Annotated in this window: 83 protein-coding genes and 2 tRNA genes (1 of these 85 only partly in view); 47 read left to right on the plus strand and 38 right to left on the minus strand. The window is 35.9% G+C overall.

The annotated features are described in order from the left end of the window. The 5 genes from NCE97_RS11890 to NCE97_RS11910 all read left to right on the plus strand — a co-directional run. A protein-coding gene (locus tag NCE97_RS11890) for a Spy/CpxP family protein refolding chaperone (protein WP_353779491.1) crosses the window boundary here: on the plus strand, positions 1-72 show its end. Its footprint begins 405 nt before the window's first position; 72 of the gene's 477 nt are visible here — the last part of the coding sequence; its start codon lies off the left edge, out of view; the stop codon is at positions 70-72. A 100-nt stretch (positions 73-172) separates the two neighbouring features. Continuing rightward, positions 173-685 (plus strand): EF-hand domain-containing protein, encoded by a 513-nt coding sequence (locus tag NCE97_RS11895; protein ID WP_353779492.1) that lies wholly within the window; start codon positions 173-175, stop codon positions 683-685. A gap of 50 nt (positions 686-735) precedes the next feature. Beyond that, complete coding sequence (locus tag NCE97_RS11900) at positions 736-1,674, plus strand: YHYH protein (RefSeq protein ID WP_353779493.1); 939 nt, start codon at positions 736-738, stop codon at positions 1,672-1,674. Positions 1,675-1,685: 11 nt separating this feature from the next. Next, positions 1,686-2,297 carry a DUF6702 family protein gene (locus tag NCE97_RS11905; protein ID WP_353779494.1) on the plus strand — a complete coding sequence of 204 codons (612 nt, stop codon included), beginning with the start codon at positions 1,686-1,688 and terminating at the stop codon, positions 2,295-2,297. A gap of 76 nt (positions 2,298-2,373) precedes the next feature. Further along, positions 2,374-3,456 carry a WD40/YVTN/BNR-like repeat-containing protein gene (locus NCE97_RS11910; RefSeq protein WP_353779495.1) on the plus strand — a complete coding sequence of 361 codons (1,083 nt, stop codon included), beginning with the start codon at positions 2,374-2,376 and terminating at the stop codon, positions 3,454-3,456. Here NCE97_RS11910 and NCE97_RS11915 read toward each other — a convergent pair whose 3' ends face one another. The 4 genes from NCE97_RS11915 to NCE97_RS11930 form a co-directional block, all read right to left on the minus strand. Further along, positions 3,457-4,314: a phosphatidylserine decarboxylase gene (locus NCE97_RS11915; RefSeq protein WP_353779496.1), complete on the minus strand. Its 858-nt coding sequence runs from the start codon at positions 4,312-4,314 to the stop codon at positions 3,457-3,459. 75 nt (positions 4,315-4,389) lie between these two features. Next, a complete protein-coding gene (locus tag NCE97_RS11920) occupies positions 4,390-4,848 on the minus strand; it encodes a sensor of ECF-type sigma factor (RefSeq protein ID WP_353779497.1) in 459 nt (152 codons plus the stop codon). 3 nt (positions 4,849-4,851) lie between these two features. Further along, positions 4,852-5,346, minus strand: coding sequence for a twin-arginine translocation signal domain-containing protein (locus NCE97_RS11925; protein WP_353779498.1), 495 nt, complete (start codon positions 5,344-5,346; stop codon positions 4,852-4,854). Between the two features lie 31 nt (positions 5,347-5,377). Continuing rightward, complete coding sequence (locus NCE97_RS11930; protein ID WP_353779499.1) at positions 5,378-5,920, minus strand: RNA polymerase sigma factor; 543 nt, start codon at positions 5,918-5,920, stop codon at positions 5,378-5,380. A 402-nt stretch (positions 5,921-6,322) separates the two neighbouring features. On the opposite strand from NCE97_RS11930, the gene NCE97_RS11935 reads away from it, so the two are divergent. Next, positions 6,323-8,008, plus strand: a complete 1,686-nt coding sequence (locus NCE97_RS11935; protein ID WP_353779500.1) for a hypothetical protein — start codon at positions 6,323-6,325, stop codon at positions 8,006-8,008. On the opposite strand, the gene NCE97_RS11940 is transcribed toward NCE97_RS11935, so the two are convergent. From NCE97_RS11940 to NCE97_RS11955, 4 genes are all read right to left on the minus strand, one after another. Further along, positions 8,009-9,832, minus strand: a complete 1,824-nt coding sequence (locus tag NCE97_RS11940; RefSeq protein ID WP_353779501.1) for an ABC transporter ATP-binding protein — start codon at positions 9,830-9,832, stop codon at positions 8,009-8,011. After that, positions 9,832-11,559 (minus strand): phospho-sugar mutase, encoded by a 1,728-nt coding sequence (locus tag NCE97_RS11945; protein WP_353779502.1) that lies wholly within the window; start codon positions 11,557-11,559, stop codon positions 9,832-9,834. Before NCE97_RS11945 ends, NCE97_RS11940 begins: the two co-directional genes overlap by 1 nt. Positions 11,560-11,641: 82 nt before the next feature. After that, on the minus strand, positions 11,642-12,589 hold the full coding sequence (locus NCE97_RS11950) for a glycosyltransferase family 2 protein (RefSeq protein ID WP_353779503.1): 948 nt from the start codon (positions 12,587-12,589) through the stop codon (positions 11,642-11,644). Between the two features lie 44 nt (positions 12,590-12,633). After that, positions 12,634-13,161: a DUF4199 domain-containing protein gene (locus tag NCE97_RS11955; protein ID WP_353779504.1), complete on the minus strand. Its 528-nt coding sequence runs from the start codon at positions 13,159-13,161 to the stop codon at positions 12,634-12,636. 210 nt (positions 13,162-13,371) lie between these two features. Between NCE97_RS11955 and NCE97_RS11960 the strand changes: the two genes are divergently transcribed. Then, entirely contained in the window at positions 13,372-13,623 is a 252-nt protein-coding gene (locus tag NCE97_RS11960) for a type B 50S ribosomal protein L31 (RefSeq protein WP_353779505.1), read from the plus strand. Between the two features lie 130 nt (positions 13,624-13,753). Beyond that, entirely contained in the window at positions 13,754-14,929 is a 1,176-nt protein-coding gene (locus NCE97_RS11965; protein WP_353779506.1) for a GlmU family protein, read from the plus strand. Between the two features lies 1 nt (position 14,930). On the opposite strand, the gene NCE97_RS11970 is transcribed toward NCE97_RS11965, so the two are convergent. Genes NCE97_RS11970 through NCE97_RS11980 form a run of 3 tightly spaced genes read right to left on the minus strand, consistent with a single transcriptional unit; the run spans position 14,931 to position 19,442 of the window. Beyond that, positions 14,931-16,535, minus strand: coding sequence for an ABC transporter substrate-binding protein (locus tag NCE97_RS11970; protein WP_353779507.1), 1,605 nt, complete (start codon positions 16,533-16,535; stop codon positions 14,931-14,933). A 6-nt stretch (positions 16,536-16,541) separates the two neighbouring features. Next, a complete protein-coding gene (locus NCE97_RS11975) occupies positions 16,542-18,278 on the minus strand; it encodes a hypothetical protein (RefSeq protein WP_353779508.1) in 1,737 nt (578 codons plus the stop codon). A 12-nt stretch (positions 18,279-18,290) separates the two neighbouring features. Beyond that, positions 18,291-19,442: an ABC transporter ATP-binding protein gene (locus tag NCE97_RS11980; RefSeq protein ID WP_353779509.1), complete on the minus strand. Its 1,152-nt coding sequence runs from the start codon at positions 19,440-19,442 to the stop codon at positions 18,291-18,293. A gap of 92 nt (positions 19,443-19,534) precedes the next feature. On the opposite strand from NCE97_RS11980, the gene mtaB reads away from it, so the two are divergent. Together mtaB and NCE97_RS11990 are read left to right on the plus strand one after the other, a co-directional pair. Next, a complete protein-coding gene (gene mtaB / locus NCE97_RS11985; RefSeq protein WP_353779510.1) occupies positions 19,535-20,872 on the plus strand; it encodes a tRNA (N(6)-L-threonylcarbamoyladenosine(37)-C(2))-methylthiotransferase MtaB in 1,338 nt (445 codons plus the stop codon). Positions 20,873-20,968: 96 nt separating this feature from the next. Continuing rightward, positions 20,969-21,451: a hypothetical protein gene (locus NCE97_RS11990; protein WP_353779511.1), complete on the plus strand. Its 483-nt coding sequence runs from the start codon at positions 20,969-20,971 to the stop codon at positions 21,449-21,451. A gap of 65 nt (positions 21,452-21,516) precedes the next feature. Here the strand turns inward: NCE97_RS11990 and NCE97_RS11995 are convergent, their stop codons facing one another. Beyond that, positions 21,517-21,813, minus strand: a complete 297-nt coding sequence (locus NCE97_RS11995; RefSeq protein WP_353779512.1) for a GNAT family N-acetyltransferase — start codon at positions 21,811-21,813, stop codon at positions 21,517-21,519. Positions 21,814-21,930: 117 nt separating this feature from the next. On the opposite strand from NCE97_RS11995, the gene NCE97_RS12000 reads away from it, so the two are divergent. The 3 genes from NCE97_RS12000 to NCE97_RS12010 are packed head-to-tail and all read left to right on the plus strand — an operon-like array spanning position 21,931 to position 24,008. Further along, complete coding sequence (locus NCE97_RS12000; RefSeq protein WP_353779513.1) at positions 21,931-22,593, plus strand: alpha/beta hydrolase; 663 nt, start codon at positions 21,931-21,933, stop codon at positions 22,591-22,593. Positions 22,594-22,641: 48 nt separating this feature from the next. Further along, positions 22,642-23,574: a lytic transglycosylase domain-containing protein gene (locus NCE97_RS12005; RefSeq protein ID WP_353779514.1), complete on the plus strand. Its 933-nt coding sequence runs from the start codon at positions 22,642-22,644 to the stop codon at positions 23,572-23,574. Between the two features lie 32 nt (positions 23,575-23,606). Beyond that, complete coding sequence (locus tag NCE97_RS12010) at positions 23,607-24,008, plus strand: hypothetical protein (RefSeq protein ID WP_353779515.1); 402 nt, start codon at positions 23,607-23,609, stop codon at positions 24,006-24,008. A gap of 135 nt (positions 24,009-24,143) precedes the next feature. Here the strand turns inward: NCE97_RS12010 and NCE97_RS12015 are convergent, their stop codons facing one another. Genes NCE97_RS12015 through pepT form a run of 3 tightly spaced genes read right to left on the minus strand, consistent with a single transcriptional unit; the run spans position 24,144 to position 27,302 of the window. After that, positions 24,144-24,743: a YdeI/OmpD-associated family protein gene (locus tag NCE97_RS12015; RefSeq protein ID WP_353779516.1), complete on the minus strand. Its 600-nt coding sequence runs from the start codon at positions 24,741-24,743 to the stop codon at positions 24,144-24,146. A gap of 53 nt (positions 24,744-24,796) precedes the next feature. Continuing rightward, a complete protein-coding gene (locus NCE97_RS12020) occupies positions 24,797-26,008 on the minus strand; it encodes a hypothetical protein (protein WP_353779517.1) in 1,212 nt (403 codons plus the stop codon). A gap of 58 nt (positions 26,009-26,066) precedes the next feature. Then, complete coding sequence (gene pepT, locus NCE97_RS12025) at positions 26,067-27,302, minus strand: peptidase T (protein WP_353779518.1); 1,236 nt, start codon at positions 27,300-27,302, stop codon at positions 26,067-26,069. Between the two features lie 103 nt (positions 27,303-27,405). Here pepT and NCE97_RS12030 point away from each other — a divergent pair, with 103 nt between their 5' ends. Further along, positions 27,406-28,422 carry a quinone-dependent dihydroorotate dehydrogenase gene (locus NCE97_RS12030; RefSeq protein WP_353779519.1) on the plus strand — a complete coding sequence of 339 codons (1,017 nt, stop codon included), beginning with the start codon at positions 27,406-27,408 and terminating at the stop codon, positions 28,420-28,422. Positions 28,423-28,468: 46 nt separating this feature from the next. Here NCE97_RS12030 and NCE97_RS12035 read toward each other — a convergent pair whose 3' ends face one another. Then, complete coding sequence (locus tag NCE97_RS12035) at positions 28,469-30,400, minus strand: T9SS type A sorting domain-containing protein (RefSeq protein WP_353779520.1); 1,932 nt, start codon at positions 30,398-30,400, stop codon at positions 28,469-28,471. Positions 30,401-30,553: 153 nt separating this feature from the next. Continuing rightward, positions 30,554-31,456, minus strand: coding sequence for a spondin domain-containing protein (locus NCE97_RS12040; protein ID WP_353779521.1), 903 nt, complete (start codon positions 31,454-31,456; stop codon positions 30,554-30,556). 98 nt (positions 31,457-31,554) lie between these two features. Between NCE97_RS12040 and NCE97_RS12045 the strand changes: the two genes are divergently transcribed. The 7 genes from NCE97_RS12045 to guaB all read left to right on the plus strand — a co-directional run bounded on the left by NCE97_RS12045 (position 31,555) and on the right by guaB (position 41,828). Continuing rightward, complete coding sequence (locus NCE97_RS12045; RefSeq protein WP_353779522.1) at positions 31,555-32,418, plus strand: hydroxymethylglutaryl-CoA lyase; 864 nt, start codon at positions 31,555-31,557, stop codon at positions 32,416-32,418. Positions 32,419-32,559: 141 nt separating this feature from the next. Beyond that, on the plus strand, positions 32,560-33,759 hold the full coding sequence (locus NCE97_RS12050) for a DUF4856 domain-containing protein (RefSeq protein WP_353779523.1): 1,200 nt from the start codon (positions 32,560-32,562) through the stop codon (positions 33,757-33,759). Between the two features lie 131 nt (positions 33,760-33,890). Then, positions 33,891-35,024 (plus strand): imelysin family protein, encoded by a 1,134-nt coding sequence (locus tag NCE97_RS12055; protein WP_353779524.1) that lies wholly within the window; start codon positions 33,891-33,893, stop codon positions 35,022-35,024. A gap of 56 nt (positions 35,025-35,080) precedes the next feature. Then, positions 35,081-36,457, plus strand: a complete 1,377-nt coding sequence (locus NCE97_RS12060) for an HTTM domain-containing protein (protein ID WP_353779525.1) — start codon at positions 35,081-35,083, stop codon at positions 36,455-36,457. Next, the gene (locus NCE97_RS12065; RefSeq protein ID WP_353779526.1) at positions 36,438-38,870 is read left to right on the plus strand and encodes a TonB-dependent receptor domain-containing protein; all 2,433 of its coding nucleotides are present in this window, start codon (positions 36,438-36,440) and stop codon (positions 38,868-38,870) included. The genes NCE97_RS12060 and NCE97_RS12065 overlap by 20 nt, the downstream gene beginning before the upstream one ends. A 65-nt stretch (positions 38,871-38,935) precedes the next feature. Continuing rightward, positions 38,936-40,261, plus strand: a complete 1,326-nt coding sequence (locus tag NCE97_RS12070) for an alkaline phosphatase D family protein (protein ID WP_353779527.1) — start codon at positions 38,936-38,938, stop codon at positions 40,259-40,261. A gap of 94 nt (positions 40,262-40,355) precedes the next feature. Further along, on the plus strand, positions 40,356-41,828 hold the full coding sequence (gene guaB / locus NCE97_RS12075; protein WP_353779528.1) for an IMP dehydrogenase: 1,473 nt from the start codon (positions 40,356-40,358) through the stop codon (positions 41,826-41,828). 91 nt (positions 41,829-41,919) lie between these two features. On the opposite strand, the gene NCE97_RS12080 is transcribed toward guaB, so the two are convergent. The 3 genes from NCE97_RS12080 to NCE97_RS12090 form a co-directional block, all read right to left on the minus strand. Beyond that, the gene (locus NCE97_RS12080) at positions 41,920-42,723 is read right to left on the minus strand and encodes a TlpA family protein disulfide reductase (RefSeq protein WP_353779529.1); all 804 of its coding nucleotides are present in this window, start codon (positions 42,721-42,723) and stop codon (positions 41,920-41,922) included. Positions 42,724-42,861: 138 nt separating this feature from the next. Further along, positions 42,862-43,794 (minus strand): hypothetical protein, encoded by a 933-nt coding sequence (locus NCE97_RS12085; protein ID WP_353779530.1) that lies wholly within the window; start codon positions 43,792-43,794, stop codon positions 42,862-42,864. A 34-nt stretch (positions 43,795-43,828) separates the two neighbouring features. Then, the gene (locus NCE97_RS12090) at positions 43,829-44,284 is read right to left on the minus strand and encodes an SRPBCC family protein (RefSeq protein ID WP_353779531.1); all 456 of its coding nucleotides are present in this window, start codon (positions 44,282-44,284) and stop codon (positions 43,829-43,831) included. A gap of 196 nt (positions 44,285-44,480) precedes the next feature. Here NCE97_RS12090 and NCE97_RS12095 point away from each other — a divergent pair, with 196 nt between their 5' ends. The 8 genes from NCE97_RS12095 (at position 44,481) to NCE97_RS12125 (ending at position 54,060) form a co-directional block, all read left to right on the plus strand. Further along, positions 44,481-46,427 carry a peptidylprolyl isomerase gene (locus NCE97_RS12095; protein WP_353779532.1) on the plus strand — a complete coding sequence of 649 codons (1,947 nt, stop codon included), beginning with the start codon at positions 44,481-44,483 and terminating at the stop codon, positions 46,425-46,427. 1 nt (position 46,428) lies between these two features. Next, on the plus strand, positions 46,429-47,286 hold the full coding sequence (locus NCE97_RS12100) for a peptidyl-prolyl cis-trans isomerase (RefSeq protein ID WP_353779533.1): 858 nt from the start codon (positions 46,429-46,431) through the stop codon (positions 47,284-47,286). Between the two features lie 25 nt (positions 47,287-47,311). Further along, the gene (locus tag NCE97_RS12105) at positions 47,312-48,691 is read left to right on the plus strand and encodes a peptidylprolyl isomerase (protein WP_353779534.1); all 1,380 of its coding nucleotides are present in this window, start codon (positions 47,312-47,314) and stop codon (positions 48,689-48,691) included. Positions 48,692-48,695: 4 nt separating this feature from the next. Further along, positions 48,696-49,649: an AAA family ATPase gene (locus NCE97_RS12110; protein ID WP_353779535.1), complete on the plus strand. Its 954-nt coding sequence runs from the start codon at positions 48,696-48,698 to the stop codon at positions 49,647-49,649. After that, complete coding sequence (locus NCE97_RS15950; RefSeq protein ID WP_503066099.1) at positions 49,649-49,840, plus strand: GldL-related protein; 192 nt, start codon at positions 49,649-49,651, stop codon at positions 49,838-49,840. The genes NCE97_RS12110 and NCE97_RS15950 overlap by 1 nt, the downstream gene beginning before the upstream one ends. Positions 49,841-50,055: 215 nt before the next feature. Beyond that, positions 50,056-52,323 carry an aconitate hydratase gene (locus tag NCE97_RS12115; protein WP_353779536.1) on the plus strand — a complete coding sequence of 756 codons (2,268 nt, stop codon included), beginning with the start codon at positions 50,056-50,058 and terminating at the stop codon, positions 52,321-52,323. A gap of 114 nt (positions 52,324-52,437) precedes the next feature. Next, positions 52,438-53,109, plus strand: coding sequence for a Crp/Fnr family transcriptional regulator (locus NCE97_RS12120; protein WP_353779537.1), 672 nt, complete (start codon positions 52,438-52,440; stop codon positions 53,107-53,109). Positions 53,110-53,181: 72 nt separating this feature from the next. Next, entirely contained in the window at positions 53,182-54,060 is an 879-nt protein-coding gene (locus NCE97_RS12125) for an anti-sigma factor (RefSeq protein ID WP_353779538.1), read from the plus strand. Between the two features lie 66 nt (positions 54,061-54,126). Here NCE97_RS12125 and NCE97_RS12130 read toward each other — a convergent pair whose 3' ends face one another. The 7 genes from NCE97_RS12130 to NCE97_RS12160 all read right to left on the minus strand — a co-directional run bounded on the left by NCE97_RS12130 (position 54,127) and on the right by NCE97_RS12160 (position 58,921). Beyond that, complete coding sequence (locus tag NCE97_RS12130; protein ID WP_353779539.1) at positions 54,127-54,828, minus strand: lycopene cyclase domain-containing protein; 702 nt, start codon at positions 54,826-54,828, stop codon at positions 54,127-54,129. Between the two features lie 3 nt (positions 54,829-54,831). Then, a complete protein-coding gene (locus NCE97_RS12135) occupies positions 54,832-55,281 on the minus strand; it encodes a sterol desaturase family protein (RefSeq protein ID WP_353779540.1) in 450 nt (149 codons plus the stop codon). A gap of 8 nt (positions 55,282-55,289) precedes the next feature. Beyond that, positions 55,290-56,129 carry a phytoene/squalene synthase family protein gene (locus tag NCE97_RS12140; protein WP_353779541.1) on the minus strand — a complete coding sequence of 280 codons (840 nt, stop codon included), beginning with the start codon at positions 56,127-56,129 and terminating at the stop codon, positions 55,290-55,292. A 5-nt stretch (positions 56,130-56,134) separates the two neighbouring features. Continuing rightward, positions 56,135-57,637, minus strand: a complete 1,503-nt coding sequence (gene crtID, locus NCE97_RS12145; protein WP_353779542.1) for a bifunctional phytoene desaturase/3,4-desaturase — start codon at positions 57,635-57,637, stop codon at positions 56,135-56,137. Positions 57,638-57,690: 53 nt separating this feature from the next. Beyond that, the gene (locus NCE97_RS12150) at positions 57,691-58,587 is read right to left on the minus strand and encodes a MerR family transcriptional regulator (RefSeq protein ID WP_353779543.1); all 897 of its coding nucleotides are present in this window, start codon (positions 58,585-58,587) and stop codon (positions 57,691-57,693) included. A 123-nt stretch (positions 58,588-58,710) separates the two neighbouring features. Next, positions 58,711-58,795, minus strand: a tRNA-Leu gene (locus NCE97_RS12155). Between the two features lie 53 nt (positions 58,796-58,848). Continuing rightward, positions 58,849-58,921: transfer RNA gene (locus tag NCE97_RS12160), tRNA-Lys, on the minus strand. Positions 58,922-59,055: 134 nt separating this feature from the next. Here NCE97_RS12160 and NCE97_RS12165 point away from each other — a divergent pair. Further along, the gene (locus NCE97_RS12165) at positions 59,056-59,580 is read left to right on the plus strand and encodes a shikimate kinase (RefSeq protein ID WP_353779544.1); all 525 of its coding nucleotides are present in this window, start codon (positions 59,056-59,058) and stop codon (positions 59,578-59,580) included. On the opposite strand, the gene NCE97_RS12170 is transcribed toward NCE97_RS12165, so the two are convergent. Continuing rightward, entirely contained in the window at positions 59,572-60,063 is a 492-nt protein-coding gene (locus NCE97_RS12170) for a phosphoribosyltransferase family protein (protein ID WP_353779545.1), read from the minus strand. The genes NCE97_RS12165 and NCE97_RS12170 overlap by 9 nt on opposite strands. Positions 60,064-60,115: 52 nt before the next feature. Beyond that, the gene (locus NCE97_RS12175; protein ID WP_353779546.1) at positions 60,116-60,487 is read right to left on the minus strand and encodes an RNA-binding S4 domain-containing protein; all 372 of its coding nucleotides are present in this window, start codon (positions 60,485-60,487) and stop codon (positions 60,116-60,118) included. Between the two features lie 134 nt (positions 60,488-60,621). On the opposite strand from NCE97_RS12175, the gene NCE97_RS12180 reads away from it, so the two are divergent. Next, positions 60,622-61,596 carry an FKBP-type peptidyl-prolyl cis-trans isomerase gene (locus NCE97_RS12180; RefSeq protein ID WP_353779547.1) on the plus strand — a complete coding sequence of 325 codons (975 nt, stop codon included), beginning with the start codon at positions 60,622-60,624 and terminating at the stop codon, positions 61,594-61,596. A gap of 56 nt (positions 61,597-61,652) precedes the next feature. Here NCE97_RS12180 and NCE97_RS12185 read toward each other — a convergent pair whose 3' ends face one another. From NCE97_RS12185 to NCE97_RS12200, 4 genes are read right to left on the minus strand one after another with little or no spacing between them, the layout of a single operon-like run. Next, positions 61,653-62,237 (minus strand): outer membrane beta-barrel protein, encoded by a 585-nt coding sequence (locus tag NCE97_RS12185; protein ID WP_353779548.1) that lies wholly within the window; start codon positions 62,235-62,237, stop codon positions 61,653-61,655. 53 nt (positions 62,238-62,290) lie between these two features. Then, on the minus strand, positions 62,291-63,244 hold the full coding sequence (locus NCE97_RS12190; RefSeq protein WP_353779549.1) for a transketolase family protein: 954 nt from the start codon (positions 63,242-63,244) through the stop codon (positions 62,291-62,293). Then, a complete protein-coding gene (locus NCE97_RS12195) occupies positions 63,241-63,936 on the minus strand; it encodes a hypothetical protein (protein ID WP_353779550.1) in 696 nt (231 codons plus the stop codon). Before NCE97_RS12195 ends, NCE97_RS12190 begins: the two co-directional genes overlap by 4 nt. Position 63,937: 1 nt before the next feature. Continuing rightward, the gene (locus NCE97_RS12200; RefSeq protein WP_353779551.1) at positions 63,938-64,783 is read right to left on the minus strand and encodes a transketolase; all 846 of its coding nucleotides are present in this window, start codon (positions 64,781-64,783) and stop codon (positions 63,938-63,940) included. A 170-nt stretch (positions 64,784-64,953) separates the two neighbouring features. On the opposite strand from NCE97_RS12200, the gene tgt reads away from it, so the two are divergent. The 10 genes from tgt to priA all read left to right on the plus strand — a co-directional run bounded on the left by tgt (position 64,954) and on the right by priA (position 76,809). Next, positions 64,954-66,084, plus strand: a complete 1,131-nt coding sequence (gene tgt, locus NCE97_RS12205; protein ID WP_353779552.1) for a tRNA guanosine(34) transglycosylase Tgt — start codon at positions 64,954-64,956, stop codon at positions 66,082-66,084. 1 nt (position 66,085) lies between these two features. Continuing rightward, on the plus strand, positions 66,086-67,162 hold the full coding sequence (locus tag NCE97_RS12210) for an LptF/LptG family permease (RefSeq protein ID WP_353779553.1): 1,077 nt from the start codon (positions 66,086-66,088) through the stop codon (positions 67,160-67,162). Beyond that, a complete protein-coding gene (locus NCE97_RS12215) occupies positions 67,149-68,036 on the plus strand; it encodes a DMT family transporter (RefSeq protein WP_353779554.1) in 888 nt (295 codons plus the stop codon). Before NCE97_RS12210 ends, NCE97_RS12215 begins: the two co-directional genes overlap by 14 nt. A gap of 44 nt (positions 68,037-68,080) precedes the next feature. Beyond that, on the plus strand, positions 68,081-69,034 hold the full coding sequence (locus NCE97_RS12220) for an acetyl-CoA carboxylase carboxyltransferase subunit alpha (protein WP_353779555.1): 954 nt from the start codon (positions 68,081-68,083) through the stop codon (positions 69,032-69,034). Positions 69,035-69,201: 167 nt separating this feature from the next. Then, positions 69,202-70,734 carry a replicative DNA helicase gene (dnaB, locus tag NCE97_RS12225; protein ID WP_353779556.1) on the plus strand — a complete coding sequence of 511 codons (1,533 nt, stop codon included), beginning with the start codon at positions 69,202-69,204 and terminating at the stop codon, positions 70,732-70,734. Positions 70,735-70,744: 10 nt separating this feature from the next. Continuing rightward, positions 70,745-71,431, plus strand: a complete 687-nt coding sequence (locus NCE97_RS12230) for an Abi-alpha family protein (RefSeq protein WP_353779557.1) — start codon at positions 70,745-70,747, stop codon at positions 71,429-71,431. 191 nt (positions 71,432-71,622) lie between these two features. After that, positions 71,623-72,807, plus strand: a complete 1,185-nt coding sequence (locus tag NCE97_RS12235) for an asparagine synthetase B (protein WP_353779570.1) — start codon at positions 71,623-71,625, stop codon at positions 72,805-72,807. Between the two features lie 5 nt (positions 72,808-72,812). Further along, entirely contained in the window at positions 72,813-73,892 is a 1,080-nt protein-coding gene (locus tag NCE97_RS12240) for an adenylate/guanylate cyclase domain-containing protein (RefSeq protein ID WP_353779558.1), read from the plus strand. Continuing rightward, positions 73,893-74,315: a secondary thiamine-phosphate synthase enzyme YjbQ gene (locus NCE97_RS12245; protein ID WP_353779559.1), complete on the plus strand. Its 423-nt coding sequence runs from the start codon at positions 73,893-73,895 to the stop codon at positions 74,313-74,315. Positions 74,316-74,358: 43 nt separating this feature from the next. Then, positions 74,359-76,809, plus strand: a complete 2,451-nt coding sequence (gene priA / locus NCE97_RS12250; protein WP_353779560.1) for a replication restart helicase PriA — start codon at positions 74,359-74,361, stop codon at positions 76,807-76,809. A gap of 2 nt (positions 76,810-76,811) precedes the next feature. Here the strand turns inward: priA and NCE97_RS12255 are convergent, their stop codons facing one another. After that, the gene (locus NCE97_RS12255; protein WP_311427873.1) at positions 76,812-77,507 is read right to left on the minus strand and encodes a LytR/AlgR family response regulator transcription factor; all 696 of its coding nucleotides are present in this window, start codon (positions 77,505-77,507) and stop codon (positions 76,812-76,814) included. A gap of 200 nt (positions 77,508-77,707) precedes the next feature. Between NCE97_RS12255 and rpsF the strand changes: the two genes are divergently transcribed. The 6 genes from rpsF to hisS all read left to right on the plus strand — a co-directional run bounded on the left by rpsF (position 77,708) and on the right by hisS (position 84,286). Next, positions 77,708-78,046, plus strand: a complete 339-nt coding sequence (gene rpsF / locus NCE97_RS12260; RefSeq protein ID WP_353779561.1) for a 30S ribosomal protein S6 — start codon at positions 77,708-77,710, stop codon at positions 78,044-78,046. Continuing rightward, positions 78,046-78,345: a 30S ribosomal protein S18 gene (rpsR, locus tag NCE97_RS12265; protein WP_353779571.1), complete on the plus strand. Its 300-nt coding sequence runs from the start codon at positions 78,046-78,048 to the stop codon at positions 78,343-78,345. The genes rpsF and rpsR overlap by 1 nt, the downstream gene beginning before the upstream one ends. A gap of 10 nt (positions 78,346-78,355) precedes the next feature. Next, a complete protein-coding gene (gene rplI, locus NCE97_RS12270; RefSeq protein ID WP_353779562.1) occupies positions 78,356-78,808 on the plus strand; it encodes a 50S ribosomal protein L9 in 453 nt (150 codons plus the stop codon). 100 nt (positions 78,809-78,908) lie between these two features. Then, positions 78,909-82,133 carry a TonB-dependent receptor gene (locus tag NCE97_RS12275; RefSeq protein WP_353779563.1) on the plus strand — a complete coding sequence of 1,075 codons (3,225 nt, stop codon included), beginning with the start codon at positions 78,909-78,911 and terminating at the stop codon, positions 82,131-82,133. A 68-nt stretch (positions 82,134-82,201) separates the two neighbouring features. Continuing rightward, positions 82,202-82,669 (plus strand): DUF6495 family protein, encoded by a 468-nt coding sequence (locus tag NCE97_RS12280; RefSeq protein WP_353779564.1) that lies wholly within the window; start codon positions 82,202-82,204, stop codon positions 82,667-82,669. Positions 82,670-82,915: 246 nt separating this feature from the next. Then, on the plus strand, positions 82,916-84,286 hold the full coding sequence (gene hisS / locus NCE97_RS12285; protein WP_353779565.1) for a histidine--tRNA ligase: 1,371 nt from the start codon (positions 82,916-82,918) through the stop codon (positions 84,284-84,286). A gap of 56 nt (positions 84,287-84,342) precedes the next feature. Here hisS and NCE97_RS12290 read toward each other — a convergent pair whose 3' ends face one another. The 4 genes from NCE97_RS12290 to NCE97_RS12305 all read right to left on the minus strand — a co-directional run. Further along, positions 84,343-91,647: a choice-of-anchor D domain-containing protein gene (locus NCE97_RS12290; RefSeq protein ID WP_353779566.1), complete on the minus strand. Its 7,305-nt coding sequence runs from the start codon at positions 91,645-91,647 to the stop codon at positions 84,343-84,345. A gap of 184 nt (positions 91,648-91,831) precedes the next feature. Continuing rightward, entirely contained in the window at positions 91,832-94,261 is a 2,430-nt protein-coding gene (locus tag NCE97_RS12295; protein WP_353779567.1) for a M14 family zinc carboxypeptidase, read from the minus strand. A 114-nt stretch (positions 94,262-94,375) separates the two neighbouring features. Next, the gene (locus tag NCE97_RS12300) at positions 94,376-95,158 is read right to left on the minus strand and encodes a DUF8693 domain-containing protein (RefSeq protein WP_353779568.1); all 783 of its coding nucleotides are present in this window, start codon (positions 95,156-95,158) and stop codon (positions 94,376-94,378) included. Between the two features lie 101 nt (positions 95,159-95,259). Next, positions 95,260-99,926: DUF8693 domain-containing protein (locus tag NCE97_RS12305; protein WP_353779569.1), on the minus strand; the 4,667-nt coding region annotated here is incomplete at its 5' end.

The raw sequence follows: 99,926 nt of genomic DNA on the forward strand, positions 1-99,926 counted from the left end.
GCGCTTCGGCGAGGAGCAAGAGGCCCAAGAGGGCCTGGGCCAAAAGGAGATAGGCCGCCGCCAAGACATTAAAAATTAAAAAACTCTCAATCATTGAGAGTTTTTTTTTGATGATAGCACAAGTTTTTTTTCAGAAGTGCATCTCAATATACATAACCTTAAAATCGATACAATGAAAAAAAGCAATGAAAGTATGTGGATAACCTTGATGACATTATTCTGTTTTGGGACATTCGCTATTAATGCTCAACCAGACAGAGGAGGTCAAAGAGGAGAGCGACAACAGCCTTCAACAGAACAAATAATGAAACACTTAGATGCAAATAAGGATGGAAAGATTTCAAAAGAAGAGGCTAGAGGACCATTATCAGAGCACTTTAATAAGGTAGATTCTGATAATGATGGGTTTATTACTAAAGAAGAACTTGAAAAAGCTCCTAAACCTAGAAATAACAGATCTCAACGAAAAGGAAGGATGGATAATAAAAAGGCTAAGGAATCTCAACCAAGCAATGAAGATGTATTCAAAACATTAGATGTTAATAAAGACGGCAAAATTTCAAAAGAAGAAGCTAAAGGTCCCATAAAGACGCACTTTGATAAAATAGATGTAAATGGTGACGGATTTATTATTAAAGATGAATTAGAGATTACTTCAAATTCAATTCCAAAAGGAGGTAAGTAATAGCACAACCAATTAACTGTAAATATGATTAACCTTTAAATATATAAGCAATGAAAAAGATGATCAAACTCATACTCCTATTAGAACTTCTAGTTTTTGTTTTTGCGGCTTGTTCCAATAGTGACGACACAGATCCGAATAACGATGCAGAAGCTCTAGATTGTACAAATACAACAAGCATTTTTACAATCAATTTAGACCCTACCCAATGTAGTGTGGACATTGAAAACGAACTTAATACTACAAGCCATTACCAAGAAACCATCAATGGAACTACCAGAAGTATTACAATTAATGGTATTGTAAGTCATAATGTTGGTGTTTTTCCAAACTCGGGCAATCCAAATACAATTGATGTCGTAAATCAAACCTTTTCGACTACAACCAATCCTCAATTGGCTGTATCAATAACTGGAGGTCAGGGGTATACGACAGCAATCTTGTTTTCAGGAGCAGTTGTAGAACCGTTTACAGCTGAATTCTTTGTGGGTTCGGGAGGCACAAATATGAACTGGAATATTACAACGCTACAGTCTCAAACAAGTTTGGGATTAGATTGTAATAATGCCCATGTACAGCCAACAGGTCGTTACCATTATCATGGAACACCATCTGCATATCTAGAAGATTTGTCTGTAGATGGCACGCAAATGATTAAAGTAGGTTATGCTGCAGATGGATTTCCTATCTATTATAAGTATGCTTATGCGGATGATGGTACCACTATCGTAGTACAAGAAAGTGGCTACCAATTAAAAACTGAGGATAGAGGAGGAGATGGTTTATCGGCGCCGAGTGGATGCCCAGATGGATATTACTTTCAAGATTACGAATATATAAGTGATAATTCAGAATTGGATGAATGCAACGGGCGCTTCGGAAAGACTCCAGAATCGGATAACGAATACTTTTATGTCATTACCGATAATTTCCCATCCATGCCATTGTGTTTTTCAGGAACGCCAGATAGTAGTTTTAGTCATTTCTAATACACGATATCATGAAACTTTTAACATACATGGCGCTTTTAGTTTCATTTTTCATGGTGCGTTATTCAGCCGTTGCGCATAATCCCAATGAGGTTAATTATAACATTGTGGTTAATGATGAAAAACAAGAACTGGTAGTGCATTTTACACCAATGACAGCAATACAGTTGCTCAAGGTTTTAGAACCAAAACTGAAAGATGCTAAACTTATTAAGCTCGAAAATTACTTAGATACGTTTGAAACATACTTCAATGAGACGATAATATTTTCGATTGATAGTAATACGATAGAGTTCGATTTGATTGATAGTGATTTGAATAAACACGATGCGACATTGACATTTCATTTAGACTTAGTTTTAATGGAAAGTCCGTCTTACGAGATTACTGTAAATAGCTTTACTGAGATTTATAAACGTTTACAGAACGTAGTGACGATAGAGTTAGACGGAAAACAATCTAACTGTATTTTGAGTGAATCATCAACCCATTGTAGCTCTGATAAAACTGTGATTGCCAAAAGCAATAGTAGTCTAAGTATCTATTATATGCCTTTAATATTAATAGCCTTAGGTATAATCGGCTTTGCATATTTTAAAAAGAAGCAGATTAACATTGATTGATAGTTTATTTGTTAATTTTGAAAAGCTTCAAGGTTGTATAATCTTGAAGCTTTTCTATTTTTATAAAAAATTAATCATGAAACCTTACCTGTTATCCCTCATAGTACTGTTCTTACTGTCTTGTCAAGACGATCAAAAACTCGATAGAACGCTTTCCAAAGTAGATATTAAACCAATTTTTGAAGACTCGACACTAAGTGTAAGAGCCATAGATTTTGACAAAGACTATTTGTATTATGGAAGTGCTGATCACATAGGGAAGAGAGCCTTTAAAAAGAAGGGTTTGAGAGTTGTAGGTATAAAAATGGGAGCAGGAAGTATTGATTTTAAACATGTTATTACTCACGAAAACGAACCGTTACATTTTAGAGCTATAGCAAGTACTGCTGAGAATTACTTCGCAATTTCTATTGCAAACCCAGCGAAACTATATAAGATATCCAAAGATGAAAATAAACCTGAATTGGTCTATACAGAAGAGAACGAAAAAGTATTCTATGATTCTATAGACTTTTGGAATGATAAAGAGGGAATTGCCATGGGAGACCCGACTGATGGTTGTATTAGTATAATCATTACGAGAGATGGAGGAGATACATGGCAGAAAGTATCTTGTGATAAATTACCCAAAGCAGAAGAAGGAGAAGCAGCATTTGCTGCAAGCGATACTAACATTAAAATAGTGGGTGATAAAACCTGGATCGCAACAGGAGGTAAGGCAAGTCGAGTTTTATTTTCATCAGACAAAGGCAACACCTGGAAGGTTTACGATACACCAATTGTACAAGGAAAAGAAACTACTGGGATGTATTCGATGGATTTTTACGATGAAAAGAATGGATACGCGATAGGAGGTGATTATACCAAAGCTGCAGATAGTACAGCAAATAAAATAAGAACTGATGATGGAGGAAAGACTTGGCAACTAGTAGCCGAAAATCAGAGCCCTGGCTACCGAAGCTGTGTGCAATATATTCCAGAGCGAGGTGGCAAAGAACTTATAGCTGTTGGCTTTAAAGGTATTGATTATAGTAACGATTATGGCGACACCTGGAAACATCTAAGTGATGAAGGGTTTTATACAGTTCGTTTTTTGAATGATAGTATTGCTTATGCAGCAGGTCGAGGTCGTATCAGTAAGTTGACATTTAGAGAGTAGTTAGTAAGTATTACCAACTTCAACTAAGCTGTTTTTTTCATTATGTTTTGGTGCTATTGGGGCAGCCATACAACATGTAGAGCCAAGGTAGAACAAAGCTAATTCATCTAGCTTTTCAATGGTATTTCCGACGGCTACCTTTTCTGGTAATTCAATGGTGCCGACGGCTGGTCCACCAACTACTGACAAATACCAAGTACGTCCAAGACCATCAACAATGTCGATATTTACGCGCTCATTTCTAAACGCAGGTAAGGATGGGTTATGTTTGTAGATCCAAGGCCTGAGTACAACTAAATCACCTTTTATATGCTGAATTCTACTAATAGTACCAGTTATAGGTGTGTGAATTCTATGATAATTTTTGTTGTGTAAGAAGACATTGCTAAATGTATAATCCTCAGGAATATCACCTTCTTTCAATCCAAAAATGTTATATACAGTACTGATATCACCTTTAACAGAAATGTCTTTAATATCTTTTACTTTCTCTAGATCACATAATAAACCTTCGCAAGGCCATACCGAAAAACTTCTTGTAAGAGGCACTTCTTTGAGCTGCCTTATGAAGAAGTCTTGAAAACTTTCATATCTGGTTTTACCATTAGGAGGCTTGAATTGATCCAAGTAGTTAGGATCGTTATAATGAAACTTACAATACGGTTTTATAAACTGTTTAGATAGTGGAGTGTCATAAATCTTAGTGTAGATTTTTGAAAGTTTCCGTTGGATTGGGCTGGGGATGTTTCCCCATATTTTTACAGATAAATACTTGTAAAATGCTGCGTCACTATCGCTGAGGACTACATTATCCGTTTTCCTGAATTTTGAATTGATTGATTGATGATGAGGTTGCATGGATACTAAGTTGGCAAAAAATAAAAAACAGGTCTATTAAAGACCTGTTAAAGAATATGTTATATTTTGTTAATATTAGTTCCGCATACCACCTCTTTGTTTACGCATTTCCCTTAATTTGTTGAGGAGTTCTTTATTAAATGCTTCCTCAGTTACCTTAAGCTGTATGATTTTTTGTGGAGGGATTACATTTTTTAAATCGCTTACGAGTTGCTTCTTCGCTTCGTGCAATTTATCCTCTACAGCCATGAATTGATCAAGAATCTTTTGAGCTTCAGCTTCTGATAAATCTCCATTCCTCATGGCTTGTCTTACCCCTTTAAGGTCATTCTTACGTGTGTTTGCAACTTTGTCTTCATAAGCATTGTAAATTGGCCAGAATTGCTGAGCCTCTTCTACGGATAGGTTTAAACGTTGCGTAATGAAGGCAACTTTCTGCGCACGTACTTTTTCTCGCATTTTATGACCTCCAGGCTGAGCATAAACACCTATGCTCATAAACATGATTAGTATTGGAATAATTAATTTCTTCATGGCTTATTGTTCTAAAATGTCTTCTATATTAATATTATCTAATAAGTAAGTTTCTAATTCTGTTTCGTCTAGTTCTTCTTCAACGATATTAAAATCCTCATCCAGGAAATCAGCTTCGTTAAGTAATGATGCTAACTCATAACTATTCAAATCTTGCTCCACTAAGTAGGTTTCTACCATTTCAGAATCTATAGCATCATTATCTCTGTTAATAAATACACTAAACATAATAAGTACAGCGGCTGCTACTCCAGACAGATACATAAAGTTGCGTCTGGTAAACAAACTTCGTACGTTGCCATTATCATCATCTAAACGTGCAAATACTTTGTCCTCTATACCATCTAAATAATCAATAGGTTCTACATAACCAGAAGATTTAACACCCTCTAATGGACTATTGATTTTATTAAGGATGTTATCCTCAACAGTATCAAAATAGCCTTCAGGAGCTTTGAAGCCTGTTTTAGAAATGTTATGTAGTTCTTTGTTACTCATCGGATGTTTGACTAAAATATACTTAAAAGGTTTAATCTGCTGTTAAAAAGGCTTCAATTTTTTTCACTGCAATATGATATGATGCCTTTAGAGCACCTTCGCTAGTTTCAAGAACCTGTGAGATTTCTGAATATTTGAGATCATCAAAATATTTCATGTTGAATACCAATTGTTGTTTTTGAGGTAGCGTAGCAATGGCTTGTTGTAATTTGTGCTGAATTGCATCGCCTTCAAAATATACATCAGCCTTCAAACTATTAACAGCATGCTGTTGTATTTCTGCACTACTTATCTGCATGCGCTTTGCATTTTTGTTGAGATGCGTAATGGATTCGTTTGTTGCAATTCGATACATCCATGAAAACAATTTGCTTTCACCTTTGAACTTATCAATGCTTCTGTAAACCTTTATAAAAGTGTTTTGTAAGACATCATCTGCATCATCATGATTAATTACAATCTTACGTATATGCCAATACAAACGCTCTTTATAAAGCTTCATGAGCTCTCTAAATGCATTTTCCTTTGTAGCTGCTTTTTGCAACCGTATTACTAAATCTACCTCTTTATCCAAACAGAAAAGTTTGCTTTTTGACTAATATGAAACGTAAAAGTTTAATCTAATATCGTACTTTTTTGATTAATATTTTAAATAATTGATTATCAGAAATATACAATTAATATTATCGACAAAGTGATTAAAAAGTACGATAAAATGCATTTTTTTCTTGTTTAAATGAAAATTATGTTCTAAGTTTACATCAGCTTAACCTATATATGTTACCAGTGTCCCCAAATCTGGTAGCATTTATGAAAAGGCGGTCTTTTCGGGTCGTCTTTTTTCTTTTTAGGGAAAAATTTACAACGTTTTCGCTGTCATTAATCCAATTATTTAGTGTTTTAATAGAGATTATTTCAAAAATTTCCGGCTGTGCTTTAACTTTAAGAGATTAATCCATTGATAAATAGCACAGTTATGAAACGAATTTTACCACTCTTCGTCTTCAGCCTCTTCCTTATTAATATAAATGCTCAAGTAGGTATTGGAACCACAAACCCAGATGCGCAACTAGATGTTGTTACTGAAGCTACAGCTACTTCTGAGCGAAAAGGCATTCAAGTCGATGTGAATAGCACTTCGGCATCTACAACCGAAAGTACATTTAGTCTTAGACTTATAAATTCGAGTACACCAGCAATAGGAGGCACGGCCTTTAAATATGGTATATTTAATAATGTTTCGGGTGCAGGTACGGCAACTCGATACGGAATATTTAGTGAGGTCTTTAAACCAAACACAGGTGCGACGACTACAGATATGTTTGGAGTCTATAGTTTTATAGGACAAGCTACAGGTGTAAATAGTAATAGTTATGGATTCTATGCAGATATTACTAATGCTGGGAATACAGGTAATATTTATGGTGTTTATAGTACAGTAAATGGCACTGGAGCAAATCAGGATATATATTCGGGATATTTTTTGGGTGGGAAGTTTTCAATAGGTCAGACTGTTGCGGATAATTATATTCTTCCAGGTTCGCGAGGAACAGCAAATCAAATTATGCAAACCGATGGTACAGGGAATGTGAGTTGGGTTGATGCGACGACTGTTGGTGATGATGATCATGATTTTTATGAAGAAGGAACTACCACAGCACCAGATGATATTAGCGATGATATCTATACACAAGGGAATTTGGGGTTAGGTCAAAATACCACGGATTATAGATTGGATATTAATGAGAATAGAAATAGCCAAACCAGAGCTTTGAATATAACTTCATCAACGACTGATAATACTGCAAAAACAAGCATTTATAACCAATTGACAACTACGGGATCTGGTGATAGTAGAACTATTTATAATCTGCTGGGAGGCAACGGAAGTGGACCAGCCACTGGTGTTTATAACAATATCCAAAGAACTGGAGGCGGAATAAAACGTGGCGAGTACAGTTCTATAGTAAATAATGCTTCAGGAATATCTTATGGGAATTACATTACGATATCTGGTAGTGCTTCTGAAAACAAATACGGATTTTATAGTATTATTAATAATACTGCTGGCGGAACGCATTATGGGGTATATTCAACAGCTCTGAAATCGGGAAGTTTCGCGGGATATTTTCTTGGTAATGTGTCCATTGGAACCAATGCAACTAACAACTATATCATGCCAGCCAATAGAGGAACAGATGGACAGATTATGCAAACGGATGGTACTGGTAATGTTACTTGGGTAGATAATGTAAATCCCGTATCGACTATTCCTATCTATTCTAATGGAACTTATAACATGAACCACGGCACTGGAGGGATAGATCTAAGCACAATGGATTCTTCTCTAGAACCCTCTATTTATAATGCTGCGGGAAATATTCAGGTAAAACTAGTCATTAGGTATACCAATGCTTTAGGTGGTAATAATTTTCAGTTGCGAGCGCATGATGGCGGTACCCAGACGTTCCCGATAACGAGTGGTTCTGGGTGGACTTTTGCAGCCACACAGACAGGTGGTGTAGCAACAAGTGCATGGGTCAACTGGAATGCAGGAACCAATGCTCATGAAATTCATGTATTTGGTTGGAATGCTAGCAATAACCCAGCTGCCGATAGTATTACAATATTGAATGCTTATCTATTGGTAAGATCTCAATAGTTACTCAAAGCTTTGCATATCTACTAGTTTTTTGTAGACACCATTTTTTGCAATAAGTTCATTGTGTTTACCTTGCTCCACGATTTCACCTTTTTGCATCACTACAATATTATCAGCATTTTGAATTGTAGATAGTCTATGAGCTATAACAATAGATGTTCTGTTCTTCATCATATTCTCAAGAGCATCTTGAACAAGACGTTCGCTTTCAGTATCTAGCGCTGAAGTTGCTTCATCAAGAATCATTATAGGAGGGTTTTTGAGTACCGCTCTGGCTATGCTTAAGCGTTGTTTTTGTCCACCTGAAAGTTTATTCCCAGAATCTCCAATATTAGTTTCTACACCGTTTGGGAGCTCTTTAACAAATTCCCAGGCATTGGCAATTTTTAAGGCTTCCATGACTTCTTCATCTGTAGCGTCTTCTTTGCCTAGCTTTATATTATTGGCGACAGTATCGTTGAACAAAATTGAATCCTGAGTAACCAATCCCATTACACTACGCAACGAATGCTTGGTAATATCTCTTATGTCTAAACCATCAATACTAATGCTACCTTCATTGACATCGTAGAAGCGTGTTACTAAATTGGCGATGGTACTTTTTCCACTTCCAGACTGGCCAACTAAAGCCACGCTCTTTCCTTTGGGAACATTAAGGCTGAAGTTTTTTAGAACAAGATCATCTTCATATTTAAAAGAAATATTATCGATAGAAATTTCAGAAGTAAAATCTGGTAATTCTTTTGCATCTGGTTTGTCCTGTACGTTAGAAGGCGTATTAAGGATATGCAAAACACGTTCTGCGGCAGCGTTACCTTTCTTCACACTATAACTTGCTTTACTAATAGCTTTTGCAGGTGTAAGAATGTTATAAGCTAATCCCATGTACACTAAAAACAATCCAGGATCTAGCGTTTGTTCTTTCAAGACCATTTGACCTCCATACCAAAGTAAGACTGCAATGGTTGTAATACCTAAAAATTCACTTGTTGGGCTAGCTAAATTTTGACGATTTAGTAAACTGTTGGAATATCTATAGAACTTATTGGTAGAGTCTTGGAACTTCTTTCCAAAGATTTTTTCGGCATTAAATCCTTTAATGACCTTTAAGCCAGAAAGTGTTTCATCTAAAATCGATAAGAAATACCCTTGCTCTTTTTGAACTTTATCGGATTTGCGCTTCAATGATTTTCCAATTAAGGAAATTAAGAATCCTGAAACTGGAATAAATATGAATACAAATAATGTAAGCTTTGCACTTATCAAGAACATTGAAATAATGGTGAACAAAATCATCAAAGGTTCTCTAACTATGAGTTCTAAAATAGATAGAAAAGAATATTGAATTTCCAGAACATCTGACGAAATTCTAGACATGGTATCACCTTTTCTTTTTTCAGAATAAAAACTAATCGGTAAGCTTATCACTTTTTCGTACAACTCATTCCTGATGTCTTTTATCACACCATTTCTAAGGTATGTGATGAAATACATGGCCAAGTAGCTAAATAGATTCTTTAAAAGGAAAGTACTCACAATGAGTATCACCATAAAGATTAATACATCATCACTGCCTTCAGCCTTTTTTTGAGTCACAAAATAGTTGAGATAACTCTCCCCATATGTTGTGATTTTAGAAAAGCCCTCCCAAACAGGTTTGGTATTTAGGGGTTTTGTATCTCCAAAAAGCACTTTTAGCATAGGAAACAGAGAAATCATAGACAATGTTCCAAATAATGCGTAAAAAATATTGGAGATTATATTTAGAATAGCATAGCCCTTATAGGGTTTTGCGAAATAGAGTATTTGTTTAAAATAGTTCATTAAAGATTCATGTCTTTAAGGATTGCATCAATCTTAGCTTCCAATTTTTGTTCCGTTGCGTTAAAATCTGACACATTGTCTAAAGCAGTATTTACGCTAATGTAGAACTTTATCTTAGGTTCAGTACCACTAGGTCTTAGAGCAATCTTACTTCCAGCGTCTGTGTAGTATATCAACACATTCGATTTTGGAATATCGATATTCTCAGTAGTGTTATCTACTAGATTTTTTGCAATTGAAAGTTGATAATCTTCAACACGAACTACGTTTTCGCCAACAATCGTAGTTAACGGATTCTCTCTGGCATCACTCATCATTTGCTTTATTTCCTGAGCACCTTCAATACCTTTTTTAGTTAGCGATACTAAGCGTTCTTTATACAATCCGTGCTCTGTATACAGTTGAATCAACTCTTTGTAAAGCGAACTACCATTTGCTTTTGCTTGCGCAGCAATTTCACAGGCTAATAGGGTAGACGTAACAGCGTCTTTATCTCTCACAAAACTACCAACCATGAATCCAAAACTTTCTTCACCGCCACCAACAAAATATTGATCCGGGAAATCTTTGATCATTTTGGCAATCCATTTAAACCCTGTAAGTCCGATTTTACATTCTACATTGTAGGCATCAGCAAGTACAGACATCATTGGTGTAGATACTATCGTGGAACCTATAAAATCTGTTGGTGTAAGACATCCTTCATGCTTATAATGATTCAGCAAGAAATTGGTCATTAATATCATTGCCTGATTTCCGTTGAGGATAACCATTTTGCCATCAAGATCTCTTACAGCGATACCTAATCGATCACTGTCTGGATCGGTACCAATGACGATATCAGAATTTGTTTTATCAGCTAAATCCATGGCCATCTTTAGTGCTGCTGGTTCTTCAGGGTTTGGAGATGCAACAGTAGGAAAGTCACCATTAGGCTCTGCTTGTTCAGGAACTATATTTACATTAGTATATCTAGCTCTTTTTAACGTTTCTGGGATAGCTGTAATTGACGTACCATGTAATGAAGTGAAAACGATATTTAGATTTTGTTTAGCTTCAGGTGACGTCTTAAAGCTTCCGTTTTTTACACAGGCATCGATAAATACATCATCAACAGCTTTACCGATATAATTGATCAGAGATTCGTTGGCTTCAAACTTAATTTCCGAATAATCCAGACGCTTTATTTCTTCAATAATTTCACCGTCATAAGGAGGTACTAATTGACCTCCATCTTGCCAATACACTTTGTATCCATTATACTCTGGTGGATTATGAGAAGCTGTTAATACGATACCACAATGACAATTAAGATGCTTTAATGCAAAAGACAGTTCTGGAGTCGTTCTAAGGTCTTCAAATAAATGAACCTCTATGTTATTTGCTGAAAACACATCTGCTACCACTTTGGCTAGTGTCTTACTATTGTGCCTGCAGTCATAAGCAATAGCAACCTTAAGGTTTTCACCAGGAAAACATGTATATAAATAATTGCTTAATCCTTGTGTGTTTTTACCAAGTGTATATTTATTAATTCTGTTTGTACCTAATCCCATGATACCACGCATGCCTCCAGTTCCAAACTCCAAATCTTTATAAAAACTCTCTTTGAGTTCTTTAGGATCGGAAGCAATCATGTGTTTTATTTGCTCTTGTGTATCCTTATCGAATGAAGGTGTTAGCCAAGCATTTACTCTATCTAAAATTTCTGGTTCTATGTAGATCATTGATGTGTAAAAATTATGCTGCAAAAGTAATTAATTAGCGCAACGATTGTAGGTAAAGTGTTGTTAATTTGATGCCTAACGGCTAAAGCTTAATGTTTTCTTTAATAAGGTATCTATTCTTTTCCCTTTTGGATCTTAAGACAAGTTCTCCGATAAAACCAGCTATAAAGAATTGCGAACCAATAATCATTGTGGCAAGCGCAATATAGAACTGAGGACGTTCTGTGATCAATCGTCCTTCAGGATTTAAGAATAGTTTGTCAATACCAAGATAGAACGAGAAGCCAAAGCCTATAATAAACATGATAACGCCTAGTGCTCCAAACAAATGCATCGGGCGTTTACCAAATTTGGAAATAAACCAAATGGTAACTAGATCCAGAAAACCGTGTACAAAACGATTCATACCGAACTTAGTCTTGCCATATTTTCTGGCTTGATGCTTCACTACCTTTTCATCAATATTACTAAAGCCAGCATTCTTTGCTAAAACAGGAATGTAACGATGCATTTCGCCATAAACGTCTATATTCTTAATAACGTCGTTTTTATATGCTTTAAGACCACAATTAAAATCGTGTAGCTTTATTCCAGAAGTTTTGCGAGCAGCCCAATTAAATAATTTAGAAGGAAGGTTTTTAGCAATTACGGAGTCGTATCGTTTCTTTTTCCAACCAGAAACCAAATCGAGATTATCTTCAGTAATCATCTTGTAGAGTTCAGGGATTTCATCAGGATTATCTTGTAAATCCGCATCCATGGTAATCACGACATCACCTTCGGCTTTGGCAAAACCAGCATGTAAAGCTTGAGATTTTCCAAAGTTTTTTAAGAATCGTATCCCTTTGACATTGTTGTTGTGCTCAGAAAGCGTTTTAATCCTATTCCATGAGCCATCTGTACTACCATCGTCTATAAAAATGATTTCATAAGAAAAATGATTGGATTGCATAACTTTAGCAATCCAATCATGTAATTCTTTTAACGATTCTTCTTCGTTGAGTAGTGGTATTACTACTGATATATTCATGTAATTGAATTCTGTTTTCTCAGATTCAAAAATACAGAATTTATTTAAGCATCTGGATCAGACCTTTTCATTACTGCAGACACTATAAGCCCAATTATAGTAAATATGACAATATAAACAAGGGTTCCAAAGAACATATTGCCAATTGAGTATTGGTTTTGTTTCTCCATATTGTCTACAGCTTCAGCTATGGCTTCTGCTGGAGCACCAAAACCTTCCATGAAACTAACTGTAGCTTCAATAGTTTGTTGTTTAAGGGTTTCAGCTGCTTCAGGATCAATAACTCCAAAGATTAAGAAGGTTATTAGAGTTCCTATAAAAATTCCGATGGCAATAGTGAGAACCCAAGATCCTAAACATTGTTTAAATGAAATTATTCCGTTTAGAATTTTTTTAGACTTAGCAACGGACATAATACCAAGAACGATTATGGCTAACCAAGTTAGGACACCGTAGCCAAAGTTTGTTAGTAATTTTAGACTAGCAACATAAGGGATGATTGTTAGAATAGACATTACAGCCCCTAGATAAAGTCCATAATTTATTGCGCTAGATTTAATTGATTTTTCCATAAGATTATTTTGAATTTGTGTTAGTTGAATAGTTAGTATCTAAAGTTAAGTATTTGTTACACTAACTTTGAATGAAGTTTTATTTATTATGAATAAAGCTATTAACAATGTATTTTTACCTTTGTTAATAAAAATGAATAAAAGCATTGTAGATTTGTAAAAAATACTTAAATTTGCACCTCCAAAAACGTAACGATTAAAGGAATAGCGATGAAAAAAGGTATACATCCAGAAAATTATAGACTTGTAGCGTTCAAAGATATGTCTAATGATGATGTTTTCTTAACGAAGTCTACAGCAGATACTAATGAAACGATAGAAGTTGATGGTGTTGAGTACCCATTAGTGAAATTAGAAATTTCAAGAACATCACATCCTTACTACACTGGTAAGTCTAAGCTTGTAGATACTGCAGGACGTATCGATAAGTTCAAGAACAAGTACGCGAAGTTCAAGAAATAAGAAAAACAACATATTTATATTTAGCCTTTCTATTTTTAGAAAGGCTTTTTTTTGTTCTGCATTTAAAGTACTTTTGAGCAAGTAGAATTTAGGATGTTGCTTATACTTCCTTTGATGATAAAACTTCCTCATGAACTATATTCTTTTCGATGGACCCTCGCGCAACGCATTGTTGCCATTTACCTATACTAGACCTGTTGCAGATATTAGAGTTGGAATACTCACCATAAGAGAGAAATGGGAAAGCTATCTAGGATATATTACAACTACTGTTACCGAAGATTATTTAGCAGATAAATTTCCTATGGTTGAGATGGAGGAGAACATTATGATTAATGCATCGTATCTTCCAAATTCTGAATTAGCAGAGCATATAAAACATCTCGAAGAGAATCAAGCAATTTTTGATGGCGATAATGTAATTGCCTTTTTTGCCAAAGAAGGACAGGACGATATCGATTTTAATGCCTTTGAAAGAATAGAATATGAAGGTGAAATTCTAAAAATAGAGCACACCTGGGATATTTTCTCAAAAAATGGAGATGCTATCAAGAATGACTTTGAGTTGATTACAAAAGGACGCCAATCAGCTCCTATTCCGTCTTCTGTGAATACGATTAAACCAGAAAACATCTTTATAGAGAAAGGTGCTAAGCTAGAATTTGTTACGCTTAATGCTAGCTCAGGACCCATTTATATAGGTAAAGATTCTGAGGTTATGGAACAGAGCGTCATTAGAGGCCCTTTTGCATTGTGCAAAGGCGCAACGGTAAAAATGGCTGCCAAAATATATGGACCAACGACAATAGGACCTTACAGTAAAGTAGGAGGAGAGGTGACTAATTCTATTTTGTTTGGATACTCTAACAAAGGACACGATGGCTACTTGGGGAATTCTGTCCTTGGAGAGTGGTGCAATCTTGGTGCTGACACAAACAATTCTAACTTAAAAAATAACTACGCTGAGGTACGATTATGGGACTACGAATCTGGACGATTTGCTAAGACTGGGCTTCAGTTTTGTGGCTTAATGATGGGCGACCATAGTAAATGTGGTATCAATACCATGTTTAATACTGGGACTGTAGTTGGTGTTAGTGCTAATATCTTTGGAAGTGGTTTCCCAAGAAACTTTGTTCCTAGTTTTTCATGGGGAGGAAGTTCTGGCTTTACCACTTATCTCACTAAAAAAGCGTTCGAAGTTGCTAAAGTTGTTATGGCTAGGCGTAATATTGAGTTTACTGAACAAGACGCAGCGATATTAGAGCATGTGTTTGAAGAATCCAAGCAATACCGAAGAGATTAGATTACTGCTTTTTTACACGTTTTAGATCCAAAAGATTTATCGCATTAATACCTAGACCAGATACATTTTTCTTGGTAAAGCGAATGACTTCATCATAAAATAAAGGAATCATGATTGCTGAGTCCATAGCGATAGAATCCATACTGGTATAGAGATGCTTTCTTTCGTCAATATCTGTAATGGTTATTGCCTTTTTGTAAAGACTGTCAAACGTTTCATTCTTAAAGTGAAAATAATTTGATCCTTTTGGTGCGAAATTTTTACTGTAGAAAATTGATAGGTAATTTTCAGCATCCAGATAATCAGCCACCCAAGAACTCCTAAACAAATCTACTTTTCCGTTGGAGCGCGCACTTCTAAGAGAAGCTTCTGGCATGACATCTACATTAATTTTTAAGCCTACTTTTTCAAGCTCTCCTTGTATGTACTCACAAAAATTCAGGTAATTACTAGTTGTGGTTAAGGTAATCTCAGGCTTAGCAATTCCACTTTCTTTAATGAATTGATTAATTAGTGCTTTTGCTTTTTTAGGTTGATAACTAAATCCAACAGACTCACTATGGCCTTGTAATCCTTTCGGGATAAAGCCACCAATAGCTGGATTACCTACACTATTGTTGAGATATAACATCATTTTGGCTCTATCAAACCCATAATTAACGGCTTTTCGTATCAATTCAGATTGAATCTCGGGCGTTTCGGAGTCCAGATAAAAGCCTAGGTATTCGGTGTTCAGATAAGGTCCGCGAGTCATGTTTACCGTACTGTGATATTTCTGTTGAAGCTTACCGTCACTGGTTAGTATTTCATCTTTATATGAAGCATCCAGTCCGGAAACGTAGTCTATGTTCCCCAAAACGAATTGTAAAAATTCATTTTGTTTGTCTGGCAAGAATGTCAACGAAACAGCTTCGAGATATGGTAAGGAGTTGCCTAAAGAATCTTTCTCAAAATAGTTTTTATTTCGTCTTAAAACCAGCTTTATGTTTTCTTCCCAGCGTTTAAACTTGAATGGTCCTGTTCCAATAGGATTCGACCTAAACTCGCTACCATAATGCTCAACAACTTCTTCAGGCACCACTGAGCAATATTTCATGGCTAATAAGCCAATAAAAGGCGGAAAAGATTCTTTTAGTTCTATTTTGAAGATGGAGTCGTTGACCGCATAAAAATCCTTCACTTGGTTTAAAACCCAACCGCCTGGTGCTGCTACTTTTTTATCTCGTAAACGATTCAAGCTGTATTCAAAATCTTTGGCAACTACCAATCGTGTTGAATCTTTTCCAAATAATGAATGTTTATGAAAGAACACATCGTTGCGTAGCAAAAATGTATATACAATGCCATTATCAGAAACCGTCCATTCTTTTGCGATGCTTGGAATAATGTTTAAATCGCTATCTGTTTGTACCAATCCATTAAAGAGTTGGTTGTTTATGGAATTATCCTGAAGCGTCCTTGAAAAAGCGGGATCCAAAGTGTTGATGTTAGCATGCTCATTATACCTGAAAACGAGATTGTCTTTACTCTTTTCTTCGGAATCACTACACGATGAAAAAAGTGCGATGAATAGTATCAATGGTATAAAACAGTTATGCTTTGTCATACGTTCTTATTGCTCAGGTAGAGCTTTCCAGTTTTTGATAATTCTAGAGTAAAAGAATAAAAATATAAATCCTAAAACAAACAATATATAACTCGTATATATACCTAGAGATTCAATTAAGATAAAACAATCTACTCGCTCTTCAATACTTAATGTATCGCAATAATTTGCCTGATGCGTAGAGATAATGCCAATAATTAAAAGAACATAGAGCAGAAAACCAACGATAGAAATATTCAAGCACACCGCTACAATACCTTTTTTAACATGTTCAGCATAAAATATTGGTATGGCGAGGATGATTGTTCCTATAATCAGTATAAAGTATTCAATGAAATAGATACCAAAATCATCATTTGTAGCCTGAAACACCACTGTTGCTAGTAATGCCGTTATTGTCATTAGGACCGTAACGACTATGACAGAGAATATAAAAGGTCTTAGTCCAGTAATTCTAAAAATAAAAATCAGTGAAGCAAGGATGAATGCAAACCAGCAATAAAAATGAATAATGTCTTCAAAAATATTCTTTGACTTTATCTCTTCTATGTTGTCGAAAGCATTGTATAACGAGGAAGTTTCCATGTAGTAGTCTGTTGTATTTTTGGCAACAAACTTTTCTAACTCGGTTCTTTCACTAGCATCATAAATAAAATCGCGTTCATACGGTAATGGCTTAGAACTTCGTATAAAAGAATTTATTTCGAAATTATCTGGTTTATATATTAGTTGAAACCATTCATCAGCACTGATGTTATGCTCAACTTTATAGAGATTGAGTATCTGCAAGAAATCACTCAACATTGCTTTTATCTCATTAGGATTATTTCTTTTTAGAAGCTCATTATTTATTCTACTTCTTATGAGTCGCTTGTCATTATCATCAAAGTCAAACAATCCATAGTCTGTGGTATACAAATAATCTTCGTGATATATGTCCTTATTGGAGTTATAGAATGTCTTTGAATGGTTATAGTAGCTTGGTGCGACAGTTTCTATATGTTTTCTGATGTCTATAATGCTATCCTTGAAAAAATAAGTCGTGAGAGAATCATTAGTTTTCCTATAGACATAATCCTCTGTAGAATTACCATAGTAGTAGTTATCCTTTTCATTATTTATAATTTCAGTTCTTAAGCTATAAAACTGATAGGTGTCGCTGAGGAATTTAAAAGTAAGACTGTCATCTTTAATATAAGCTGATCTAGTTTCACAGAAGATACTATCAAAAGGTCTTGGGTGCTTTCTATTACCTATTTTGTATTGGTCAATGCCATGAGAAAAGAACAAAGCGGTGTTGTTTGCTAAGGTTATCTCCTCTTGTATGGTCTCAGTTTCATAAGAAGAATCTATATAAAGTTTTATACCAAGTGTAAAGGAAAAGTAGAATGATGTAGAAAAGAAGATAATTACAAAATAGATTACAAAATGCTGAAATATCTGAAGTCTAGTATTAGGGTAAAAGCTTTTAAAACTATTATTCTTAAACAAGAATATTAGCCAAACCACTAACATAATAATTGAGATCAGAATCCCAAAGTTGTACAAGCCGCTATCAAAGAATAAATCTATTGCACGTCTGTTGTGTAGAGAAGCAGGATTTACCAGAGATAGTAGACCTCCAATAAAGAATAATAAATGAATGATTATACTTATAGATAGCATCCAAACTAGTCGAGTATTCCATATTGTTGGATAATGCTCTAAGAGATACTTATTGATTTTGGAAATATGTTTTTTCAAGAGTTTTGGGTTTTAGGATACAAAGAATCGTCTTGTAGATTGGGAAATATTTCTGATATAGGTGACTTCGATATTGTGTTCTCCCAAGGATTTCATCACAGAAGAAAATGATGTTGATGCATCAAAGTAAGCTATATAAATACCACCATTATAGATCAGCTTATCTAGCTGTAAATGATGAAGGGATTGCTCTAAAGGTTCTCGCTCTACAGTACTATCTATTTCTATGATAAGCTTAGCATCAGTATCTTTCTTGTCTTCAATCTCATCATTCTGTTTGCCATTCTCTAAGTAAATTACTTTATCCGAAACCTTCTCAACCTCATACAACTGTTGCGAACTAAGGATTAATGCTATTGGATTGTTAATGGAATTGCATATAGATTTGAGATCTTCCAAAATTAGCTGCTGTGCTAAAACATCTAAGTTGGCTAATGGTTCATCCAGCAGAAGCACCTCAGGCTTTCGTAGCAAGGTTCTTGCTAGCTCAAAACGCATTTTATATCCAGAAGACAGTTCGCTCCATTTTAGGTGCTTATAATTCCAAAGCCCCATTCTGGCTATCATCATGAGTACTCTAGTCTCGTTTTCTTTTGGATTAACACCATAACTAGACAACACAAATTTTAAGTTGTCCTTTAGGCTTCCATACCATTTTTTTGTGCGTTGTGGAATATAAACTAGTTTGGTTCTAAGATCATAAGTGGAATTGGGTGTTTCTTCAAAATTGTAAACGATGTCACCAGAATCATGACTAATTTCCTTTGCCAATATCCTAAGGAGTGTGGTTTTACCATTACCATTTTCTCCAACCAATCCGTAAACATCACCTTTTTTTATTTCCAGTGAAATTGGACCCAAGCTAAACTTGTTTGTACCATAAGACTTATTGATGACATCAACTTTAATGGTCGATTCATCAGTTTTATATGGTTTTATGTCTTTTTTTGAAACCTTCTCTAGAATAGATTTAGACCTTTGAATGATTTCTTCTGTTTCTTCAGGAAACTTTTCCTTCCAATCAGTAAGTTCTATGGCATCTTCATAAAGACTAAGATCTTGAGTGTCTATAATGCAGTCCAATAACTTTCTATATCCTAGAGAAATATCATTGTTATCAAAAAACTTCAAAATCTCATTAATTCTACTTTGTAATTCAGTCATAAGCAGTAAGTTCCTATTTATATTTATAAGGCATTAGGTTTTATAACGTAGAAACAAATATGTAAATTTGCACGCTTGGTAAAAATACAAGAATGAACGCTAGAAAAAAAGTAGCATTTTATACACTAGGGTGTAAACTCAATTTCTCTGAAACCTCTACGATTGCAAGAAGTTTTACAGACGAAGGGTTTGATCGTGTGGATTTTAAAGAAATGGCAGATATCTATGTGATCAACACATGTTCTGTTACTGAAAATGCAGATAAGCGTTTTAAGTCGATTGTAAAGCAAGCACAAAAGGCTAATCCTGAAGCTTTTGTAGCAGCCGTTGGATGCTATGCGCAATTAAAACCACAAGAGTTGGCAGATGTCAATGGTGTGGATTTGGTTCTCGGTGCTACAGAGAAATTTAAGATTACAGATTATATCAATGACTTGTCCAAAAATGACTTTGGGGAAGTACATTCCTGTGAGATAGAAGATGCTGATTTTTATGTTGGTAGTTATTCTATTGGCGACAGAACACGTGCTTTTTTAAAAGTACAAGATGGATGCGATTACAAATGCACCTATTGTACTATTCCTTTAGCCAGAGGAATTTCCCGAAGTGATACATTGGACAATGTTCTAAAAAATGCTGCTGAGATTTCTGCCAAAGACATTAAAGAAATTGTGCTTACTGGTGTTAATATAGGAGATTACGGAAAAGGAGAGTTTGGAAATAAAAAGCATGAGCATACATTCTTTGAGTTAGTACAAGCATTGGATGAGGTTGAAGGTATTGAGCGTCTTCGTATTTCTTCTATTGAGCCCAATCTTCTTAAGAATGAAACTATAGATTTTGTAGCACAGAGTAGAACTTTTGTGCCGCATTTCCATATTCCATTACAGAGTGGAAGTAACGACTTACTGAAGTTAATGAGACGTCGTTACATGCGAGAATTATATGTCGATAGAGTAGCGCGTATTAAATCTGTGATGCCACATGCTTGTATTGGAGTTGATGTCATTGTTGGGTTCCCTGGTGAGACCGAAGAACGTTTTTTAGAAACCTATAATTTCTTAAGTGAATTAGATATTTCTTACTTACACGTGTTTACCTATTCTGAAAGAGAGAACACATTAGCTGCCGAAATGGATGGTGTTGTGCCAAAGAATGTACGAGCAAAGCGTAGTAAAATGCTAAGAGGACTTTCTGCTAAAAAAAGAAGAGCATTTTACGAAAGCCAAATAGGTACTAAACGTACTGTATTATTTGAAGGCGAAAACAAGGAAGGTTATATTCATGGGTTTACAGAAAACTACGTTAAAGTTAAAGCACCTTGGAATCCTGAGTTGGTTAATACACTTCACGATGTAGAGCTTACTAAAATTGATGATGATGGTTTGGTAAGATTCGATTTCGTGACTTCACTAGTATCTCATAACTAAGGTGTGCATTTCATCGAGTATTTTAAAGTCTTAACCGTTTATTTTTAGCGAATTAGGGATTGTTCCTACGTTTGGCAAACGATTCAAACGCCTCAAATGAAAAACGTAACAATCCTTCTATTATCAGCATTCGCTGTACTATCATTTTCTAGTTGTTCTTCGGAAGACAATGATGACAGTTCAATCATAGGTACATGGGAAATTTCAGCATTGCGTGTTGGAGTAGAAGCTGATATCAATGGTGACGATATATTCAATTTGAATCTATTGAATGAAATCGATTGTAACTACAATGAGGTTCTAACCTTCGATACTGAAGGCCTTATGACTACAATGACTGACTACAATCCAAAACTAGATATTCGTTTGAATGATTCGGATGATTATATGTTTGCTGTAGAATGTGGTGAAGGCATAATAGGTTCGGCTGGAGCATATACTTCTGAAGATTTACAGAATTATATTCTGAATGGTGATACACTTACCATAATTCTTGAAAATGAAGTCGATGTTTATAATGAAGATTTTACAGAAGTGATTGGCACTTTAACATTGACCAAAGTATATACAAGACAATAAGATTATTGTTTCCAATAAAAAAAGCCTCAACATTTGTTGAGGCTTTTATGTTTTAATGTGTTTTGTTATATCCTAACACCTACAGGTAACATACGTTTATAAGCTCTATGGCGTCTCACAAACTTAGCTATTTGTGGACTAGTAGGAACTACACTGATGTTACGTTCTTTGATACTGTCGAATACCATCTTTAGGAATTCTTCTTCAAAGTCATCTTTGTTAATAGGCTCAGGAATTTCAAGTTTAGTTAAAAAGATTTTACGCTCTTGTAATGAATACTCAATCTTAGCAAGTTGATCATCTACTTTTAGTTCGAATTGGCGCAAAAAATCGTTGTCTATTAATTCAGCAGCTTCAATCATATAAATTAGTTTTTATCCAACGGTTGGTTAGGAAAGAATCTATAATATTCCATAGATTTGCGCTGCAAAGGTACAAAAAATATTGCAGACTTTAAAGTTTTTAGGCGCTAACGACTTATGAATCAAGAAATCATACCCCTTTACTTAATGCCTGGCATGGCTGCCAACCCAAGTATTTTTGAGCACATCCAATTGCCAGAAGACCAGTACGAAATTCACTGGTTAGAATGGTTTATTCCTGAGCCTAATGAAGCTTTAGAATCCTATGCTATTCGTATGAATTCTAAGATTTTGCACGATAATGCTGTATTGCTTGGCGTGTCTTTTGGAGGGATCCTGGTGCAAGAAATGAGTAAGCATAAAACCTTTAGAAAAGTAATCGTAGTCTCTAGTGTAAAATCCCAATACGAGTTGCCCAAACGTATGAAATTAGTTAAAATCACTAAGGCTTATAAAATTTTACCGACTCACTTGGTAAAGAATGTAGATTACCTTGCAAAATACGCCTTTGGAGAGACCATCAATAAGCGTGTCGAACTCTACAAAAAGTACTTATCGGTAACCGATAAACGCTATTTGGATTGGGCTATAAAAGAAGTCGTCTGCTGGGAACAAGAATCGCCTATAGAAGGCGTTATCTATATTCATGGTGATAAAGACATTGTATTTCCACATTCGTGTACAGAGGGCACGATTGTTGTGAAGGGAGGTACACACATCATGATTATAAACAAATACAAATGGTTCAATGAAAATTTACCAAAGCTTATTTTGGGCTAAGCTTGAACCATGAACAATATTTTTTTACATTTATAAAAAATACTACTTATGAACTTCATTAAGAATACTTTAGCAGTAATAGGTTTGGTTTGTGTTTCAGCATTTTTCATTTATGCTACGCAAAAAGCACCATCAGATCAAGGCATTGGAAATGATAAGCCAATGGTCAACGATTATAATGTCTATGCGCTTACAGTGCCAGACCATTTAGACTTTGCTGGTGAAGAAATGCCGTTAGAGAATCCAGACATTTTGGAGCGTATGGATCGTGAGCTTTTGGTGAATACCTATTGGCAGTCCAATGGTCTATTGATGTTCAAGCGTTCTGAGAAGTATTTCCCAGTAATTGAACCTATTTTAAAGAAACATGGAGTTCCTGATGATTTTAAGTATTTAGCAGTTATAGAAAGTGGATTAACTAATGCTGTATCTCCTGCAGGAGCCAGAGGTGTTTGGCAAATCATGAAAACTACTGGTCGCGAAAACGGATTAGAAATCAACAATAATGTTGATGAACGTTATAATTTAGAAATGGCCACAGAAGTAGCCTGTAAATATTTATTAAAGGCTAAAGAACGCTTTGGGTCTTGGACTTTGGCAGCTGCAGCATACAATGCAGGAAATGCAGGTGTGGCAAAACGTTTAAAAAATCAAAACGTATCCGACTATTACGATTTACTTTTAGGTGAAGAAACTGGGCGTTATGTCTTTAGAATTGTGGCGTTAAAAGAAATTTTATCCAATCCTTCCAAGTATGGATTCAACTTTCAGGATAAACATTTATACAAGCAGATTCCAACCTATAAGGTTGAAGTCGATACAGCAGTAACAGACTTTGCGAGATTTGCTGAAGGCTTTGGAATCAACTACAAAATCTTGAAGATTCACAACCCTTGGTTGCGTGAAAAGCATCTCAATAACAAAAGCAGAAAGCTATATCAGATCGCCATTCCAAAAGAAGGCTATTACTCAAAGCCTTAATATGTGATTGAGGTCTAGTGAAAGCATGGCTTATGAAAGAAACATCAGTAGACCTTTATAAATCCCTGGAGCCAGGTTTTGTAGTCGTTGTTACAGCTACGATAAAAGAGGATGGTAGTCTCATTATAGACGATTTTGATGGCAGCAAAGGAGCCAATGAGACGTTTGGAAGCGATGTAGAAACTTCAATAACTATTAGCACTGAAGATGTTGATAGGCTTATTACAAAACTTAACAAGAAAACTAACTTCAGCTTAAATCCACTAAAGCTTTTAACCAAAACACCTAACGAACAGTTTGAGATAAAAGACAGACACGATTTGTTAGTGTGGATACAACAAGAATATAGCCATATAGAAGCGAAAAGCAAACTGGAAGCACTATTCAAGTCCTATGGCATTTCACCAAAACGCAACAGTTGGCCTTTTGGGTAGATTTTAGAACTGTTGGTAGGTTTATATTGTCATCCTGAACTTGATTCAGGATCTAATTATAAAATGGATTCGTATTACACTTCGACTCCGCTCAGTGTCCGTGTAGAGTCGAAGTGCAATGAGCAATGACAAAAACTAGCAGTTTCGATATTTGTCATTCAAGCCAATACCTTGCTCGATCATTGGTGTAATTTTCTCTAAGCGAGATTGTTTGGTAGCGTCTCGTTTTGCAGTATCGATATACTCGCAATACTCACGTTGCTTATAAGGAGAAAGACTTTCAAAATTAGATTTTAGAGCCGCATTACTATTCAAAAGTGTTTGTAACAACTCAGGAACTACAGTTTCTTTTTTACTACGATCTGGCTTTATTTCCAAACCCTGCCTTTGGTTCTCAATGGCTTCCTTGACATACTTTAGAATTAATGGGTCATTGAGTTCGGAAACATCAGCAAAACGCCATTGACGCATGCCTTTGGTTTTGCCTTCTTGGGCATTGATAAGTACATTTTCCTCATCCTTTAAAAACGATCCATTAAAAAACCACAATCCAAAATACCCTTTAAAGGCACCAATACCAGCCACATTTTTGTTATTGATGGTATAGGTTGGTATACTCCATTTTACCGTTTCATCCAACTCGGTTTTTAGCAGAATATTCCTAAGCTTAGTTAAGCCTTCAGCCCAAGTTTCATTGGTTTCAATGTATTCTTCTACGGAGTATATTTTTTTCATGGACTTAAGTAAATTTGGTAATAAGATATATTGTTTTTGTATAAACTTTTCTCTTAAATAATTTTTTTTAATTTCTCCATATTCAAATAGGGAATTAAAGTTTCGTTATATAATTTTTTTAAAAAAATTAAGGAATTTTGCCGACTCTTGTTTGCTGGAACATCAAAACTGACCGAAGGAGGAAACGAAATTTGTATGTTAACCTTTTTATTTACATCATTTTGAGAAGCAATTTTTTTTATAACTTTTTCTGTTTCTTTTATGATTTTTATAGAATCTGCTTGATTACCTTCAATCAATAATAAATCTAGTTCATTACACCATTTTCTATACTTTTTTAATTCTTTTGAGTTTTTTATTTCTATGACGTAATCAATAAAATCACTAAGTGAATCTACTTTAGACAAAATATGACTGAACAAAATGGGGAGCTTAAGAAATTTTGTATGCTTATTATATATAAAGTCATTTAGTTTAGATAATTCTTGATATTTATGATTATTTAATTTAGACACAAAAACCTTACTTGAAGGAGCAAATAAAGGGGTGTTTAGCATTAATTCACCTTTTAATGAAGTAGGGTACCATGCAATATCGTTTTCAGTAGCTAATGTTAATGCAGATTGATTATAACCCACTAACAAAATAGAAAGAAATTGTACTATTTGTTGTTTTGACCAAATAACTCCATCTCTAGAATGATAAAACTCTTCGTTAGATCTAATCCAATTTATGAGAGTAAAATAATCCTGAAATGAATCCTCTTCAAAATCAGTAATATCATCGTGTACTAAATCTGCAAAAAACAAGATTTGATCTTTCAACTGGACTTCCTTTTCGGATAGCAAATTCACACCACTATTAATTATTGCTTCTGAAGACTTATTTTTCCAATCAAAAGAAATTTCACCTAATACTTTAAGTTCTTCAGGAATATCTATTTTCATTTGAGGAATAGCAATTTCCTTAGCCATGTAAGTATAGAGGTCGCTTTTTAAATCTTCACCATTACTAAACTCTAAATTTGGATTTCCTTTGAAATGATGATTTATTCCTAAGTTGTCCATTATGCCGTGATACTTTTTGTCTATTTCACCATCTTCTTTCTCAAAAAGTATTTCATCAGAGAATATAATGTTCTCAATTAAGTCAGCAAAGGCCAGTACTCGATGACTAAAAACTTCGTTTTTGATTTCTGTTCCTTCAAAAATGGATAGAGAATAATAAATATCTTCAAAAGGTGTATATATCTGTAAATGATCCATTCGTAAGTTTATTATTTAAATTTTTAATCCCTAACCATATATCAGGAAAAAATTAAATCTAATTTTTCCTAGCCGTCAACTCCGCAATCTTACAAATTACTTCAGTGGCTTTAATAATACTTTCAACAGGTACATATTCGTAACGACCATGGAAGTTGTGTCCACCAGCAAAAATATTTGGACACGGTAATCCCATATACGATAACTGTGAGCCATCCGTACCACCTCTAATTGGCTTTATGAGTGGTGTAATGTCTAATTGCTTCATGGCTTCTTCTGCGATATCTACGATATGCATTACAGGTTCAACCTTTTCCTTCATGTTGTAGTATTGGTCTTTGATTTCAACCTGTATGGCATCAGTACCTAGTCGCTCGTTAATATCATCAGCAATTTTAGTAAATAAAGCTTTTCTAGCTTCAAACTTCTCTTTATCATGATCTCTGATGATGTATTGCAGCTTGGTTTCTTCAACCTTACCAACGTTACTATACAAATGGAAAAAGCCTTCGTAGCCTTCGGTATGTTCAGGAGTTTCAAGTCTTGGTAAGGCGTTGATAAACTCTGTAGCGATATACATAGAATTCACCATTTTGCCTTTAGCATAACCCGGATGTACAATCTTTCCTTTAATAGTCACCACTGCACCAGCAGCGTTGAAGTTCTCGTATTCCAATTCACCAACCTGGCTACCATCCATAGTATATGCCCAATCTGCTCCAAATTTTTCAACATCGAACTTATGCGCACCACGACCAATCTCTTCATCTGGTGTAAAACCAACTCGGATTTTACCATGCTTTATCTGCGGATTATTAATGAGGTATTCCATTGCAGACACAATCTCACAAATTCCGGCTTTATCATCAGCACCAAGGAGTGTAGTGCCATCAGTAGTAATTAGGGTTTGTCCTATGTATAATTTTAAGTCTTCAAAATAACTTGGCGACAATACAATATTTTCTTCCTTGTTTAGCAAAATATCTGTACCTCCATAATTCTCTATAATCTGAGGCTTTACATTGGCACCTGTAAAATCTGGACTCGTATCAAAATGTGATATAAACCCAATCGTCGGCACCTCATGGTCTACATTACTAGGCAGTGTCGCCATAATGTAAGCGTTCTCATCGATAGTAACATCTTCCATGCCTATCGCTTTGAGTTCATCAACCAGCAAATTGGCCAAATCCCATTGCTTGGCGGTACTTGGTGTGGTTTCTGAATTTGGATCACTTTCAGTATCTATGGTTACGTAGCTTATGAATCGGTCTATGATATGTTGTTTGTCCATGGTTTTTGTTGAAGTTTATACGAAGCTCAAAAATAAGTTATTTTTCATAAGGTTTATGGTAGTGCTTTTCAAATTTGAACCTATTTTTGCACAAATCTTTTTCATGTACAAGCTCATAATAAGACCACTATTATTTTGTTTCGATCCAGAACAAGTACATCACTTTACCTTTAAAACAATTAGAACCCTTCATAAAATCCCTGGCGTATCTGCTTTGACACGTGCAATGTATCAGGTGAACAATCCAAAATTAGAGCGCGAATTGTTTGGGCTGAAGTTTAAAAATCCAGTAGGTCTTGCAGCGGGATTTGATAAAGATGCAAAACTGTTTAATGAGTTGGGAAGCTTTGGTTTCGGCTTTGTTGAAATTGGCACTTTAACACCAAAACCTCAAGTAGGAAACCCTAAGAAGCGTCTCTTTAGACTTAGAGCCGATAAAGGGATTATCAACAGAATGGGGTTTAATAATGGTGGTATTGAAGAGGCTGTAGAACGTTTAAAGAAAAATAAAGGTGTACTCATTGGTGGAAACATTGGGAAGAATAAAGTAACGCCAAACGAAAATGCTACAGATGATTATTTGATCTGCTTCAATGCGCTGCATGAGCATGTTGATTATTTTGTAGTGAATGTGAGTTCGCCAAATACACCGAACCTTAGAGCACTTCAGGATAAAGAACCATTGACAAAGCTGTTGCAAGTTTTGAAAAATGAAAACTCCAAAACTCAAAACCCAAAACCAATCTTACTAAAAATTGCTCCAGACTTAACCAACGAGCAATTACTGGACATTATCGATATTGTAAAGGATACTAAGATTGAAGGAGTTATTGCTACAAATACCACAATTTCTAGAGAAGGCTTACAAAGTGATAATAAATCTGAAGTCGGTGGACTTAGTGGGAAACCGTTAACGAATCGATCTACAGAAGTGATTCGTTTCCTAGCTGAGCAAAGTAACAAGGCATTCCCGATTATCGGTGTAGGCGGGATTCATTCTGCTGAAGATGCTTTAGAAAAACTTGAAGCTGGTGCCGATTTGGTACAGTTGTATACAGGATTTATCTATGAAGGCCCAAGCTTAATCAAGCGCATTAATAAAGCCATATTGAAGCAATAAAAAAGGCTGCCTATTTAGACAGCCCTTTCATAATATATAACTAGGTCTAAAGTTTAATAAACTTTTTCACAACATTTCTACCTTCAGATTTAAGAATCAAGAAATAACTTCCAGCGCTCATTTGAGACACATCGATTTGCTCATTTGAGATTGTTCCTTTTTGGATTTGCTGACCAAGAAGGTTAACCACTTCATAATCCAGCTGCAATGCATTTTGAGACTGAACATTCAATGTTCCTGTATTAACAGGGTTTGGATAGATTGAAATACTATTACTATCAAAATCATCTACAGACAGCGTTCCAGTAATTTGGAAATCATCAATAGCGATATCACTAGTAAATCCAGGACCTCTAATCGCTCTAAACCTTACCTTAATGGTTTGCCCTTGGTAAGATGATAAGTCTATAGTTCTGTTCAAATAAGGATCAGTTTGCAACGTCTGTTGTTGTCCAATGATTGGTGTCGTTACATCCAATACGTAACCAGAGCCAGCATCAATGTCAACATGAAGTTCTCCCATACTGGCACCATACATGTGATATGAAAATTCTAACATAGCATCTGATGCGTTAATGTCAATACAAGGTGAAATGTAAGCCGTTCGGTCTCCAAAATTAGATCCTGTAGCTTCAGCATAGATAAAGATACCATCACCAGCAGGGGAATTATCAGCTATTGGACCTGTATTGTCTGATGGTGTACCACCAGAACTTGCTAGCCAACTAAACGTTGATGAAGGCGACAAGGTTTCTGATATCCAGCCATTACTATTAGAATTTGAAATATCATTGTAATCAACATCTACAGGAAGTGATTCTAAGGCACCAACTTGAATATATTCGAAGTTTACTTTCGAAATAGAGTTAATCCCATCAGACACTGTTAATGCAACATCATATAATCCTGGGCTGTTGTATGTATGAGATGGGTTTTGAGTTGTATAATCGATAACATCATCACCATCTACATCCCATTGCCAAGACGTAGCGCCGACACTATTGTCTGTAAAGTTAACAGTCAAACTAGGATCACACGTTGTGTTTTCGTTTGAAGCAAAATCAACATTAAATGTTGGACACGTATAACCATCTCTGGCAACTTGATAGGTTGCATATATTCTTGCATATTGCTGAGGAGAAAAATAGGTTCTACATACTTTTCTCGAGTAAGACATAATGTTCGTAGGGTCTGGTGCAAACAATTGATTGTTAGCGTCAAAAACAGTACCTATATAATTACAAGCTGCAGTCACATTAGAATACGATAATTGAGGATCTGCAGGTGTATCGCAAATAAAATCTCCTGCAGTTGCACAGTTTGAGCCATCTACAAGCTCATCTGTTAACTGAGAATTGCTTGGTCCGTGAGTATGTTGTAATGCGAAAAAATGTCCCATTTCATGTGGTAAGGTACTTCCATTAGTGGCACAAGAATTATCCATTAAAATAGTATCTGGTCCACCTGGGAAATAAGCATAACCGCATAATCCATTACCGCTACTGCTACTTACAACAGAATTGGTAAAGTAAATATTAATCAAACCACTAACACCATGAGTAGCAGTCATTGCACCTTCATCATCTGTTTCGTAATTGTAATAGTTATCGTCATCTATATAATTAATGCCATCACACAAATAGAAAGACAGGTTAGCATTAGCATAGTAGTTATTCATGTTGGCTATAGCATCATTAAGAGCTGTAACCGACAATCCACCAAAACCTGCACTAGTTCTTATGATATGTGCTTTAATAGGCACAGAAATGACAGCACTCGAATTTCTTTGAAATGCTTGATTCGCTAGAAACTCTTGTTCAACACGTTCTATATCGCTTTTAATGGATTCGTAATAGGCTTGCGCTTCAGAAGAGAACTCAGTGCCACAATTGGCATGTTCCTGTGCATTTAAGCTAAAAGAAGCACAAAAAATGAAACATAAGTAGATTGAAAAATTACGCATAACAGTAGTTTTCATGGTGCATATTTAGGTTAATGTTTCGGCTAATTTAGTGAAATATCTAAAAATTAACGCATTTTATCGAATAAAATGACTCTTCATCCTATTTTAAAGACAAGAAAGAGTGGGTTTGTTTTATCGGCGTAACGAAGCAATTCATCCAAAGAAAAGCTATTCTTTGATAATCTTTTTAGTTATGGTTGCTCCATCATCAAAGAAAAACTTGGCAACATAGATGCCATTGTTTAGCTGACTAAGATTTAAGGATGTATTTCCAGAATTCCCAGTAGTAAATACTACTTTGCCTAATACATCATAGATTACGGTTTGCTCTAAATTGAAACCATTTGGTATGGTAATCTGCATATTGTCTTTCGCAGGATTGGGATATAACTTCACATCTGCGACCTGTTCAAATTCAGAAACACTTAGAACTTGTTGTAATTCGATAGTTATGGTTGCAATTCTTGTTGAGTTAAAGGGGTAACCAGAAGCACCAGCAATATTTGTAATAACGCCTTGTGGGTTGGTAGATGGATTACTAGTAGAATAACCAAATCCATTTTCTGTACCTGCATCATAAGGGAACAAATCAATAGTTAGATTATTAACCCAGTTCCCTCCAGGTCTCAAATCCAAATTGCTTACGCCAATCATCCAGTCTGGACTTGGTGCTATCATTGAAGCTAGAGTTAGCAAAGGAAAATCTTCGCTGACTTCAACACCAGTAAGCGAAGCACCACTGATGGCTGCAAATGGAGAAAAATCTTCATCAAACCATTGGTCTGCATAGCCTTGGCTAATGGCATCCATGACTTCAGCTTCAAAAGCATCATCATCGCCAGATTCTGCTACATCTTCTATACCATCGGTCGCCATTTGACCTTCAGCCCAGAAGACAATACTATTGTTGTGTGTTGCACCAACCAAGTCCGACCAATGCGCATTAGACGGCAGTGTACCGTGGTTTGGAGAGTTCCATGTCGTTTGTACAGAAATATTATATATAGCTCTAGATTGGCTAAAGGCTATAGTTGTACATAAAAGTGTTATTAGAAGTAGTCTTGTTTTCATAAAGTGATAAGTTTAGAGGGTGTGTCGTCATTAGTATGCAAACCTTACACTAATTTTTACACTTTTTGCTTTGCTTATCTTTTTTATCTTTGAGCAGAATGAACAAGCACGTAAAACTCATAGAATGCCCCAGAGATGCAATGCAAGGGATAAAGGACTTTATTCCTACAGAGGAGAAGGTGCAATACATTCAGTCATTACTTCGTGTAGGCTTTGATACCATTGACTTTGGAAGCTTTGTGTCTCCTAAGGCAATTCCTCAAATGGTGGATACTGCTCAAGTATTATCTCAGTTAGATTTGAGTGCAACTACGAGCAAATTATTAGCAATTATTGCGAATACCAGAGGTGCCAATGATGCGGCTCAGCACCCTGAAATTGATTATCTAGGATTCCCGTTTTCTATTTCTGAAAACTTTCAGATGCGTAATACACACAAAACAATTGCGCAGTCTGTAGTGACCCTAACGGAAATCTTAGAAATTGCCAACAAGGCCAATAAAGAAGTGGTAGTTTATATTTCCATGGGATTCGGAAATCCTTATGGAGATCCTTGGAATGTGGACATTGTAGGAGAGTGGACGGAGCGTTTGGCAAAAATGGGTGTTAATATTCTGTCCTTGAGTGATACTATTGGGAGTTCTGATCCTGAAACTATAGATTATTTGTTTTCTAACCTTATTCCTAAATATCCTGATATCGAATTCGGAGCACATTTACATACCACACCATCATCTTGGTTTGAAAAAGTAGATGCGGCTTACAAAGCAGGTTGCCGACGATTCGATGGAGCAATTCAAGGCTTTGGTGGTTGCCCAATGGCTAAGGATGAACTCACAGGAAATATGCCTACGGAGAAGATGCTATCCTACTTCACACAAAGGAGAGCACACGATCTCAATGCCTTGAGTTTTGAGAGTGCTTATAATGAAGCTTCTAAGATTTTTAATCAATATCATTAACTTTTCTAACTCATAATCAATAGGTTATATCCTTGTTTAAAACTTTATTTAAAATTAATCTAAATAAAGTTTGTAGAATAACTTTTCACGTTTACATTTGCATCATTATTTAAAATCAATCTTAATAAAAATAAAACCCAAATGAAAAAACTGGTATTCAGTGTAATGGCTCTAGGAGCTTTATTAACCTCTTGTAGCAACGATGATGATAACAACGGAGATGGAGGAGATCCACAAGTTACAGCTCCAGCAACGTATAGCTTTGAGAGAAACGGGGAAACGTCTGTAAGTTACAGTGGACAAACAACAAGAATCCTTATGGGAGAAGAGCTAATCAGTGCTATGAAAGATCCTGCAAGGACAGAAGCAGAAATCGATGGCATGTTTGCTCACGAAGAGGGAAACAATGACTTCTCGGATGCAGACTTAAACGCTTCTAATAAAAGTGTTCGTGGTAAGACAGCTGCATCGTTCGACTTTTTCTCAGCAAATACTACTGATGCCAATGCCATAAAAGCTGATTTCGATGCCTGGATTGCTGAGCAAGTAAATGATGTATACCCAAATTGGAGTGTGGATGCTACGGCTGGTAATGCAGGGAGAATCCAAGAAGCAGGTGGTGGTTCTTTACGTTATGTGAACGGTAAAGGGTTAGAGCTTAACCAAGCGGTGAACAAGTCATTAATTGGTGCTTTAATGGTAGACCAGATGTTGAATAACTATATAAGTTCTAATGTTTTAAATCAGTTTGAAACAGCTAATGATAGCGAAACGCTTGTAGATGGTAAGAACTATACAGATATGGAGCACGATTGGGATGAGGCATTTGGATACTTATACGGAACAGATAATGCTACTAATCCTCAATTGAATCAGGATAGTTTCCTTAACAAGTACTTATCTAGAGTTGAAGGTGATGCTGATTTTGCTGGTATTGCACAGACTATTTATGATGCATTAAAGTTAGGTCGCGCAGCAATCGTAGCAAAAGATTATGATTTAAGAAACGAACAGGCAGACATTATTAGAGAAGAAGTGTCTAAGGTTATTGGAATTAGAGCAGTATACTATTTGCAACAAGGAAAAAATGCTCTAGAAGCTGATGATTATGGTGCTGCTTTCCACGATTTATCTGAAGGATTTGGCTTTATCTACAGCTTACAATTTACAAGAGTACCAGGAACAAACAATCCATATTTTACGAAGGCAGAAGTTGATGCTATGATTACTCAATTAATGGCTGGTAATGGGTTCTGGGATGTGACTTCAGAAACATTAGATAGTATGTCAGAAGATATAGCCACTAGTTTTGGGTTTACAGTTGCCCAAGCAGGAAGTTGATTTAAGTTAGCCGAAAAAAGTAGTCAAAAATAGTTGGCTACTTTTTTTATTTAAAATGGTTTCAAAAAATTGAGCAGAAGTAATTTATTAATTACATTTGCAGCGTTTATTTAGAATAAATAAAAATTGCTATGATAAAGAAATTCTTTTCCGTTTTAGTTGTTGCAATAGTCATTGTAGCCTGTAGTTCTTCAGATGATGGAGGAGGGAATAATGGAGGTGGAGTCGATCCTACTTTTGATCGTCAAGCCTTATTAACGAATCTTGCTGATAACATTATTATTCCAGCATTTCAAGATTTTCAGACAAAATTAAATGCTCTAGATGTGGCAAGAGGAAACTTTGTGAATGATATATCTCAAAGTAATTTAGATACTTTAAGTGCAGCTTGGTTAGACGCGTATAAAGCATGGCAGTATGTTCAAATGTATACCATAGGTCCTGCAGAACCAATCATTGGAGTAGATGATAGAGGTTTTGTGAGCTTTTTTAATATTTTTCCTGTTACGACTTCACTGATTGAAAATGCTGCTGAAACGGGAAGTTATGACTTGAGTACTGTAGATTATCACCCTGGACGTGGTTTACCTGCGTTAGATTTTTTAATTCATGGTTTAGTTAGCGGTGACGCCTCTGCAATTGATAAGTTTACTACCAATCAAGATGCCAGTGGCTATATAGACTTTTTGACCGATGTGACATCTCAAATGATTAATCTTACAAATACAATAGTTTCTGGGTGGGAAAATACGTCTAGAGATTCTTTTGTTAATAACACAGCTAATAGTATTAATGGGTCATTAAACAAGATAGTAAATGACTATATTTTGTACTATGAAAGTGGCTTTAGAAAAGATAAATTTGGAACTCCTGCTGGGAATTTTTCTATCGACCCACTGCCAGAAAAAGTTGAAGCTTTCTACAAGAATGATGTATCTAAAGAATTGGCTTTAGAAGCTATGACAGCTATTGAAGATTTATTTAATGGTAGAGCTTTTAATGGAGGCGCTGCTGGGCCTAGCTTTAAAACTTATTTAGAGTTTTTAGATCGCTCAGATTTAGTGACAGCTATCAATACACAATTAAGCACAGCTCGTAGTATGATTAGCTCTCTCGATAATAGCTTTTACAATCAGGTTATTAATGATAATACACAAATGACCCAAGCTTATGATGCCATCCAAGCTTGCGTACCATTATTGAAAACGGATATGGCTCAGGCATTAAATATTGCTATTGATTTTAACGATGCTGATGGCGATTAATTTGTGATAAAAGAACATATAAAGAGGTTGTCCTAGGGCAGCCTTTTTTCATATAAATGAACCAAACCATACACACATATCTAAAGAAAACTACGGACATAGCTCCGTTGGTTGTATTTCGTATTGCGTTTGGTCTGATGATGTTTGCAAGCATTATTAGGTTTTGGTATCATAGTTGGATAGAAACCTTATACATTGAGCCAAAATTTCACTTTTCTTATTATGGTTTTGAATGGATAAAGCCCTTGGGAAACTACACTTATATCTTGTTTGTGATTTGTGGATTGTCTGCGCTATTTGTCGCTCTAGGTCTAAAATACAGATTAGCCATAATTACATTCTTCCTAAGCTTTACTTATATAGAGTTGATGGATAAAACCACTTATCTCAACCATTATTACTTTATAAGTATAGCTAGTTTTTTGATGATATTCTTACCAGCAAATGCCTCATTCTCGGTAGATAATTTGCTGTCTAAAAAACAGTATAAGCAAGTTCCAAAATGGACCATAGATAGCATAAAGCTCTTATTAGGTTTGGTCTATATCTATGCAGGCTTGGCAAAAGTAAATTCAGATTGGTTGTTTAAGGCCATGCCTTTGAAGATATGGTTACCATCCAAATATGATATTCCTCTAATTGGTGACACATTGATGCATCAAGAATGGTTTCACTTTGCCATGAGTTGGTGTGGTATGCTTTACGATTTAGCAATACCATTCTTATTGCTGTATAAGCGAACACGTTTGCTTGCATTCGCTTTAGTGGTATTCTTTCATGTCTTTACCAGAGTGCTATTCCCAATAGGGATGTTCCCTTATATTATGATTGTCAGTACGTTAATTTTCTTCGATGCTGGTCTTCATAATAAAATCCTCAATGGTATAAAAAGGCTATTCAAGTCATTAAAAATTTCCATTCAAAGACCAATTGAAATCTTTGAAACTTATAGATATAATGCATTGTCAAAAAGAATCATAGTATCTCTAATAGGACTTTTCTTTGTTGTTCAAATAGTGATGCCATGGCGATATGTATTATATCCAGGCGAATTATTTTGGACTGAGGAAGGCTATCGTTTTTCGTGGCGCGTGATGCTGATGGAAAAAGCGGGATATGCCAACTTTAAAATTGTAGATGGGAAAACAGGGCAGTTTTTCTATGTGGATAATAAAGACTTCCTCACATCATTTCAGGAGAAACAGATGAGTTTTCAACCCGATTTTATCCTTGAATATGCACATTATCTTGGCGATCATTTCGCAAGCCAAGGACATCAAAATATAGAAGTTTATGTCGATTGCTATATAGCACTCAATGGACGATTGAGTAGACCATATATCGATCCAAAAGTAGACTTATACCAACAAAAAGAATCATTTAAACATAAAGACTGGATTTTACCATTTAACGATGAGATTAAAGGATTATAGTATTTTAATAATAGCGCTATGCTTTAGCCTATTCGCCGTAGCACAAAACAAGGTTTCTGGGACAGTTACAGACTCGTCAACAGGTTTGCCTATTGAAGGTGTGGAGGTTTATCATAAAACGAAAGGGCTTCTTACTATTACTAATGATAAAGGCTACTACGAGTTTTCAATTGAAGAAACTAACTATACTTTGGTGTTCTTCACGTATGACTTTAAGGTAAAAGAAGTCAATGTTACTGTGAATGGTGAGATGACCCAAAATATTACACTCGAAACTCTGGCCGAAGAACTTTCCGAAGTGCAAATTTCTGCAAGACGCGCAAAGGTATTTGAGCTTAACAGGTTAAAGGACGTAGAAGAAACGGCGATCTATGCAGGAAAGAAGACAGAGGTCGTTTTGGTAGATCAATCCATGGCAAATATTGCCTCTAATAATGCACGTCAGATTTATAGTCAAGTTGCAGGTTTAAATATCTTTCAGAACGATGACGCAGGGCTTCAATTGAATATTGGAGGTAGAGGCTTGGATCCAAATAGAACATCAAACTTTAATGTAAGACAAAATGGCTATGACATCAGTGCAGATGTTTTGGGATATCCAGAAAGTTACTATACACCACCTGCCGAAGCATTGAAAGAAATACAGGTCGTTAGAGGTGCAGCATCGCTACAATACGGAACTCAGTTTGGAGGATTGGTGAACTTTAAATTTAAAGAACCAAACCCAAATAAAGCAATAGAATTTATTACCAGAAATACAGTAGGAAGCAATGGTTTGTATACCAATTTCTCGAGTCTGAGCGGTACTAAGAACAAGTTTAGCTACTATACCTTTTTCAATTACAAGCAAGGAGATGGATTTAGACCAAATTCAGAATTCGAATCTAAGAACGCGCACCTTCATTTGGGCTATCAAATTTCAGAGAAAACTAAACTATCTGGTGAGCTGACCTATCTAAGATATTTGGCTCAGCAAGCAGGAGGACTTACTGATGCAATGTTCAATGAAAATGCATTCCAGAGTAATAGAGCTCGAAATTGGTTTCAAGTAGATTGGTTAGTGTATAACATTAAACTAGCACATCAATTTTCTGAAAAAACGAATTTTACATTCAACTTTTTCGGACTAGATGCAGAACGAAATGCACTAGGTTTTAGAACCAACAGGCAAGACCAACCAGATGCTTTAGGGGTTAGGGATCTTATTAAAGGAGACTTTAAGAATTTTGGTTTTGAAACACGTTTGTTGAGCAGCTATGAACTTTTCAATAAGAAAGCGACATACCTCATTGGAGCAAAGTTTTATAAATCGAATAATACCGATGTACAAGGCCCTGGAAGTGATGGTATAAATCCTAATTTCGATTTTCAGTTTGATGATTTTCCGAATTATGGAAATCAGTCCGATTACGAAAACCCAAACTTAAATGTTGCCGTTTTTGGTGAACATATTCTATACTTAAATGATAAATGGTCCATTACACCAGGATTTAGATTTGAATATATAAAAACAGAAAGCGATGGCTTTTTCAAGAATATTAATACCGATGCAGCAGGAAATGTAATCTTGAACGAGACAATCTTCTCTGATGATATCAATGAACGTAATTTTGTATTACTCGGTTTAGGCGCAAGCTACAAGCCAAATGAGTTTTTAGAATTTTATGGCAATGTGTCTCAGAACTACAGATCAGTAACTTTTTCTGATATCAATATTACCAATCCGGCATTTATCATCGATCCAAATATTTCAGATGAAAAAGGATTTACATCAGATATAGGCATAAGAGGGAACATCAACAACGCAGTATCGTATGATGTTAATGTGTTTGGGTTGTTTTATAATGATAGAATTGGGTTTATCCAGACAACACAACCCGATAATAGTGTGAAAAATCAAAGAACAAACGTTGGTGATGCAGTAATTTATGGATTAGAGTCTCTCATCGATTTTAACTTGAACAGGCTCTTTCTTGATGCGGATAATCTAAGATTCAATTATTTCATTAATACATCTTTAATCACTTCGGAATATGTGTCTTCCGATGAACCTGGTATAGAAGGCAACAAGGTAGAATTTGTTCCTAATTTGAACTTAAAAACTGGCTTTCGTTTTGCCTACAAAAACTTTCAAACAAGTTTGCAATACACCTATTTATCCAAGCAATTCTCTGATGCTACCAATGCTGAATCTAATGAAGCCGGAATTTCAGGAGTTATTGGGCCAATAGAAGCTTACGATGTTATGGATGCGTCGTTCTCTTACAAATACAAAATGTTCAAGCTTGAAACAGGTGTAAATAATGTACTGGATAATACCTATTTTACCAGAAGAGCTACAGGATATCCAGGACCTGGAATCATTCCATCACCACCAAGAAATTGGTATGTAACCTTAGAAGTAAAACTTTAAACTGAAAATTAATCTTCAGATAATATACATTGGTTAATTTTACCACACGCATAAAATGATACACAATGAAAAAATATCTGATTGCTTTAGTATTTAGTTTTCTCTTCATAGGTACATATTCTCAGTCCGAACTTCTCCAATCTGGTCCAATGGTTGGGTATTCAGATTACAGAGAAGTCTTGATTTGGGTGCAAACCAAAGCCGAGGCAGATGTAAAGATTGAATATATGGCAGAAGGAGAGTCTGGCAAGTTCACACCAACCTACCATACAACTTCAAATAATGATTTTATAGCTAAGCTGTTTCCTACTGAAGTAGAATATGGCAAGAATTACACCTACAAGCTTTATATCAACGACATATATGTGCCGAGAGATTACAAGCTAGAGTTTCAGACACAAACACTGTGGCAATGGCGAACCGATCCACCAGATTTTAGCTTTGCAATTGGATCGTGTTTTTATGCCAATGAACCCAAAGATGATAGACCTGGGACACCTTATGGAGCAGGTTACGAAATTTTCAATAGTATCCTCTCCAAAGATCCAGATCTAATGGTTTGGCTTGGGGATAACACTTATCTCCGCGAACCAGATTTCTTAACAGAACGTGGAATTCGCCATCGTTACAAACATGCAAGATCAACATCAGAGTTACAACCATTATTAGGAAGTGTACATCATTATGCGACTTGGGACGACCACGATTACGGACCAAACGATGCAGATGCGTCTTATGCCAATAAAAAAATAACTGAAAAAGCATTTAACGATTATTGGGGAAATCTCAATACAGATGCTGCAGGAGTAGGAGGCATTACTTCACATTTCCTTTGGAATGATGTCGAGTTCTTCATGATGGATGATCGATACCACAGAGACCCAAATCGTAAGCTAACACAAGACAAAGCATATTTGGGTGATGCCCAATTAGATTGGTTAATCAGAGCATTAACAGCAAGCAAAGCAACATTTAAAGTAGTATGCATTGGAGGTCAGACGATTTCTAATGCAGCCGTGTATGAGAACTATGCTACCTATACTGAAGAGCGCCAAGAGTTATTAAAAAGACTACATGAAGAGAAAATTCAAGGTGTTATTTTTATGAGTGGTGACAGACACCATACGGAGATTTCTAAAATGGAACGATTCAATGCCTATCCTCTGATAGATATTACCTGTTCGCCATTAACCTCTGGTATCCACAATCCGAGAGATGAAGGCAATACTAATCAGGTAAAAGGTAAGACGTTTTATAAAAGAAACTTTGGTATTGTTAATGTTTCTGGTCCTAGAAAAGAGCGAAGACTCACAGTAACAATCTATAATACTAATGGTGAGAAAATTTGGGATTATTCGGTACAAGTCAGTGAGCTTAGATATAAGGACTAAGTAACGATTTCTTAAAGTTATTTTGTGAGCGTTAATTAAAGTCACGTTCAATTTTAGTTGTATATTTGCATGCAATTATAATCGTAATTGCATCATGTTAGCACATCAAAACAAGATAGTAGGTGAAGGTCTCACTTACGATGACGTCCTTTTAGTACCAGCTTTCTCTGAAGTTTTACCACGCGAAGTTAATATTCAAACAAAGTTTACAAGAAACATTACAATCAATGTTCCTATTGTATCTGCTGCTATGGATACAGTGACAGAGAGTAGAATGGCGATTGCTATTGCTCGTGAAGGTGGTATTGGTGTGTTGCACAAAAACATGACTATTGAGCAGCAAGCCGCTAAGGTAAGAAAAGTAAAGCGTGCAGAAAGTGGAATGATTATCGATCCGGTAACGTTACCACTAACAGCTATTGTTGCAGATGCTAAGATGAACATGAAGGAACATAGCATAGGAGGAATTCCGATAGTAGATAATGAAGGGATCCTGAAAGGAATTGTTACAAACCGCGATTTACGATTCGAGAAAAACAATCAAAGGCCAATTGTTGAGGTCATGACCTCAGGAAATCTGGTCACTACTGGAGAAGGTACTTCTTTAATTGATGCAGAAGAAATTCTTCAAGAGAATAAAATTGAAAAACTTCCTGTTGTTGATGAAAACAACAAACTTATAGGGCTTATTACATTTAGAGATATTACAAAGCTTACCCAAAAGCCTATTGCTAATAAAGATGGATATGGTCGTTTGCGAGTGGCAGCAGCTGTTGGAGTTACCGCAGATGCTTTAGAAAGAGTAGAAGCTTTGGTAAACTCTAGTGTCGATGCCATAATTATCGATACTGCTCACGGCCATACTAAAGGTGTGGTTAGTGTGCTTAAAGATGTAAAAGCTAAGTTTCCAAACCTAGATGTTGTCGTTGGTAATATTGCCACAGCCGAAGCTGCTAAGTATTTAGTAGATGCTGGAGCTGATGCGGTAAAAGTAGGTATTGGTCCAGGCTCTATTTGTACAACCCGAGTTGTTGCAGGTGTTGGTTTTCCTCAGTTCTCAGCAGTGTTAGAAGTTGCTGCAGCTATAAAAGGTAGTGGCGTTCCTGTGATTGCTGATGGAGGTATTCGTTATACAGGTGATATTCCTAAGGCTATTGCTGCAGGTGCAGATTGTGTGATGCTAGGTTCGCTCTTAGCAGGAACAAAAGAATCACCAGGAGAGACTATTATCTATGAAGGCAGAAAGTTCAAGTCTTACAGAGGTATGGGTTCTGTTGAAGCTATGAAGCAAGGAAGTAAGGACCGCTATTTTCAGGATGTGGAAGACGATATCAAAAAGTTAGTTCCAGAAGGTATTGTAGGAAGAGTGCCTTATAAAGGTGAACTTTTTGAAAGCATTCATCAATTTATAGGTGGGCTTAGAGCAGGTATGGGCTATTGTGGCGCAAAAGATATTGAAACGCTTAAAGACACAGGTCGCTTTGTAAAGATTACCTCAAGCGGAATTAATGAAAGTCATCCACACGACGTGACCATTACCAAAGAAGCACCAAATTATTCTAGGTAATTAGCATTCTGATAGTATTGTATATTAAAAAAAGCATAAGATAATTTACCTTATGCTTTTCATTACTATTTGTTAGAATTATACGGTTGTTTTATTCTTTTCCGAGTAATTTATTTATGTTCCTTTCAATAATAAGCGTAGTAATTGCAGAATAAGAAACAGTACTAAAAGCTATTTTAGAGTCTTTATCAATGACAACATGAGTTGGGTATCCAGATATTTTATAGCTGTCTGCTACATTTTTGCTATTTGGAAACATAGTGTACTTAAACTCGGTTTTTTCTAAAAACGGATCCAGTTTAGAATTATCATCAAGGGCAAACCCGAGGAAAACAACATCTTCGGCACTGTATTTTTCTACTAAAGTATTCAACTCAGGGATTTCTACTTTACAAGGTTTGCAGTCTGTAAACCAAAAGTTCATTACGATGACTTTTCCCTTTAGGCTTTGTAATGAATATTTTTTGCCATTGATATCTGTGATTTCAAAATCTGGAGCTGAAGAGCCTTCAACAAGATTAGGGTTGGCCATTGCCTTAACTAAGGCATCAAAGGATTCGCTATTATTATCAATTTCTTCAGGAATAGGCTTCAGACTAATATTTTCTTCTATACTGACAGGCCTTAAAACGATAGCCTTTATATCCCCGTTATTGTCTACGTAAAGATCAGGGAGATATTTTTGAGACATCATTGCTTGTAAGACTTGTACATCAGTTAATTTTTGACCAAACGTATTGTATACTGGGTATTTGTCAGGTTCAATGTTAACATCAGGCATTTGTAAAAGATCAACTTTTGTTAGTCCTTTAAGATGGTCATTTTGTGCTGAAAGTAAGGTAAGGTTTAGATTGATTAATAGAACTACTAGTGTAAAAATTCTTGTGTACATCATAAGTTCATATTTCTTGCAAAGAAAATGGAAGAATTTACTTACAGCAAATTTTGTGTGTTAATTAGTGTTAACTGAAGCTGATTACTTTAAGAATTTGATTATCAACTTGCTATTGAAATACCTTTTCTGTCATTGTATTTAAATATCATCGTCTCTGGCTATTCTTACTTGTCCTCTTGTAAATCTTACCATAAAAGTAATTCTACTATCTACAGGGCTTCCATTATCAAAAGCTGTAGTCCAGGGGTTCAAGTCTTTGAAAACTTCTTCAAGAGTCCTAGCAACTTTCTTGTGTATTCCGATAACTCTAAGTGTGGAGACTTCAGCAATTTGTGATCTACAGTTTACTTTACAAGTTAAAAATACCTGGCCATTCAGAGTATTATAATCTGGGATATTAGAAATAATCAAAGGTAATAATTGGTCGTCCGTAATTAATAGTCTTGCTCTTGTTGTAGGAGCCAAGACTTCTAAATCGCAAGCAGGAAACATAGAGCCATCAGAAGCTTTTCCAAATTTCCATTCATCTTTGTCAGAATAATAGGTGGCAATAGCTCGGTCTTGCAACTCCTTTGTGAAGATAATCCTGTCCAAAACAAGTTTTTTTTGATTTGGGTTATACTTGTAATATTTCCATGCTTTACCATGAATAATAAGTGTTCCATCGCTATGTAAATCTTCAATAAACGTTTTCCCTTTAGGAATAGTGACACTTTCCGGAAGGTCTTTACTATCTATAATGATATATTTCCTACCATTCTTATTAAAGAATACAGTTTCTACTTTATTTAAGTTTGAAGTTTTTAGTGTGATATGACCAGTCTGATTTTTGGATAGTGAATTATTGACTGTCAAATCTGAAGTAAACTCTGAAGACCCTAAATAGAAAAGTGTTTTGGGATCTACTTTATATATAGAATCCAATTCTATAAACGTACGTTCAGAAAGATCTGTTGGCTCCACTTCGAACGTTAGTTTTACTGCTTCTTTTGCAGGATTGAATTGGTTAACATCTTGAGCAAAAAGATTTTGAACAAATATTAGAATTAGTATGGTTGCCAAAAACTTCATTACTCTTAACGATTTAGCTGCTTAAGAATTTGAATTATAAATCAGAAACGGAATCTCCTCTTTCAGCAAAATTCTTAAAATCAGTTAGGTATTTTAAGGTTTGCTTTTTAAAGGCTCTAGGCATCAGGAAAGTCATGACACGCATCATGAAATTTGTTGGTAAAAATTCACTTTCACTAATCCATTGTGTGTGACCTTCAGAAGTTTCTTTAAAATAATTTTTTTGAATATTGTGCATGCCTTTGGTGTTGTATGTAGCATGAAACTCGTCAGGGAAATTACGTTTTGTGACGGTTTCCATAAGTTCCATCTTACGTTTTCCAAATTGATAGTTTAGGCGCATTTTGGAACCAAATTCACCAGGCGTTCCAGAAACATGTTCTACACTAGTAAGACCACGTTGCCAGTGTTTTATGTTATCCATATTGTCTAGCTTTTTGATAACCTGATCTCTAGGAAGTTCAATGGTAATTTCAGTAGTGTATTTCATATATATAAGTTAGGCTGGTTAATGAATGCAATTTAAAGATAATGTTTTATCCAAACTCTCAAAAAAGCTTTAACACAATGCTTATATATTTCACCCGAAACAATATACGATTATTGACATACTCTCGTTAACAAATTGCATATTGCAAAATAGGCTAATTGTCTTATTTTTGCTGAAATTCAGAATAAGAAGACTTATGACATTGAAAACACTTTTTCTATCGATTGGTTTAGGGATTTCTACACTAGTATCTGCTCAAGTAAACAATGACGATGTATTATTTACAGTAGCTGGAGATCCAATCACTGCCGATGAATTTGTAAGGGTTTATAATAAAAATCTGGATCTTGTTAAAGATGAAAAACAAAAAGATGTTGATGAATACCTAAAACTATTTGTCAATTACCAATTAAAACTCAAGGAAGCTAAACGTCTAGAACTAGATAAGAATTCTAAATACATTAGAGAATTCAATAATTATAAAAAGCAACTTACTAAAAATTACATGTCAGAAAGTAAGGTCACTGATGCTTTAGTCAAAGAAGCTTACGACCGAATTTCTTACGATGTTAAAGCAACACATATACTCATTAGGCTCGACGAATCTTCTAAAGATACTATTAAGGTATACAAAGATATTATGCGTTTGAGAGATAGAGCATTGAAAGAAGGCTTTGAAACTGTTCGAAAAGATGTGCATGATGGTAACACTATTTTTGGTGAGGATTTAGGATACTTTTCAGGATTTAAAATGGTATACGATTTCGAAAACGTAGCGTATAATACTCCAGTTGGAGAAGTTTCCATGCCATTTAGAACTCAATTTGGATATCACATTGTAAACATCTTGGATAAGAGACCATCTAGAGGACAGGTAACTGTAGCTCATATCATGGTGGCCTTAAATCAAAAAGATTCTACTGTTAATGCAGAACAGCGCATTAAAGAGATAAACAAGAAGCTGAAGCAAGGAGAACCATTCGAGTCTTTGGCAAAACAATTTTCTGATGACAAAAGTTCGTCAAATAAAGGAGGGCGTTTAAATCCATTTAAAAGTGGGCAGTTGAGTTCTGTTGAGTTTGAAAATAAAGCGTTTAGTCTTCAAAATAAAGATGAGATTACAGCACCTTTCAAAACGCAGTACGGTTGGCATATTATAAAGCTAATTGACAAAAAATCACTTCAACCTTTTGAAGAGCTAAAAGCGGAATTACAAAATAGAGTGAAGAGAGACAGCCGTTCTAAATTGATCAATACAGCTTTAGCTAAGGAACTCAAGTCTAAGTTTGAAATCAATCAACCTAAAGAAGGTTTAGTTTATTTTGAGTCAATAATTGATGATAATTATTTTAAGAAGTCTTTAAACTTACCTGAAGACTTTAAAAAAGATGTTACTCTGTTCTCAATAAATGATCAGCAATTTACTAACAATGATTTTGCAAGCCATCTGAGAAAAGTTCAAAGACGTTATTTTAATAAAACAGTAGATATCAAATTTGTTATACAAAAGGAGTATGATGCATTCTTCGAGAATTCAATTTTAAAATATCAAGAAAACAATTTAGAGTTGACAAACCAAGAATTTGCTGATGTCCTCAAGGAATACAGAGATGGTTTATTGTTGTTCGATCTAATGGAAAAGGAAATATGGAACTCGGCTTCAAAAGATACCACTGGTTTAAAAGCTTATTACGAAGACCATAAAGCTAATTACAAATGGGATGATAGAGTAGAAGTTGTTATTGCTACTTCGGCTAAGAGAGATGATATAAAAGCAGTAGAGTCTATGATGAAAGCATCAAAATCTACTGAAGATATTCACAAAGCATTAAATAGTGGAGAAGAGCAGAAAGTGATCTTCACCAAAGGTGTTAAGTCAGTAGATGATGTCTCTTTGCCAAAAGATTTAGATGTAAAAACTGGCATTTCAAAAATATATAACTATAACGATGCGTTTCATGTTATAGACGTAAAGAAGGTTCTTCCAGAATCCTTCAAAACATTCGAAGAAGCAAGGGGTAGAGTAATAGGTGATTATCAAAATAAAATTGAGGCCGATTGGATTGATGAGCTACACGGACGATTTAAAGTAAAAATAGATAACACCATTTTAGAAAAGGTAAAGCAGCAAATTGCTAATTAAATTGTTTAGGACATACTTCATAGGACTTATTGTATTGATAGGATTGTCATCTTGTGATTTTTTTAAACCAAAAGATGATCGAATTCCTGTGGCTAGAGTTAACGATAATTATCTCTATAAAGAAGATATAGAAGCTATTATCCCCGAGGGTAGCTCAAAAACAGACAGTACTTTTTTAGCCAATAACTATATTAATCGCTGGGCATTACAATTGCTTTTAATGGAAGGTGCAGAGCGCAATCTTACCGAAGCTAAGCAAAGCGAATATGATGCTCTAGTTGACCAGTATAAAAGTGATTTGTTTACCAAGGCATATATCGAGGGATTAGTTAAGAAAAATATAGACACCGTTGTCAGTAATTCTGAAGCCAATGAAGTCTATGAAAACAACAAAGAAAGCTTCAAGCTTAATGAGGAACTTGTGAAGTTGAGATATATTAGTCTTCCGATTAATGCTATTAATTCTGAAGAAATAGAGGAGCGTTTCAAACGCTTTGATGCAGACGATAAAACATACTTAGATTCCATTGCTGTTCAGTTCAAAAGCTATTCGCTCAATGACTCAATTTGGGTAAAGATGAGCCAAGTTCTCAGTAGGATTCCAGCTGTGAAATCAGAGGATAAGCCCAAACTGTTAAAAAAATCTAATTTTGTACAGTTCAAAGATTCATTAGACCTATATTTGGTGCACATTAATGAGGTTCTTAAGCAGAATGATTATGCACCTCTAGTTTATGTAAAACCTACAGTAGATCAAATAGTTATCAATAAAAGAAAATTAGAGCTCATAACTCAGCTCGAAAACGATATTACAAAAGATGCAATTAAAAACAATCAGTTTGAAGTTTATAAAGAATAAATATTTCTTTTCTATAACGCTAGCTATGTCAATGATTATGAGTGTTTCTGCACAAGAAATCATTGAAGAGAAAAGCGAAACTAAAAAGGTTAATGATTCTGTAAAAACAGAAGGAAGAATTAAAGTAGATGGTGTAGCAGCGGTTGTTGGAGATTACGTTATTCTAGATTCCGATATCGATAAAGAATATGCACAAATTAGAGCAGCCGGTGGTTCGATTAAAGACTTTACACGTTGTCAGCTATTTGGTAAACTTTTAGAAGATAAATTGTACGCACACCACGCCATTCAGGATAGTATAACGATCAATGAGTTAGAAATAAGAAACCGTATTAGCCAGCAAATTGAAGCCTTTATAGCTGAGATTGGTGATATGAAGAAACTGTTAGAATTCTACAATAAAGATTCTGAAGAAGCACTTCGTGAAGAAATGTTCGAGATCAACAAGAATGGGCAGTTAGCAGCCGAAATGCAGCGTAAGATTGTTGATGATATTGAAGTAACTCCAGAAGAGGTAAGACAGTTTTTTAATAGCATACCAGAAGATGAGAGACCATTTTTTGGAACAGAACTTAATGTGGCACAAATTGTTGTAATCCCTGAAATTACTGAAGAAGAAGAGCAGAAAGTTATTAAGCAGCTTAAACAGTTTAAAGCTGATATTGAAGACAATGGTTCAAGTTTTGCTTCTAAAGTAGTATTGTATTCCGATGATGTTCCTTCTCGTAAAAATGGAGGAAAGTACACGCTAAATAGAAACAGACCGAGATTCGTAAAAGAGTTCCGTGAAGTAGCCTTTACACTTCAAGAAGGTGAAATCTCTGATCCAGTAAAAACAATATTCGGATACCACCTTATTCAAAAGCTAAAAGAAAGAGGTCAAGAAATCGAGGTAAGACACATATTACTAAGACCTGAAATTACTACCCAAGCTGTCAATAAAGCAAGAGAAGAAATAGAAAGTGTAAGACAAAAAATAATTGATGGAGAGATTTCTTTTGAAGATGCAGCAAGAGAAGTAAGTGATGAAGAAGAAACAAAGTTTGAAGGTGGAAAACTTGTAAACCCTTTAACTCAGGATTTCAATTTTGAATTGACCAAAATGGAGCCAGAGTTATATGCTCAAATACAAAACCTTAAGGATGATGAGGTGAGTTTAGTGTTGCAAGATGAAGACAGAATCAATAGAATAAAGTTTAAAATCTTAACGGTAACCAACAGAATCGATGAGCATGAAGCAGATTATTCTAGAGATTACCTTAAAATTAAGCGACTAGCACTTCAAGATAAGCAGTTAAAAGTCATTGACGAATGGCAAAAAGAAAAAATTATGGATACCTACATTAAGATTAATGGTATTCATAGAGATTGCGATTTTAATAGTAACTGGTTAAAAAATCAATAAGCCAATGTCAGACGTAGCTGCTATAGAACGTTTCGTTTCTAAATACAAATCATTAAAACAGGAAATTGCCAAAGTAATTGTAGGGCAAGAAGCTGTAGTCAACGAAATCCTTATTTCAATTTTTTCAGGAGGACACGCCTTATTAATTGGAGTGCCAGGACTTGCAAAAACATTAATGGTAAATACCATAGCGCAGTCTTTAGGTCTAGATTTTAAGCGAATTCAGTTTACACCAGACTTAATGCCTAGTGATATTCTTGGTAGTGAAATATTAGATCAAAATAGAGAGTTCAAGTTTATTAAAGGACCTGTATTTGCTAATATTATTTTGGCGGATGAGATTAACAGAACACCTCCAAAAACACAAGCAGCATTACTAGAAGCAATGCAAGAACGTGCTGTAACAGTAGCAGGACATCATTACAAATTGAGCTTACCATATTTTGTTTTAGCAACACAAAACCCAATTGAACAAGAAGGAACCTATCCGTTACCAGAAGCACAGTTGGATCGTTTCATGTTTGCTATTAATTTAGACTACCCTAGCTTTAGTGAAGAAGTAGAAGTTGTAAAATCTACGACTACAGATAAGCAAGCAACAGTAAATGCATTATTTAATGCTCAGGAGATTATTGACTTTCAAAATGTGATACGTCGTATTCCAGTTGCCGACAACGTAGTGGAATATGCAGTAACTATGGTTGGAAAGACAAGGCCAAAAAGTGATTCTGCTAGCGATATGGTAAAGCAATTTGTGGATTGGGGAGCTGGTCCAAGAGCATCTCAAAATTTAATTCTTGCCGCGAAGACACACGCTGCAATTCATGGTAAGTTTTCGCCAGATATAGAAAACATCCAAGCCGTAGCATCTGGTATTCTACGTCATAGAATTATTAAAAATTATAAAGCAGAGGCAGAAGGAGTTACAGAAGAGCAGATTATTAAGAGTTTGTTTTAATGAAACTCAAAAAGCTTTTACTGCCCATAATAGTTATCCTATTCGGACTTATCTTCACTATAATAGGAGCATTATTCAAGATTCAACATTGGCCTTACGGTCCAGAACTCCTTACTCTTGGTATGTCTCTTAAAGTCATAGGAATTCTTATTATTATCGTAATACTAATTCTTCGTCGGAATAAGCTGTAAATTTTTCAAAAAAGTTAAGAATACCATTATAGGCTTAATTGTTAAGTTATTATTTTTTTAATGATTTTTTTAAATATTACTCAAATTATGTTCATTAAAAACGTATTTCATTGAATTTTTTGCATTAAAAATTCAATTTCGTTGCATATTTTTTAATTTAATTAATATTTATTACTTTTGCAAAACTCTAAATAAACAATAAAAATTTATAGCATATGGCATTTGATATTGATATGATTAAAAAGGTTTATGCCAACGTTGTGGAGCGTGTTGATAAAGCTCGTGAAATTACTGGAAAACCTTTGACTTTAGCTGAAAAGATATTGTATTCTCACCTTTGGGATGGAACCCCTACACAAGCCTTTACAAGAGGAAAAGACTATGTAGATTTTGCTCCAGATAGAGTAGCTTGTCAAGATGCAACAGCTCAGATGGCACTATTACAATTTATGCAAGCTGGTAAAGCTAAGGTTGCTGTGCCAACTACGGTGCATTGCGATCACTTAATTCAAGCCAAACTAGGAGCGAGTCATGATCTTCAACACGCTATAAATACAAGTAACGAAGTATTCAACTTTTTGGAGTCAGTATCTAATAAATACGGTATAGGATTCTGGAAGCCTGGTGCAGGAATTATTCACCAAGTGGTACTAGAAAACTATGCATTCCCTGGAGGAATGATGATCGGAACAGATTCTCATACTGTAAATGCAGGAGGTCTTGGAATGGTTGCTATTGGAGTTGGTGGAGCTGATGCTGTAGATGTTATGGCTGGAATGGCTTGGGAATTAAAATTTCCTAAACTGATAGGTGTTAGACTTACAGGAAAACTTTCTGGTTGGACAGCACCAAAAGATGTTATTTTAAAAGTAGCAGAAATATTAACTGTAAAAGGTGGTACAGGCGCCATAGTAGAATATTTTGGATCTGGTGCAACAGCAATGTCTTGTACAGGAAAAGGTACCATTTGTAATATGGGAGCTGAAATCGGTGCGACAACATCTACATTTGGTTATGATGATTCTATGGAACGTTACTTACGTGCTACAGAAAGAGCAGATGTTGCCGATGCTGCAAATGAAGTAAAAGACTACTTAACAGCAGACCCTGAAGTATATGCAAATCCAGAACAATATTTTGATCAGGTAATTGATATTAACCTTTCAGAATTAGGACCATTACTTAATGGACCATTCACGCCAGACTTATCTACCAATGTTGGTGGAGAAATGACTGAGAAGGCAACTGCTAACGATTGGCCACTAGAAGTAGAATGGGGGCTTATCGGATCTTGTACTAACTCTTCTTACGAAGATTTGTCAAGAGCGTCTTCGATTGCACAACAAGCTTTAGACAAAGGCTTAAAAACTAAAGCTGAGTTTGGTATTAATCCAGGTTCAGAACAAGTACGTTATACAGCTGAGCGTGACGGAATTCTTGAAGTTTTCGAAAAGCTAGACGCAAAAATATTCACCAATGCATGTGGACCATGTATCGGACAATGGGCACGTTACGAGGATCCAAAAAATGCACCTAAGAATAGCATCGTTCATTCTTTCAACAGAAACTTTGCTAAGCGTGCAGATGGAAACCCAAACACTCATGCCTTTGTTGCTTCACCAGAGTTGACAGCAGCAATTGCTATAGCTGGGCGATTAGATTTCAATCCAATCACTGATTCATTAGTAAATGAAAATGGAGAAGAAGTAATGTTAGATGAACCAACAGGATGGGAATTACCTCCAAAAGGTTTTGAAGTAAAAGATAATGGTTATCTCGAGCCTGTTGCAGATGGAAGTGGTGTAGAAGTCGTTGTGGATCCAAATTCTGAAAGACTAGAATTGTTAACACCTTTTGAGCCAATAGGAGATGAAATTAAAGGTGCTAAACTATTGATCAAAGCATTTGGAAAGTGTACTACAGATCACATATCTATGGCTGGGCCATGGTTACGTTACAGAGGGCATTTAGATAATATTTCTAACAACTGCTTGATTGGTGCAGTAAATGCATATAACAAGCAGACAAATTTTGTGAAAAGCCAACTAGATGGTGAGTACGATGCAGTACCAAAAACTCAGAGAGCTTATAAGGCGGCAGGAATTCCTACTATAGTTGTTGGAGACCATAACTATGGTGAAGGATCTTCTCGTGAGCATGCAGCTATGGAACCACGTCACTTGGGTGTTGTAGCTGTATTGGTAAAATCATTTGCAAGAATCCATGAGACTAACCTGAAGAAGCAAGGTATGCTCGGATTAACATTTGCTAATGAGAATGATTACGATCTTATTCAAGAAGACGATACATTCAACTTCCTAGATTTAAATGAGTTTGCTCCAGGTAAACCATTAACAATTGAGGTTGTACATGCAGATGGAAGCAAGGATACTATTCTTGCGAACCATACCTATAATGATTCTCAGATAGAATGGTACAAAGCAGGTTCTGCTCTAAACCTTATCAAAGCACAGAACGCTTAATTTTATCCTTATATATTGAAAAACTCCTGAAAATTTTCAGGAGTTTTTTTGTTTTTGTTTGTAAGTAAAAGCATCATTCCTCGACAGTGTATGTATCTAACAAAAACAAACAAGATGAATTCTCTTTGGTTTTTTGAAGATGTAAATCTTTTTAAAGTCCTCTGTCCACACAAATTCAAAGCCTACAAGGCCGACCATGATTTTGATGCCTATCAAAAACAAGACTACATTTATTTCGAAGAAGATAGTGCTAACAAGGTTTACCTAATAGAAAAGGGGAAAGTAAAAATTGGATACTATACCGAAGAAGGTAACGAGATTATCAAAGCAATTCTCACGAAAGGACAATTGTTTGGTGAAAAAGCTATTCTCGGTGAAGAAAAACGTAACGAATTTGCTCAGTCTATAGATAATACAACGTCTATATGCCCTATTGGTGTGCAAACCATGCACGAGCTTATGAGAGATAATCAAACCTTTAGTTTTAAGGTGTATAAGTTTATTGGTCTTAAATTCAAAAGGCTAGAACGACGATTACAATTATTACTTTTTAAGGATACCAAAACACGCTTGATGGAGTTTCTTCAAGAGTTGTGCGATGACTATGGTTATGATTGTGACAAAACAGGAGATCATGTTATAAGACATCCTTATACTCAAAAAGACATTGCCTCACTCATAGGTACTTCTAGACCTACATTGAATATTCTTCTCAATGAATTAAAAGAAGAAAATATCCTTGATTTCAACAGAAAAGAAATAAGACTTTACGAAAAAATTGCTTAGTGTTAGCTAGCTAACATTTTAGGTTTTTCATGCTATATACTTTTGGAGTATGAATTTTAAAAGATTATAGCAATGATTAAAAAAATGATTATCGGAGTAATGGCATTAGGATTATTTGCCACTTCGTGTAGTAGTGATGATGATAACAATACTACAACTTTAGACTCGCTAATACTAAACCTTACAGGTTTAGAAGCTTTAGGAGATGATTTCGTTTACGAAGGATGGATAATTGTAGATGGGGCTCCAGTAACAACAGGACGCTTTTCTAGTGTAGATTTTCCACAGACATTCTCAGTAGATGCTACTCAATTGGCAAGTGCAACAGCTTTCGTATTAACAATTGAACCAACAGTTGATCCAGATCCAGGACCTGCAGCTACAAAAATACTTTCAGGAGATTTTTCTGGTAGTAGTGCAACTGTAAACTCAAATGCTCAAGTAGCTGATTTTAGTACTGCAGATGGTAAGTACATCTTGGCAACACCAACCGATGGAGGTAATGACACTGACGAGTATAGCGGTGTTTGGTTTTTAGACAACTCTAGTGGAACTGCTGTTACAGGATTAACATTACCTGCGTTACAAGCTGGATGGGCTTATGAAGGATGGGCAGTAATCGATGGAACTCCAGTAAGTACAGGAACATTTACAGATCCAAGTATAGCAGATGATAATGCAGCTACGTCTAGCTTTAAAGGTGATGTAAACAATGGTCCAAACTATCCAGGTGAAGATTTTCTACAAAACGCGCCTGCAGGATTAACATTCCCTACAGATTTAAGAGGAATGACAGTTGTAATTACTGTTGAACCAGTTCCTGACAATAGCCCAGCACCATTTACATTTAAGCCATTAGCACACATGGTGCCTGCTAATGCTATGGACCACACGACGATAAATATGGGAGCAGGACCATTATCAATACTTAATGGTACAGTAACCAGATAAATCATACAATATTTAATGCATATCACATTGCATTTGTTTTGTTAGATTCATGAGTAAGCATGGTTTTCAGGAATTGGAAATCGTGCTTGTTCTTTTTAGGAAGAGTTCAGTTAAAAACAGATTGCACAGAATAAGACTGAATGCATAAATAACATCTTCAACAGGAATGGTAAATAATCGAATACCTAAGTTTTGAGTGTTATTGTACCAAACAACTTCATCCTGAATAAAACTACCAGTCAGTATGCCATTCACAATAAAAAACGGAATAAGCATTACTAAAAACGTGAGATAGTAATGCTGAAGTAATTTTGAATTAGCCTTTAAAACTATTTGAATGAGTACTATGGCAAAAGCATAGTTTATTAAAGTGTACCATTTATTATAGTTGAAAACTAGAATGCCAATGAGTAAAAGAGATAATAATATACTTAGCCATTTTGCTGTTGCTTTGCTAACTTTCATGTTCGGGAAATAATGCAACAACGCATAATGCGTGAATACACATGCATAAGGAATACAAATAAAGAATAACCATTCTTCCAGAGGGAGCGACAGAAATTTTAGACCTATAAAATAATCGTCATTAAAGCCCCAAAATCCATTCTTGGTAAATATTACATCCCAAGGAATGAAGATTAGCATCGTAATTAGCATAGCCAAGGCTAAAGCTTTCCAGAATTTGTAAAATTTTAATTTAGGGTGAAAACTGTACAAGAAGGGTATTGAGATAGAACCAAGATTCAGCAGGAGGTATAAATATTTCATGAATTACTTCTTGAAATATTTAAAGGGAACGATAAGCATCCCAAAATTTTCACCATGCTCTTTTCCTAGATGCTTATGGTGAATTTTGTGTGCACGACGTACCCCTTTTGCATACCAGTTATTAGCATTGCGAAACATCTTGAATCGTTGATGGATAAAGATATCATGGACAATAAAGTATGCAATCCCATAGGCTAATATACCCAAGCCAATAGGCAGTGCAAACCAAACGCCATTGAAGCCCCATTGGTAGAAGCAAAATATACTTACCGCGGCATAAAATAGGAAGAATGCATCGTTACGTTCAAACCAGCTATCATGATCCTTATGATGATGATCTTTATGCAAATGCCATAAAAATCCATGCATGACATACTTGTGCGTAAACCAGGCCATAAACTCCATAATTGAGAATGTGCCAAAAAAGATCAATATCCAAAACAAAATTCGCATGCTTAAAATTACATTAAATTGAGTTGGTATTTCACATAACTCCTCGTTAAAAGTTCAATCTTCTTGTAATTAGCAACTCTTATTCTGGTGCTTTTTATCTTTAGGGCAGGTGTCTTTTTCAATTTTTTGAGGAGTTGGCTATAGTATCTGTAAGCCATAAACACACCGAACTTTGCTTCCATTGGCAATAATTTAATGCCAGACAAACCCTTTTTGAAATCAGCTTCGATGTCCTCGATAATTTCACGCTTAGACGCTTCATCAAGATTGTTAAGGTCTGTATTAGGGAAGTAAGTACGTTCTAGATTTTCATGATCTGCCTTCAAATCTCTCAGGAAATTTACCTTTTGGAATGCAGAGCCAAGCGCCATGGCAGTATCCTTTAGCTCGTTAAATTTTTCTTGGTCTCCCTTTACAAAAACCTTCAAGCACATTAAGCCAACAACATCTGCCGAACCGTAAATGTATTCCTTATACTCTTCTGGAGTAAGGTATACCTTCTTGTGCAAATCCATTCGCATACTTTTCATAAAGGCATTGACATGTGCGATGTCTATATTGTATTTGTGATACGTTTCCTGAAAAGCGTTTAATATCGGATTTAAACTTATTTTGTTCGATAAAGCCTTGTGCAAGTCTTTTTCAAAATCATTAAAGAGTTCACTCTTATTGTAGTCATGGAATGTATCTACAATTTCATCAGCAAAACGAACAAATCCATAGATGTTGTATATATCTTGCCTTATGGAAGCAGACAACATCTTTGTTGCTAAAGAAAACGAGGTACTATAAGAATTAGTAACTGTTTTTGAGCATTCTCTGGAGACTGAATCAAAAATTGACTTCATACTAGTTAGTGGGTTGATGCATTTACTGCAACACTAGGATTTTGCGTTGCAAATTGTTTAACGATTAATTCTGCCACCAGTTTTCCAGATATTAGCGAAGGGGGAACACCAGGTCCTGGAACTGTTAATTGTCCTGTAAAAAAGAGATTGCCTACTTTTTTACTTTTTAGCTTAGGGCGCAAAAATGCGGTTTGGAGCAACGTGTTTGCCATTCCGTAGGCATTGCCTTTATAAGAATTGTATTCTTTAATAAAGTCTTTTACACAGAAACTCTCTTTAAAGATAATAGTATTTTGTACAGATTGAGAAGTTAATCTCTCAAAGCGATTAATGATAATATTAAAATAACGTTCTCTAATCTCATCAGTGTCTTCTATACCAGGAGCCAGAGGAATTAAAAATATCCCGGCTTCTTTCCCTTTTGGAGCAGCATTGTCGTCCGTAATACTTGGAAAGCTTGCATAGAATAATGGTTCTTTTGGCCATCTAGGATCATCGTAAATAGCCTCTGCATGTACATCGAAATCGACATCAAAGAACAACGTATGATGATTAACGTTTTTTAGTTTCTTATCAAATCCAACATAGAATAAGAGTGATGAAGGTGCAAATGTTTTCTTTTGCCAGTATGACTCAGAATATTGCCTGTGGATCTTATCCAATAACGTTTCGGAATGATGATAGTCTGCACCACTCAAAACTATGTCAGAATATATGTGTTCACCATTGACAGATAAACCTATCGCTTTTTTATTGTTTACTAATATTTTATCAACATTGGCATTAGTATTTATGGTAACACCAAGAGAACTAGCCAATGCTTCCATTGCTAGTATGACTTTATACATACCACCTTTCGGGTGAAATGTACCTATACCAAAATCGGCATGATTCATAAAACTATAGAATGACGGTGTATTGCTAGGCTTTGCACCTAGAAACAATACAGGGAATTCTAATATTTGTGCCAATCGTTTGTTCTTGAACTCTTTGCGAACATCTCTTTTGATATTACTAAAAAACTGATTGAGTTTCGTTGCCGTCTTCGGAGTAACCAGTTCTAGAGGAGAAATGCCTGGGTTGTAAACCAAGTCTTTTATAGCAATATCATAATTGCTTTTTGCCTTAGTCATAAACTTCTTTAACTTCTTGGAGCTACCTGGCTCTTCGTTTTCAAAAGCTATGCAAATCTTATCAAGAGTATCTTCTATGGTGATGTAGTCATCAGTACCAAAGTAGACGCTATATGCAGGGTTGAGTTTTTCTAATTGATAATAATTTGAAGGTTTCTTGTCGAAATCGGCAAAGAAACGTTCAAAAACATCTGGCATCCAATACCAGGTTGGACCTATATCGAAAGTAAATCCGTCTTTTTTCAGTTGTCTTGCACGACCACCTATAGTATTGTTTTTCTCGTAAATGGTAACATCATATCCAGCTTTAGCCAGATAGCATGCTGCTGCTAAAGAAGAAAAACCAGAACCGATAACTGAGACAGATAATTTCATTGTTTAACAAATATATAAAAAAGTTAAACAAAATAAATTATTTAGGCAGAATTTTATAATTCTTTAACTAATCCGGAGATGGATTCGAAGGCTGAAAAACCGTTAGGAAGGTTTGATGTATCTATAGATTTGAGCATTCTTCCTAGCATCCAATAGCGTGTTTTACTGCCTTTCAACAATTTAGCTTGAACATCTTTGAGATATTTAGGTAGCTCTTCTCTAGTAGGTTTAACAGTGAAATAAGATACAAAGGTTATATCGTCATAATAGCCTAGCACATCTGTAAGGCTTTCTAAAGGCACGCTCTGGCCAAGTAGAATAGAGTGGTGGCCATGAGCAATGATCTCATAGTTTAAGAACATTAAACCAATTTCGTGGACTTCATTATCTGGTAAGTACAACACGAAAGTTTTTCCTGTAGTAGACTTATTAATTTGAATATTCTCAGTATTGATGAGAATCTTTTGTCGTATTAGTGTAGTTAGAAAATGTTCATGAGCAGGTGTAATGGTATCTGTTTGCCAAAGCAGACCGATTTCAGTCATTAATGGCACAAAGACATCATAGAATATACTCCTGAAAGTTTTCTCTCTAACTAAACTGTTATAAGTATTGTAGAATAAAACTTGATCAAAATTTAGCATTGACAATTTAAAAGAGTTTATAGCATGACTCTTTAAATTGGTTTTGTTGGCAATGTTTCTAACGAGTTCAGGGATTTTTTCTTCCTCTAGATCAGCAATTTTGGAAATCTTGTAACCATTGTTGTTCAAATAACTAACATTAAGTAGTTTTTGGAAGTTAGAAAGGTCGTAGTATCTAATGTTAGTATCTGTACGCTTTGGCTGTAATAAGTTATAGCGTTTTTCCCATATTCTTATCGTATGAGCCTTAATCCCTGTAAGGTTTTCCAGGTCTTTTATACTGAACTTGTTTTTTACGTTGTTCATTAATTATCCAAAATTGTTAAACAAAAATACAGCTTTTATAGATACAAAAGCCTAAAATTTTGATAAAATGTGATTTTAGTCGGATTCAACAGTAGTAAATAGAAATGAAGTAATAACTAAAAGTGCGCACGAGAAGACTCGAACTTCCACGACCTAAACGGTCACTGGCCCCTCAAGCCAGCGCGTCTACCAATTCCGCCACGTGCGCAATAAGAAGGTTTCAAAAATAACAAAAGTTAAGCAATTGCTTAACTTTTGTTGTGACCTGGCTGGGGCTCGAACCCAGGACCCTCTCCTTAAAAGGGAGATGCTCTACCAACTGAGCTACCAGGTCAATAAATTTGTTTCTCTAAATGAGGGTGCAAATATAAAATGTTTAATCAATAAAACAATGTAAAAATCTAATAAATTTTCGTTTTTTTGTGGAAGACGTATTTATACAATTCATAATCAAATTATAAGCGTAGGATGACTGTTATTTTAATAGGATATATGGGCTCGGGTAAGACCTCTATTGGTAAGAAATTAGCAAAGGTCTTGGATTATGAATTCATGGATTTAGACAATTACATAGTTTCTAAAGAAGATCAATCTATAAGTGAATTGTTCAGCTCTAAAGGTGAAATATATTTCAGAAAAAAAGAAAGCCAGTACTTAAGAGCGTTGATAGATGATTCCAAGAAGAAGCGGGTTCTAGCCCTTGGAGGCGGTACACCATGTTATGCAAATAATATGGGGTTTATCAATGATTCTGAACATGTGAAAAGTGTGTTTTTAAAAACATCGATACCAGAACTGGTCAAACGCTTAGAACCCGAAACAGCGCAAAGACCATTAATTGCACACTTAGAATCCAAAGACGCACTCACAGAATTTATTGGGAAGCATATTTTTGAACGCAATCCTTATTATGAACAATCAGATGTTACCGTTACTACTGATAATAAAACTGTAGATGAGATTGTAGAGTCTATTATACTTACCTTATACTAGGACAGCCTCGAAAGATGTTCCGGTCAAAGTTACTTCTATATGCTCATTGAGAGAGGTTGACAAAGAGATGCCTTTAAAGTCAGCCTTTACAGGATATTTTTTGTGATTCCTATTCACCAATACTGCAGTTTTGAACTGCTTTACAGGAACATCTAGAAAATGTTTTACACCATAAATCAGTGTACTACCAGAATTGAGCACGTCATCAACCAAAACAATAGATTTGTTTTTATAATCTTCGGGAGGTAGTGATGTGGTGATCGCTTCCAGAGGTTTCTTTTTATTGATGTTGACTTTACATAATACAACATCCAAATCCGAAATTTTATCGAGCTTGTTTTTAAGCTTCTTAGCGAGTAAATATCCGTTAGAATCTATTCCTGCCAAAATGATCTCTTTTCCATTGACATTGCTCTCATAGATTTGGTAAGCAATACGTCTTATCTTATGTTGAATTTCATTATGATCTAGAATAACATGCATAGTTTTGATATGAAAAGATTGAAACCAAAGATACTAAAGTAATAGAACAAAACTATTCGGACTCATCGTAAAAATCATCGATGTCCCTACGGTCTTTTTTGGTAGGTCTTCCAGTACCTTTTTTTCGATAATAATCCTTAGAGTATTTTAGCAATTCCAAGGCTTCAAAGGCTTCTTTTGGAGTCGTATCCGTACGATAAATGTCAACAAGTTTGGCACCAACTCTATTTTTTGGAATATCATTGATAGTAAACTCATAATTTATTTGGTTTTTCCTTACCATAACCTTATCCATAGGATACACCTCTTTCCCTGGTTTTGTTACAGCATCATTAACACGTACCTGACCCTTTTTACAAGCCTCAGTAGCCATGTTTCTGGTTTTGAAATACCTTACACACCATAAAAACTTATCAACTCGCATATAGATTTGCTAAAAACAACGTTAATGTAGTTGCGCAAAAGTATTATAAAATTGTATCTTGCGCATTCAAAAATAAGCAATAATGAATTGGGTTGTTTCTGTGGTTTGAAGTAGCCTGTATTAAACAAAACACTATGTACTTAAAAAAATATGTCCCAGTTGTTTTAGGGTTGTTACTAGTTGTGGCTTCTTGTCAACCAGATGATGGAAACTTTCAAGTAGCTCCAGAACGTGACAGAACTGAGCAACAAGTCGTTGATAATGATTCGTTACTAGGATACTTTGAGACGCATTACTATAATGCTTCTACTTTTGATGGCTCTACAGATTTCACTATAGATGATATTGTGATTACGGAGTTGCCAAAAGACGATGATGGGAACTATTTGCCATTACCAGATCCAGACAACAATCGTCTGCTAATAGACGAGCTAAATGATGTGAACGGCATATTGAAAGCCTACAACACTGTACTTCTCGATATTGATTATGTATACTACGTTATGAAGATCAATCAAGGAGGCGGAGAAGGTAGTCCAAGTTTTGCTGATGATATTAGAGTTAGATACTCCGGAAATTTACAAGATGCTTCAGTATTCGATAGTGCAGTAACTCCAGTGGATTTCGATTTAGTGAATCTTGTGCCTGGATGGAGCAGAGTATTGCCGGATTTTAATGAAGCATTCGATTTTTCTACCGTTGGTGGAGATGTAACTTACACTGATTATGGTTTAGGAGTAATGTTCTTGCCATCAGGATTAGGGTACTTTAGTTCATCTCAACTTGGTGTGCCTGTGTATTCAAATCTCATTTTTAAGTTTGAATTGCTTCAGACTGAAGAAAATGATCATGACGGCGATGGTATTCCTTCATACAAAGAAGATTTTGATGGTGAAGGCATCACAGGAAGTGATATGAATGTATTCAACGATGATACAGATAATGATGCAACTCCAAACTTCTTAGATGTTGATGACGATGGTGACGGTGTATTAACCATTAACGAAGATGCTGATGGTGATGGAGACCCAACTAATGATATAGGCGTTAACGGAATTCCAAGATATTTAGACCCTGAAGAAACAGAATCTTTTGAAGAAGAAGATTAATAAAAAAAGCCGCCGCACTTCGACTACGCTCAGTGACCGGCGGCTTTTTTTATGCATTATATTTTAACTGATAAGCTTAAGATTAGTTGATCTGGCCTTGTATCTAATCTACTTATATCAATTCCATTATTATTCAGGAAATTCGCTTCATTATCGCTGAAGCCTCTTTCATAGCGTAGGTCTAAACCTATCTTGTTGAGTTCTAATCCAATTCCGAAGTTGAGACCGACAGTGAAGTCGTTGTCAATATTACTAACGTTAATACTCCCAAAATCAGAATCTAGGATGTATTGCAACGAAGGTCCTCCAAAGACATTTACAGGGCCTAGAACTCTAACACCTATAAGCAATGGAAGGTCTAGTTTCTTCATGTCAAAGTCACTATCGCTATAGTCACTTTTAGTAGCCGTATACATTAGTTCAGGTCTAAAGAAAAGTTTATCACCTAACTTTCCAAAGACTCCAATATGATATCCAATATTTCTATCCGGATTTTCGGCATTGTCGCCAATAGATGCAAAGTAATCACCATTGGCGTTGTAGTTCAATCCACCTTTGATACCAAAACCACTTCCGTTTTGGGCAATGACTGTGAAACAAAATGACATCAGCAAAAAAGCTGATAAAGCTAATTTTTTCATAATATTCGTTTTAAGATTTGATATCTAGTATCAAAAACGCTGCCAAACGAATATTATTTTCGGTTCATCACTGTTTCTGAGGCTTTTACGATTGCATCTGCATTAAGACCATACTTGTCCATTAGCTGTGCAGGAGTACCAGATTCACCAAAAGTATCTTGTGTTGCAACAAATTCTTGAGGTGTAGGTTTATGTAAAGCAAGAACACGAGCTACACTTTCTCCCAAACCTCCGAGATAGTTGTGCTCTTCGCATGTTACAATGCATCCTGTTTTTGCTACAGAATCTAAAATCGCTTTATCGTCTAAAGGTTTGATCGTATGAATATTGATTACATCAGCAGAGATGCCTTTATCATGTAAAGTTTTAGCAGCTTCCAGAGCTTCCCAAACAAGATGACCAGTAGCTACTATTGTAACATCATTTCCTTCTTGCAACTGAACAGCTTTCCCAATTTCAAAAGTTTGATCTTCTGGAGTGAAGTTAGCAACTTTTGGACGTCCAAATCTAAGATATACAGGACCGTGATGTTCTGCAATAGCCAATGTCGCCGCTTTGGTTTGATTGAAATCACAAGTATTAATAACCGTCATTCCTGGTAGCATTTTCATAAGACCAATATCTTCCAGAATTTGATGCGTTGCACCATCTTCTCCAAGCGTAACACCAGCATGAGAAGCACATATTTTTACATTCTTATGAGAATAAGCAACACTTTGCCTTATTTGGTCATAAACGCGACCAGTAGAGAAGTTTGCAAAAGTACCTGTGAACGGAATCTTTCCACCTATAGTCATTCCGGCAGCCATACCTATCATATTGGCTTCAGCAATACCTACCTGAAAGAATCGTTCTGGGTGGTTAGCCTTGAACTCATCCATTTTTAAAGAACCAGTAAGGTCTGCACAAAGCGCTACGACATCTTCATTGGTTTTTCCTAGTTCAGTTAATCCAGCTCCAAAACCAGAGCGTGTATCTTTATTTCCTGTGTTGGTGTACGTTTTCATTCTTTTATTTGGAAACTGTGGTTAATGATAATTTGTTTTGGCTTGATATTTATTTTATGAGCTTCAATTAAAGTTTCACCTTCAATCAATACTTTCAAGATTAAACCATTTGGGATATTAAAAGTGAATGCACTATCATCAGTTGAATTATTAAGCAATAAATCAATAAATTTTATTAGAATAGCATTGTTATCACATTCTAGACTCTCATCCATTAAAATTGTCAATGGTTGGTCTGGTTCAGTATCAGGGAATAAATTATAAGCACTGAGATCTCTTCCTAGTAATTTTTCCTTTAGGTCAATTGGCTCAGTAATAAGATTTAGTTTTTCACTACTATTGCCTCTGCTAGGGAGGATAGATTTGACATCAAAATCAATATAAATCCTATTTTCCTCCTCATTTACAAGCATAATCAATCGACCATTTTCAGAGCTGTATATAAGGTTGGTATTCGCGCTATCTTCATTATCATTAAAAAAGAAACCTGCGCTAAAATCTTTTCCTATAACATTTGAGTTCGTCCACAAATACTTACCTTTTTTATTAAACCCAATAGTTATGGTATCAACATTCTTTTTTCTTTTTTGATGAATGATATAATCAACAGTATAATCGATGTCGATAATTTTCTCTTGAGAAAAACTAATAAGAGTAAAAAAACCTAAAGCAATAAGTATAGCTTTCTTCATCTTAATAATCGCCTATGGTTACAGGGTTTTGATTCAATCCGATTTCTAATTGTTCATCATTAGGAGCTTTGCCATGCCATGCATGAGTATGCATCATAAAGTCAACACCATTACCCATAACTGTTTTTAATAGAACGCATACAGGTTTTCCTTGTCCAGTTTTCGATTTGGCTTCAGCCATTCCAGATAAAATGGCATCGATAGAGTTTCCTGCGTCAATCTCAACAACTGTCCAGCCAAAAGCTTCAAACTTTTCTTTGACATTACCCATTGGTAAAACATCATCTGTTGAACCATCAATTTGCTGACCATTAAGATCTATAGTTGAGATGAGGTTGTCAACCTTATTACCAGCAGCATACATTATAGCTTCCCAGTTTTGTCCTTCTTGTAACTCACCATCACCATGTAAACTGTAAACTAAATGATTGTCATTGTTCAACTTTTTGGTTTCAGCTGCACCTATAGCTACAGACATACCTTGACCAAGTGAGCCAGAGGCAATACGTACTCCAGGTAAACCTTCGTGAGTTGTTGGATGCCCTTGTAAACGCGAATCGATAAGTCTGAAGGTATTCAGTTCATCTACAGGAAAATATCCAGATCTGGCTAATACGCTATAATATACAGGAGAAATATGACCATTAGAGAGGAAGAAAATATCTTCGCCTACACCATCCATTTCAAAACCATCTTTTCGATCCATGATTTCCTGAAACAGGGCAACAAAGAATTCGGCACAACCAAGAGAACCTCCTGGATGCCCTGAATTTACCTTATGTACCATTCTTAAAATATCTCTTCTAACTTGGGTTGTTAGCGCTTCGAGTTGTTTGATATCTGACATTATGTTGAGCTATAATTTTAAAGCCTCAAAAATAGTTCTTTCTCTAGCGAGAACAAAGGTTAGATTTTAGCACTTATTAACTAAAACAATAGATTTGCTAACAATTTTATTTATTATTAACTAAGTCTCTCCATTAGTTAATTATCTTTGCCATCGCATTGATTTTTTGCATGAAATTCGATTTAAAAGTAAAAGACAAACAGACCAAGGCTAGAGCAGGTAAGATAACCACAGATCATGGGGTTATTGAAACTCCTATTTTTATGCCAGTTGGTACAGTAGCTTCGGTAAAAGGTGTTCACCAAAGAGAGTTAAAAAACGATATCAATCCAGATATTATTTTGGGTAATACCTATCACTTGTATTTACGTCCACAGACTCCAATTTTGGAGCAAGCAGGAGGATTACACAAGTTTATGAATTGGGATAGAAATATCCTTACAGATTCTGGAGGGTATCAGGTCTATTCACTTTCAGCAAATAGAAAGATAAAAGAGGAAGGCGTAAAATTCAAGTCGCATATCGATGGAAGTTATCATACGTTCACACCAGAAAACGTGATGGAAATTCAGCGAAGTATAGGAGCAGACATTATTATGGCTTTCGACGAATGCACACCCTATCCTTGTGATTATAATTATGCGAAGCGCTCCATGCACATGACGCATCGTTGGCTAGACAGATGTATAAATCATTTAGAAAAAACACCACTTAAGTACGATTATAATCAGACGTTATTTCCTATAGTTCAAGGGAGCACTTACAAAGACTTAAGAAAGCAATCAGCCGAATATATTGCCAATGTTGGAGCCGAAGGAAATGCTATTGGAGGACTGTCAGTTGGTGAACCAGCAGAAGAAATGTATGCTATGACAGATGTGGTCTGCGAGATTTTACCAGAAGATAAACCGAGATATTTAATGGGTGTTGGGACGCCAATTAATATATTAGAAAATATTGCGCTAGGTGTAGATATGTTCGATTGTGTGATGCCAACTAGAAATGCGAGAAACGGAATGCTGTTTACTGCTCATGGAACCATCAATATAAAGAACAAGAAGTGGGCAGATGATTTTTCGCCTATAGACGAGATGGGAATAACTTTTGTAGATACTGAATATTCCAAGGCATACTTAAAGCATTTGTTTTCCGTTAATGAATTGCTTGGAAAACAAATTGCTACGATTCACAATCTTGGGTTTTACCTTTGGTTAGTTAGAGAGGCTAGGAAACATATTATCGAAGGCGATTTTTCGACTTGGAAAACGATGATGGTCAATCAAATGAATAAACGATTATAATTTGAAGATATTAGACTGGTACATATTAAAGCGTTATCTCTTTACATTTTTGGCCATGCTATTGTTGTTCATTCCAATAATGATTACAGTAAATTTGGCAGAAAAGATTGGAAAGATTCTTGAAAAAGAAGTGCCTTTTTTAGAAGTTGCTGAGTACTATCTAAATTTCACGATTTATTTTGCTAACCTACTGTTTCCTATTTTCTTATTTCTATCGGTTATTTGGTTTACCTCCAAGCTAGCTAACAATACTGAGATTATTGCATTTTTGAGTTCTGGAGTGTCCTTCTCACGCTTTCTAAGACCTTATATAATTGGAGCTTCACTCGTTGCAGGATTTGCATTGTTCTTAGGGATGTATTTAGCGCCTATTGCTAGTGAAGGTTATAACAACTTTAGGTATACGCATTTAAAAGGAAGATCAAAACTGGTACAGACTAAAAATGTATATAGCCAGATAAATGACAATGAGTGTATCTATGTAAGCAGTTTTGATACCAAACGAAAAGTTGGACGAAATTTTTCATTAGAACACTTTGAAGGCAATAAGCTGAAGTATAAGATTCTTGCTGACAATATAAAGTATGTCGAAAAGGACTCTTCGTATTTATTGACACGATATACCATGAGAACTATTGGTGAAAATGGTGATATTATTGAAACCGAAAGACGAAAAGACACCTTGTTTGCTTTCGATATAGATAACCTGACTCCAGTATCTTATATCGCAGAAACAAAAACGTATGGAGAGTTATTAGACTTCATCGAACGCGAAAGAAAAAGCGGATCTTCTAATATAGGACGTTATGAAGTTGTAAAATACAAGCGTTGGAGTATCCCAGTTTCAGTATTTATATTGACCATTATAGGAGTTTCTGTATCCTCAATTAAACGTAGAGGCGGCATGGGAATCAATTTATTTTTCGGAATTTCCATAGCCTTAGTATATGTCTTCTTTGACAAGATTTTTGGAGTTATGGCAGAGCAGTCAGACTTCCCGCCACTAATTGCAGTTTGGTTTCCAAATGTGATTTTTGGTATTTTAGCGGTATACTTACTGTATAATGCTAAACGATAAGCTCAAGAATTACATTCATCTTCATTTTTTGGTTTTTATTGCTGGATTTACAGCAATCTTAGGTGAACTTATTTCTATTGGTTCAATCCCATTAGTGTGGTATCGTATGGCGATAGCTGGCGTTTTAATGTTGCTCTACATTAAAATCATTCGATTAAAAATCAAAGTTGATAGAAAAACTCTCTGGCAATTTTTTGGTGCGGGAATCATCATAGCGCTTCACTGGATCACATTTTTCGAATCCATAAAGCAAGCAAACGTATCCATAGCATTGGCAATGTTTTCTACAGGAGCATTTTTTGCATCCTTTATAGAACCGCTAATTTTCAAAAGGAAAATACTTTGGTACGAAATCTTTTTTGGATTAGTAGTGATACTCGGTGTGTTTTTAATTACGCAAAGCCAAATCAATTACTTGTACGGAATAATATTAGGAATCGCTTCAGCATTGTTCTCTACACTCTTTGCTGTGATAAACGGTAAGTTTATTTTAAAGCATAACGCAACGGTAATCTCCTTTTATGAATTCATAAGTGGTGTAGCCTTTATTAGCTTGTTTTTAGCATTTTCGGGCGAATTTTCCACAGACTTCTTTGTGCTGAGTAATAACGATTGGATTTATCTATTTCTTTTAGGCTCTATATGCACAGCATATGCATTCATTGGCGCAGTATATGTCATGAAAGTTATTAGTCCTTATACAGTAATATTAAGCTATAATCTAGAGCCTATTTATGGAATTACGATGGCAATACTATTGTTTCCAGAGAAGGAGACTATGAGCACACAGTTTTATTATGGAGCCGTTTTGGTAATTGGCGCAGTAATTTTAGATGGTATAATAAAGTATCGTACCAAACAAAAAAATATGTAATTTTGTACGCTAACTAACTAAGAAAAAAACAAACTTCTTTTTCTATGGAATATTTAGAATTTGAACTTCCCATTAAAGAACTACAAGAACAACTTGAGAAGTGTCAGTTGATAGGTGAGGAGAGTGATGTAGATGTTACTGAAACCTGCAAACAGATTGAAAAAAAATTAGCTGAGACTAAAAAAGACATATACAAGAATCTTACAGCTTGGCAACGTGTACAGTTGTCTAGACATCCAAACAGACCTTATACCTTAGACCATATTAATGCATTGTGCGGCGATTCATTTTTAGAACTACATGGTGATAGAAATGTAAAAGATGACAAGGCTATGATTGGTGGATTAGGTAAAATAGGCGATCAGTCGTTTATGTTTATAGGTCAACAAAAAGGATACAATACCAAAACCCGTCAATACAGAAACTTCGGGATGTCTAATCCAGAAGGATATCGCAAAGCTTTGCGTTTAATGAAATCTGCTGAAAAGTTTGGTATTCCTGTAGTTACGCTTATAGATACTCCAGGTGCATACCCAGGTTTAGAAGCAGAAGAGCGTGGACAAGGAGAGGCTATTGCACGCAATATTTTAGAAATGACTCGTCTTAAAGTGCCTATCATTACTATTATTATAGGTGAAGGTGCTTCAGGTGGAGCTTTAGGTATTGGTGTAGGAGATCGTGTATTGATGTTAGAAAATACATGGTATTCAGTAATTTCTCCAGAATCGTGCTCATCCATACTTTGGAGAAGTTGGGAATATAAAGAACAAGCTGCTGAAGCCTTGAAGCTTACAGCCAAAGATATGAAGCGTCTAAAATTGGTTGATGAAATCATCAAAGAACCATTAGGAGGCGCACATTCCGACAGAGAAAAAACCTTCCTTGCAGTTAGAGATGCTATCGTGAAGCATTTTGATGATCTTAAGAACTTATCACCAAAAGAACTTGTGGATCAGCGCATGGAAAAATATAATGATATGGGAGTCTACAAAGGCTAACTCCTTTATATTAAGAGACTAAGAAAAACTGAAGTTGTCGACTTCAGTTTTTTTATCACTATTAACAATATATTCAACTTATTAACAGTTAGATTGTTAATGAACTGTTGAGATTCAAAAAAGTGTCTTGTGCAGTTTATCGATTCAATTTAGCTACTTTCGCATTTATGAAGCAACCAAACCCTGTCCAAGGCTACCAAGTCGATAAGAGCACAATCATTAGTTTAGAGAAAGGAAAAATTCCACCGCAAGCTATTGATTTAGAGCAAGTTGTTCTTGGTGCAATGATGATTGACAAAAAAGGTGTGGATGAGGTTATTGACATTTTGAGTGCAGAAGCATTCTACAAAGAAGCCCACAAGCATATTTTTGAAGCCATTTTCAAGCTGTTCGAAAATAGTGAACCAGTAGACTTATTAACCGTTTCTAGTCAATTAAAGAAAGATGCCAAGCTCGATTTGGTTGGAGGTGATTTTTACCTCATTTCATTGACTCAAAGAGTGTCATCTTCGGCACATATAGAGTTCCATGCTCGTATTATCCTTCAAAAGTATATTCAAAGAAGTTTGATAAAGATTTCTAACGAAATTATTGAAGAAGCTTACGATGAAACCAAAGATGTTTTTGATCTTTTAGATAATGCTGAAGCGAAGCTTTATGAAGTAACTCAAGGTAACGTAAAGAAATCTACTGAGACTGCTCAAAGTTTGGTGATTCAGGCGAAGAAAAAGATTGAAGAAATTTCAAATAAAGAAGGGCTTAGTGGTATTCCTTCCGGTTTCGATAAACTGGACAAGCTTACCTCTGGTTGGCAACCGAGTGATTTGGTTATTGTGGCAGCACGTCCAGGTATGGGTAAAACCGCTTTAACGCTAACTATGGCAAGAAATATTGCTGTAGAGCAAGGGATTCCTGTAGCGTTCTTCTCGCTAGAAATGTCATCTGTACAGCTGATTACACGTCTTATTTCAAGTGAAACAGGATTATCTTCAGAAAAGCTAAGAACAGGACGTTTAGAAAAACACGAATGGGAACAGCTCAATGTAAAGGTGAAGACCTTAGAGAAGGCACCATTATTTATTGACGATACACCTTCACTTTCTATTTTCGACCTTAGGGCAAAAGCAAGACGTTTAGCATCGCAATATGGAATCAAGCTTATTGTGATTGATTACTTACAGTTAATGACAGCAGGAGGTAGCCAAAAAGGAGGAAATCGTGAACAGGAAATTTCTACAATTTCGCGTAACCTGAAAGCATTGGCTAAGGAACTAGATGTGCCAGTAATTGCCTTATCGCAGTTATCACGTGCTGTGGAAACGCGTGGCGGTAGTAAACGACCATTGCTATCTGACCTTAGGGAATCTGGAGCTATTGAGCAAGATGCAGATATTGTATCGTTTATCTACAGACCAGAATACTACAAGATAGAAGAGTGGGATGACGAAGAGCGTTCACCAACCGAAGGACAAGCAGAGTTTATTGTTGCTAAACATAGAAATGGTGGGCTAGATAATATCCGTTTGAAGTTTATCGGTCACCTTGGTAAGTTCGACAACTTGGATGATTTTGACACGCCATTTGGTGAATTCCACTCCAAGATGAATGCTGCTGCCAACGACGACACCTTTAAGCCAGATGTCTTCCCATCTGCTAATGATGCCTTTGATGCACCAGACGATGATGGTGTGCCGTTTTAAATTTTAGCTTATGAGCAATGATAATTCTGAATTAGCGAAAGGTGCTGGATTAGCTGCTGAGAAAGCCCTTGACTTTGTAGAAAAATTAATTGCTGGTCCTTTCATTGAAGGTACAGGCATATTCACTGATAAAATTAAATATTGGAGGTTTAAGAATCAGGTCAATATAATTACCAAGGCAAAAAAGTATCTTGAAAGTAAAGGAATAAGCACTCCCAAGAAAATTCCAATTAAGGATGTTACTACATTACTTGAGTATGCTTCATTTGAGGAAGAAAGTATAATGCAAGATTCATGGGCTAAATTACTTTCCAATACGATAAATCCAAATAATAAGTTTGACTCATGTCATGTTTTTAGCCAAATTTTAAATCAACTTTCTATTAATGAAATATTGGTTTTAAACCATATGTATGTTAATAGTTTTATGTTAAGTAGTGGGCATAGACCATATTTTGACGCTTCAGATTTAAAAAGAAAATCTCAAACAGATTATATAAGTAGCTCTATTATTCTGGATAATATCATTAGATTGAGGCTAGTTGAAGAGCAACCACCTAAACTTTTAGAAGAAATTAAAAAAATATCAGACTCCGATTACATTGAACAAGAGGATATAGATCATAGAATAGAAAACTCTAACCGATTTAGATTATCTAATTTTGGAGTAGAATTGATGAAGCAGATAACTGATTAAGTTTTTTTGACCACTTTTTCATGTTTCAAAATTCTTAAAAGAATAATAAAGCTAAGCGTCAACACACAATTTTTGCCTATATTTCGTTAATGAAAATGAAGCAAACCCAAATGATGTTGAGAAAAAGCTTACTTATCGTCTTACTCTTGCTAGCTGCAATTCCAGCTTATGCATCTTATATTCTTGTTCCTATGGATGCTGAGTCGCAAGATAATCACTTAAAAGCTTATGGTGTCACCTATTGGACTTTAGAACGAGAGCTAAAAGTAAAGTGGTTACTCAATTACAGAGGTGGATCGTTTTTATTACCAGACGTAGAAGGGATTCAAAGAGAATGTCAGATACGAGGTGTGTCTTTCGAAGTCATCTCTAATGCTAAGGCAGAACAAATACTAGAAGAAATCAGTAGCCCATCTATGAATATGGAAGCTGTAGTGCTAGAAAAAGCACCAAAAATTGCTGTATATACACCTTACGGAAAACAACCCTGGGATGATGCCGTGACAATGGTATTGACTTATGCCGAAATTCCTTATGAGACAATCTATGACGAAGAAGTTTTAAATGATGAACTGCTGTTATATGATTGGCTACACTTACACCATGAAGACTTTACTGGACAATACGGAAAGTTCTACAGAGCTTACCGTTCTGCAGCATGGTACATCAAAGAAAAGAAAGAGGCTGAAGAGCTAGCCACACGATTAGGATACAGCAAAGTCTCGGATGCCAAACTTGCCGTAGCATTGAAGATTAGAGATTATGTCATTGGCGGAGGATTTATGTTTGCGATGTGTTCCGCTACAGATAGCTTTGATATTGCATTATCCGCAGAACATGTGGATATATGCGAGCCAATGTTTGACGGCGATGGTAGCGACCCAGGATATCAAAATAAAATAGATTTCACGAAGACATTTGCCTTCAAGAACTTCTTACTAGAGCGCAATCCTAATGTTTATGAATTCTCTTCAATAGATATGACGCAAAAACGTCGTATTCCAAAAATGACTGATTATTTCACACTGATGGAATTTTCAGCAAAATGGGATCCAGTGCCAACAATGTTGACGCAGAACCATACTGCTCTGGTAAAAGGATTCATGGGACAAACAACATCTTTTACAAGAGAAGAAATAAAGTCTAATGTTTTGGTTATGGGAGAGAACAAAACCAATGGCGAGGCCAAATATATACACGGCATAAAAGGGAAAGGCTTTTTTACCTTCTATGGAGGTCACGATCCTGAGGATTATACACATCGTGTAGGTGATCCAAAAACAGAATTGGATTTATATCCAACATCTCCAGGTTATCGCTTAATTCTTAATAATGTACTCTTCCCAGCGGCTAAGAAGAAAAAGCAAAAAACGTAATTGCATTGCGGCAAGTTAGACACCTTTTTATAATCATACTGCAATCCGTTGTTTTCTGGGTTTTTGCATTTTGTTTTTTTACTGTTATTAGGTATTATGCATTAGGCGAAGAAGAAGGTGTTGTTGTAGAACCTGCGTTCGATCTTCCTATTGCTGAGTGGTTGCATTTTGGACTCATTGTAGGCGTTTTAGTTGGATTCTTCTTTGGAATCATAGAGTTTCTTTACGATCAATTTTTCTCTAAGTTATTACCATTACTGCTTTCCTTTCTCGTTAAGTCTTTTGTCTATTTGGTTTTGTTGGTAGCTTCAACAACGATATTAATCACTATTGCAGAAGAACAGTTGGATAGAGATTTGCCAAATGATGATGGCTGGTGGATGGACAGTAATATTTTTCTGTTGGTTGTGGCTTATTTTTGGGTGTCTTCAATTGTATTTTTCCTAATTAAATTCACCTACGAACGATACGATTACAATATTTTTCTGAACATTTTCTTCGGAAGATACCGTAGCCCAAAAGAAGAAGAACGCATTTTCATGTTTTTAGATTTAAATGACTCTACGACCATTGCAGAAGAGTTGGGTCATTTTAAATACAGCCAATTAATCAGGGATTTCTTTAACGACCTTAATAAGGTAATGGAGCCATACAGAGCTTCAATTTACCAGTATGTTGGAGATGAAGCTGTAATAACTTGGAGATATAAGCATGGCTTAAAGAATAGTGATTGCGTCAATTTGTTTTTTAAGTTCAGAGACTTAATAGAAAAGCGTCAAGACCACTATATGAAAAAATATAATCTGGTTCCAGGATTTAAAGCAGGTTTGCATGGCGGAAAAGTGATGGTTACTGAAGTCGGACATTCTAGCGTAAAGAAAGAGTTAGCCTATCATGGCGATGTTATCAATAGTACTTCAAGGATATTATCACTCTGCAAATCGCTAAGTGCAAGCCTTTTGATTTCTTCCGAATTATGGTCACAATTACCGATTACCTATATTTATGAAGCCACAGAAAAAGACCCAATTCTGTTAAAAGGAAAATCGGAGCTTACCAAAACCTACGCATTAGATTTAAAGTAGATGAATTTTTTTCAACAAGAAATAACCTTAAGACCATTCCCAAGAGGATTTCATTTAATTACTTCTGAAGTATTATCAGCATTACCAGAACTTCAGCAAATATCAGCTGGATTCCTTCAGGTATTTATAAAGCACACATCGGCGAGTTTAACAATTAATGAAAATGCCGATCCAACGGTAAGACAAGATTTTGAAAGTCACTTTAATGTCATGGTACCAGAAAATGCATCATATTATAAGCACACATTTGAAGGCTCGGACGATATGCCAGCGCATATAAAGGCTTCCTTACTTGGCGCTTCTGTAACAATTCCTATTACCAATGGATCACTCAATCTAGGAACTTGGCAAGGCATTTATTTGTGTGAACATAGAGATTATGGAGGCTCTAGAAAACTTGTGGTAACAGCTTATGGAAAATGATGTTATTGCATTATCTTCGTCTGTAAATATTTAAAACACTACCTTGAGTTTTTACATAGACGTCATTATTCCTATTCCGCTTCAAAGGCTATTTACCTATGCCATTACCGAAGCAGAAGCAGACTTCTTAAAACCAGGAATTAGAGTAGCTGTGCCTTTTGGAAAATCAAAAATATATACTGCTCTAGTCTATAATATTCATCAGACACCACCACAAGCGTATACAGCAAAATCTGTCCATCAAATTTTAGATGAAGACCCTATTGTTAGTGAAGTTCAATTAAACCTTTGGAAATGGATATCTAACTATTACATGTGTACCTTAGGGGAGGTGATGAGAGCAGCATTGCCAAGTTCATTAATATTAGAAAGTGAAACGCTCATTGTTGGTGTTGAAACCGAATTGGACGAAGAAAACCTCAAGGATGATGAATTCCTTATCTATGAAGCTTTACAACATCAATCTTCGTTGAAAGTTAAGGACGCAGCGACTATAGTAGATCGTAAAAATGTGCTGCCAGTCTTAAAGCGTCTCATAGATAAAAATGTTATTACACTTGAAGAAGAAATTCATGAAAAATACACACCGAAGCTGGTCAGATATGTTAAGCTAAATGAAAGGTTTAATTCTGAAGATGAGCTAGAGCAGTTATTGTTATCATTAAAAAGAGCTCCAAAGCAAAGTGTAGTGTTACTGTCCTTATTTAAGTTAATGACGAATGATATCACTCATATTAAAGTGAATGCCTTGCAGAAAGAAAGCCAAGTGTCTCCAGCAGTAATTAAGTCATTAATTGATAAAGGCATATTGGATGAGTTCTATTTAAAAGAAGATAGAATTTCAAATAATAGTGCTGATCAAGACGAGATTAAAACGCTGAATAATGATCAGGAAGAAGCACTTTCTCAAATTAAGTCACTTTATGATGAAAAAGATGTGGTCTTGCTTCATGGTGTAACGTCTTCAGGAAAAACAGAGATTTACACAAAGCTTATCCAGGAGGTTATAGAATCAGGAAAACAAGTGTTATATCTTGTTCCGGAGATTGCATTAACAACACAGCTTGTAGATCGTCTTAAGTCTTATTTTGGCGATTACATTTCTGTCTACCATTCACGCTATTCACTAAACGAGCGTGTTGAGTTGTGGAATAATCTATTAAAAAATGCGCAAAAAGCCCAAGTGATACTTGGAGCACGATCTTCGATTTTTTTACCATTCAGTAATTTAGGGTTAGTAATTGTTGACGAAGAACACGAACAATCCTATAAGCAATTCGATCCAGCACCACGATATCATGCCAGAGACACCGCTATTGTTTTAGCCAATCAATTTAAGGCAAAAGTCTTATTAGGGTCTGCAACTCCAAGTTTGGAAAGCTACTACAATACCAAGCAAGATAAGTATGGTTTGGTTGAATTGACTAGAAGATTCAACAATGTCCTAATGCCAGATATTGAGTTGGTAGATCTCAAGGATAAACAACGAAGAAAGCTAATGAAAGGGCATTTTAGCGATCGTTTGCTAGAGGAAATGGAAGAGGCGTTAGAAAAGAACAATCAGGTCATTTTATTTCAGAATAGGAGAGGGTATGCACCTATAGTAGAATGCCTAACCTGTGGTACATCTCCGCAATGTCCAAATTGTGATGTGAGTTTAACTTATCACCAATATAGAAATCAATTGCGTTGTCATTATTGTGGTTACAATATGGCTATGCTACAAAATTGTATGGCTTGTGGAAATCCAACTTTGGATAGCAAAGGATTTGGTACAGAACAAATTGAGCTAGAAGTAAAGGAACTATTTCCAGATTATAAAGTGGCTCGTATGGACTTGGATACTACAAGAGGAAAGCATGGTTATAAAAAGATTATTTCCGCTTTTGAACAGCAAGAGATTGACGTCTTGGTAGGTACACAGATGCTAACGAAAGGACTGGATTTTAGAAATGTAAAACTGGTCGGCATTATGAATGCAGATACAATGCTCAATTATCCAGATTTTAGAGCACACGAACGCAGCTTTCAATTAATGACTCAGGTTTCAGGACGAGCAGGAAGGACAGAGGCTAGAGGAAAGGTTTTGATTCAGACCTATAACCCATATCATAAGATATTACAACAAACAGCTTCCAATGACTATTCTGCAATGTATTTAGAGCAATTGGATGAACGACACAATTACAAGTATCCGCCAATATATAGGCTAATAAAGATTACATTAAAGCATAAGGACTATAATAAGGTAAATCAGGGAGCAGAATGGTTGAGCAAATCTCTAAGGCAATATTTCGGCGTTCATGTTCTTGGGCCTGAATTTCCACCAGTATCTAGAATACGCAATCAGTATCACAAGAATATCCTTTTGAAGATTCCTCAAAACCAATCCCTCAAAAAAACAAAAGAAGCTGTTCTTAAAGTGAAAAACAGCTTCCTTAGTATAGCGGATTTTAAGTCGGTTAAAGTAGTCTTAAATGTCGATAATTATTGAGTTTACATATTGTTAAGCGCATCCACAAGTTGAGTTTTCTTGTTTCGGCTCAGTGGAATCTCATATGCTCCAACTTCTACATTCTTACTATTAAACCTGTCAATTTTGTCTAGATTCACAATATATGATTTGTGAATTCTTAAAAACTTACCTTCTGGTAGTTCTTTCTCAAAGGCCTTCATTGTAGATAGCACTACAAGACTGTTTTCTTCAGTAACTACTTTTACATAATCACCAAGTGCTTCAATCCATTTAATATCTCTGATGTAAACTTTACGTTTCTTAAGGTTACTTTTTACAAAGATGTGCTCGCCATCGGTTTCATTGAAGTCTAGCTTTAATTTGTGTTGTTCCAGGGCTTTTTCAACAGCTGCATTAAAACGTTCCTTTGTAATTGGCTTTTGTAGGTAATCAGTCGCATCATAATTAAATGCTTTAAAGGCGTATTCTGTTTTACCTGTTACAAAGATGATTTGGGGTTTGTTGTTGAGGACGTCCAGCAGCTCGAAACCATTCAATACAGGCATCTCAATATCCAGAAAGATGAGGTCCACTTTGTGGGTATTGAGTCCGTTTTTAGTTTCTAGTGCACTGCTGTATTCCGCGATAAGGTTAAGAGAAGAGTGATTTTCTATTAACTTTACGATCGACAATCGTTGTATCGCTGAATCATCAACTACTACACAGTTTAAAGTCATAACATTTTATTCTTTTAGGTTAAGATATCGACAATGTTACAAAAAATTCGGTTAAAAACCAAAAAACATCGACAAACCGTAAATTTTAACAAAATTTTAACGATTTTATTGTAGGATAAAAATACAACTCCAAAATATTGTGTGTAAAGGAATTAATAGCTATTTTTGCACCCATTTTAATAACAAATATAAATTTATTTATGAATCATTACGAAACTGTTTTCATCTTGAATCCCGTTTTATCTGAAGACCAGATAAAGGAAACAGTAAAGAAATACGAAGATTTTCTTGTTTCTAAAGGTGCCAAGATGATTTCCAAGGAAGATTGGGGACTAAAGAAGTTAGCTTACCCAATCCAAAACAAAAAGAGTGGTTTTTATCACTTATTTGAGTACACTGTAGCTGGAGAAGCTATTGGGCCATTAGAAGTAGAATTTAGACGTGATGAGCGCTTTATGCGTTATCTAACCGTAAAATTAGACAAGCATGCAGTTGCTTGGGCTGAGAGACGAAGAGAAAAACTTAAACAAAAAGCGTAATTATGTCAAGCATAGAACAACAAGCAAAAGGAAAAAAAGAAGGAGAGATCAGATATCTTACTCCTCTTAATATAGAGACGCAAAAAGCTAAGAAGTATTGTCGTTTCAAAAAGTCTGGAATTAAGTATGTAGATTACAAGGATCCAGATTTCTTATTAAAGTTTGTAAACGAGCAAGGTAAGTTATTACCAAGACGTTTAACAGGAACTTCTTTAAAGTATCAAAGAAAAGTATCTGTGGCAGTTAAAAGAGCGCGTCATTTAGCACTTATGCCATACGTAGCAGATTTATTAAAATAATTACATAACTATGGAACTTATATTAAAACAAGACGTTGAGAATTTAGGATTTAAAGACGATATTGTAACAGTTAAGAACGGTTATGGTAGAAATTATTTAATTCCTCAAGGGCAAGCTATTTTAGCGACACCTTCTGCGAAGAAAGTATTAGCAGAGAACTTAAAGCAACGTGCTTTCAAAGAAAAGAAAATAATCGACGATGCTAAAGCTGTAGCTGAAGTATTGAATGGTCTAGAAATAAAGATTGCTTCAAAAGTAGGAACAGGAGACAAGCTTTTCGGTTCTGTAAACAATATCGATGTTGCAGCTGCACTTCAGAAAGAAGGACAGGACATAGATAAGAAGTTTATCAATGTTATTGGAGGAAACGTGAAGCGTTTAGGAAAATACAATGCAGTAATCAGATTACACAGAGAAGTAACAGTAGATTTACCATTTGAAGTAGTTGCTGAAGCGAAATAATTAACAAGTATAGTTAATAAAGAACAAGGGTTGCACGAGAGTGTAACCCTTTTTTTATTAATTTAAGGCGTCAAAAAATTAACTAATCCTTAAATTCCAGATGAAAAAAACTCTTTTCTCTTTTCTTTTATTGTGCTTTGTTGCCTTCGGATACTCCCAGGTAACAACATCCAACATTAAGGGTCTTATCCTTGATGAAAATGGAGATCCCTTACCAGGTGCCAATGTCGTAGCTGTACATACACCAACAGGTACTAAATATGGAGCGGCTACCAATTTTGATGGCCGTTATAGTATTCTCAATATGAGAGTCGGCGGACCATACAGTGTAACCATCACATACGTTGGTTATCAAGATAAGGTGTATAACGATGTATTTCTGGTTTTGGGTAAAACCCAGAACATAAATTATCAAATGGTACAGAATGCTGAAGAATTGGACGCTGTTGTAATTACAGGTTCTAATTCTGGCGTATTTGGTAGTGATCGTACAGGAGCAGAGACGAATGTCGGTCGTCGTGAAATAACCAGATTACCGACGATTTCGCGTTCAGCATCAGATTTTACTCGTCTAGAGCCTTCATCCACAGGAAACTCGTTTGGAGGACGTAATGACCAGTATAATAACTTCTCATTAGATGGTTCAATATTCAATAATCCATTTGGGTTAGATTCTCCAACACCTGGAGGTCAAACAGGAGCGCAGCCAATCTCACTAGATGCGATTGATCAAATTCAAGTTGCTCTAGCACCTTATGACGTCACTCAATCTGGTTTTACAGGTGCTTCGGTAAACGCTGTTACAAAAAGTGGTACTAATGAATTTCATGGAACGGTTTATGGATTCTTCAGAAATGAAGGGCTAACTGGTAAAAAGGTCGATGGAGAAGATGTGTTGAGACCAGATTTAGAGCAAAACCAATTCGGATTCAGTATAGGGGGACCAATCGTAAAAGATAAATTATTCTTCTTTGCAAATTTTGAAAAAGACCAAAGAACAGATTTAGGAACCAATGGTTTCTTTGCAGGGACTAACTCTGGAGCGCCAGGAGAGTCTAGGGTTTTAGAATCGGATTTCCAATTGGTAGATAACATTCTTAGACAAGTCGTTATTGGACAAGATGCCAATGGAGACGATATGTTCTATAATCCTGGACGATATGAAGGGTTTACTTACGACAGTAACTCTACCAAAGGAATCTTCAAGTTAGATTGGAACATCAATGATAAGAATAGATTAGCAATCATCTATAATTTCTTAGAAGCTTCGAGAGAGCAACCAGCTCACCCTACAGCATTAGGGTTTAGAGGTCCTGGACCTAATCAACTTCAGTTTGAAAATACTGGGTACGAAATCAACAATAATCTAGATTCTTTCCAATTGGAATTAAACAGTGATTTAGGAAACGGAATTAGTAATAAGTTCCAGCTAGGATATACACATTTCGATGATTTTAGAAATGCACTATCATCACCTGCGCCGACAATTACAATCCTTAATGAAGGTTCAAACTATATTATTGGAGGGCATGAGCCATTCTCTATAAACAATAGATTAGATCAAAAAGTATTTCAGTTTAACAACAATACCAACATCGTTAAAGGAAATCACACGTTTACCGTTGGGTTCTCTTTCGAAAAGTTCCAGTTCGATAATTCATTCAACTTAGGAGCTTATGGCGCGCAAGGTGTTTTCTTCCCAACAGGAGATATTCAAAGCTTTAGAGATACAGTAGGTGATCCTGGTGCTGAAGCCGCATTAGTAGGTTTCTACCAAGGATTGTTTAATGCTGCTATAGCTGCAGACAGCGCTTTGAATGCTGCAGGTACAGGAAATCCTGGAGGTTGGGCATTAGCAGAAACTAATGTAGGTCAGCTTGCTTTTTACCTTCAAGATGAATGGAACGTTAATGAGAACTTTAAATTGACCTATGGTGTTCGTTTCGATAGACCATTATATTTTGATACAGCTGAAAAGATTAGAGAAAACATAGATAGAAAAGGCGGTCCATTCGATCCTGGAACGTTTACAGGAGGAACGTATCAGCCAACAATCAATTACTTTGATCCAGATACAGGAGCTACTGTAAACTTAGATTCTGAACAATTACCATCCAATGATTTCCTAATATCACCAAGACTAGGTATAAACTGGGATGTGAATGGTAATAACAAGACTCAAGTTAGAGGTGGAACAGGATTATTTACTGGTCGTTTCCCATTCGTTTGGTTAGGAAACCAAGTACAAGGTGTAGATTTCTTCTTCTATCAATTAGTAGATCCAGATTTCCAATGGCCACAAGTATGGCGATCTAATCTTGGTGTGGACCACAGATTGGAAAATGGAATTACGCTTAGTGCAGATTTATCTTATACTAAAGATATCAATGGTGCACATGTACAAAATTGGGCATTGAATAACCCTTCTGGAACATTACAAGGTGTAGATAACAGACCAGTTTATGAGGCTTCTGATATTGCAGTGAATGCGTTTGGAGGCCCTACAAATGCATACGTGTTTACCAATTCTGATAAAGGGCGCATCTGGAACGCCACCTTAAAAGGACAAAAAACATTTGACAATGGATTATTTACAAGCTTAGCATATAACTACTTAAATGCGAAAGATGTAAACTCAATCGAAGCAGAAATTACAGGAGATGCTTTTGCTGGTAATGCTATTTCTGGCAATGCCAATGATGATGTGTTAAGTTATTCAAGATATGGAGATACACATAGAATTATAGGTGTAGCATCTAAGAAATTCTCTTACGGAAAAGATAAGTTTGCTACAACGATTTCGACATTCTTCGAGTATGCTCAAGGAGCACGCTTTAGCTATACTTATGGAGGAGATCTTAATGGTGATGGTTCTAACTTCAATGACTTGTTATACATTCCTACGGCTAGCGAAGTACAACAAATGCAATTTGCAGAAGCAGGCATGGCAGATGCGTTTGAAGCTTATATTCAACAAGATGATTACTTAAGTGATAATAGAGGTTCTTATGCTGAGCGTTACGGAGCATTGGCACCATGGAGAGGTCGCTGGGATATTAAGATTCTGCAAGACTTTAATTTCAAAGTAGGTAAGGAAACACATACTTTACAATTGAGTGCAGATGTTCTTAATGTTGGAAACCTAATTAATAGTGATTGGGGTGTTGTAGAAGTACCAAACAGCATTCAGCCACTTGGAGTTTCTGTAGATGAAAATAATGTACCTACATATACTTTTAATGGTGATTTAACACAGACATTCAGTTCCGATGTGAGTTTGTTATCTAGATGGCAAGCACAGTTTGGAGTTCGTTATATTTTCTAAAGACTAATTCAATAATAACGTGTAAATTTGCGCTCTTAATTTTAAGAGCGCATTTTTTATAATTAGTTATGAAGTATTCAAGATTAAGCAAAGAACAGTTAGAAGAATTGCATCAGGAGTTTATCAACTTTTTAGCGACGCAATCCATTACTGCAGATGAATGGACAAGGATTAAAACTGATCAACCAGAAGTAGCAGAACAGGAGTTAGACGTATTCAGTGATTTGATTTGGGAAGGCGTATTGAATAAAGTTGAATACATAGAACATATTTCGCCTAAACAAATGCATTTATTCAGAATGAAAGAAGAAGGCATGCATGTTATCGCGCTGAATATTAAAGTTGATATCGATATTACTACAAATGAAGGCTATCAGTGGCTTAGAAGTAATTTAATGAATGAATCAGTAGAGTTTCTACAAGCCAATAAAGAATACTCAGAAGACAAGAACTTAGATAAGTTCAAATTGATTCAACAAGGCGGAGCAATAACCAAAGGCGAATTGTATGGTTACTTTGATAACCTAATAAATTAATTTCACCGTTGGCGTTTCATTCAAATTAAGAAATATTGAACGTAGGAATGAAGGTGCAAAGCAAAGCTTTAAGCACGAAATTCCGAAAGTGAAAGATGCTTTAGCAATTTCCTTATTTGAATTTGATTTTTTGGTTCGTTTTGTATCAAGACAAAATGAACATATAAATAAATTAGAGTTTTAATTACTTTTACAGCAAATTAGTTACTAATAAAAAATAGATCTCCACTTTTGTGGGGAGTAGATATGGCACAAAAACCAAGCATACCAAAAGGCACAAGAGATTTCAACCCAGATCAGGTTGCAAAGCGTCGTTATATATTTAATACGATTCAGGAGCAATTTGAACAATTTGGATTTCAACCTATTGAAACGCCAAGCTTTGAAAATTCTGAAACCTTAATAGGGAAATATGGTGAAGAAGGGGACCGCTTGATTTTCAAGATTTTGAATTCTGGGGATTATTTAAGTAAGGTTGATGATGCTGTATATTCTGAAAAGAATTCGAATAAGATTACTGCTAAGATTTCTGAAAAAGCGTTACGCTATGACTTAACGGTTCCTTTTGCACGTTACGTTGTTCAAAATCAAAATGATATTACGTTTCCATTTAAACGCTATCAAATACAACCAGTATGGCGCGCCGATCGTCCACAGAAAGGACGTTTTAGAGAGTTTTACCAGTGCGATGCCGATGTTGTAGGGTCTCAATCATTATGGCAAGAAGTAGAGTTTGTGCAATTGTACGATGCTGTGTTTTCTGCTTTAGGATTGAAAGGAACTACCATAAAAATCAATAACAGAAAAATATTGTCTGGTATTGCAGAAGTCATTGGAGCTAAGGATAAGCTTATAGATTTTACTGTTGCTTTGGACAAGCTCGATAAGATAGGCGAGGAGAAGGTAAAAGATGAAATGCGTAGCAAAGGTATTTCTGAAGAGGGGATTGATAAGCTACAACCATTATTTGAGTTGAGCGGTAATTTTGGAGCACAAATCGAAAAGCTCAAATCAATTTTATCGAGTTCAGAGGATGGTCTTAAAGGTATTGAAGAACTTGAGTTTGTAGATAAAGCAATACAAGAGTTAGGATTAAAAACATCAACTTTACAATTAGATGTCACCTTAGCCAGAGGACTAAATTATTATACAGGAGCTATCTTCGAAGTATCTGCGCCAGAAGAGGTACAGATGGGTTCTATAGGTGGTGGCGGTCGCTATGATGACCTTACTGGAATCTTTGGACTTAAGGATGTTAGTGGTGTTGGAATAAGTTTTGGTTTGGACAGAATTTATCTGGTGATGGAAGAATTGAATCTGTTCCCTGAGACAATTACGGAAAGTACCAAAGTGTTGTTCATCAATTTTGGAGAGAAAGAAGCTTTGGCATGTATGAAGGCAATTAAAGCACTTAGAGAGAATGGAATCAGTTCTGAGTTATATCCAGACAGTGCTAAGATGAAAAAGCAAATGACCTACGCTAATAGACGACAAATTCCTTATGTAGTAATCGTAGGAGAGGAGGAACTCAATACAAACATGTTTGCTCTAAAGAATATGGTTACAGGTGAACAAGAAAAAGTTCCAATTGAACAATTGATTAAAAATTTGAAATAAAAAAAGCCCCAATTAATTGGGGCTTTTTTAGGTTAAGATTTAAGAGATTTGGAGCATTACTTAACTAAAACTTTCTTAGATACTGAACCGCTTGCAGTATATAATTTGATAATGTAAGTACCACTACTTAAATTCTTAACTTCATATTCAGAATAACCGCTTCCTGAAATATTTTCTATAGTGTGTATCGATTGTCCAAGCATGTTGAACATCTCAATTGACTTTATGTCTAATCCTGTTGGATTTCTAAGTACGACGCTTTCAATGTCATTTACATAATAAACGTCTACTGTATTCAATTCACTTTCTCCAATGCTTAATGAATCTGGATTACTGAAAGTAATTTCGAATCTATCATTGTATTCACCTGCATCCAGATAGAATTCATGATCTCCTTCTGAAAGGTTATAGTACATCTCGTTATCCTTATCGTGAAGGTAAACTGTGATATTACTTGGTACGTTTTCTAATTCGTTGATAGAAATAGTATTCATACCGTCCATATCTGTTTTGATACCTATTGGATAAACTGAATAGTCTTCAGCTTCATTACTACCTTGAATAATATACTTTTCACCTTCAACCATCCAGTAAAGATCATCCATCTGACTTTCATTCAACTTGGCATCATAACCCCAATCTACATTTACAGTAGCGTTTTCATCTATAGTTAATAATACCTGACGTTGTAAAGTATTCACGGAGTATAATCCAATTCTGAATTTCATTCTGTCATCGCCACCTGTATTAACATTTGGATCTGCAGCTGTTCTCATGAACACTGAAGCACCACCATCTAATACTGCGCTTTCTCTTTGGAAGACACGTTGACCATTGTTAAAGTTGATAGTTCCTCCAGAACCTTCAGCAACAACAAAGAATCCTTGACTTACTGCGATATATCTTCCTGGACGTTTTCTCGGAGTTCCTCCTGTACCTACATCTGGGTCGTTAACACCAAGTGACGCAGATGGCACTCCACCAGAAAGGTTATAGGTTGCATAACCTCCAAGGTAATCACCTAGGTTGTGGTTTCCACCTCCCCAGTGCTCCCAGAAGTATAATGTACCTGTAGTCGCTCCTGTGCCTCCAATAACGCTTCCGTTATCTAAGATGAATTGATTAGCATCTATTGCTGAAGCATACGGATTACCAACTAGATAATCATTGTTGGCATTGATGGTAAGGTTAATGTCACCATTGTTTGGTTTACCAAGGAATACATAGTTTTGCTCATCAGCTACAACTCCAGAACCAGGTCCTTTCATTGTAAATCCTTCACCAGCCAGCATTGATCCAGTACTACGTACATGTTGCCATGCAGAATAGTCATCATCTGGTTGGTTAGCAAATTTCCATATCCAGTAATCTGCAATAGTAATAGGGTTAGTATTACTACCATCATATCCAGAAGTTGCATAAGTAATAGCATTAGTACCATCTCTCATAACATCTGGTAGGGTATAACCATTATTATTTGTTGTTGTATTCATAATACCTACTGGTGATGACCAATAGTTATATGTATAGGTATCTGCTGTACCTTGTTGATCTCTTTCTACTGAACCAGCACTTGTTACTGCTAGATCACTATCTAAAGATTGTATTAATTGTGATTCACCTTCAAGATCAATATCTCCATCTAAGTTTAAGTAATGCGTTACGGTTAACCCAGTACCATCAAATGTAGTTGTAGCTAAATTTGTAGTACCATCAACTGTAAGCGTATTACTATCTACGAATAGAGCAAGTACCGATCTGTTTCCATTGTTAGCCGTTGGTAAATCAGAATCGTCATCAATAACAACGGAGTGCGTTGTTCTTACAATATTCCAATCTACTGAAACATTACTGTCGACAATAGATGTAGTACCAGGAATGGTTTGTAATGTACCATTTACCCATGTATTATTAAGATCCCATTGTCCATCTTGAGCAGATTGGTAAGGTAAAGGAGCAGTTTGTCTGTCGACAGTTCTCAAGTTTCTTAAAGCTCCTTGATGACCATTACCAGATTCGTCTTTCGTATTTGTATATGTATATGTAGACATTGGGTAGTAACCAGCTAGATCAGCCCAAGGCAATGTACTTACATCGTTCTTGGTTGGTGTTACACTGATATCGTTAAAGTATTTACCAGAAACGAATGTTGCATTAGCTTCAATCTCCTGGTTCATGATATAGTGTAATTGATCTACTGTTAAAGCAGCATCCCAAACACGAACCTCGTCAATGTTACCATGGAAGAATGCTTGTGGAGTATTCTTTGCCGCAGCACCAATATAGAATGAATGTGTTGTCGCTGCTGGTGCAGATAAACTCGCAGTGTTAGAAAGCACACCATCGATGTACATACGAGCTGTACCTGAGCTATACGTTACAGCAATATGATGCCATTGATTTAATGGAATCTGAACGTTAGATGTTATTGACTGTGATCCACTAGCTCCCCAAGACATTTCAGCATAACCAGTAGTCGTGATTTTTAAATCATATCCACCAGTATAAGAAGCATCACGCTTAGATAAAATAGACTTGTTAGCAGAGTTAGTATCTCTCATCACCCAAGCAGAAACTGTAAATCCAGTATTGTCTAGGTCTAAGGCATCTTCCATATCTACATAGTTGGTATCTGCTGGGTCGAAATAAATCGAACGCTCAAACACACGCTCTGGTGCCCAACCAAATGTGATATACTTAGTGCCGTCAAAATCATAGTTTGTAGTTAATGTCGCTTCACCTAATTCATTAGTCGTCGCTGACATTACTCTATAATCTGCAGTAGGGTCAAAGTTTGGCGTATCTGATATAAACATTAAGTAACGTCCATCTGGAGGTGTCGCAGTTCTTACAGCATTTGTAAGGATTTCAACTTCAACTTCTGGAATATCTCCACCTCTTTCAACAACTTTCCATGTTCTTGCGATACCGTTAAACTGTACCCAAGTACCACCTGAAATAGTAGGTGTAATATCTGTACTCATATCTACATCTACAACTACAGCTGGATCATCTAAATCCACACCATCGTTACCCCAGATAAGGAATTGCTTATCAGTTAAAGATGTATTTGTGTTAAGATTGTTTGTGTTAGCAATACTAGAGATTCCCATGGTTAATACACCTTGTGTTCTACCAGTTCCATCTGTAGCATTGTTTACACTTCTAGATTGCTTTTGTAATAGATCAGAATCATCATCTCTACCGATTCCTGCGATATCATAGTTAAACACATCATTTGCAGGAACTCCAGTATCAACATCCCAGATTACAGTACCATCACTATCTACATAGTCTTGAGAAGTACCATTAACACCAAGTGTGATTCCATACTTAATACCTAAGTAAGATTGAATTCTATTTCTTTCTTGTGTTAAATCTGTATCAGTTAATCTATCTTTAAATGAGATAACTTCAGCAATTCTTGCATTAGTAGTTGCTTCCCAACCTTTACTACGACCAATCCAGTAACGTGTGTCGTCACTATTAAGGAATTCGGCAACGTCATTTTGGTTGGTTTCAATATCGTTAGCATTGTAATACAACTCCTGTTGTGTATTACCAGTATTTCTTCTTGTATTTATAATACCTACATTGTCATAGCTAGAACCAGTTCCGATTTCTGCAACAGCATAACCATCACCAGCTTCCGTTTGGGTATAAGTAGAGTGTGCATAAGAAATAATCTCTCCACTAATTCTACCAGTATAATCTCCAAATCCAATTCCTGTTGTATCCGTCTGATTATTTGAAGTATTAGAATCACCACAAATAACATCCATAAAACCAAAGCTATTATCAACTGGAGTGTCATCTGGAATGATAACGATAAACAACTCTTCTGTGTAATACCCATAATCACCTTCAAGGAATTGCGTTGTATTAAGGTCATATCTATAGTCACTGTCTAGTGAGAATGTAGCATAGGTATTATCGAACTCAATTACAGGATTGAAGTTTACATTATCTGTTGCATTATCTCTGTATGTAGGGCTTTGTGCAGCAATATGTGGCTTAGCGTCTGCTGCAAATCCTTGATCTTCCCATACAGATACAGAATCTCCATCAGTATGGTTACCATCATTAGCTTTTAACCATAACGATAAATCTGTAGTCGCATCGCCAGGAATGATTGTAGGATCGGCTGCATCGAATAATGATACATTATCGATTGCCATATCACTTCTATTATCATTAGACACGTCACCAACAAATCTTAGCTTAATAGTTTGCCCGATATAAGGTGAAAGGTCAAGACTTATAGCAATCCATGCAGATAATCCAGCACTTTGTAGCGAACCACTATGTGACCAAGGGATTACCGTAAATGTAGAACCTCCATCTGTACTTAGCTCAATGCTTAAATCTCCCATATAGCTTGTACCACTGGCTTCACCTCTCATATGGAAGTGGAACGTAAATCTTGGGTTAGCAAGACCTGTTAAATTATAACATGGACTATTAAGTATTGCAGTAGTATTAGTATTACCATTAGACTCAGTAAATAAGTAATAACTACCACTATCTGCTTGAGCAGGACCAGTTTGCGTAGATGGTGTACCACCAGTTTGTCTTGTCCAATCAAAATCATCACTAGATGTTTCTTGATACCAATCGCCTAATCCAGTTTCAAAATCTTCAGAGTGTGGGAAAGATGTTATTGTGCTTCCTCCACATATATCGATACCCATACCTTGAATATCAAATGTATAAGGGTTCTCATCACTATCATCATTTGCAATCGAAACAGATGCAGTCCTTAACCCTAAAGCACTTGGGTTGAACGTAATGTCGAATGTTGTACTACTACTAGACGCAATAGGTGTTGATGGGTTTGCAGTAAGTGTAAAATCTGCTGCATGAGCTCCAGTAATGGTTACATATGGAGAAGAACCAGTTAAGTTTAATGAAGCTGTACATCCAGTATTATTAATCGTAAATGTGTTTACATTGAATCCAGCAGCTGCGTTAACACTACCAAAGTCTGTATCATCTGTCGGATCCGGAGTCGTATCACCATCAGTGATTTCAGTACCGTTTCCTGTAACTTGCATTTCTGCTCCTGCAGCACCACCTGAGACGTTAAAGTTAACATTAACACCAACTCCAGCTGAGGTAGTAGATGAACCATCGTTATTTATAACAATAACACCATTAACTCTTACAATAACGTATGGTCCTGTTCCATTCCATCCGTCACCATATGTATCGTACATGGTAATGTAATAGTTATTTAAATCTTGAAGACATCCAAGATCTACAGTAGTTGCATAACTGTTATTGGCACTACCATCGTATCCATTGTCAATTGTGCTTAGCAAAGTATTACTTGGATCATACACTTCAACTCTGTTTTCAGAAGACCAGCTAGGCCAGTAAACTTCTACTGTTACCTGAGAGTATGTAATTGTAGAACCAGTACCTTGTATATCGAATGTATAAGGATTTTCATCACTGTCATTGTTGGCGATAGATACTGTTGCAGTTCTAAGACCTAATGCACTTGGATTGAATGTAATATCGAATGTTGTACTACCGCTAGCTCCAATAGTCGCAGCAGGAATTGCAGTAACCGTAAAATCTCCAGCATGAGCACCACTAATTGCTACATAAGGCGAAGCCGCTGTAAGATTAAGGTTAAGTGTTCCTGTGTTCTGAATTGTAAACGTATTTACATTGGTTCCGGCAGCAACATCAACACTACCAAAATCAGTATCATCTGTTACAGATGGTGTAGTATCACCATCAGTTATATTAGTTCCGTTTCCTTGAATGTTGATTTCTGGCGCTGGCGTGAAACCAGTACCTTGAATATCAAACGTGTAAGGATTTTCATCACTATCATCATTAGCAATCGATACCGTAGCTGTTCTTAAACCTACAGCACTTGGATTGAAAGTGATATCAAAAGTTGTATTTCCACTTCCTGCAATCGAAGGCGCAGGAATTACTGTAACTGTAAAATCTGCTGCATTTGCACCACTAATTGCCACATAAGGTGAACTTCCCGTAAGGTTTAAAACTGCAGATCCTAAGTTTTGTATTGTAAAGGTATTAGCATTTGTTCCGGCAGCAACATCAACATTGCCAAAATCTGTATCGTCTGTTACAGAAGGCGTTGTGTCTCCATCATTAATCGTATTTCCTAGTCCAGTGATATTAATTTCTGGAGTTGGAATCGCTAAACCGCTTAAATCTATAATTTGAATTTCATGACTCAACGTACCATTATTTTTGTGGCACCAGTGTGCAGCTTGAGTTGTGGAGTTTAGGTAGTAGTTTCTCCATCCTCTACCATAACCAGCACCTGTACTATTTGCTGTAGTTGTTCCTACAATTAAGGCTTCGCTTAAAGATGAAAGACCAGCACTAGCAATATTGATAGTCGTTTCTCCATTTGAGTTACTTGTGTCTTGAAAACGAGTAACATTAAGTCCAGTATTATTTAATACATGAACAAAATGCCTGTTAGTTCCATCATGGTTAGAGTGGAATGTCCAATCTACGGTTTGGTTATTTGCACCTGGGTCAGTGATTGGCCAGTTGTCTGCACAACCATCATCAACACCATCTGTAGTCATATCCCCTCTATGGTGTGTGAATATAATCGCTTCGCTCCAATCACTAACATTAGTTGCTGTACCCGTACCATCAGAGTTAGCTCTTAAGGTAATAGAACCAGTATCTGCAGAAGAACTACCAGAGTCACCATGCAAAACCGTCCAGTTGCTACCAGTAAATTCAACTACAGTAACATAAACTGTAATGTTATTACCATCTGAACCCTTCTGTACTCTAAGTGTTGTAGCATTTTCTAAATAAGCTACTGCAGTACTAGAATCGGCATCATCACCATTTGCACTGTTAATAATACCAGTAATAAATGGAATACAATCATTGGCATTAACTACTCCTGTTAAGGCTTGAGTAACACTATTGGTACCACCATTTAAGGATATGGTATAACGACCTCTAACAATCATTTCGTTAGCACCTCCTGGGCTACCTGTGTACTCCCATAAGGAAGTGTTGAATCTCATGGTTTGAGATCTAGAACCAGAATCCCTATAATAGGATAGGGTAGTTGTACCAGTTAATTGTCTACCACCAGACATATCATCACCCTCTAAGTTGTTTGTGTTTAAGTCTGTTCTACCTGCATTAGCTTTACGGTTATTATTTGCTAGTGCAACGGTATTGGACATATTAACTGCGGTAAAACTCGTATTGGTTCCACCACTGTTGCCAATATCATCCTGTATGTGTTGTACATTAAAATCTTGAGCTGTTAAAGCTACAGATGTGAAAAGTATGCAAGTGAGTAGCGCATACGTTCTGAATGAAAGCGTAATAGTTTTCATAAGCGGTTAAATTTTGTAGATAATGGGGGTTATCTATTATGTGTCAAATATAGAATCGAATTCTATGAAATGCAAAAAAAATCGATGAAATACACATTGAATTTGTAACTTGTTGATTTTCATATAAATAAAAACCCGAAATCTTAAGCAAATTTCGGGTTCTTGCTAAATTTTATATTCCTAATTACTGTCTAATCAATTGTTTTACAACTGAGTTGCTAGTTTCATTATCTATGATTTTTATGAAATAGCTCCCTTGAGATAGGTTGTCTAGGTTTGATAAATTGAATACGCCATTCTGTGAATTTAGGCTATCAACTTTCAATATTGAACGACCAAGAGCATCATACATTTCTACTGCAATACTATTTGTAGCATATTGGTTTGGTAGTTGAATGTTGATACTATTATTGAATGGGTTTGGATAGATACTTGTATCACTCAACTCATTATCAGCTATAGTAAGTGTATCTTCAACAGTAACAATAACTTCTTCACGAGCACTTTTAATTTCTTCAACCTTCCAGTCGTAGAAGAAATAGTAGTATTGTGTTCCTGCATTACTATCTGTTATCGTCACAGGTCCTGATGTGTAAGGATAGGATGTACCTGCATTATTTCTCCATATCTGGAAACCACTAGACATTTCTTTACTCGCTAGTCTCATATCAGTTCCAACAGGAATTATGAAGTTTAATTCTACTTCTTGAATTCCGGTGTTGTCAATAATAAAGACTCTAGAGTCTAACATGTTTCCAGAACTATCTTGCAATTGGATTTCGATTTCACCAGTATTTCCGGCGTTAATCTCAACAGACTTTAAGCGTACCTGTTCGGTACTGCTAAATACTAAATAGCGTTCAGTAGAGCCTCCAGTAAATTGATTACCATTGGCTTGGTTATCTGTTGAACCAGCATTTGGTCTAGAGATTACATCTTCAACAAAGTAAGATGTTGTCACATTCAAAGATGGTGTGGTAAAGTTTGCACCAGTAAAAACAGGGGCAACATCATCAGCGTTTTCATACCAGTTAATCGTACCAGATCCTGTTGCAGATAGGTCAGCTGTTTCACCTGTATTGATTGTAACATCATTCGCGATTGGGTTTGCTGTTGAAGCGACCATCGTAACATTTTCGATTTTTACAGCATTGTCCGTCACCGTAATATTTCTATTTTGAGTCACATAACCTGGAGCTTCAAAAGTTACATTATAGGTACCCGCTTTTATTGGTCTATAGTAGTCACCTAGATCTTTATTAGAAGTTATCCAAGAGTTCAAAGCATCGTGTCCACTAATGTACACTCTAGCTTCAACAGGATTTCCAGATTCATCAGTAATGATTCCCTGGAATCCATAGTTGACCTGCTTTATGTAGTCTAAGAATGCTTGTCTATTATAGTCCCAGTGATTTGGCAACTGATTTCCATTGATCCATTTAGTATCTGAAAGCTCTATCGTTACTTCTCTAGAATGTCTATAATAGTTCATGTAATCTTGACGTCCGCCATAAACAACATACCATGCAGCACCATTTGTCACACCTGGGCTTGGGTAAGTCCCTGCATCTTCATCAACAGTCATATACCCAGCAGGGCTATTGTTTTGACAATGTGTAGCATATTCAACTGAAATATGTTCATACCAATCGTGATCCGCATGCTGATCATAAGTATTGTCATAAGCATAATTCACTAACTCAGTACCGCCATGGAAGTTTGCTGATAAAACAATATCATGAGCTTCTTCAAATTTCATAAAAGCTATAGTTTCTGCTTCATAAACATTACCAATACTACTAAAGTGTAAACGACTTGTATTACTACCATTACCATTAATTCTCCCAATATTTTGATTATCTGGATAGTTTCTATTTAAATCTTGATTGTTAGCATTTCCACGCCTAGGATTTGTAATCGTGTTATTTCCTGCAGCTCTATAAGCACCATCAGGATTTGCTAGTGGATTGATATAGATTTCGGTTGAATTAACAATATTATCAACTTCAGTATCACTACCATAGTTGGTCAATAGATAATCGATCAATCGAATCATTAATGGGTATCCAGCCAATTCATCACCATGCATAGATGATGTATACATAAATTCTGGCTCAGCTTCATTTTGATTAACATTATCAGAAATCTTTAACATTAATAATTCGCGACCTGTAGACGTTGTACCTATGGTTTCTAAAGAACATAGGTTAGGATATGTTGTAGCATAGTAATTCATTTTTGCCACATATTGCGAATATGTAGGATATTCGTCCCAAGTAGTATCCCAAGCATTTACATCGTAAGACACAGAACCATGTGGATTAAACTCATTATCACTTTCATTAACGCTATAGGATAGACCGTAGGTTAAGAATCTTTCGAAGGTTTCTGCTGTTCCGTAAGCTTCAATTTCTAAAGTCTCTCTGTTTACTCTATGTCCAATAGACAAGAATTCGGAAATCTCTTGAAACTGCTCTACACTATTAGCTGTAAAGAAAAAGCAAACTTCTCCTTTAGACTGAATATAATCCTGAGCTTTTTGAAGGTCGGTTTGTGAGTAGGTGCTGAATGCACATAGTAATGCAAACGCAAATAGAATAGTAGTTTTTTTCATCAGATTTGGGGTTGTTTAATGAAATTTTGCGAGGCTAATATATCATAATATTTTAATTTTTATCTATGAAATGCATAAAAAATCGATGAAATGCATTTTTATAATAGATTACTTCTAAATGATAATCTTCTTAATTATTGTTTTTTGATTAGAAGTAACATGAATAATTAGTGTACCATTAGAAAGGTAGTTGGTTCTATATTCAGCAGATTTTGTGTGAGTATTGGGTTTATCCAAATGATATAGAATCCTTCCATTGATATCGAATATTGAAAGTGTATCAATAAAGCTAGACTCGCTACTGATTGCGAGTGTTTCTGAAAAGTTATCGTAATAGACATTTATTTCAGGTAGACTATGTTCTTCTATGCTAAGATATTCTGCCATAGCTGTGTTAGAAAAAGTGATATAGAACCTATTTATGTGCTCTCCATAGTCAATTGTTGACAAAAATGAACTGTTGTTAATTAGCGTGTAAGTATTTAGCACACTATCGTAAACGTAAACATCTATTTCATTATCAAAGTTTTCTAAAGCATCTAAGTCAATAGAAATTTCTCCTGGGTTACTAATAAACATTCCTAGTGGATATACTTTCATATCATCAAAACTCCCAACCCCTTGGATAACATAGCGTTCATCATCAATCATCCAGTTTAAATCATCTGGAAGGTTTTCGATATTAGCAGCATCATAACCATAGTCAAACCCATCTGTTGCGGCATCATCTGGAGTAAACCCAAGGAGCAAATGTCTTACATAACCAGTTGAGGTTGTAAAATCAATTCTTACTCTTTGAATATCATTAAAATCTTCAGAATTTGTTGTTGAATCGGAGCTAGCAGTTATAGGATAAAAGCATATAAAAGCAATAGCAAGCTTTAGTAAAGTTTTCATCATAAGTAGATTTAAGGGCTCTACAAAGATAGAACTTTATCTATGAAATGCAAATATTATCGATGAAATGCTTTTTAATATAGCTTTTGAACAATATAAACTTAGAGTGAAATAATTACTTTTTTATTGAAGACTTTACCTTCGCTATGTACTTTCACAATATAAGTACCTTCAGAAATACCAAGCACAGGAACAGATATACTGCTTGGAGAGAAACCATCAGAATCTAACCATGTCCTTACTTTTTGACCTAGGATATTGTAAAGCTCTATTTTATCTATAGGTCTACCGTCAAAAGTATTAACATAGATATAATGACTTTCGCTAAGGTAACTAATCACCATCTTATCTTTTTCTACTTCAGAAATTGATAACGTGTCTTCCTCCATGAAGGTAATAAAGAAACGATCTATATGGTCACCAGAATCAACTTCAATAACAAAATCGTTATCATTGATTTGGAAGTAAGTATCTAGTAATGCATCATAAATAAAGACATCAATAACGTCACTAAAATTCTCCAATTGAGATAATGAAACTTCAACGGAGCCACTATTAGTCATGAACAGGCCTAAAGGATATTGTTTGGTAATGTCAAAAGAACCAACACCTTGAGTTGAGCAAGTCAATTCATCAACCATCCAAAGCATATCATCTTCCAACAATTCAGTTTCTTCAGCATCATAACCATAATCAAAACCATCAGTAGCAGAATCATCTGGTGTAAACCCTAATAATAAAGGTCGTATAGCACCATCAGGGTTTTTGAAATTAATTCGAACTCTCTGTATATCATCTTCTCCAACAGCATCAGAGCTAGCAGTAGTATTAGGGTTTTCACTTCTTATAAATACTGAAGTATTTACAGCTTCTCTAACAAATTGTCTTTGATCGTTATGGAATGTCACATTACCACCTACATTACTGGCCGTAACATAGAACCCTTGCGCTACTGGGACATAACGTCTTGGTATTTTTGAAGGTGTTCCATTGCCACTTACCAGAGGAGGCGAAACCGCAGCGTTACCACCTGTTAAGTTATAGGTAGCATAACCACCTTCATAATCCTCTAAAATGTGTGTGAAGTTAGAAGTATAGTGTTCCCAGAAGTATAGAGTACCGTCTGTACTGTTTGAGCTTCCAGCATTTCCACCAGGAATATTATCCAATATGAACTCATTGCCATCTAAGGCCGAAGGGTAAGGATTCCCAACTAATGCCTGATTTCCAATCGTGATTGGCGTTGTAATGGTGCCGTTATTTGGCTTCCCGATATATACATAGTTTTGTTCAGAAGAGGCAGCGCCACTACCTTTCATAGTATAACTTAGACCAACCGCTAGAGTTCCCGTTTCTGTTAAGTACCTCCAATCGGCATAAGTATCCGCAGGATAGTTTTCATAAACATAAATCCAGCGTCTACTTAGTGTAATAGGAGTAGTAGAGCCATTTGCGTCATAACTATTAGTCCATTGGAAATTTAAAGGATTGTTACTATTAGTACCATCTCTAAAGACTCCATTTACAGTGTAATCTCCATTGTTTGAAGTTGTATTTATTGGGCTTACAGGTGAACTCCAATAATTATAGTTGTAGAAGTTCGTTGTACCCTGTTGATCTCTTTCCAGATAACCAGCACTAGTAACGTCTAGTATACTGCCTTCGTTTTGAATCAATTGAGATTCGCCAACTAGATCAATAAACCCGTCTAGTTTTAGGTAATGAGATACTGTTAAACTTTGACCAGTATTAGTTTCATTTTGAGTGTCATTTGGATCTGAAATCGTTAGCTCTTTACCAGACGTATCAGAAATTAATCCAAGAACGGTTATATTTTTATTTCCTGAATCAATATTATGAGATATTTGAACAATATTCCAATCTATTGGCGTAACACCGTCTATACCCAAGCTATTTGGAGCATCCCAAACATTGAAATGAGTCCAAGTATTATCAGTTGCCCATTGTTGACCATCAACTCTAGACGTATATGGCAATGGCGCAGTTTCTTCTTGTGAAGAATTCATATTTCTTAAACGACCATCAATGCTTCCAGCAATTGTAGTTAATTGACCACAGTTAAGATCCATTCTGTAATAACCATCAAGATTTGCCCATAATAAACCGTTGATATCCAAAGGCACAATTTCTCCTCTTACAGTATTACCATTATTTTGAATTTGTTGATTCATCATTTGTCGAATCTGGTCTACAGTAAGAGCAGTGTTCCATATTCTTACTTCATCAATCCATCCGTTATAGTGATTTGTTGGATCTCCAGTTTTATCCATTGCACCAATGATAAAACTTCTAGCGTTCACCGATGGAGCCGAGCCGGCAGTAGTATTGACAAGTATACCATCAACATATAACCTATAATTTCCTGAATTGAATGTTACAGCAACATGATACCATCTATTTATGGTTAGTGCATATGGTGAATTAATAGAGCCACCATTGTTCCAATTGAATGACAACGTATTGTTAGTTAATCGCAAGTCGTAACCATTAGTAAGGTTGTTAGCGTCTCTTTTAGATAGTAAAGCTTGTGTGCCAGACAATGCATTTGGTTTAACCCAAACTTCAAGACTAAAGTTATTTCCAGCCGGGTAGTTGTCATCAAATGTGATATAATCATTCACACCATCAAAATCAACTGTGTTACAATTGTCTATTATAACTTGCATGTCATCAAAAGAGCAGCCAGCAACGGTCCATCTAAGTGTATAAGTTCCAGCTTCACCAGTAAAAGTTGCTCTCGGGTCACCTACATTTGAAAAGGAATAGGTGTTTCCGCAAGCCGAAGGCGAAGATACAACGGACCAGACACCAGCATCTCCAGTTCCCGGATACGTTCCAGTGACATAATTATTATCATAAGCACCATTAGCAATATTTTGAGCAGCCGTTAGAGTATTATCGTAAGCATTAAGGTTTACAGTAGACAATCCACATTCTCCAGTAATAGGAGCAATGTCCTTACCTGCATAAGCGAAAGAGACATTAACATCTATAAACTCTGTACCTTCATCTCCATCAGCTCTACAGCCATTGATGAGAGATGTTACACCATAAGTTTGTACACCAGGAGTAACAGGAGTGATTGTTGTTGAAGCTCCTGTAGTAACTACGGTTCCTGTACCATCTGTCCACTCAATAACTTCGTCGACAGGAGCTTGAGGGATGGTTATATTCTCTAAAGCCCAAGAGCTAGTAGTATTACTATTCATGGTGAATTTTATTCTTAGGTTTGTTAACCCAATGTAAGAACCCAGATCAATTGACACATGTTTATCCACCAAAGAACTTAATGTATTTCTGCAACCATTAGGACCTCCAGGAGGCCAATTGAGATCAGCAAAACCACCACTGTCACTTGGACCAGTGTAATTATATGCAGCGCCAGGGTCTAGAGTTATAGGGTATGTAGCCCCTCCATCCAGAGAGAGTTCAATTAGTCCCCAAGCACCAGCAGTAAAACGAAAAGCTTGATCAAATTCTAAAGTAGCAGTTGCAAGTCCTAAAGTGTTAAAAGTAGGGGTTTCTAATGTTGTTATCCCGTTAATACCATGTGCAATAGCAAACTTATTATTATCCGGAGATTCATAACAACGACCACTAAAGTTATTAGGCCCATTAGTTCCTCGCCAACTCGTAGGCGAAGTGGCATTTCCTCCAGCGTTCCAGGAAGCTACGCCATCAACCAACCAACCTAAATTATTAAGATTGGCAGTATTAAAGCCGCCACCCTCATTTTCACCAAGAGGAATAGCAAATTCACTTTGAGCTTCAACAGTAATAGCATCTCCTAAACAAATTGAAAAAGTATCAGGGCCAATAATGGTTGGAGGAACATCTGGAGGGATCACAGATACAATGACTATAGTTGATGTCGCTTGACATGATCCAATTTGGATTACCGCTCGGAGTAATGTAGTATCGGTAATATCAGCATAATAATAAGTAGCTGCCGTATTAGCAATTGTTGTCCAATTCACACCCCCATCAAGTGATGATTCCCATCGAACAATATTTCCACTGTAACCAGTTAAATTAAATGTGGCGTTTTGAGGTTCGTCAGGGCATGCGGTGACTTCTACTAAATCGTCTGCATCAGCAATAGTTTCAGTATTGTTTAGGTAACCAGTAAGCGTACCACCACTAATCGTAGGACTATTTACGGTAACAGTAGCAGTACATGTATCAGTGTTACCTCCAACATCAGTTACTGTTAAGACTACCACATTAGAACCAATATCGGTACAATCAAAAGTGGATTGAGATAAAGACATTCCTGCAATACTACAGTTGTCTGAAGATCCATTATTTATTTGACTAGGAGTGATCGATGCTGTCCCATTTGTGTTATTTAATTGTATGGTAATGTCTTGGCAAACAGCTGTAGGACTTATGGTATCATCTATAATTATATTTTGAACGATGTCAATATCGTTACCATTACCATCATCAAAATTCCAAGTAATCGCGTATGAACCTTGACTAGAATATGTTAAGGGATCACTAGTTGTTCCAGTAATTGTTCCAGCACAATTATCATTTATTGTTGGTGCTGTTAATGTAGCACTACATTCAGCTGTAATGAGTGGTAATGTTATACTTGAAGGATCCTCATCATCGATCACGGTGATGTCGAATGAGCATGTCGCCGTGTTTCCTGCAGCATCCGTTATGACAAATGTGTTTGTTGTTGTACCGACAGGGAACTGACCACCCGATGCGATACCAGCCGTCTGTGAGACAGAAGCAC

Origin of the sequence: Winogradskyella sp. 3972H.M.0a.05 (genome assembly GCF_040493455.1) — a bacterium.
Classification (GTDB): domain Bacteria; phylum Bacteroidota; class Bacteroidia; order Flavobacteriales; family Flavobacteriaceae; genus Microcosmobacter.

What these genes read in the sequence shown, in the direction of transcription:
- NCE97_RS11895 (WP_353779492.1), top strand. Translation starts at nt 173, where the DNA reads ATGAAAAAAAGCAATGAAAGTATGTGGATAACCTTGATGACATTATTC.
- NCE97_RS11900 (WP_353779493.1), top strand. Translation starts at nt 736, where the DNA reads ATGAAAAAGATGATCAAACTCATACTCCTATTAGAACTTCTAGTTTTT.
- NCE97_RS11905 (WP_353779494.1), top strand. Translation starts at nt 1,686, where the DNA reads ATGAAACTTTTAACATACATGGCGCTTTTAGTTTCATTTTTCATGGTG.
- NCE97_RS11910 (WP_353779495.1), top strand. Translation starts at nt 2,374, where the DNA reads ATGAAACCTTACCTGTTATCCCTCATAGTACTGTTCTTACTGTCTTGT.
- NCE97_RS11915 (WP_353779496.1), bottom strand. Translation starts at nt 4,314, where the DNA reads ATGCAACCTCATCATCAATCAATCAATTCAAAATTCAGGAAAACGGAT.
- NCE97_RS11920 (WP_353779497.1), bottom strand. Translation starts at nt 4,848, where the DNA reads ATGAAGAAATTAATTATTCCAATACTAATCATGTTTATGAGCATAGGT.
- NCE97_RS11925 (WP_353779498.1), bottom strand. Translation starts at nt 5,346, where the DNA reads ATGAGTAACAAAGAACTACATAACATTTCTAAAACAGGCTTCAAAGCT.
- NCE97_RS11935 (WP_353779500.1), top strand. Translation starts at nt 6,323, where the DNA reads ATGAAACGAATTTTACCACTCTTCGTCTTCAGCCTCTTCCTTATTAAT.
- NCE97_RS11940 (WP_353779501.1), bottom strand. Translation starts at nt 9,832, where the DNA reads ATGAACTATTTTAAACAAATACTCTATTTCGCAAAACCCTATAAGGGC.
- NCE97_RS11945 (WP_353779502.1), bottom strand. Translation starts at nt 11,559, where the DNA reads ATGATCTACATAGAACCAGAAATTTTAGATAGAGTAAATGCTTGGCTA.
- NCE97_RS11950 (WP_353779503.1), bottom strand. Translation starts at nt 12,589, where the DNA reads ATGAATATATCAGTAGTAATACCACTACTCAACGAAGAAGAATCGTTA.
- NCE97_RS11955 (WP_353779504.1), bottom strand. Translation starts at nt 13,161, where the DNA reads ATGGAAAAATCAATTAAATCTAGCGCAATAAATTATGGACTTTATCTA.
- NCE97_RS11960 (WP_353779505.1), top strand. Translation starts at nt 13,372, where the DNA reads ATGAAAAAAGGTATACATCCAGAAAATTATAGACTTGTAGCGTTCAAA.
- NCE97_RS11965 (WP_353779506.1), top strand. Translation starts at nt 13,754, where the DNA reads ATGAACTATATTCTTTTCGATGGACCCTCGCGCAACGCATTGTTGCCA.
- NCE97_RS11970 (WP_353779507.1), bottom strand. Translation starts at nt 16,535, where the DNA reads ATGACAAAGCATAACTGTTTTATACCATTGATACTATTCATCGCACTT.
- NCE97_RS11980 (WP_353779509.1), bottom strand. Translation starts at nt 19,442, where the DNA reads ATGACTGAATTACAAAGTAGAATTAATGAGATTTTGAAGTTTTTTGAT.
- mtaB (WP_353779510.1), top strand. Translation starts at nt 19,535, where the DNA reads ATGAACGCTAGAAAAAAAGTAGCATTTTATACACTAGGGTGTAAACTC.
- NCE97_RS11990 (WP_353779511.1), top strand. Translation starts at nt 20,969, where the DNA reads ATGAAAAACGTAACAATCCTTCTATTATCAGCATTCGCTGTACTATCA.
- NCE97_RS11995 (WP_353779512.1), bottom strand. Translation starts at nt 21,813, where the DNA reads ATGATTGAAGCTGCTGAATTAATAGACAACGATTTTTTGCGCCAATTC.
- NCE97_RS12000 (WP_353779513.1), top strand. Translation starts at nt 21,931, where the DNA reads ATGAATCAAGAAATCATACCCCTTTACTTAATGCCTGGCATGGCTGCC.
- NCE97_RS12005 (WP_353779514.1), top strand. Translation starts at nt 22,642, where the DNA reads ATGAACTTCATTAAGAATACTTTAGCAGTAATAGGTTTGGTTTGTGTT.
- NCE97_RS12010 (WP_353779515.1), top strand. Translation starts at nt 23,607, where the DNA reads ATGAAAGAAACATCAGTAGACCTTTATAAATCCCTGGAGCCAGGTTTT.
- NCE97_RS12015 (WP_353779516.1), bottom strand. Translation starts at nt 24,743, where the DNA reads ATGAAAAAAATATACTCCGTAGAAGAATACATTGAAACCAATGAAACT.
- NCE97_RS12020 (WP_353779517.1), bottom strand. Translation starts at nt 26,008, where the DNA reads ATGGATCATTTACAGATATATACACCTTTTGAAGATATTTATTATTCT.
- pepT (WP_353779518.1), bottom strand. Translation starts at nt 27,302, where the DNA reads ATGGACAAACAACATATCATAGACCGATTCATAAGCTACGTAACCATA.
- NCE97_RS12030 (WP_353779519.1), top strand. Translation starts at nt 27,406, where the DNA reads ATGTACAAGCTCATAATAAGACCACTATTATTTTGTTTCGATCCAGAA.
- NCE97_RS12035 (WP_353779520.1), bottom strand. Translation starts at nt 30,400, where the DNA reads ATGAAAACTACTGTTATGCGTAATTTTTCAATCTACTTATGTTTCATT.
- NCE97_RS12040 (WP_353779521.1), bottom strand. Translation starts at nt 31,456, where the DNA reads ATGAAAACAAGACTACTTCTAATAACACTTTTATGTACAACTATAGCC.
- NCE97_RS12045 (WP_353779522.1), top strand. Translation starts at nt 31,555, where the DNA reads ATGAACAAGCACGTAAAACTCATAGAATGCCCCAGAGATGCAATGCAA.
- NCE97_RS12050 (WP_353779523.1), top strand. Translation starts at nt 32,560, where the DNA reads ATGAAAAAACTGGTATTCAGTGTAATGGCTCTAGGAGCTTTATTAACC.
- NCE97_RS12055 (WP_353779524.1), top strand. Translation starts at nt 33,891, where the DNA reads ATGATAAAGAAATTCTTTTCCGTTTTAGTTGTTGCAATAGTCATTGTA.
- NCE97_RS12060 (WP_353779525.1), top strand. Translation starts at nt 35,081, where the DNA reads ATGAACCAAACCATACACACATATCTAAAGAAAACTACGGACATAGCT.
- NCE97_RS12065 (WP_353779526.1), top strand. Translation starts at nt 36,438, where the DNA reads ATGAGATTAAAGGATTATAGTATTTTAATAATAGCGCTATGCTTTAGC.
- NCE97_RS12070 (WP_353779527.1), top strand. Translation starts at nt 38,936, where the DNA reads ATGAAAAAATATCTGATTGCTTTAGTATTTAGTTTTCTCTTCATAGGT.
- guaB (WP_353779528.1), top strand. Translation starts at nt 40,356, where the DNA reads ATGTTAGCACATCAAAACAAGATAGTAGGTGAAGGTCTCACTTACGAT.
- NCE97_RS12080 (WP_353779529.1), bottom strand. Translation starts at nt 42,723, where the DNA reads ATGATGTACACAAGAATTTTTACACTAGTAGTTCTATTAATCAATCTA.
- NCE97_RS12085 (WP_353779530.1), bottom strand. Translation starts at nt 43,794, where the DNA reads ATGAAGTTTTTGGCAACCATACTAATTCTAATATTTGTTCAAAATCTT.
- NCE97_RS12090 (WP_353779531.1), bottom strand. Translation starts at nt 44,284, where the DNA reads ATGAAATACACTACTGAAATTACCATTGAACTTCCTAGAGATCAGGTT.
- NCE97_RS12095 (WP_353779532.1), top strand. Translation starts at nt 44,481, where the DNA reads ATGACATTGAAAACACTTTTTCTATCGATTGGTTTAGGGATTTCTACA.
- NCE97_RS12105 (WP_353779534.1), top strand. Translation starts at nt 47,312, where the DNA reads ATGTCAATGATTATGAGTGTTTCTGCACAAGAAATCATTGAAGAGAAA.
- NCE97_RS12110 (WP_353779535.1), top strand. Translation starts at nt 48,696, where the DNA reads ATGTCAGACGTAGCTGCTATAGAACGTTTCGTTTCTAAATACAAATCA.
- NCE97_RS15950 (WP_503066099.1), top strand. Translation starts at nt 49,649, where the DNA reads ATGAAACTCAAAAAGCTTTTACTGCCCATAATAGTTATCCTATTCGGA.
- NCE97_RS12115 (WP_353779536.1), top strand. Translation starts at nt 50,056, where the DNA reads ATGGCATTTGATATTGATATGATTAAAAAGGTTTATGCCAACGTTGTG.
- NCE97_RS12120 (WP_353779537.1), top strand. Translation starts at nt 52,438, where the DNA reads ATGAATTCTCTTTGGTTTTTTGAAGATGTAAATCTTTTTAAAGTCCTC.
- NCE97_RS12125 (WP_353779538.1), top strand. Translation starts at nt 53,182, where the DNA reads ATGATTAAAAAAATGATTATCGGAGTAATGGCATTAGGATTATTTGCC.
- NCE97_RS12130 (WP_353779539.1), bottom strand. Translation starts at nt 54,828, where the DNA reads ATGAAATATTTATACCTCCTGCTGAATCTTGGTTCTATCTCAATACCC.
- NCE97_RS12135 (WP_353779540.1), bottom strand. Translation starts at nt 55,281, where the DNA reads ATGCGAATTTTGTTTTGGATATTGATCTTTTTTGGCACATTCTCAATT.
- NCE97_RS12140 (WP_353779541.1), bottom strand. Translation starts at nt 56,129, where the DNA reads ATGAAGTCAATTTTTGATTCAGTCTCCAGAGAATGCTCAAAAACAGTT.
- crtID (WP_353779542.1), bottom strand. Translation starts at nt 57,637, where the DNA reads ATGAAATTATCTGTCTCAGTTATCGGTTCTGGTTTTTCTTCTTTAGCA.
- NCE97_RS12150 (WP_353779543.1), bottom strand. Translation starts at nt 58,587, where the DNA reads ATGAACAACGTAAAAAACAAGTTCAGTATAAAAGACCTGGAAAACCTT.
- NCE97_RS12165 (WP_353779544.1), top strand. Translation starts at nt 59,056, where the DNA reads ATGACTGTTATTTTAATAGGATATATGGGCTCGGGTAAGACCTCTATT.
- NCE97_RS12170 (WP_353779545.1), bottom strand. Translation starts at nt 60,063, where the DNA reads ATGCATGTTATTCTAGATCATAATGAAATTCAACATAAGATAAGACGT.
- NCE97_RS12175 (WP_353779546.1), bottom strand. Translation starts at nt 60,487, where the DNA reads ATGCGAGTTGATAAGTTTTTATGGTGTGTAAGGTATTTCAAAACCAGA.
- NCE97_RS12180 (WP_353779547.1), top strand. Translation starts at nt 60,622, where the DNA reads ATGTACTTAAAAAAATATGTCCCAGTTGTTTTAGGGTTGTTACTAGTT.
- NCE97_RS12185 (WP_353779548.1), bottom strand. Translation starts at nt 62,237, where the DNA reads ATGAAAAAATTAGCTTTATCAGCTTTTTTGCTGATGTCATTTTGTTTC.
- NCE97_RS12190 (WP_353779549.1), bottom strand. Translation starts at nt 63,244, where the DNA reads ATGAAAACGTACACCAACACAGGAAATAAAGATACACGCTCTGGTTTT.
- NCE97_RS12195 (WP_353779550.1), bottom strand. Translation starts at nt 63,936, where the DNA reads ATGAAGAAAGCTATACTTATTGCTTTAGGTTTTTTTACTCTTATTAGT.
- NCE97_RS12200 (WP_353779551.1), bottom strand. Translation starts at nt 64,783, where the DNA reads ATGTCAGATATCAAACAACTCGAAGCGCTAACAACCCAAGTTAGAAGA.
- tgt (WP_353779552.1), top strand. Translation starts at nt 64,954, where the DNA reads ATGAAATTCGATTTAAAAGTAAAAGACAAACAGACCAAGGCTAGAGCA.
- NCE97_RS12215 (WP_353779554.1), top strand. Translation starts at nt 67,149, where the DNA reads ATGCTAAACGATAAGCTCAAGAATTACATTCATCTTCATTTTTTGGTT.
- NCE97_RS12220 (WP_353779555.1), top strand. Translation starts at nt 68,081, where the DNA reads ATGGAATATTTAGAATTTGAACTTCCCATTAAAGAACTACAAGAACAA.
- dnaB (WP_353779556.1), top strand. Translation starts at nt 69,202, where the DNA reads ATGAAGCAACCAAACCCTGTCCAAGGCTACCAAGTCGATAAGAGCACA.
- NCE97_RS12230 (WP_353779557.1), top strand. Translation starts at nt 70,745, where the DNA reads ATGAGCAATGATAATTCTGAATTAGCGAAAGGTGCTGGATTAGCTGCT.
- NCE97_RS12235 (WP_353779570.1), top strand. Translation starts at nt 71,623, where the DNA reads ATGGATGCTGAGTCGCAAGATAATCACTTAAAAGCTTATGGTGTCACC.
- NCE97_RS12245 (WP_353779559.1), top strand. Translation starts at nt 73,893, where the DNA reads ATGAATTTTTTTCAACAAGAAATAACCTTAAGACCATTCCCAAGAGGA.
- NCE97_RS12255 (WP_311427873.1), bottom strand. Translation starts at nt 77,507, where the DNA reads ATGACTTTAAACTGTGTAGTAGTTGATGATTCAGCGATACAACGATTG.
- rpsF (WP_353779561.1), top strand. Translation starts at nt 77,708, where the DNA reads ATGAATCATTACGAAACTGTTTTCATCTTGAATCCCGTTTTATCTGAA.
- rplI (WP_353779562.1), top strand. Translation starts at nt 78,356, where the DNA reads ATGGAACTTATATTAAAACAAGACGTTGAGAATTTAGGATTTAAAGAC.
- NCE97_RS12275 (WP_353779563.1), top strand. Translation starts at nt 78,909, where the DNA reads ATGAAAAAAACTCTTTTCTCTTTTCTTTTATTGTGCTTTGTTGCCTTC.
- NCE97_RS12280 (WP_353779564.1), top strand. Translation starts at nt 82,202, where the DNA reads ATGAAGTATTCAAGATTAAGCAAAGAACAGTTAGAAGAATTGCATCAG.
- hisS (WP_353779565.1), top strand. Translation starts at nt 82,916, where the DNA reads ATGGCACAAAAACCAAGCATACCAAAAGGCACAAGAGATTTCAACCCA.
- NCE97_RS12290 (WP_353779566.1), bottom strand. Translation starts at nt 91,647, where the DNA reads ATGAAAACTATTACGCTTTCATTCAGAACGTATGCGCTACTCACTTGC.
- NCE97_RS12295 (WP_353779567.1), bottom strand. Translation starts at nt 94,261, where the DNA reads ATGAAAAAAACTACTATTCTATTTGCGTTTGCATTACTATGTGCATTC.
- NCE97_RS12300 (WP_353779568.1), bottom strand. Translation starts at nt 95,158, where the DNA reads ATGAAAACTTTACTAAAGCTTGCTATTGCTTTTATATGCTTTTATCCT.